Origin of the sequence: Hymenobacter tibetensis, from assembly GCF_022827545.1 — a bacterium.
In the GTDB taxonomy this organism is placed as follows: Bacteria; Bacteroidota; Bacteroidia; order Cytophagales; family Hymenobacteraceae; genus Hymenobacter; species Hymenobacter tibetensis.
On record NZ_CP094669.1, the window covers coordinates 5,468,775 to 5,584,117 of the forward strand.

A 115,343-nucleotide genomic window follows, 5' to 3' on the forward strand; every position below is an offset into this window, starting at 1 on the left:
GCAACGACCCGCCCGGCACCGAGCGTACCGCTCGTGTCTACCTGATCAGCCGGGCCATCAGCGACGAACGCACCGTGCGCGTCCACGCCCACCTCGACCAGGAAGACCACGCCTTGCTACCAGGCACCTTTGTGCGCGCCATCATTGAAACCAACCGGGCCACAGTGCCCACTGTACCCGAGAAAGCGGTGGTTCAGTTTGAGGGGCGCCACTACATATACATGGCCAACAAACAAGCCGGCCGCTACCGCATGGTGGAAGTGCAGCCCGGCGTAAGCGAAGATGGCTACACGGCTATTCAGCTCCCCGCAAACGCCATGGCAGACTCCGCACGCTTGGTACTGGAAGGAGCGTATTCTTTGCTGGCCAAAATGAAAAACAACGAGGCAGAAGAAGAATAAACAACCCAAGCGCCGAGTACTACTGCACCCCACACTGCTAGCTTTCTACACACGAAAGGCGCGCCACAGTATTGTGGCGCGCCTTTCGTGTGTAGAAAGCTAGCAGCAACGGTTGTAGAAGCGACATATAGCGCCCTAAAATCAGTTGTTGCTACTTTTTAGTTGCTTTCATTATCCAGTTGGCCACTGCGGCCACGGTTACGGTGCTGGCTGCCGCTACGGCTGCTACCACCTTGTGCCCGTCTGGTGTAGCAGGCGAATTCACTAGGTCCTGGTAGCGCTTGAGCGGGTTGGTTTCCGTGGATTCCTCGGTCGAAGAAGTTGCCGACTGCTCGGGGCTCGGGGCCTGTATGTCGGTGGTTTGCTGGGTGTTGTCGGTGGTGGAAGACTCGTTCATGGGATATGGGGAGGTTTGAGGTTGTTGGGGCGCGGCGCTTGCGTCTCTCACTAAGCGCGAAGCCAGCAGCAGCAGTCCGCCGCCTAGCATTGCCACTACTACATACTTCACGTCAGTACCAATGGTGATGTAGCAAACAAACGCGGCTACAGCATCTAGGGTTGTTGGTTATCAAGAGGATAACGGGAATTATGACGCAAGCTGAAGTGTTACCTACCTGAACCTCAAGCGTATGTTGGGCAACAAAAAACCCCGCTCCTGCTGTAGGAACGGGGTTTTTGTGGTAATGATTGGAATCGAACCAACGACACCAGCATTTTCAGTGCTGTGCTCTACCAACTGAGCTACATTACCAGCTCTTGTTGTCCCCGGAGGCGTGTTAGCCATTGGGGAGCACAAAAGTAGTAAACCAAAATCAACCCGCAACACTTATCATAAAAAAATCTTTCCCGTGGAAAAGCCGTAAATTGTTATGCATACCGAGTATATTTCCACCTGAATTCCAACTCTACTTCCCATCCCGTGCATTTTTCCATCCAAAACATTCTTTTCCTGCTAGTTGCCATAGCGGGCTTCGGCCTGTTTGCGTGGCAGGCCCGGAAGATTCGCGCCAACATCCTGGTGGGGCGCGACCGGGATATGAGCGGCAATGTAAGCGAACGGCTCAACAAGACGCTGCTGGTTGCCTTCGGTCAGTCCAAGATGTTCAAGCGCCTCACCCCGGCCTTCTTGCACCTGATTGTATACGTGGGCTTCCTGGTAATCAATGTCGAGGTGATAGAAATTATGGTGGATGGCATCTTTGGCACCCACCGTTTCCTGCAGTTCCTCGGCCCCGTGTACGACGCACTTATGGCTACCAACGAGATACTAGGAGCCTTGGTTATTGTGGCTGTCGTGGCCTTTTGGTGGCGCCGCAACCGCAAGCCGCCGGTCCGCCGCTTTCAGGGGCCCGAGCTGCGCATGTGGCCCAAGCTCGACGCCAACATCATTCTTTATGTGGAAGTGATACTGATGGCGGCGCTGTTCACCATGAACACCGCCGACTTGAAGCTGCATCAGTTGCGCGGCGCTGATATGCCGGGCACTTTCCCCATCAGCAGCCTACTCGTAGGCTTGTTTCCAACCAGCGAAACCGCCTTGCATGTACTGGAGCGCGTGGGCTGGTGGGCGCACATTGTGGGTATTCTGTGCTTCCTGAATTACTTGCCTAGCTCCAAGCACTTCCACATCATTATGGCTTTCCCGAACGTGTATTACTCGCGTTTGGTACCTCAGGGTCAGTTTTCCAACGTGGAAAGCATCACCCACGAGGTGAAGGCCATGATGGACCCGAGCTACGAAGTGCCTGCTCCCGCTACGGCCCCTGATGGGTCGGCGCTGGCGCCTACGCCCTTCGGAGCCAAGGACGTGAACGACCTGGCCTGGACCAACTTGCTGAACGCCTACTCCTGCACCGAGTGTGGCCGTTGCACTTCGGTGTGCCCCGCCAACATCACCGGCAAGCTGCTCTCCCCGCGCAAAATCATCATGGACACGCGCGACCGGATGGAGGAGAAATACAACTCGCCGCTGATTTTCAGCCCCAACCTCTACGGTCAGGAAGCCAAGCACGAGTCGCAGGAAGTGCTAGACAAAGAAAACCACACCCTGCTGCGCGGCTACGTAACGCCCGAGGAATTGTGGGCTTGCACCACCTGCAACGCCTGCGTGGAAGCCTGCCCCGTGAACATCAACCCACTGGAAAGCATCGTAGAAATGCGCCGCTTCCTGGTATTGGAAGAGTCTGCTGCTCCAAATTCGTTGAACGTGATGTTCAGCAACATCGAGAACAACGGTGCTCCGTGGGCCTTCTCCCCTTCCGACCGTTTCAACTGGGCTGATGATTTGTTCGTGGCAGACAAAGAGGCTGTAACCGCTTAGCAGCAAGTGCCACGCCCGACCTAGCAGAAGCTAGCCGTAGCGCAGCATCAGTAGTACAACGACACGCTATAACCCCACCGACTATAATGGCTGAGCTAACTGCCAAAAGACAAATAAACGTGCCCCTCATGGCCGATCTGGCCGCCCAAGGCGAAACCCCTGAAATTCTGTTTTGGGTGGGCTGCGCTGGTGCTTTCGATGACCGGTACAAGCGCGTAACCCGGGCTTTTGTGCGCATTCTAGAGCACGTAGGAGTGAAGTACGCCGTATTAGGGATGGAAGAATCGTGCACTGGCGACCCAGCCAAGCGCGCCGGCAACGAGTTTCTATTCCAGATGCAGGCCATGCAGAATATCACCACCCTCAATGGCTACGGCATCAAGAAGGTGGTAACGGCGTGCCCCCATTGCTTCAATACCATTAAAAATGAGTACCCCGCATTGGGTGGCGAGTATGAAGTAATCCACCACAGCACTTTCCTGCAGCAGCTCATCAACGATGGCCGCGTGAAGATAGAAGGAGGCGAGTCGTATAAAGGCCGCCGCATCACGTTCCACGACTCGTGCTACCTCGGCCGCTCCAACAACATCTATGAGGCCCCACGCGCTGTGCTGGAAGCCCTGGATGCCGACCTGGTGGAGATGAAGCGCAGCAAAGCCAATGGCCTATGCTGCGGTGCGGGTGGTGCCCAAATGTGGAAAGAGCCCGAGCCGGGCAAGAAAGACGTCAACATCGAGCGGACCGAGGAGGCGTTGGCTACTCTTGATGGCAATGCAGCGGCACTCGACAACCTGTACGGGGTGGAAAGTGGCAACGCAGGTGCTACTCCAGCGCCGAAGGCCAATGCCCAGAGCAGCATCATTGCTGTGGGCTGCCCCTTCTGCATGACCATGATGAGCGACGGAGTGAAAAACAAAGAGCGCGAAAACAACGTGCAGGTCTTCGACTTGGCCGAGTTGGTAGCTTCCGCCGAAGGCTTGAATGCCTAGTTCGGTTGCCCGTTATGTTGGGCTATCAGTACTCGTAGCTGGCTGCTCGTAACGCCTAATTCATATCAACCCCGCTGGAACTTACCGGCGGGGTTGTTCTTTTATATAGAAAATAAACCAGTTTGCCTTGTCGTTTAACTAGAACGGCAGCCTACCTGACTACCGACCTTCTTCGTATGTACGTTCCCTTCAACGACTTACCTGACTCAGCACGCATTTGGATCTACCAGGCTGATAGGCCCCTGACCGATACCGAGGTAGCTACGATACAGCCAGCGCTTCGTCATTTTGCCGACGAGTGGACCAGTCACGGCCGTTCTTTGCAGGCCTCAGCCGCTATTTTACACAACCAATTTCTGGTGGTCGGGCTTGATGAGGCGGTAGCAGATGCCAGCGGCTGCTCTATTGACGCTTCGGTGCGGTTTGTACGCGCTATAGAAGAAGCCCTGGACGTGTCGTTGCTGGAGAAGTCGCGGTTGGCGTTTCTGGTAGACGGGCAGGTGGAACTACTAGACCGGCGCGAACTGAAACCCGCAGTGGCGGCCGGTCGGCTGGTGTCTAGCACTCCGTATTTCGACGCAACAGTGGCTCGCAAAGATGCGTTGCAAAAGTCTTTTCCAACGGCAGCCAACCAAACGTGGCTAGCCCGGTACTTTAACTAAGCCAAGGAAAATGATGCTTTTACAATTATCCTCTTCAAACTTAGTATTATTAGGCTTGAGTAGCCTCCTGTAGCCATGGCTCGTCTTCACTCCCATCCTTCATCCCCAATGAGGAAAATTCTACTTGTTTGTGTTACAGCTGGCTCTGCTGCTTTGCTGAGTGGCTGCGCAACCACTGGCAGCATGAGCAAAGCCGACAAGCGTTTCGCCCGTGGCGAGTACGAAACTGCTATCGAGCTATACAAAGCAGACGTAACCCGCGGCAAGAACGCGGCCATGAGCAACTACCGTATTGGGGAATCTTACCGCCTCTCCAACCGAGCTGAGCAGGCAGAAAGTTACTACAAAGCTGCTATTGACGGCGGGGTAAAAGCCCCCGACGTGGTGTTCTACTACGGCCAGGCCCTGAAGGCCAACGGCAAGTTCGATGAAGCCGCGGCCCAGTTTGATTCCTACTTAGAAAAGAATGCTGGCCGAGTATTAGCGCCCCGTGCCGAAATGGAGTCGAGGAACGCCAAAATGGCCAATACCATTGTGGCCATGCGTTCCAACAACGAGGTTATGGCCCTCGACCAGGTGAATACCCCAGCGGCTGAGTTTGGCTCCACCCTCATTCCTGACACCAAAGAACTGGTTTTCGCTTCCGGCCGCGAAGGCAAAAAGTACCTCGGAAACGGTGAGAATTTCAACGACCTGTACGCTGTCAAGTTCGATGACGCCGACAAGATGACCGGCGGCACGGTGCGCAAACTAGAGCCAATTTTCAATACTGAAAACAAGCACGAAGCCAGCGCCACCTACACTCCAGACGGCAAAACAATGGTGTTTGCCCGCTCCAACGACGGCACCAAAAAAGGCCTGCTAAGCGTAGACCTCTGGATTTCGTATTACAAGAACGGCGCTTGGTCGGAGCCGGTGTTGGCCAACATCAACGACCGCACAACCGACGATTTCGCCCCGGCTTTTGCGCCCGATGGCCAAACGCTGTACTTCACTTCCAGCCGGCGCGGCGGCCTTGGTGGCAACGACCTGTACAAGGCTACGCTTGGGCCTAATGGCCGTTTCTCGCCAGCCGAAAACCTGGGCGACCAGGTGAACACGCCGGGCAACGACAACTTCCCGGCCGTGGCGCCCGACAACACGCTGTACTTCTCTTCTGACGGGCAGCCGGGCTTGGGCAAGCTCGATATTTTCATGGTCGAGAAAGGCAAAGCCGTCAACGTAGGCTCTCCCATCAATAGCGCCGGCGACGACTTCGCACCCTACTTCACCAGCAAAGATGTGGGCGTTTTCTCTTCGAACCGCGCTGGTGGCAAAGGGTCCGACGACCTGTACATGTTCCGCAAAAAGCCCATCAAGCTGGTTACATTCTTTGTTGATGGCACGCTGGTGGAGCGCAACGACCGAACCGGCGAGACCCTGCCCGTAAGTGGCGAAACGGTCACGCTGAATGGTAGGAACGGCCAGAAACTGCAGGAAGTAACTACTACCGCCAACGGCAAATTCACCATGAAGCTGGACTCCGCAGCATCCACCTACTCCTTGGTTGCCGACCGCCCAGGCTACTTCGTGGCCCGCAACTCGTTGAGCACCATCGGGCGCAGGCCCCCTCAAGATCAGCTGCCCAACGACGTGAATGAAATTGGGGTGCCGGTGACCTTGACGCTAACCAAAATCGTGAAGAACAAAGCCATTGTGGTGGACAACATCTTCTACGATTACGACAAAGCAGAAATCCGGACGGATGCCGCAGCGGAACTAGACAAGCTGGTGGAAACCCTGAACGACAACCCGAAAATCACTATCGAGCTTAGCTCGCACACCGATGCTCGTGGTAAGGATGCCTACAACCAGTCTCTGTCGCAGAAACGCGCGCAGTCAGCCGTGGATTACATAATCTCTAAGGGCATCGACAAGAGTCGCATTACGGCCAAAGGCTACGGCGAAACGCAGCCAGTAATCAAGAACGCCAAAACCGAAGACGAATTCCAGCGCAACCGTCGCACAGAGTTTAAGGTGACCAAGATTGCTGAGTAAGCACGCTTGCTATCCGACTTGCAAAGCCCCCGCACCTTCCAGGTGCGGGGGCTTTTTGTTGTTCACCTCTGCACAAGGTTTCTGCGAGTAGCGGCAACAGAAAAACTGCACCGATTTTGCAGGCGACAAGCAGCCCTGCGAACTACCGCGCAAGTAGCTAACCAGCTCATGTACAAGGCTCATGCGCTGAATTGCAATGCAGAATTCGCACGTTCCATATGCCTATTGGCAGCCTTAGAACCGTGCTTGTAAGAAGTGGCACAATGATTGAATTTGTAGGACGCAAGGAGCAGATTGGCTGCCTCCTTCCAACGTACTACTGCCATGAAAAAGGCGCTACTCTTTTGCCTTAGCCTGTTTTTGCTGGCTTCAGCGCAACTTCTGGCCGCTCCGGCCAACGTTAATTTCACCTCCGAACGCGGCGTCCCCTTCAACTTACGCTTTGATGGGCGCGCGCTGACCCGTGGCGGCGCGCGCCAAGTACACATCGACCGGATTGCGCCCGGCGTGCATTGGGCGGAATTCGCTATTCCAGTCGGCTACGGACGCTTCATCAACTACCGCACCCGCATCTTCCTCGACCCCGGCCTGGAATCCAGCTACGTGCTGCTAACCCGGCCAGGCTTTGCGCCGGAGTTGCGCAAAGTAGCCGCCGTGCCGCTCCGCGGTGGCTACGGCCCCGGCTATGGCGGTTATTCCAATGGTGTCCCCCGTGGCAGCCAGGGTGGCTACCAAAACCAAGGCAACAACGATGACTATTACGAGGAAGATGACTACGACAACCAGCCTCCTACCGGCAACAACGGGGGCTACAACAACGGTGGGCGCTATCCTAACGGCAACAACGGCAGCTACTCCAATGACAACAATGGCAGCGGATACAATGACGGGGGCAGCGTGAGCTACAACCGCACCATGACCCCCCAGGATGTGGATGGCTTGGTATCCGCCCTGCACCGGCAGTCGTTCGACAAGGATCGGTTGCCGATTGCCCGGCAGGCACTCAGCGAAACCTCCATTCAGGCACAGGACCTGACCCGGCTGATGAAAGAACTAAGCTTCGAAGACTCGAAGCTGGAATTGGCCAAGTACGGCTCGGTCCGCGTCACTGACCGCCAGAACTTGTATCGCCTCAATGAAGGCTTCACCTTTTCCTCCTCGGCAAGCAAGCTGCAAGACTACTTAGCGCAGCAGCAACCCCAGCGCTAGCCAACAGATTTCATGAAATAAAAAAGGCTTCCGTGCGAACGGAAGCCTTTTTTGTGTGTTAGGAAGCAGGTGAATCAACCACTTACCGCAGCCGGTCCATGCTGCGTACCAACTGCTCGTCGCGACGAATAAAGCGGTTGGCTAGCACGTTCAAAAGCAATGCTAGGGTAGGCAGGTAGAACCCGGCCTGGTAGGTGCCCAGCATTTTAATGTTGAGCATTTGCTCTCCCAGATTGGAAAAATAAAAACCCGCCCCGATAGTGCAGAGGATAAGCAGCAGGTTGAGCATACCGAGCTTGAGCTGCAAAAAGCGGTTGCGGAATTGAAAAATTTCAAACAGCGCCACAGCGGCTGAAGCCACTGCAAACACGGCAATAAGCCATACGTTTGCGGGTGCTGTCAAGCCTGCGCCGGGCTTGTTGTAAGCGTAGCTGGTAGCCGTAAGAACCAACTCCTGCCCAGTGTTTGGGTCGGCTTTGTGCCAAAGGGGAAGGAAAAGTACGGCAATCATGCACAGCGCCAGCAACAGCAGGAATACGCTTTGGATTCTTTGTATCATCTTTGTGTTTTGACTGTTTACGCCACCTTTGCGGGTGGAAGACCGGCAAAAGTAGCCAACAACGACTGGAATAACCGCATTCTAACTAGACAATGCCCACTGCTTATATAGTTGACGCCGTCCGTACCCCGATCGGCAAATTTGGGGGTGCGCTGAGCAGCGTCCGCCCCGATGACTTAGCCGCGCACGTTCTGCGCGAGCTACTACGCCGCAACCCTACCGTAGACAAAGCGGCCGTTGAAGACGTGATAATGGGAGCTGCCAATCAGGCCGGCGAAGACAACCGCAACGTGGCCCGCATGGCGGCCCTGCTGGCGGGCCTCCCGACTACGGTGCCCGGCGTTACGGTGAACCGCTTGTGCGCTTCCGGCTTGCAAAGCATTATGGATGCCTCCCGCGCTATTATGGCGGGCGAAGGCGACGTATATCTGGCGGGCGGAGCCGAAAGCATGACCCGTGCGCCCTTCGTCATGGCGAAGTCGGAAACGGCCTTCGGGCGTGAGCTGACCGCCCACGACACCACGCTGGGCTGGCGCTTCACGAACCCCAAACTGAGCAAGCTGCACCACCCTTACGCCATGGGCGAAACCGCCGAAAACGTGGTGCGCAAGTACGGCATCAGCCGGTTGGAGCAGGACGAGTTTGCGTTCGAGTCGCAGCGCAAGTACCACCGGGCCGCAGAAAAGGGACGTTTCCGCAAGGAGATTGTGCCCGTGTTCGTGGCCATTCCGAAAGGCGACGCCGCCTTGTTTGACACCGACGAGCCACCGCGCCTGAGCACGTTGGAGAAGCTAGGTACGCTAAAGCCAGCCTTCCAACCCGTTGATGGCACCGTGACAGCCGGCAACTCAGCCGGCATCAACGATGGCGCGGCCGCGGTCATGGTGGTGAGCGAAGAAGCGGTGAAGCGCTACAACCTGAAGCCTCTGGCCCGGGTAGTAGCCTCGGCCGTGGCGGGTGTCGACCCGGCGTACATGGGCCTCGGTCCGGTACCTGCTACCCGCAAGGTGCTGCAGCGTGCCGGCCTGACACTGAAAGACATCGGCCTGATCGAGTTGAACGAAGCCTTTGCCGCCCAGTGCATTGCCTGCATCCGCGACTTGGAGCTGAATCCTGAAATCGTGAACGTGAACGGCGGCGCTATTGCCATCGGGCATCCGCTCGGAACCAGCGGTTCGCGCCTCACGGCCACGCTTCTGCACGAAATGCAGCGCCGCCAGGATGTGCGCTACGGCCTCGTGACGATGTGCGTAGGAGTAGGGCAAGGAGCCGCTGCCATCTACGAGCGGCTCTAACTGCAGCTTGGTGTACCAATGCAGCAAGTGCCATCAAACGCTTGCTACATTGGCACACCGGACGGACTAGACTTTGCAGTACCTGCTTATGATGGACGCTCTGCTTACGCCCACTCTCGAACTGCCGCTGCAAGAGGCGCGTTTGCGGCCCTGGTGCTTTGCCGATGCGCCCGCCTTGGTGGAATACGCCAACGACCAACGAGTCGCGCAAAACCTGCGCGACTCGTTTCCGCATCCGTACACGCAGCAGGACGCCGAGTTTTACCTCTGCCTCATGGCCGATCAGCAGCGCGACTTGCACTTGGCAGTTGAGGTTAAGGGGGAGGCCGTTGGTAGTGTGGGAGTGCACTTCAAAACCGATGTGCGTCGTCACTCCGCCGAAATAGGCTATTGGCTGGGTCAAGCACATTGGGGGCGGGGGCTGGCTACGGCCGCCGTGCAAGCGGTGTCGGATTACGTGTTTGCGCATTTCGAGGTGTGCCGGCTCTATGCAGTGGTATTCGAGACCAATCGGGCTTCCGCGCGGGTGTTGGAGAAAGCCGGCTATGTGCTGGAAGCCGTCATGCGCAAGAGCGTGGTAAAGGAAGTTCGTATACTTGATTCCTTGCTGTACGCGAAAGTCAAAGAGTATTAAGCACGTATCGTAGCGGCATCATTACTGGCTCTGGCAAGGAGCTTCGTGCCTGTTCTTTCTGCCTGTTTCACGTTTGTTTATGCGCTATTTTCTTCACCTCGCCTACGACGGTACGCGCTACCACGGCTGGCAGGTGCAGCCCAACACACTTACGGTGCAGCAAGAGTTGGACCGTTGCCTTTCTCAGGTGCTGCGCCAGCCGGTGTACTCGTTAGGCAGTGGCCGCACCGATACGGGTGTACACGCCAGCCACCAAGTGGCCCACTTCGAGGCCGAATTTCCGGAAGCGCTGGACTTGGAAACAGCCCTTTACCGCTTCAACCGGGCCCTACCGCCAGACATTGCAGCCTATGCGTTGCACCCAGTACCCGAGCACGCCCACGCCCGCTTCTCGGCTGATGCGCGCACCTACGAGTACTACGTGCGCCTCGTGCCCGACCCCTTCAGCGTCGACCGGGTTCTGTACCTCGACCGCGCCCCGGATGTGGACGCCATGAATCGGGCCGCGGCTTTCTTGTTGGGTTCTCGCGACTACACGGCGTTTTCGAAAGTGAAGGGCGGCGAGAACCACTACGTGTGTGTGGTGTACGAAGCAGGCTGGCACGTGATGCCCGGCGGGCTGGTGTTCCGGATTCGGGCCAACCGGTTTGTGCGGGGCATGGTCCGGCTGGTGGTAGGTACGCTGCTCACGGTGGGCCGTGGTAAAATCACGCCAGCCCAGTTTCAGCAGATTCTGCACGCCCAAAGCCGGGTGGATGCCAGCGGCGCCGCCCCGGCGCAAGGGCTGTACCTGAGCCGGGTGGAGTACACGCCCGATGTGGTGCCACCCGAACTACTCCCCCCTGGTTTGCCGTACTTTGTAGGCCGGTAACCAGGGGCGCCTTACGAAGGTATTCCTATCAGTGGCTTCCTACCTCATAACCTTGTATCCAAGGTACCAGCAACAAAGGCTAAGCTGTGGGCTGATGCGGTAAAACGTATCCGCCACTGCAACGTCAGCTTACGGTCTGGTTCTTTCGCGTAACGTACTCTATCACACTTGCCAGACGCTCTCGTACACCTGCTGGTACATTAAGCTTGCAACTTCGTGCCCGTGGTACTGGTTACAGCTTCTCAAATCCCATCTACTTTGGACCCAACTACCACTGCTACCAAATCCGGCAACATCTTCGACTGGCAGGTGCTGCGTCGGCTTATGGTGTACGTACGGCCTTACCAACGCATCTTTTATCTGCTGGTGTTTCTGACGCTGGCGGCAGCCGTATTAGGCACCTTGCGGCCCTTTCTTATTCAGCGTATGGTTGATGTGACCATCGAGGAAAACGATTGGCTGGGGCTGAACAAGATGTTTGGCTTGCTGCTGGTGCTGCTCGTCGCGCACGCGCTGGTGAGTTACCTCCAAACCTACTTCGGCGGCTGGCTGGGTCAGTACATCGTCCGCGACATCCGGGTGGACCTGTACAAGCATATTCTGAACCTGCGCCTCAAATTTTTTGACCGGACGCCAATCGGGGTGCTTACCACCCGCAATATCTCTGATGTTGAAACCCTCTCCGATGTGTTCAGCGAAGGATTGGCCGCCATGCTCGGCGACATCCTGCAGTTGGTCTTCATCATGGCCTTCATGTTTTACATCGACTGGCGGCTTACGCTGGTGAGTTTGTCGGTGATTCCGCCGTTGCTCTTCAGCACGTATGTGTTCAAGGAGAAGGTGAAGAAGTCGTTCCAGGAAGTGCGCACGGCCGTGGCCAACCTGAATGCCTTTGTGCAGGAGCACCTGACCGGCATGAACGTGGTGCAGATTTTCAACAACGAGCAGCGCGAATACCGTAAGTTCGAGGCGCTCAACCAAGAGCACACCCGCGCCAATATCCGGTCGGTGCTGTATTATTCCATCTACTTTCCGGTAGCCGAAGTGTTGGGTGCTGTGGGCGTTGGCTTGTTGGTATGGTATGCCGCCCAAGGGCAGATTGAAGGCACTATTTCCAAAGGCGCCCTCATTGCTTTTATCATGTACAACGCCCTATTCTTTCGGCCCATCCGCCAGATAGCCGACCGGTTCAACACCCTGCAGCTTGGCCTAGTGAGCACGGAGCGTTTGTTGAAACTGCTCGACAGCCAGGAGTACATTCCTAATAACGGTACGCTGGCCCCGGCCACGCTGCGCGGAGAAGTGGAATTCGAGAAGGTATGGTTTGCATACAACGAGGAAGAATGGGTGCTGCGCGACATCAGCTTCAAAGTGGAGCCTGGCCAAACTGTGGCGTTTGTGGGCGCTACTGGTGCCGGCAAAACCAGCATCATCAATTTGCTCAGCCGGTTCTACGATATCAACAAAGGCCATATTAAAGTGGATGGGCACGACTTACAGGAGTACGATTTGAGCGCCCTTCGGCGGCGCATTGGCGTGGTGTTGCAAGACGTGTTTCTCTTTGCCGGTACCATCCGCGACAATATCACACTGGGCAGCAAGGACATCACCGACGAGCAAATTTGGGAAGCAGCCGATCTGGTGGGTGCCCGCCGCTTTATCGAACGCCTTCCCGGCTCCCTCGACTACCCCGTGATGGAGCGCGGCGCTACACTGTCGGTAGGGCAGCGGCAGCTCATCAGCTTCGTGCGGGCCATGGTGTACCAGCCCGCCGTTATCATCCTCGACGAGGCCACTTCATCAGTCGATTCCGAAACCGAGGAGTTGATTCAGGCGGCCATTGAGAAGCTTATGCAAGGCCGTACGGCGTTGGTCATTGCCCACCGCCTAAGCACCATCCAGAAAGCCGACCGGATTATCGTGATGGATCGGGGCGAAATCAAAGAATCAGGCCGCCACGACGAGTTGCTGCGCCAGAGTGGCTACTACGCCCAGCTCTACCAAATGCAGTACCGCGACGTGCTGAACGCTGACCTTAAAAACGAGAAGTAGCACACTGGCTTGCACAAGAGCGCTCAGCGTCCCACATACTTTCGGTCGCCGTTTCTCGCTAGGTTCTGCCTTCGCATTTCTATTCTTAATCTCCGTTCCGAGACTCCCTTCTCAACCTTTGTTTCATGAACCGTATTTTCCTGATTCTCTCCTTGTTTCTCATAGTTGCCGTTGGGGTTGCTTACTACTTCGTTGGCGGCTTCAAACAAGCCGAAGTGAAGCTGGAAACCACCGCCCAACCCATATTCCTAGCCGGCAGCTATTATGAGGGCGCTGGCAATAGTGAAGCCTTCGGCGACCTGACGCGGAAAGCCTACGAAATCCGTAGTTCTGGCAAGCTGCGGGGTACTTTCGGCAACATTTTCTACAACGACCCTGCTACTTCCAGTGAGGCGGCCAAAGTATTCGTTGGCCTTATCGTTGACGATACCGTGTCGCAGCAGCTCCCGGCTGGGTACCGGTATCGGGTGTTTCCGGCCGGGCAGCGGGTGCTCCATGCCCGCATTGAAGCCAGCTACTTGGTAGCGCCAGGCAAACTTTACTCGGGCGTGAAAGACCAAGCCAAACAAAACAGCCTGGCACTACAAAACCTGTACCTAGAGCGCTTCCCGAACACTGGCCCAGTAGAGGTATGGGCGGTAGTGAAGTAAATTAAAAAGTAAACGAGCCTTTCCATCTGCAGTGGAAAGGCTCGTGGCGTAAAAGGTAGTTGCTTCTTTAGTTAGTTACCCAGATAAAGAGAGGCTCCTACACTTACATATTGAATGCCGAAGTTCGCTGCAAGACTGCTACCCGTGTTTGTAGAACTTCCTTGCCCGGCAGAATCATAATGCGTTTCGCTCTTGCTTTTATTATAAGTAAAGCCGCCCATAGCGAGGTCTATACCAAACTTCTTACTTGGGAAGTACACGAAGCCTGGACTAAACGAGGCGTAGCCGCCACGCGTCTCTGTTTCATTGCTATAATCATTGCTGGGGTTTCCAACGTATTCACTTCTTTGCTTTTCCAGCCGCCGCAGGTACCCTCCCGTCAGTTGGCCATATAGCCCGGCTTTCTCTCCTAGCATCTTGTAGTAGCGTACGAAAGGGCCAAGGTTTATCTGCCTACTAGTCTGCTTGATGTTATAGGATAAGAACGTATTGTCGGTGTTGTTATATTCAGTTCGGTTGTCTTGCCGGCTGCCTGTACCGCCCCCTAAATCAAGGCCAACTGCTAAATTATCCGCCACGAACAGCCCCACTTTGGGGCTAAAATTGAAGTTGAACCCGCTGTAGTCATTATCTACATTCGTTGGATAAGCAACTGAACCCGTCGTATTAGATTCATTGTTGAAACGAGAATAATTTATAGTGCTGTTGAGCAGCACTTTACCTGACTCGGTCTGTGCCTGTGCTACCCCCATGGTTGCACCCAACAACAGGATGCTTAGCATCAATTTTCGCGTTTTCATTTACTGGAATATAAAAAGTAAAACAAGGAAGATAGCCCCTGAACGGCACCTTGCATAGGATTATTTGGCGCCAAGGAATAATTATATTTTTTAATTTATGTATAATAATAGATGAATAACTGAGTTGTAGCTGGTCGACACCTATAGTCGTTGTGCTTGCTAGACCCAGTATCTCGGAGCTACACTGCTAGTAGCTCAACCATTAGCTGAACTATTTCGCCCATCCAGAGAAAGCCCGCCTGATATAGTTTTTCAGGCGGGCTTTTGCTGTGTTTGCTACGGCATGACGTTATGCTAAACCTATCTGTTCGCGAGTGAACTTGGTTAGGTATTAATACGGATCGGCTCGAAAAGTGCTGGTGTATAAATGCGTATTTCTTCCCTAATATGCTCGTACAAAAAACCTTAAGACAGGAGCTAAGTACAGTCTAGCACCTTTCGCAAACAACTTCTCAAGGCATTGCTCACGGAGAGCTATGGGAAGCGTTTGCAACTGCTGCCACTTTACTTCCCACCTCCAAAACAAACTCCTATGTTAGCAATGGATTATAGAGGCCCGAAAAGGGTCCGTGCCACGCAGAAACCGATGCCTGAAATCAAGCATCCACAAGACGCCATTGTTCGGGTTACGCGCTCTTGCATCTGTGGCTCTGACTTGCACTTATATAATGGCAACGTACCAGACACCCGCGTAGGCATGACCTTCGGGCACGAGTTTACGGGCATCGTAGAGGAAGTTGGTCCAGATGTAACCAAAATCAAGGTTGGAGACCATGTATTGGTGCCCTTCAACGTAGCCTGCGGGGAGTGCCACTTCTGTAAGCAAGGCATGTTTGGCAACTGCCACGAGTCCAACACCCAAGCCAGCGCGGTAGGTGGCATCTTCGGCTACTCGCACACAGCTGGCGGCTACAATGGCGGCCAGGCCGAATACGCCCGCGTACCTTACGCCAACGTAGGCCCCACGGTAATTCCAGAAGGCATGGACCCCGATGATGCTGTATTGCTCACCGACGTAGTACCTACCGGCTACCAAGCCGCTGAAATGGCTGGCATCCAAACCGGCGACACCGTGGTAGTATTCGGGGCGGGCCCAGTGGGCATTATGGCGGCGCGGTGCTGCTGGCTGTTCGGTGCTGGGCGCGTTATCATTATCGACAAAGAAGACTACCGCCTGGAATTTGCCCGCAACTACGCCAACTGCGAGGCCTACAACTTCGAGAAAGATATGGACGACCCGGTGGTATTCATTAAGAAAATCACTGATTATATGGGAGCCGACTGCGTGATTGACGCCGTGGGCGCTGAGGCGGCCGGCAATGCCATGCAAACTATCACAGGCCGCAAGCTGCTGTTGCAGGCTGGCTCCGCTACGGCACTCCACTGGGCCGTTAACTCGGTGAAGAAAGGCGGCGTGGTGTCCATTGTAGGAGTGTATGGCCCAACTGATAACCTCGTGCCTATGGGCAACGTGTTGAACAAGGGCCTTACCATTAGGGGCAATCAATCTTCCGTAAAGCGCCTATTGCCGCGTCTGATCGAGCACGTGCAGAATGGGGTTATCAATCCGAAAGCATTGATTACGCACCGGATTCCGCTGGAAGAGGTTGCCGATGGCTACCGTATGTTCTCGGCCAAGCTCGACAACTGCATCAAGCCCCTGATCGTTTTCCCTTCTGCCAACATCTAACGCCGACTACCCATGGAAAATACCCTCAAAGATCCGCAGAAGCTACCCGGTTGGGGGATTGATGCGAACCCCGAAAACGACCCTACATACCCCATGCGGGAGCCTCGCTTGAACGTATCGCAGGATCCTGATAGCAAGCATCGTCCGGCCTCTTTACAGCCAGTGGATATAGAAGTACTGCAGTCCATTGAACGCCCCAATGTGTCAGCTGTTTTCGGCGAGTCGTCGCCTCCGGTTGGGCTAAGCGGCATGATCCGCCGGTTTGCCTTCAAATACAGTGAATCGCATTACGGCCACTGGCTGCCTTTGCTACTAGCCGACCGGGTGAACGTAGTGGAAGGCATTATTGAAGATATTGTTCATGGTAAAGTGCCCAATATCTTCGCCGAGAAAGGCTACGCAGTGGAGTGGAAGCATAACCGCACTGCCTTTGTTACAAAGATGGCCACCATTGCCGTTCTAACAGCCGGCACAGTGTTGCTACTAACTTCTGGCAACAAAAAATCAGGCAAGCCCAAGCGCGGCTATTACTACAAGTAGACCTAACGTAGTCCGCTTTCACAAAAGTAAAAGCCCGCTGAACATACATTCAGCGGGCTTTTACTTTTGTGAAGTAGGTATCGGGGCGGCAGGAATCAAACCTCCAGCCTCGCCGTCTCGCATTAACGAGCGTGCTACTCCCGAGAGGTTCCAGCAAATCAGCTTACAAGAGAAACCAAAGGAGTAATAACTGAAAAGAGCCTCCAGGTGGGGTACCTAGAGGCTCTTCGTACAGTAATTCTTCAGTCGGAGTGGCAGGATTCGAACCTACGACCTCCAGCACCCCATGCTGGCGCGATACCAGGCTACGCTACACCCCGAGGAATTATGAAGCAAAGGTAAGCCAGAATCTGAAAGCCGCGCAATTTCTATCCATAAAAATTCCAGCCCGCATAGGTCCCTACAGTTCCAAGATCCGCATTCACTACCACATGGAGAAAAGCTAAGCAGCGACAGGTAGCTCACTTTCTGTGGGTTGAATTAGCACGAACTGGAATGCAGTAGGGTCGAGAGTTGAAAACGAACTCCTGAATATTTGTTGAGTACAACGCTATTCTGGCGCGATTTTCGAAGTGAAGCTCAACCTCAGACTTCTAGTTTTTCTCACTGCTAATTGAGAAAAGTGGAGCCTTTAGAGCCTGTCTTGCGCATTTTTTTAGCAATTATAATGTGCGCAGGAAAATGTTGATTATTATAATATTCGGTGCAAAACCCCATTTACCCCCTCGTTTTTAATTACTTTTACAAGAAACCACAGCAGCTCACTTTAACGTTAGGTGTGCATATGAAAGCTTTATTTACCAGTATTATCTTGTTGGCGGCGTTGCTGGGTAGTACTCCTACGCAGGCACAAACCAAAGCTGTCCCAAAACCAGTTGCGAAACCTGCCGCTAAGCCTCCCGTCAAAGCCGCAGCGCCTGCTGCTAAAGTGCCTGCTTCGACCGTTGTGAAAAAGCCTGCTACTGTAGCTACTGCGGCAGTAACTAAGTCTGCTGCCGCTGCTCCGGTGGCGGCGCCAACTCCACCAGTGGCACTCGTTACCGATAAGATGGAGCCACCAGCAGCCAACACCTCCTTGTTGAAAGTGGTGGCTAGTTCCAACCCGATAACCGGGCGCCTCACGGTGCGCACCAACTCGCCTAACCCTACCCGGGTTGAGATAAATGGCCCCGATGGCCGGCCGGTCATAACCAGCGACTTGCTTAGCAGCAGCGACGTGGCGGTTCTTGATGTAAGCAACTTGCCGCCCGGGGCATACATTGTGCAGTGCACTTCCGGCGAGCGGCGCGGGATAAAACGCGTCATGGTAGGCCAATAACACTAGCGCATTTGTAATACAGAGTACAGAGCGCCCATCTGAAATGTGTCAGATGGGCGCTCTGCGTTTACCTGATGTAGGGTGAAAGCGTGGTATTGACTACCAGCTTAATGGCGCCCCATATACACAAAAGCTTGTTGAGCTGTGTAGCCAGTTGTTGGATGCGGAAGTTGTTGCTTACTGCTGTACCTTGAGCGAGATGGTTACGCCCTTATTTTCTTATTGGGAGCATCAGACTTTCCTGCGAGGCTACGATGTGGTGATTGTAGGTGCTGGCCTAGTGGGTCTTACTGCCGCGCTGCATACGCGGCGGCTCCGGCCCCGCGCACGAGTGTTGGTGCTGGAGCGAGATGCACTGCCCAATGGCGCCAGCACCAAAAACGCTGGTTTCGCGTGCTTTGGCAGTGTCTCGGAATTGCTGGAGCAGGAAGCGCGCGGCGGCACAGACGCCTTGCTGCGCGTGGTGCAAGCTCGCTGGGAAGGCCTAGCAGAGCTGCGGCATCTCGTATCCGACGAAAGCCTACACTACCAGCCAACAGGTGGCTACGAGCTATTTCGGCCTGCCGAAGCACAACTGGCCCAGACTTGCCGCGACGCCATTCCTTATTACAACGAGCTATTAGCTCCGGTCATCGGCACAAACGACATTTTCCGAGATGCAAGCAGTCAGCTTGCACGCCTGGGCTTTGTGGGGGTAGATGTGATGTTGGAAAACAAAGCAGAAGGAGCCTTGCACACCGGACGAATGATGGAAGCATTGCTACGACAAGCATGGCAGACAGGCATCATGGTGCTACATGGCTGCGCGGTGCAAGCCGTGGAGCCAGGCACTGGCTTAGTCCGTTTGCAAACAACACTGGGGGCCATTGAGGCAGAACAAGTGGTATTGGCTACTAATGCCTTCAGCCGTCAGTTCTTCCCCGACCTCGACCTACAACCCGGCCGCGGCCAGGTGCTTGTGACGGAGCCCATAGCAGGCCTGCACCTACCCGGCACGTTCCACTACGACAAGGGCTACTACTATTTCCGGCAGGTGGAAAATCGCATTTTGCTCGGGGGAGGGCGCCACCTCGATTTCGAGGCCGAAGCAACCACTGAACCGGGCTTGACTCCGTTGGTGCAGCAGCAGCTAGAGCAATTATTGCACGACGTGATTCTGCCCGGCCGCGCCCTGCGCATCGACTACCGTTGGAGCGGAGTAATGGCGTTCGGTACGGCATTGGAGCCGTTCGTTGGTTTGCTGGCGCCCGGTGTATTCGGTGCGTTGCGCTGCAACGGCATGGGTGTAGCGCTTGGGGCGGGCGTTGGAAAACGAGTGGTAGAAATAATGATGTGAGACACCCGCAAGGCCGAGCCTTTTCTCTTTCTATTGCCCGGCAAAGTGCGTTTTACCGGCACAAATGTCAGCGTACTACTTGATGGAGTGCGGAGTAAGACGTTGTATTATCTGTTTTAAAAGATATTGCGATTTCCAAAAAATGGTCTACTTTACGGCCAGAAGTACGCACTCATGGCCTTTCCTTCGTTTCAATTTTCAACTATTTCCGCTCCCACCGGCGTCTTTATGACGACCGGCACAGGCATTATTACAGGTATTACAACCCGCTAGACGGGCTGCGCTACCTCTCTTTCCTTTGATGTTTCGCAGCCCGTCGCCGGCCGCTTCCTAACCAGAAGCCAAGCCGGTCCCGACGGGCTTTTTCATGCCCACTCACCTCTTACTCTTTATGCAGGTTCTGAAATTTGGTGGTTCTTCGGTGGCTACGGCACCCAATCTCCAGCGTGTGGCGCAGCTCGTGGAAGCGGCTGCCCAACAAACGCCCACAGTGGTAGTAGTGTCGGCGCTGGGCGGCACCACCGATGCGCTGATTGAAGCCGGCCGCCTCGCCGCCGCTGGCTCCGATGAGTACCGCTCTCGGCTCACCCGCTTGGAAGAGCGCCATCTAGAAGCCGTGCGCGGCCTGCTCCCTATTCCCGACCAAAGCGCCGTGCTGAGTTTGGTGAAAACGTATTGCAACGAGCTGGACAGCTTGTGTGACGGTATATTTTCACTGGGTGAGCTCTCGAACCGAACGTTGGACCGGCTGGTCAGCTTTGGGGAGTTGCTTTCGTCGCGGCTACTGGCCGCCTGCTTGAAAGCCCACGGCGTACCCCACGTCTGGCATGACAGCCGCACGCTGATTCGCACCAACTCGCAGCACGGCTTTGCAGCCGTAGACACGGCCGTTACCAACCAGCAGATTCAGGACTTTGTGTTGGAGCATCCAAGTTCGGTGTATGTGGTGCCGGGCTTTATTGGCAGTGATGCGCAAGGCATCACCACTACCCTGGGCCGCGGCGGCTCCGACTACACGGCGGCCATCTTCGCGGGTGCCTTGACGGCCAATCAATTGGAAATCTGGACGGATGTGAGCGGTATGATGACGGCTGATCCGCGTCTCGTGACGCTGGCTCGCCCGATTCCGCGCATCTCGTATCAAGAGGCGATGGAACTGTCGCACTTTGGAGCCAAGGTATTGTATCCGCCTACTATTCAGCCAGTCATGAGCCAGGGCATTCCGCTTTGGATCAAAAACACCTTTGCGCCCGAAGACGAAGGCACGCTTGTAGAAGTAAGTCCGCCAGCCAATCGGGACGTAGTACGGGGGCTGTCCAGTATCTCGCACCTGGCCTTGCTGAACCTGGAAGGCAGCGGCATGGTGGGCATACCGGGGTTTTCGCGGCGGCTGTTCGGCGCTTTAGCGGTGTTGCGCATCAACGTTATTCTTATCACCCAAAGCTCTTCCGAGCACTCTATCTGCGTGGCTGTGCAAGCTGCCGACGCGGGCGCAGCGCAAGCCGCCGTGGATGAAGAGTTCAGCACGGAAATAGCGGCCGGTAAAGTGGCACCGCTACGCTGCGAAATGGATTTGGCCATTGTGGCCCTGGTGGGCGAACAGATGCGCAACCACCCAGGCATCAGCGGACGGATGTTTGGAGCGCTTGGCCAGAACGGTGTCAACATCCGGGCTATTGCGCAGGGCTCATCGGAGCGCAACATATCGGTGGTGATACGGGCGGCGGATGTGCGCAAAGCCATCAACGTGCTTCATGAGGAGTTTTTCGAGGAGACCACCAAGCAAGTGAACCTGTTTGTGGCCGGCGTGGGCAACGTGGGCCGGAAACTACTTGAACAAATGGCGCGGCAGCAGCAGTGGTTACGCGAGAAGCTACGTCTCAACTTGCGGGTAGTAGGGCTGGCCAACAGCCAGCGGTTTGTGCTAAGTGAAGACGGTATCGAGCTAAACGACTGGCAAATCGCCTTAGAGCAGGGGCAGCAACTGAATTTGAGTGAGTTAGTGGAGCAACTGAATGCCCGCAACCTGCGCAACACTGTGTTTGTGGACGTAACGGCCAGCGCCGACGTAGCTAAAATCTATGCGGCCCTGCTGGAAAAAAGTGTGGCGGTGGTGGCCTGCAACAAGGTAGCTTGCTCCTCAGAGTACGTAAACTACGCTCGTTTGAAGTCTTTGGCTCGAGAGTTCAACGCTGAGTTTCTGTTTGAAACCAACGTAGGCGCCGGCCTGCCCGTTATCGGCTCGCTCAACGATTTGCTGCGCAGTGGCGACCAGGTACACCGCATCGAGGCGGTGCTGTCGGGCACGCTCAACTTCGTGTTCAACCACTACGATGGCACTGTTCCTTTCGCCGATGTAGTGCGGCAGGCGCAAGCCGAAGGCTACACCGAGCCAGACCCACGCCTCGACTTGAGCGGCACCGACGTAGCCCGCAAAATCCTGATTTTGGCCCGCGAAGCCGGTCAGGAAATGGAACTGGCTGATATTCACAACGAATCTTTCCTACCGGCCTCCTGCCTGGAAGGCGATGTGGAAGCTTTCTATGAACAACTGGCGGTGCACGAAGCCCACTTCCGCAGCCTCTTTGATGCCGCGGCTGCCCAAGGCCAACGCCTGAAGTTCGTGGCGCGGTATGCTGATGGGCAAGCCAGCGTGGGGCTGCAAGGCGTGGCGCCGGGCCACGACTTTTATGTGCTGCAAGGCAAGGACAACGCGGTGCTGTTCTTCACCAACCGCTACCCCGAGCAGCCCTTGGTAGTGAAAGGAGCCGGCGCAGGGGCTGATGTTACGGCCTCCGGTGTTTTTGCCGATGTCATCCGGGCGGCACGGGCATAGCACTATGCGCTGCTGTAGTAAGCAGCCCCAAGCAAGCGAGCTATCCAAGCTGTTGGGCTCCAACTTCTTATTGAACGGTCACCTAGCCAACGCGCGGTGCTACATTCCACTTTATGTCTGATTTCCTAACGCTGTACTCCCCGGCAACGGTGGCCAATGTGGTTTGCGGGTTCGATGTGCTCGGCTTTGCCCTGGAAGCACCCTATGATACCATGCACCTCCGCTTAAGAGACGAGCCGGGCGTAAGCATCGTGCACGAAGACGACTTCAACCTGCCCACGGAGCCGAAACGCAACGTGGCGGGGGCCGCCTTGCTGGCCTTGCTACGGGCCGCCCCGGCTGGTACCGGCTTCGAGATGCGCATTCAGAAAGCTATTCTACCAGGTAGTGGCATTGGCAGCAGTGCGGCCAGTGCCGCCGGCGCCGTAGTGGGAGCCAACCAGTTGCTAGGCAACATCTTCACGAAAGAAGAGCTGGTACGCTTCGCCATGTTTGGGGAAGAAGTAGCATCGGGCGCGCAGCACGCCGACAACATTGCCCCGGCTATTTATGGTGGCGTTACGCTCATCCGCTCGGCCGAGCCGCTGGATGTCGTGCCGCTGTCGGCGCCGCCGCTACACGTAACGGTGGTACACCCGCAGATTGAGGTACGCACCGCCGATGCCCGCCAGATTCTCAAGCAGCAAGTCACGCTGAAAGCAGCCATCCGGCAGTGGGGCAATGTGGCCGGACTGGTAGCGGGCCTGTTGCAGTCAGATTACAAGCTGATTGGCCGCTCCCTAGAGGACGTTATCGTAGAGCCCGTACGCAGCATTCTGATTCCGGGGTTTGCGGCGGTGAAAGCCCGAAGCCTGGAAGCTGGCGCCTTGGGGGGAGGTATATCAGGTTCTGGCCCGTCCATTTTCATGCTCAGCGAAACCGAGGCCACGGCGCAGGCTGTAGCGGCGGCCATGCGGGAAGTGTATCAGCAGCTAGGCGTTGACTTCCACATTCACGTCAGCACCATCAACTCCACCGGCGTACGCTTTGCCTCCTAGCGCGGCAAGCTCGCCGTGCCATTCAGTAAGAACGGCCGTGACTGGCTACACAACTCAACTTCATGCGCTACTATAGTCTCAATCAGCAAGCTCCACCCGTTGACTTCCAGGCCGCTAGCATTGCGGGCCAGGCCCCAGATGGTGGCCTCTACTTTCCCGAGCAGATTCCTAAGTTTTCCAAGGAATTGCTTCACAACCTGAACACCATCCCCCGCGCCGAACTAGCTTTCGAGGTGATTCGGCCATACGTCGGCGACGCTATTCCGGACGACGTCCTGCGCGGCATCTGCGCCGAAACTGTGGCGTTCGAATTTCCGCTAGTACCCGTCACTAGTCAGATAGCCGCCTTGGAGCTGTTTCATGGGCCTACGCTGGCGTTTAAGGACGTGGGGGCGCGGTTCATGAGCCGCTGCCTTGGCTACTTCTCTCGGCAGCAAACGGCCCCCGTTACGGTGCTGGTCGCTACATCCGGTGATACCGGAGGAGCCGTAGCCGACGGATTTTTGGGCGTGGAGGGGGTTGAGGTGGTTATCCTGTATCCGTCGGGCAAGGTCAGCCCGCTGCAAGAGTTACAGCTAACTACGCTCGGTCAGAACATCACGGCACTGGAAGTGCGCGGCAACTTCGACGACTGCCAGCGGCTGGTCAAGCAGGCGTTCCTTGACCCGCGCGTGACCAGCCACCGGCAGCTCACCTCGGCCAATTCTATTAATGTGGCCCGTTGGCTGCCCCAGCAGTTCTACTATTGCTTCGCGCTGCAACAATGGGAGCAGCCGGCACCACCGGTAGTAGCGGTACCAAGCGGCAACTTCGGCAATATTTGCGCGGGGCTGATGGCCCATGCCTCAGGCCTCCCCATTGGGCATTTTGTGGCGGCTTGCAATGCTAATTCCGCTGTGGCGGACTACCTGCGGACCGGTACTTTCGAGGCGCGGCAGGCCATTGCCACCCTCTCCAATGCTATGGATGTCGGCAACCCCAGCAACTTCGGGCGCATTCTGGAGCTGTTCGGAAAGCGCCACGCAGACATCAGCCGCTTGGTGAGCGGAGCAGTGGTTTCCGACGCCGATACCACGGCAACCATCGGGCGGGTGCACCAGGAAACAGGGTACTTGCTCGATCCACACGGCGCGGTGGCCCTGTGGGCGCTAGAACAGTATCTGAGTGAGCACCCAACGGAGCACGGTATTTTCCTGGAAACAGCGCACCCAGTGAAGTTTCCGGAAGTAGTGGAACCCGTAATTGGCACCACGGTGCCGGTGCCGGTAGCTGTGCAGGGGCTCCTAAGCCGTACCAAGCAAAGCGTGCTGCTGGAACCTTCGTATGAGGCGTTGCAAGAGTTTTTGCTACGATAGTTTTTTGTCTGGCACCGAAACTTGCGGGCGGGGCAGCGGGTAGTTGGGGAAGTGCGGCCGTTGTCGTCTCTTTGTTTTGTTGATTTGCTTTTCTGTCATGCCTCACTTTCTCCGCTCACTTGCCGGACTTCTCTTGCTTTCCAGCCTGCTAGCTGCTTGTAGCTCCGACCAAATTGAGCACATCAAAGACGGCAAGAAAATCGCCATTACCCTCGACAAAATGGTGGTGAAGCGCATCCTGCCCGTGGACTTACTCCGCGCTACGCGCTGGGCCGGCGATTCACTGACGGGCCACGCTGACCAGGAGCTACGACGCGTTCTGGCCGAGAAGTTGCAAGCCGGGGGCGTAGCAGCCGCTCTCCCCTACTGCCGTCCCGAAACGTTCGCCTCCGTCGATTCAATAGAAAAAGACCTGCAAGCTGTTGCCCAACGGCGGAGTACGCGGCCCCGCAACCGTGCAAATCAAGCAAGCCTTGCTCCTCCTGACATGCAGCCTGACACCGTCCGGCGCGTGGCGCGTCTTAGCGGCGAGGTATTCACGTACCAGCGGCCTATTACCCTCAGTGATGCACTCTGCCTGCGATGCCACGGAGAAGTGGGCAAAGACATTACGGCTCCTGACTACGCACTTATTCAAAAGCAATACCCTCAAGACCAGGCCACTGGCTACCGAGTAGGTCAGCCCATGGGAGTTTGGCAAGTCACTTTACAGCGGGCCGGCATAGCTGAGTTTTACACGATGAAGACCCGGAAAATTATGAAGCCCCGCAAAAAGCTATTTTAGTTGAACCGCTATCTATCCCCCTTCTTTCCGTTGTCGATGCTATTCTCTGCGAAGCGCTCTGGGTTGTTCTGGCTATGCCTCGTATTGCTTGCCAGTAGTTCAGGTTGGGCGCAACGTCCAGCTGTGCAGAAGGCGAAGTTCGACGAGTGTTATCGGGTGGTTGGCAAAGACAGTGTGGTATTCTTCTACTCCGCCGACTATGTGCTTACTCCACTCGGTTGCGCAACCATCCGCCGGCATGCGCGGATAGATAGTGCCGGCCGCTTTTTAGGGTTTGTCCACGACTACAACTTAGCCAACAACTTGCCGCTATTGAAAGGCGCTTTTCGGGAGGGGTTGATGGAAGGGCAATTTGAAGTGTATCATACCACTGGCGAGTTGGCAGCCCGCGGCCACTACCGCCAAGGCCGCCAGGTGGGCGACTGGGGGTACTGGTACCCGTCGGGTAGGCGGCGGCAGATTCTGAGCTTCCGCAATGGCCTCGACCCACTGGTGCAGCAGTTTTGGGACGAAGCAGGCCAGCAGTTGGTTAAAGATGGCAACGGCGCTTGGTACTGCCAAGAAGACGGCCTGCAGCTCCAGGGCAACGTAGTGGGCGGTATTCCGGACGGGCGCTGGCAGCTACGCCGGATAGCCGATGAAAGCTTGGTGGCAAGGGAAACGTTTGTAAAAGGAAATTTTCGGAACGGGGTTTCCATTGACAGAATGGAATCCTACCGCGACCAGTCGCGCTTCAGCATAGGTGACTGGGAAAGCTATAGGCAAGCCGAGAAGTATGTACTAGGAACTTCTTGTCCGCCAGTAAAATAAAAGATCAAACAGGTTGTTTACCCAACCTTACAGCGAATTTTACAGTTTCGGGATACTATGAATGTTCCTGCATCCGCACAATTGCCCATCGTCGTGGTTGGCGCTGGTATGGCCGGCCTGACTTGTGCCAACTACCTCCACCGCGCTGGCTGCCCCGTAGTGGTACTGGAAGCCGCCGAGGCCGTAGGGGGCCGCGTCCGGACCGACGTTACGTCTGACGGTTTTCGCCTCGACCATGGCTTTCAAGTGCTGCTTACCAAGTACCCGGAAGTGCAGCGCATGATGGACTACGGCGCTTTGAACCTGCGGGCGTTCCGCTCCGGTGCTGTTATCCGCCTGCCCGATGGCCGCGAAACCACCTTGCGCAACCCGCTGCAGCAACCTCTGGCCGCGTTTCCAGCCCTCACGGCTCCTATTGGCACCCTAGCCGATAAGCTGCGCATTCTGAGTTTGGTGCAGCACGTGCGCAGCCACAGCGCCGAGGAGCTGCTAGCGCATCCCGCCACCGACACGCTAACCTTTCTGCGGCGCTACGGCTGGAGCGAGCAAATAATTGACAGCTTTTTCCGGCCCTTCTTCGGGGGGGTATTTCTGGACCGTAGTCTGACCACGGCCAGCAACTTCTTCGAGTTTGTATTTCAGCAGTTTGTTGAAGGGGAAGCAACAGTGCCCGCTCTAGGTATGCAGCAGATTCCGGAGCAGCTCGCCAACCGCCTACCAGCCGGCGCTGTGCGCCTCAATACCCCGGTCGAGGCGGTGGAGGGTACCACGGTGCATTTGCGCGGTGGCACCACTATAGCCGCATCTGCCGTCGTGTTGGCCACCGACGGTGATACTACCGCTCGGTTGCTGCCTCACTTACCGCAACTGCATGCTACCACGTGGCGGCGGACCACCTGCACCTATTTCTCGGCTCCAGCCTCACCCGGCCGGCAAGACAAGCTGCTCCGGCTCAACGCCGCCCACGGCCAGATGGCGCACAACGTCTGCTTTCCCTCAGATGTCTCACCCGATTACGCCCCGGCGGGCCGGACGCTGGTATCCGTGAGCACGCATGGCGAGCATCATTTGCCTGAAACCACTCTGGTGGCCATGCTGCACGCAGAATTGATGGTGTGGTTTGGCAACGAAGTAGCAGACTGGCACCATCTGCGCACTTACCATATCCCCCATGCCCTCCCAGTTTATGCCAACGGCCAGGCGCAACACCAAGATCTGAAGCTTAGCAGCACACTCTACCGTTGCGGCGACTACACCGCATATCCGTCGTTGAATGCCGCTATGGCTTCCGGCCGACAAGTGGCTGAAATGATCCTTACCTCTTAATTAAACGAGCCTGTTGGTTTTCAGCAGTGGCGCTTTCTAGGCGCTAAGCGCCACTGCTGAAAACTACCCATCAGAAAGACAGATAAGCCGGACAGTGGTCTGAGTGCACTACATCTGGCAGAAGGCCCGCTTCCTGAATACGAGGCTCTAATTCTTTGTCAACCAGCAAGTGGTCGAGGCGCCAGCCTACATTGCGCTTGCGCGAGCCAGCTCGGTAGCTCCACCAAGAGTAGTGCCCCGTAGCCTCGCCGTGGTGGTGACGGAACGAGTCGGTATAGCCGTCGGCCAGCAAATCCTTGAACCATTGCCGCTCTTCCGGAGTGTACCCAGGGCTGTTCTGGTTTGCTTTAGGGTTGTGCAGGTCGATGGGGGTCTGGCAGCAGTTGTAATCCCCTCCAATGATAAGGCGACGACCCTCGGCTCGGAGCTGGCGCACATAGTCGCGGAAGAAATGCAGCCACGCCACCTTGAACGTCTGCCGCTCCGGGCCGCTGGTACCGGAAGGCATATACACGTTTAGGATCGAGTAGTCTTCAAAGTCCAGCCGTAGCACGCGCCCTTCGGCATCGTAAAGCGCGGTTCCGCAGCCCACTTCCACGTGCAGTGGCAAGTGCTTAGTGAACGTAGCAACGCCACTGTAGCCAGGCTTCTCGGCGGGGTGCAGATACGCGTGGTACCCGAGAGCAATGAATCCCGTCACGTCTAGCTCTTCCCGTCCAGCTTTGATTTCCTGCAAGCATAATACGTCTGGCTGTGCTTCTCGCACCCAGTCTAGCAGCCCTTTGCTCAGCGCCGAGCGTAAGCCATTGACGTTGTAGCTGATAATGTTCATCTAAGTACTTGAGGATTGCTAGATGGCTGCTTGTGGGAGGTTGGTCACCACCCAACAAGCAGCCACCCAACTGTCAGTTATCTGAATCAAAATATTCCAGCATGTGCCATTTCAGCATGCGCTCTTGCTCTTTCAAACTAGCAAAGGGTACAGCCTGCACCAAGCGGTAGTGAGGCCAGCCTTCTTCGTCCACTCTTTCCAGCTCGTAGTGCCCTGACAGGCTGAAGAGCTTGCAGGTGGCAATGTGCATGAGGTCTTGCTTTTGCTCTTTGGTGAACGGACCGGCACCCTGCCCAAGTTCCTGTACGCCAATAAGCAGGAGCAACGCATTCAAATCAGGCTTTTTACCGAACCGCTCACGCATCTCGTTCATGAGCTGCCACCAACGGGCCTCAAACTCGGCTTCTGTTTCTTGCGGATCTAGGTAGCTCATGCGTCGTGGGAGTGCAGCGGGGCGGGCGTGGTAGCCTCCTCTTTCAAGATTTCCCAATACTCCACGGCGCGCCGGAAGTGCGGAATCACAATGCTGCCCCCAATCAGGTTGGCAATGGCAAACACCTCGTAGATTTCCTCGTCGGTTAGCTTCTCTTCGTAACACTTCCCGAGATGGTACTTGATGCAGTCGTCGCAGCGCAGCACCATGCTGCACGCCAAGCCAAGCATTTCCTTGGTTTTCACGTCTAGGGCGCCCGCCTGATAAGTGTTGGTATCAAGGTTGAAGAAGCGCTTAATTACTTTATTATCAGCCGCCATGATCTTCTCGTTCATGCGCTGGCGATACTCGTTGAATTCGGTTACCTGAGACATATAGAATGTGTGCTAGGAGGTTCAGAAATAAGGAAACACGAAAGTAGGCACAAATGCTCCGGCGGCTTGTATTCTCCGTTACCAGGGCCTACTTTACTTGTGCTTATCTCTATCCTTTGTCTTTTCTATCTAGTATGGGCGTTATTCGATTTTGGCGCACGGCGCTGACGCTGCTTTTAGGCATTACTTTCTTCACTTCCGGTATGGCCAAGCTCTACTACAATCACCTGTTCTGGGGATGGATTGGTCCTGTATGGTTGGCTGAGCGCTTGCAGCCTTTTCAGTTAGGTCTTTACGTAGCCTTTATTGCGGCCAGTCAGCTAGTTACAGGCTTCCTCTTGCTTACGCGTCGCTTTTGGTTGCTGGGCGCAGTGCTTCTCGTACCAATGCTAGCCAACATCCTGCTTGTGACTATCTCCTTGCAGTGGCCAGGCACCCCTTACATAGTAGCGGTATTGCTGCTAATGAATCTGGCCTTACTGTTTTCCGAGCATCAGCGGTTGCGGGTGCTATGGTCACGGGCAGCGTATGTGCCCGCATCAGCAGGACCAGCGCGTACTGTTACCGGCCATGTAGTTTGGGTGGCGGGGCTTCTTCTGAGCGTTTCAGCCGCTCCAATATCATATGTGTTGTTGCCGTTAAGCTATTGGCTGGCTATTGGTGGCGTTGTGCTAGCATGCTGCAGTTTCTTGGCTGATTCCTACTCTCCTCGCCGCCTTCGGGCCACCATGCCATGATGCCCAGCTTTCTAGCCGATTTTATTGGCTTAGTTTTCCCAAAGGTGTGTTTGGCTTGCGAGCAGGCCTTAAGCCGGGGCGAAGACCATCTATGTACCACTTGCCGGGTCCAACTGCCTTACACAGATTATCATCTGCTGGCTGCTACCGACAATCCAGTGGCTCGCCGTTTTTGGGGCCGCGTGCCGGTATGCCACGCCCTGAGCTATCTGCGGTTCTTGCGCCGTGGGCGAGTTCAACACCTGTTACACCAGCTCAAGTACAAAGGGCAGCGCGACGTCGGCTTAGTACTTGGTCGGTGGTATGGTCATGACCTAGCTCTTCACAACTTCCATTTCGACTTGATTGTACCGGTACCGCTTCACCCTAAAAAGCTTGCCAAGCGCGGATACAACCAATCCGACCCGTTTGCGGAAGGCTTAGCGGAAAGCTTGCACATTCCGTGGGACGCCAACGGGCTACGCCGGCTAGAGCACACCGACTCGCAAACGCAGAAGAACCGCGTTGAACGATGGCAGAACGTGGCCGAAGTATTTGAAGTAGCCACCCCAGCTAGCATCCAAGGCAAACACGTTCTGGTAGTTGACGATGTACTGACCACTGGAGCCACACTCGAAGCGTGTGCAGCAGCGCTGTTAGCAGCAGGTGCCACCGAAGTAAGCATAGCCACCATTGCTTGCGCAGATAGATGACTTAAACTTGACTGCGGGCATCTAGCGAGTAGTATTCCCCCCAGCACAGCCCTATACACAAAACAAGAGCGGCTTGCCAGTTGGCAAGCCGCTCTTGTTTTGTAGCCATTATCGAATTCAACGAATCCGATTACGATGCTTACTTGTTGGAACCGGCGTTGATCATGGCGCAGCGGAAACCAATGGTAGCCGTAGCAGAGTCTTCGCCCATGAAACGACGGGTACCTGGCGAGAGCCAGTAAGCTACGTCGCGCCACGAACCACCTTTGTACACACGAACGTGGTCGTCGATGAGCGACTGGTAACCTTTCTTGTCATACTTCTCAGCTGGGTCAAGGAAGCCGTTCCGACGGAAGGGGTTCAAGTCTTCCACATCTTCAAACGAGAGCGGACGATAGATGTCCTGTACCCACTCGTTCACGTTGCCAGCCATGTTGTATAGGCCGTAGTCGTTCGGGGGATAGGCGTAGATGTATTCAGTAATCATGGCGCCGTCGTTCAGCGAGCCAGCAATACCGGCATAGTCACCGCGGCCACGCTTGAAGTTAGCCAGGAACTGGCCCATCTTGCCGCCATATGGGTTCCGCACTTGGCGGCCGTCCCATGGGTAAATGCGCTTGTTTTCCTGGTTTTCGTTGCCGGTTTCCTGGGTACCAATCAGGGCTTGAGCAGCATATTCCCACTCGGCCTCCGTAGGCAGGCGGTAGTTCGGTAGGGTGTTACCGTTTTCAATGGCAATGGCCGTGCCTTCTCCGTCGGTACCTTCAGCAGCTTCGCCACCTTTGTTCTTTTTCTTGAACAGGCCACCGCCGCCACCGCCGCCGCTTGCATTAGACGCAAGGGTTTCGTTCACCTTCGACGTCCGCCACGTGCAGTAGTCGTTGGCTTGCAACCAGCTTACACCCACCACTGGGAAGTAGCGGAAGCCGGGGTAGCGCAGATAGTAGTCTACGTACGGGTCGTTGAACGACAGCTCACGAGCCCACACAGTAGTGTCAGGCAAAGCCGACTGATAGAATTCCTCTGACGAGTCTTTCCGAACAAAGTGCAAATACTCCAACCAGTGAATGTTAGCTACCTCGGCTTCGTCCATGTAGAAAGAGGCGATGGTAACGGTACGCTCCACGTTGTCGTGGGTCATCGTTACATCTTCTTCCTGGGAGCCCAGCACCGTGCGGCCACCTTCAATGAAGACCAGGCCTGGACCTTCCGGAATGCCCTGATAATCGGCAACCTTCATGCCCTCTTCGGTATTGTACTCTATGCCCGTAGTTGAGCTGTACTTACCGGGTTTGGTAGCGGTGGGCGGACCGCCCTTGCAGGAAGCCAGAGCGCAGGCTCCTAAGACCGCAAAACGCAGGTACTTGGAAAAATTCATGATTTAGTTTAAACTACCTGTAAAAAAAGACTTAGGACAAGGTAAGCTGCTGCAATAATACAAAAATTCAAAATGCCGGACAAGGTGCCACCGGGTAATTCCGGCGTTTTAATCGGCGCCATGCGGCATCAAGCGAATCAAACGCACGAAGGGCCAAAGAAATTTCGTGCGCTCCACCTAATTCAGCACTTAACGCACTCAAACCAACGTCATACGCATAGCCCAAGCGAAAACTGCCTACGCTAACGCCCGCAATGGCCGTCAGAATCTGCTGGGGATTAGGAGCACCAGGCAACGGAATGCCGCGGTATACCACCCCGAGAGTAAGGGGCGTAATAGTACCATAAAGTCCAGCTTCCACCCGCTCTGAACCACCTTGCCGCACGTAATGCATGGTAGGAGTCAGGCTCACTTCTCGCTCTTGCTGCTTCTCGCTAGTACGCAGAAAATAATGCTTGTAGCCGGTGCTCAACTCGTAGCGCAATGGCAAACTGGCTTGCGTATTGAATCCCAAGTCGGGCTGATTGAGATGCTGCCCAGCCACCGATACCCAAAACCGCTCACTGTAAAGCAATAAGCCTACCCCCACACTGGCGTAGCTGACGGGCCTGAAGTCGTTGATTTCACGCGTAGGCATGCTCGTTGAACCATCTTCTGAAAGCTGGTCGCCAAAAACCAAGTTGTCGTAGCTGACACGCTGGTTGCCGTAGCTAGCCCGCACACCCCCGCTGAATGCCAACTCTTTGGTTAGCCGGGTGTGATAGGCGTAAATACCTCCTACCTCGAAGCGGGTGTACCCAATGCCACCGGTCCGGTCGTGGTTGATCAACAAGCCAGCCGCATTGTGCTGATCCTTAAACCGGTAATCAGCAGCCAATTGACTGGTTTGGAAAGTGCCGGCTAAGGTTGGAAATTGGTTGCGGTAGCTCAACGTAACGCTGGCATCATCTAGCAGGCCAGCAAATGCTGGGTTCTGAAACAGACGATTGGCATAAGGCTGAGCGAAATACAAGTCTTGTGCAACGCCGGGCAACGACAGCGCCATAGCACCGGCTAGCAACGGCTGCCGAAGCGTACACTTCCTTGATTTCCTCCTTCCGATTGGCCCCATCATCAGCGTAATAAACGCACAACCGGCGGCGCGTAGTGCGTCGCCGGACTTGTTTGCAGAAACTAAATTGCTGAATTCCTTACGCATTAACAGAAAGTCGAGGTTCTAAATCGATGAGTGGGCTGGTTTTCTGGCCCAGCACCCCAGGCTTACAAGCCTGAGGCTGCTACTTTTGTATGGTTGCTCAGGGCTTTAGCGCGTGGTCTAAGGTAGGATGGCACCTGCTGTGTACCAAGTTTGTTCCGCAGACTGGCCGCTACCCTTGTGGGTGGGAAGCACCGCTATACTACGGGCTGGCTCTTCACTCGTTGTATGGCTTAAATCCGTTCGTGAGCTGATAGCAGTTCTCCAATGGGCTTCCACCACCTGCTTTAGCTCGGTAGCTACTTCGCTGCAAAGCTCCAATAATTAAGTACTGAAAGTATATGCGCAAATTCTGGATTGGACTGTTAGTTTTTCTGGTGGTGCTGGTGGCTGGTGTGGCCCTCACTCCCATTCTGTTCAAAGACAAAATCAAGCAGGCCCTCGATAAGCAGTTAGCTGAACGAGTGAATGCCAAGGTTCAGTACGACCCCAAGAACGTCAGTCTTAGCCTGTTCAGTAGCTTCCCCGACTTGGCTTTGGGCATTGATGAGCTGCGCGTGATTGGGCAAGACTCGTTTGCGCGCGACACACTGGCTTACCTGCCTTCCTTTCGGGTGGGCCTAGACTTGATGAGCGTGGTGCGGGGCAGTACCATCAAAATCAACAGCGTAGCCTTAGACCAGCCCGACATCAGCGTGAAAGTGCTGAAGAGCGGCCTGGCCAACTACGATATTATGGTTTCCGACTCGGCAGCAGCGGCCAAAGGCCAGGATACCAGCCAGGTGAGTTTGGCCATCAAGGGGTGGGAAGTGAAGGATGGGCACGTGCGCTACGAGGACCGGACGCTGCCCTTTAGCATGGAGCTACGGAGCCTCAACCACACAGGCTCCGGCGACTTTGCCCGCAATGTGTTCGACATGGAAAGTGCAACCCGTGCCGAGCAATTCTCCATGACGTATGCCGGCACCGAGTATGTAAGCAAAAAGAAGCTAACGGCCGACGTAACCATGGCCATGGACCTCGATAAAATGTTGTTCACCTTCAAGGACAACAAGGTGCAGCTCAATGACTTCCCTGCCTCGTTCCAAGGTTCTATCGGGCTGCCCAACGCTACCGATATCACCTATGACCTGACGTTCAAGGCTCTGGAAACCGACTTCAAGAACATTCTAAGCTTGGTTCCGGGAGTGTACACTGCGCAGTTTAAAGATGTGGAAGCAGGCGGCTTGGTAGCTTTTGATGGCTACTACAAAGGCGTGCAGAACGACGTGAAAATGCCCGGCTACGGCGTGAACCTGCAAGTGAAAAACGGCATGTTCCACTATCCGCAGCTGCCGCAGGCGGCCAAGAACATCAACGTAAATATGGTGGTGGACAACCCTTCTGGCTTCACCAACAACGTGAAGGTGAACGTAAAGCAGTTCCACCTAGACTTGGGCCCCAACCCTGTTGACGGCAACGTGGCTATTGACGGCTTGGAGCCCATGAAAGTGGATGGCCGCGTGAAAGCCAACGTAGATCTGGCCGAGATGATGAAGGTGTATCCGGTGCAAGACCTAGCCCTCCGGGGCAAGCTGTTTGTAGATGGCACGGCCAAAGGCACTTACTCCAGCACGCAGATGCCGGTGGTGCAAGCCAAAATGAACCTGACCAACGGCTACGTGAAGTCCAAGCAGTTTCCGGCTCCCATCGAGAACCTGGCTGTAACGGGCACAGTGCTCAACCCTACCGGCCAGCTCAACGACACGCGCGTAGATATTTCCAATTTCCGCATGCTGCTGGATGGTGAGCCGTTGGAGGGCCGTGTGGCTACCCAGGGCGTAGACAAGCTGCGCTTCGACGCCGATGTGAAAGGCATAGTAGACCTAACCAAGCTCACCAAAATATTCCCGCTGGAAGGCATGACCGTAACGGGCCGCCTCAACGGCAACGTGGCCGCCAGAGGCAACATGGCTGACATTGAAGCTGGCCGCTACCAAACGGTGGTGGCCTCAGGTACGGTGAATGCGCAGAACATCACCTACAAGAGCCCCGACTTGCCACAGGGTATGAAGGTAACCAAGGCCACTGCCACCTTCAACAACGACAAGATTGTGTTGGAAGACATGAATGGGTTTGTGGGCTCATCCGACATAGCGGCGGCAGGTACTATCTCTAATTATATGGGCTACCTGTTCGTGCCAGGTCAGCCATTGCGCGGCAACCTCACGGTGAATTCGCAGCGGTTCAACATGAACGAGTGGATGGTGGATGAAGTGAGTGAAAAGCCTACTCCGGGTGCTACTGCCGCCACCAAAGCTCCCGCTACTACCACCAAGGCCGACGGTGTACTGCAAATTCCGAAAGAGTTCGACCTGACCCTGAACACTAGCGTGGGCCAAGTGATTTACGACAACCTGAAGCTAGAGAACGTGAAGGGCACGGTCGGCGTGCGCAACGAAACGGCCACGTTGCAGGGGCTTACCTTCAACACGTTAGGCGGCTCGTTTGCCACCAACGGCTCGTATAGCAGCAAGGACTTGGCGCATCCAAAGTTTGATTTCGGGCTTAATATCAAGAACCTGAACTTCCAAAACGCCTTCAATGCCTTCAACTCCGTGCGCGCCATGGTGCCGCTGGCCGACAACTTGGAAGGTATTTTCTCGACCAATTTCAACGTGAGCGGCGAAATGGGACCCGATATGATGCCCAACTACAGCACCCTTACCGGCAAAGGGCTATTTGAAGTTGTACGGGCGGCAGTGAGTGGCTCGCCAGTACTCACTAAAATCAGCAGCCTCACCCAATTTCAGGAGTTGAAGAATTTCGCTGTGAACAACAAAGATGTGGCGGCGGAAATCATCAACGGCAACTTTATCGTGAAGCCGTTTGAGGTGAACGTAGGCGAAATCAAGATGACCGTGGGTGGCTCCAACAACATCAGTAGCGGCGGGCTGGAGTACGTGACGGCCCTGAACGTGCCCACGGGCAAGCTTGGTAACCAGCTCAATAGCCAACTTACGCGCCTTACCGGTGTGCAAAATCTGCAAGGCACCGAACGGGTAACCCTTGGCCTCAACATTGGGGGTACCGCCAGCAGCCCCATCGTCAAGCTGGCGTCCGGCAGCGTGAAGGCGCAGGCCAAAGACTTGGTAACCAACATTGTTCAGGCCAAAGTAGATGGCGCCAAATTGCAGTTGCAAGCTCGCGCCAAAGTGGCGCAAGACAGCCTCCAACGCGAGGTGCAGCGCAAACAGCTAGAACTACAGGCCAAGGCGCAGCAGGAAGTGGAGAAGAAAAGACTGGAACTGGAATCCAAGGCGAAGCAAGGGCTCAACAACTTACTTTTTGGCAAACCGAAAGCAAAACCGGCCCCAACTCCTGTGGAGCCAACCCCTACTCCGACGGATAGCACAAAATCCAGTCAATAGAATTTTTTCGTAATTTTGAGAGGCATATAGGCACGCTTGTTGCGTGTTGCGGAGTAGCTCGACTGCCTACCTAGGCACTCAGTTACTCCGCTTCCTTTTTCTCATTTATATTTTATGAAACCGCTTCAATTTTTACCTCTTGCCCTCCTAACTACTTTGGCTTTTGCAAGCTGCAGCAAAGATGAAGAATCTTCGAAACTGGAAGTGCGGCTTATGGATGCTCCCGGTGACTTCCAGAAAGTGGTGCTCGATGTACAACAGATTGAAGTTCATTTGAAGGAAGAAAACGATCCTGAAGGGTGGAAGCTGCTTCCTTTCAGCGCCCAGGATATCAACGTATTGGATTATGTAAACGGTCGTTCGGCGTTATTGGTGAGCACCGATTTCGAGCCTGGCGCCCTCAAGGAAATTCGCTTGAAGCTTGGCCCTAATAGCTACGTTATCGGCCGTGATGAGCAGCGCTACGAACTCAAAACACCCAGCGGACAAACCTCGGGCGTTAAGTTGAAGCTCGCTAATGTGGCAGTGCAGGAACATCAGAAATTTCAGTTGCTGCTTGATTTCGACGTGGCCAAGTCGGTGGTGGAGCGCGGCAACTGGCGCCCCAGCAACGATAAGAAAGAGCGGTACCTGCTGAAGCCCGTCATTCGGGTGGTTACCCAGGAGTTGCGGGCTGCTCTGCGGGGCTCCGTTACACCGGTAGCGGCCAAGCCACAGGTGCTGGCTATCCGTTCGTCTATCACGCCAGCCGACACCTTCAGCACAGCAGCGGATGCAACTACCGGAGCGTTCCTTTTCAGCGGCTTGCCAGCTGGTACCTATCGGGTGGAGTTTTTCCCTACTACCTCGGCCCCAACTGGCCAGGCACCTTACAAAGTGGTATCCGTGCCTAACAAGTCTGTTGTCAACGACCAGACGCTCGACCTCGGCCAGATCAAGCTCGACTAATTAGCGCACATGCAGCCAACCAAAAAGCCTCAGCTCTACTGTATAGGCTGGGGCTTTTTTATGTTTGTTAAAGCTGGTTATTGCAACCCTTGCACTAGCGCTAAAAGCTCTTGCTGAGTGGCTTGCGTTTTGTCATGGGCATACCAAGCATGAATCTTCTCAGCATATTCCTCGTGGGTAGCGCCCTTGGCCTTTAGTTCCAGCAGCAGGGTTTGTGCCTGCGTTGGGCGTGGGCCCCATTGGGCGGCCTCCGTGAACGTATCGGCATGCAACACCACTAGCTTTGGAATAGAGCGGGTACCGTTGGTGAGGTATCGGTCTATCAAGTCGAGGTTTTCGTCGCGGAGCAGGTAATGGGTTGTGAGTTTGCCGCCACTGGCTTGGGCAGCGGCTTCCAGCACTGGCACAATTTGCGCAGCGTCGCCGCACCACCCTTCGGTGATAACCAGGCCAATGTACTGCTGGCGCAAATTGGTTAGGGCCGCTTGCAGTTCGGGTAGCACGCGCACCGTTTTGTCTATGCGCTGCATGCGCTGCACGTTAAGGCGCGTGTATTCAGTTAGCTGATCGGACTGCTGTGGGCCAGTGGTTTTATTCTCTGTAAGCAGGTCGTTTATTAATTGGCGGTAGCTAGCGTACGTATAGGCCGCCTGTAGGCGCTCGGGAGTCAGGACGGGGGCAACCAAGGAATTAGGCATACGAGTGGAAGTTGTGAAAACTTGATACAGCTACAACAAACAAAATCCCTTTTCGGTGGCCATTCGAGGCAATACCGAAAAGGGATTTTCCCAAAATATTCAGAGGCCTACAAACTCGGGGCGTCGGCTAAAGCGGCCTTAGCCGACAACTCGCGGCAATACGTAATGAAATCGGTGTTGATGGGCTCTAGGCCCGCCGCTCGCAGCTCTTTGGCTACTTGGGCGCGGTGGTAGTTGGCGTGTACCGGCACGTGCGTGAAAATATCAGACACTTGGCTGGTATAGGTTTCGCCAATGGAGTTGGTGTACGAAATCAGGCGTTGTAACTCCGCTTCATCTGCGTTGATAACGTACTGATGAAACCGGTCGGAAGTCTGTTCGTGCCAGTGGTGTAGCGTGGCGAGGTCGTGCTCCTGCCATACTTTCACGGGGCTAGGCGTGGCGGTGAGGCGGCCTAACCAAATGGCTTGCGCATTCAAAACGTGGCTAAACAAACGGAGGGCACCAGTTGGCAGCGTAGCCCCACCGGCTACAAGGTGGTCGAGGTGGTCGAGCAGGGTGGCGTTGGCCCACACGTTGTAGGCCCCCAGCTTTTCATTGGTGTTGATCATGATGCTGTTATGAATGATAGTAGGTGATATGTGCCGCAGTGCGCCGCAAGATATACTCCATTAGCGTCTGCTCCCTATTGGCGGGCGTCTTGCCAGACCAACCGCTCTTCAGTACGGTGCTTAGTGAAGTACCGGCAGTTTCCGTCGCCTTTGCCCGTGATGCCGCCTTCGGGGTGGCAAATGAGTTTGCCGTTTTTGTCGTAGAGGTTGGTGTATTGGTCGCAGCAGCCCAGGGTTTCGTAGTACACCACTTGGTCTTCGAAGCGGTACCGCATAATACGAGCCGCCGGATTCTGAGGGGGCTCTGCTGAAAGCTTTTGGATGCGCTCTTCCAACCAACCAGGGCGGGAAGTGGTGTCAAACTGCACCATTGTGCCGTTGGGTACAGGGGTAGTGGTATTCTTGGCAACAGGAGTCGGGGTCGACGTAATACCTGTGTTTCCTCCGGCGGGCGTATCCGTGGGGGTGGTTAGTACCACATTTTGCTGGCAAGCCACTCCGCAGAGCAACACCACTACCGGCACCAACCGAAACAAAGAAGAGCGCATAAGGCTAAGGGAAGAAAACGCGAAAGTAAGCAGGCGCACCTAAAGCGGGAGCCCAACCGTCCGCTTACGTCAGTTGTGAGTTGCCAGTTATGAGCAGCCTGTTACCAGTTGGTGGTAAGGAGTGGCTGATAGATTGCGTCTGCTTGACTGATACCTCGCATCTAACTGCTGGCAATCGATAACCGGCTTAAAGCAGCGCCCATACGTGCGGCCCAAATATCAATAGCCCAACCACTAATGCTGCCACCGCTCCAACCAGCACCGCACCGGCGGCTACGTCTTTGGCTCGCCCGGCCAGCGGGTGGTACTCCGGCGACACCAGATTTACCACGGCTTCTACGGCCGTGTTCACCAACTCCAGGCCCCACACCAAGCCCACCGCCAAGGATACAAGCGCCCATTCCAACCAACTCAGACGGAAGTAAAAGCCAAGCCCTATCACTACCACCGTGGAAATAGCATGAAACTGCAAGTGCACTTCCGAGCGCAAGGCGGCTACCACGCCCTGAAACGCGTAGCCGAAACTGGCGGCGCGGCGCATCAGGGCCGGAAAGCGGCGGGGATGCGGGTTAGGCTGACTCACGAGTATCGAATTCGCGGAATGCTCCTTGGCGCAACACGTTCCACTCCGGCTTGATGACGCTGAAAATCACCGTGTCGCGGCGCCGGCCCCCTTGCGTGTAGCGGTGGCTGCGCAATGTACCTTCCTCGGTAGCTCCCATCCGGCGCATAGCCTCCTGCGACTTGTGGTTGTGGGCATCGGTTTCCAGTTCCACCCGCTCACAGCCCAGCACCTCAAATGCGTGGCGAAACAGCAGGTATTTCACTGCTCGGTTCAGGCCCGTCCGCTGAAACTCACTACCAATCCAGGTGTAACCAATGGACAGGCGGGCCTCATGCAGGTTGATGTTGTAGTAGCTGGTGCTGCCCGCCACCCGGTCGGTGTCTTTGTCGATGATTAGGAAAGGGTAGCGCTGGTGCTGCTCCCGGCCCTGCATGGCAGCCGCAATATAAGCGGCCAGGCTGATGCGGTCATCGGCGCGGGTTAGAGTGTACTGCCACAGTTCGGGCTCGAATGCTACGGCTTGCAGGCCTTCAAAATCCGCAGTAGCCAATGGTCGTAACAGGGCGCGGTTGCTTTCGAGAATAATGTCCTGAGAGAAATCCATGGATTGATAACTGAAGGTGAGCACCATCAAATATGCCTAAAATAGCCATTGGTAAACAACCTTCCTATGAATAACCTAGGCCTTGCAGCAGTAAGTCATACTGTGCTGGCGGCAGGTGCCCCCCGCTGGCCTGCGGGTGTCCGTGCGCGAAATTAGCGGGTGGCTCCACTCCTATGCGGGCGAAAGCTGCGCGTAGCAGGTTTGGAATGTGCAAGTCGCGGCTGGCGGCGCGGCCAGATACAGCCACCACGCCATCGGGTAGATAGCCGAGGTTGGCGCACAGCACCACTCGGTCGGGAAGGCGTTGTATCCACTGCTGTGCAATCAGCGGGTGAATCTGGCAGGGCGAGTTGATGGTAATAAGGGCAACGGGCGACGCATCGGGACCGGCTGGAGGAAACTTTGGGGGCAGCTTGCGCGCCACCGCTAGGGCGGCCGCTACTTCGGCACGGTAGCCGGCCAAGGTAGCATCTTGTGCTAGGCCGCGTGGGTTGTCGTCGTGCAAGAGGTAACGCAGGGGCAGGGCGAGGTCGAAAGAGCCGGCGCGGCGGGCCGCATTGCACATGGCCACGGCTTCTTTCAGCCATTTGGCGGTGTGTTGCTTTTTGGTTTCTGCTAGTGGCGGCCACGGGGCTTGGTCGCCAAGGTCAGAGAGAATGCCGATGGCAGCCACCCAGTGTAGGTCCGTCACCTCAGCCTCGGCAGCCAGCAACTCGTATGCTAGCCACGCCGAACAAGGTACCGGATCGAGGCCGTAGCCGGTGAGCACCGTGCCGCCCGTTGGTGGCATGCCTTCCGGAATGTGGTGGTCGACGTACAGCACCGGCACCCCAGCCGTTTCCAGTGTACCATGCGCATGCACTCCCAAATCTGTAACGATGAGCGCATCAGGTTTTCGCGCCAGCAGCATTTCCTGAACTCCAGGTGTCAAGAAGGCATTCTCTCCCTTGCCAGATGGCACCACTTCCACCTGCCATTGCGGGTTGATTCGGTTGAGGCCGCGCCCAAATAAGGCGCCAGCGGCCAGTCCGTCGGCATCAAAATGACAGTAGACCACCACGCGTCCCGTCGTCGGAATCTGGTCGAGGAAGGTCCGGAAGGGCGCCACAAAGTGGGGATAAGCAGCCATGAAAACGGGCAGCCGGCATAGTAGCCAACTGCCCGTTGTTCGTGAACTACGCTGCTAAGGTTATAGCACCGCATCTAGCACGCTAAGGAGCCTCGTTCTTAGATATCTTCACTGGCTGATTGCTCCATTGAAAATGGCTTGTCAAACTAAATAAATTCTTGAAGAGCTTTGTCCACATAGGACGCTGCTTTTCCAGCACTACCCCAATCAAAGCAGAGGTAATTAAAACCACCGCAACGCACTGCCACATTTGTGTGATATTATACTTTTGGTAGTCAGAAATATAGCGCGACAATATTAATAATGGAGTGTGTAGAATATAAATAGGGAACGTAAGATCCGCAAGCTTGCGAAACCAGCTCACCCAGCTTTTAGCAGGCACAGAATATGTGCTTAAAGGCAAAAACCAAAGTGCTATCGAAAATAAAAAACCATTAACCCAATCAGTTAAAAATTGATTTGTGAAATAAAGTGGTGGCGCTCCTATTGTGTAAGGCAGAATTGGAAAATACACCACCGAAAAGCTTGTCGCTACAATCAGTACACCTAGTATCAGCCATGACATTGAAGTGCTAATACGTAGCTTAGGCAACCTATAGGCTGCAAATCCGGCCAGCCATATGGGCATCATCAACAAAATTTTGGGGCCGGCAATTACGCAGGCTGCTATAAGAAGTGCCGTTGATTTCCAGCCTGCGCTACGAAAAAACCAGAGGCCGAAAATCATATAATACCAGAACTCATACCCTAATGACCACAACGGGGTGTTCATGGGCGGCGCAGCAGACATAAACCAGATTTCGTTCAAAAAACTGCCTGATAACAAATAACGAGGCAAGGATGCGCCTCTAGAATACATATCATGCAATTCTGGGGCAGCAGAGCTTACCACAATTTCTGCTATTCCAGTTATTATAAGAGCAGGAATGACCACAGAATATAAGCGGCTAAAGCGAGCTTGCATATACTGGTGCAGTCCTCTATTATTAACCGTAGTGGTGTACGCAATAACATAACCCGACAAAGCAAAGAAGACGACAACTGCTGCATGAGCCAAGTTATGCAGGGGCGTTGCAGCATTATCCTCGGAAGGAAACCACATGGAATGTGCATGAAAAATTGCAACAAGCAAGGCAGCACCGAGCCTTATGGCATCTAAAAACAAACTGGAGTTTGCGTTGATCAAACGGGCAGGTGTTTCAGTCATATGGTGTTAATTGTTTTGTGCCATCTTATAGGTTCCTAGAAATGGCGCACCCCTCACAATATCAGCTTGATAAAAAACAAAAACAGCTGTATTTCAAGCCGCTAAGATAAAACCTTATTACTTAGCGACTAGCAAAAAGCATAGGGAAACTTGTTATTATTCAAACATCTAGTTATCTGCAAGTAGGTCTTTAACCCCACTGGGCGCAGGTTTGGGCCTATTACCACATGCGGTTGAGAGCCACAAGAACTTGGCTACACAACTTGATGCTACAGTGCTGAACGCAAGGGAATAGCCAGCAAAAAGGAAGGCGTATGTACTATGCGGCCACTCAATGACCACCATAGTGCATACGCCTTCCTATCAACCAACATCACCTGTCAGTGCTTCCCCTTTTCAACCAGGCAGACCAGATGGCACCTAGTAGCGAAACTTAGAAGCACACAGTAGTGCCAGCTACTATTTTACTTCTTAATCTCGCCTACCATGTCCTCGGGTTTCAGCCACTCGTTGAACTGCTCCTCGGTGAGGTAGCCGAGTTGGAGCGCCGTTTCTTTCAGAGTTGAGCCGTTTTTGTGGGCGGTTTGAGCAATTTCGGCCGCTTTGTAGTACCCGATGTGTGGGTTCAGGGCCGTTACTAGCATCAGGCTGCTGTCTACGTGCTTCTTGATGTTGGCTTCAATCGGCTCGATGCCGGTGGCGCACTTGTCGTTGAAGCTCACGCATACGTCGCCGATGAGGCGGGCGGAGTGCAGAAAGTTGTAGATCATCACCGGCTTGAACACGTTCAGCTCGAAGTGGCCGTTCATGCCGCCGATGTTGATGGCTACATCGTTGCCCATTACCTGCGCAGCCACCATGGTCATGGCTTCGGCCTGGGTAGGGTTCACTTTGCCGGGCATGATGCTGGAGCCGGGCTCGTTGTCGGGGATATGCAGCTCCCCAATGCCGGCGCGCGGGCCCGAGGCCAGCAAACGGGTGTCGTTGGCAATCTTCATCAGGCTGGCAGCCACCGTTTTGAGGGCTCCGTGGGCTTCCACAATGGCATCGTGGGCAGCCAGGGCCTCGAACTTGTTTTCGGCGGTGATAAACGGCAGGCCCGTAAGGTCGGCAATGTGCTTGGCTACGTTTTCAGAATAGCCGGGAGGCGTGTTGATGCCCGTACCCACGGCGGTACCACCTAAAGCCAGCTCGGAGAGGTGCGCCAGCGTGTTCTTGATGGCGCGCAAGCCATGATCGAGCTGCGACACGTAGCCTGAAAACTCCTGCCCTACCGTGAGCGGCGTGGCATCCATGAGGTGGGTGCGGCCAATCTTCACGATGTGCATGAACTGCTCGCTCTTGGCGCGTAGTGTGTCGCGCAGCTTCTCGATACCGGGAATGGTAGTTTCCACCAGAATCTTGTAGGCTGCAATGTGCATGGCCGTTGGGAAGGTGTCGTTGCTGCTTTGGCTCTTGTTTACATCGTCGTTGGGCGCCAGCACCTTTTTCTCGTCGCTGAGCTGACCACCTTGCAGCACGTGGCCGCGGTACGCCACCACTTCGTTCACGTTCATATTCGACTGCGTGCCCGAACCCGTCTGCCACACCACCAGCGGAAACTCCTTGTCGAGCTTACCTTCCAGGATTTCGTCGCACACTCGGCCAATCAGTTCGGCTTTTTCGGCAGGCAGAATACCAGCGTCGCGGTTGGTGAGGGCCGCAGCTTTTTTCAGGTACGCGAAAGCCTGGATGATTTCCTTGGGCATCCGGTTGATGTCCTGCGCAATTTGGAAGTTGTCGATGGAGCGCTGCGTTTGGGCGCCGTAGTAGGCGTCGGCGGGCACCTGCACGGTACCCATGGTGTCTTTCTCGGTGCGAAACTGCATGAAGTGGGTAATTAGGTGAAGGGGTGAGTGAGCTGTCCGTTGCCAGCTACCGGCTACCAGTTGCGAGTTCCATGCTAGTACTAACCAGTAACCAAAGACTGGTGGTTCGCAACTGTATCGAAGGCGGGCAAAAGTACACACCACACCGGCTCCGGGCTAACTAGTTCATAATTCTGTTATCACGCCCCTCCGAGCCCCCAGATATAGTCAAGCTACCGGCGTCTTGCGTACACTCACCTAACCATCCTTACCAATCGAGCCATGAACAAGACTTTCGAATCAGAATCCGACGCCCTAGCTACCCCATCCGAGACGCCAACTACCGCTCAAGCCCCGGCCACCACTTCCGGCACCGACGACGCAGCCCGCGAAAAGCAGCCCGTACCTGCCGGCAACGGAGCCCCCGACTACAGCGACGTAGAAATTAAGACCGAATCGGATTTGCCACAGCCCGAGAAACCCGGCGGCAGCGCCACCGAACCCGAAAGCGGCGGCGGCTACAGCGGCTAGTATAGCCCTAGCACCCGAGTACAACAGAACAAGCCGTTTCGAATATGCATGCAGCACATTCGAAACGGCTTGTTCTGTTGTTACAGTACCCTACCGCTGATCCTCGAGGCGAAACGGCACGCTGATTTCCACCGTGCGAGTTGTGCGTTGGCCTTTCGCAATAGCTGGATACCACTTCGGGCCCTCCTTGAGCAGCCGGATAGCTTCGGCATCACACTCCTTTGACAGCCCGCGCAACACGGTAATATCCTGCAAGCTACCATCAGCGGCCACCACAAATTTTAGTTTGACGGTACCTTCTTTGCCGTCCTTCAACGCCTTTTCTGGGTACTCCAGCTTCTGCTTCAGGTACTCCTGAAATGCCTTGTAGCCGCCTGCGGGCAAAGCTCCAATTGATATAGGCGCGGGCGGACGCTCACGGCGCACGACCACCACTTCATTCAACGACTTGCTGTCGGGAGCCAGCGCCAGGGCCATGGCGCTATCCGAGGGGCTAATGGCTTGCTCTGAAGACACAAACCCAACCGAGTGAAAAGTCAGTGTCTTCACCGATTCTGGCACCAGCAGGGAAAAGGACCCGTCGGCAGCCGTACTGGCCCCGATGGCGGTACCCTTAGCCAACACTGTTACGCCGGGGAGGCCCGCGCCACTGCTGCGGTCCGTAACTTGGCCCCGCACTACGCGCATACCCGCCGGAGCAGGAGCCGCCGATACGATTTGCCCATGCAGGGTGTTGCGGTCTACTGGCACCGTAGCTGGCTCGGCCGCTGGAACCCGGGCCATTATGGCAGCAGAGGCGTTGGTCTTTGCTTTCCTGGCCCTACTCATCTCGACTGGTGACGCTTGCCTGCTTAAGTCAGACGAGTTGCCGTTCGAGGCTACCTGCACGGTATCGGCGGAGCGAAGGGTGCTAGCAGCTAGGTCGTTTTCGGGAGCAGCGGCTACACCCGCCACATCTACCCCCGACATACCAACGGCTTCCGGCTCTTTTCTGTCGGCGAGTATCCGTGGGCGGCTTCTAGCTTGAAGCCCTGTGCGTGGCTGGCGGTTGGCGGCTATGAGCGGTGCGCGCTCCGCCGGAACAGGCGCAGCGGCCACAGCCTCATCTGCTGATACAAACGCGTTTTGTGGGGCAGTCGGCTTCGAGGAGGAAGACGCCTCGGGTTGCGTTTTCGCTGTCACATCAGCCTTGGTTTCGCTCCGGCGCATAGCCACTTGCGATGCCGCCGCCGGACCTTCAGTAGTGCGGCGTACGCCTAGCCATACGGCCGCACTTACCAGCAGCAGCAATACGGCCGCTGCCAATTGGCGCCAGGGCCACAGCGGCACTACGGGGGCAACCTCGGGCGCTTCATTGGCTAGGCGGGCGTGCAGGCGCGCGTGCAGGTCGGTGAGGGCGCGGTCGGTGGTGGCGAGGTCGGTTTGGGAGAGGCCGTCGAGGATGTCGGCACAGCGGGTGCAGGACAGCGTATGGGCCTCCACACGGTGTTGCTCGGCCGGTGGCAGCGTACCGGCCACGTACTGCCGCAGCACTGCCATCGGCAAGTGCTGCCCCCCCGACGAACCGGGGGACAGTGGGGAAGCAGGAAACTGGTCAGCGGGCCGCATCAGAAGAAAACGAAGTGGTGGGCGGTGAAGATTCGAGGTGGCGCTTCAGGTTGCGCTTACCGTTTTGCAAATGGCTTTTTACCGTGTTCAGGTCGTATCCGGTTTCCGTGCTGATGTCGCGGTAGCATTTCTTTTCCAAGAAGAACAGTTCCAAACATCGTCGTTGACCGGCAGGTAGCGCACTCATGGCGTGTTCCAGGGCTTGCAGGCGGGCTTCGGTGAACGTCGCTTCGTCGGGGTCATCGTCTTGCAGATGCTCGGCAACCACCGATTCCATATCTGCGGGGTTCGGAAAATGCAGAACCAGGGCACCCCCTCGGTCGGGGCCGGGGCGCTGCCGAGCCCGCAGCACCATCAGGCAGTGGTTGCGGGCCGTTGCGTGCAGCCAGGCCGGAAAGTGGTCAACCTCGTGGCGCCGCAGCTTTTCCACCAGCTGCTCGAAGAGTTGCATCACGGCATCTTGGGCATCGGCCTCGCCTGGCCCCAAATACCGCCGACAGATAGCAAACACTTCCGGCATGTGCCGCTCATACAGCACCCCGAGGTCGGCTACTACGCCTTCTTGGCGGTAGCGAGCCAGCAACTCCTCGTCGGATAACTCGGTCGGCGACTTAGGACGGCGTTTGAAGAACATAGCACAAGACACTCCGGGTAGTAACGGCCTCTTGTGCGACGCGCCAGCCGCCGGCTGCCCCGCCAAGATACGGCGGTTGCAGTTGCCAGACCAGCCGGTAGCTGGCTCGGTTTCGGTGGCCGGCTACAAGGTTTGCCACCGATCCTTTTCCAGTGCATAGGCCAGCGCAGTGACGCTACTCTTGTGCTGTCTCTCAGAAAACCGGAGCGCGGCAATTGCACCCAGGTTTTATTGAATTGTGTGCTGCGGCGAATATTCGATGGACAGGGCATAAGACCCTCAAAAAGCTCGCTTTTCACCGTCCGCCGACCGTGATTCCACGTTATCTTGTTTCGCTTTTGCCTGCTACTTGCTTGCCGCAGGCTTTCTTTTTATCCTTCTCCCTGGTGCCGTGCCACAGCCTCTCGCCGATACGCTGACCCACCTTCGCGTGGGCAACCAGACTTTCCTGATCAATTTCTATCGGGATTACCGCGACGATTTTGCGCAGTGGGCGCGCCAACATCAGCAGCTTGAGCGCTCCGCCGCGCATGAGTTGTTGCGCTCCGTGCTGGTTGAGTTCTATAACCAGGTAGTTGACGGCCGCCTAACCAAGCTTCCGCCCGACCTGCGCGCTCATGTGTATGGCATGGCGGTCCAGCAACCCCAAGCTTCTGCTACTGATTCTCTGCCCCCTGCCGAAGCCAACCGCCGTCGGCAGCTGCTTGGCCTATTTGGCCAGCTCAGCCCCGACTGCCAGCAGGTACTGATGTTCTTTTACTTCCGCGGCTACAACTTCAAGAAGCTTGCCGTTAAAATGGGATTCGCCAACGCCACCGTGGGCAGAATCCAGAAATCGGGCTGCCTCCGGCGCTTGTATGAGCTGCACCTACGTGCTGTGTGAGTCAGCAGCCAACCACTCCCATTCAGCTTTCTATACTCCATTACTCCCTATACCATGGACCTGCGCCCCTACCTGGATGAGCTAGAGCGTTTTGCTGACGGGCAACTGTCGGAGGCGGAGCAGGAAGCTTTTGAGTTGCGTTTGGCGCAAGACGAGAAGCTGAACGCAGCCTATGAAGCCTACGAGCAGTTCACCGCCGACCTACGCTGGGTGGCCGGCCACGAAACCCTGCGCAATCGGCTCCGCAACCTCGACAAGCGGCTCGACCAACGCCAGGTGGCACTGGCTAGCATCCAAACTCGTTCTCGCACCAACCGCACCCGGTGGATAGTGGTGGCGGCCGTGGCGGTGCTGGTATTGGCCGCGGGGCTGTGGCTGCTGGTCCGCCCGCGCCCCCTCGACGCGGAAGAAGCCTGGGCCCGCTACTACGTACCCGACCCCGGACTGACGGAAGTGGCAGCCCAAGCCACCAACACCCCCCTTATGGTAGAAGCCATGCGCCAATACCGCGACGGTCACTATCCGGCGGCGCTGCACTCGTTGCGGCGGGTAGCAGCGGCCAACGTAGGCGACGATACACTGCTGTACTACACCGGCGTGGTGTTGCTCCGGCACAATGAGGCGGGGGCGGCACGCTCCTACCTGACCCGTGCCACGCAGCAGCCAGCTTCGGCCCTCGCGGGCAAGGCGCGCTACCACTTGGCCATGGCTCAATGGCGGACCGGCCAGGTGCCGCAAGCGCGTACCAACTTGCAAACCGTCGCCGCCGATCCACAAAATCCGTATCAATTGCACGCCCAACAAGTGCTGCGTGCTCAAGTGCTGCTTCCTCGCGACTAGATACGCGCAAGCCGCGGTGCTTCTGTGCTTGCGCAGCAGCCCAACAAGGCGGTTTTTCTAGTCCCGATTTAGTATGCCTACTGCACCTGCCCCAACAGCTTCCGTTGTTCCAGCCGCCATCAGCCTCATTATTCCCACCTATAAGGAAGAAGGGCACATAGGAGCTTTAGTGCGTTATCTGCAAAAAACTGCGGGTTCCGACGATGCCCTGGAAATTGTGGTGGTTGACGCCCACAGCCCCGACGGCACGGCCACGGAAGCCCAACAGGCAGGCGCGCACGTGGTTCACTGCCCGCACAAAGGCCGCGCTGTGCAGCTCAACTATGGCGCGCACGAGGCCACCGGCGACATCCTGTATTTTCTGCACGCCGATAGCTATCCGCCCGCCGGATTCAGCCAGGAAATTCGGGCGGCCGTGCAGCAAGGCCATGGGGCGGGCTGCTACCGCCTGGCCTTCGACCACCCTAGCTGGTTTTTGAAAATCAACGCCTGGTTCACCCGTTTTCGCTTGAAAGTGTTTCGTTTCGGCGACCAAAGCCTGTTCGTACGGCGAGACATTTTCACGGCAATTGGCGGGTACCGGGAAGACATGCTGGTGCTGGAAGATCAGGAAATAACGCGGCGACTAGGGCGAGTTGCCCGGTTCCAGATTTTGCCAGGCCCCATCGTCACGTCGGCGCGCAAGTACCGCGAGAATGGCGTGTGGCGGCTGCAAAGCATTTATTATCTGCTCACTACAATGTACCGGTTGGGCGCTTCTCAGCAGCGTATGGTGGACATGTATCGCACGATGATTCGGCAGGACAAGGTGTGAGAAATGAAACCCCGCTCAACTAGTGCGAGGTACCCACAGGTTTCCCTCCAGAGTCGAGGACATCCACTATAGCATCTCCCGGCGCAGCAAGGGTTAAATCACTTCGTTGCCAACCCACTGCTTGAAACGCACGTGGGTAGTGCGTAAGAGGCTATGGCAGCCATCAGGCGCTTCAGCGGCGGGCAATAGTGTATTGCCCGTCGATGTTGCGCTGCAAGGTCAGCTCGAATGAGTCGAGTTCGAGGGCCGCTAGGTGGGCAAGCTCGGGGTTGTGCCTGTAGACGCAACCCGTATCGAGGCTGATGGCTTGGGCTTGGGTGCGGGCTTGGCGCTGTACCTCGGCCGTGGGTGTGGGGACATGGCCGTGCAGCAGGCGCCGGTCTTGCAGGCGTGAGGCATCAAATGTGAATTGCTTGATGTTGAGCATACTATGCCAGTCGGCACGCATTCGGTCGGGGGGTAACCGGAAGTTGTAGCCCGCATGTACCAGTGAAAACCCGGGTACATCAAGCTGGTGCGGCAAAGCATCTAGCCAGCTTACATACTCTTGTGGAATATCCTTGGCGTGGGCTACCCCAAAACTTTCCAGCGTTAGTTGCCGGTCGGTGGACGAAGCCCAGGTGAGGTGTTGCAAGTCGCGGGCGGCATCCAGGAGTTCCTGGTCGTGGTTGCCGCGCAAGCAGTGCACCCGAAACCCGTGTTTTTGCAGCGCCATCAGGTAATCGAGCACGCCACGGCTATCGGGGCCCTTGTTCACATAATCGCCGAGCACGAAGAGTTCGTCTTCCGGCTTCAATTTCAGTTTCTGTTCAATCAGGAATTGGAACGTTCGTAAGCAGCCGTGCAAGTCGGTGGTAGCGTAGCGGGCCATAGGGCAGAGAAGAGCGAAGAGAGCGGACGTGAGCGGGCAATAGTGCCGGGCGCAGCAGTACGTAGTGCGTTTATATAAAGAAAAAGCACCTTTCCGGAATGGAAGGTGCTTTTTCTTTATGAGAGGTAGCCTAGCTGTAAGGCGATTTGTCAAGCTCAGGCTTGTCAAGGTTCCGGTTGGGATGACGAACACCTGCGTCATCGGCTTCTTGCTGAAGCCGCTCTTCAGTTTGCTCGTCCCGGTCGTTTACGGGCAGGTTGCCAGCGGCTTTCGGCTGCTCGCTTTGCGTCGGGCTACCGTGGTTTTCCTTGGACTGTTGGTTGGTGTTATTGCTCTTGTAAGGCATGGCGGTGGAAAGTTAGGGTGAACAATATGAGATAGCAGAAAGTACACCTGACCAGCTCGCAACCTATTGGTCGATAGCCGTATCCGTGGCGTTAGGGTCTGTGAGGTCGGCGTTGGTGCCCTGGCGGGCCAGCACGTCGTTGTTGGGTTGTGGCTGTTCCATTTGGCCCATGCCTACCCGCGAGTTAGGGTTCTCCATTTCGTCGAGGCCTGTGCGGGCATCATCGGCATCCAGCTCGTCAACTGGGCGGCGCGCCTCGATACGGTCTTCCTCGTCTAGCAGATCAGGGTTGGGCATATCCTCATTGAGTTGCCGGTCGCGGCCCTGGTCGTCGGAAAGCATATTATCGGGGGGCAGCGTGGTGGAATCAGCATTCCGGTTTTCACCAAGGGCGGTGATACCGTTGGCTGTGTCCGTCCCGTAGCCTTCCCGGCCCTCACGGTTGCCGAAGCCGCCGCGGGCATCTTCATTCTTAGGTGGATCACCGCCGGGCGTGATGTGGCCAGCGGCCAGCTCCTGCTCGGTGGTATCGTCGTTGATAACGCGGACGGGGCGGTTCTTGGGGTCGATAGCCATAGGAGTAGTGGAATCTTGATGGGGAGGTAGGAAAGTACTATGTACTGTGGTTTACGAATTTGGGTTTAGGTTTAGCTAGTGCATTTGTGCTGGCGCATGCTCGTTGGGCAGGTCTACTTTCTGCATCAAGCCGCCTCCTGCAACCACTGTCTCGGCTTTCAACACGGTTATCCGCTGCCTTTATGTCTACTGCCTTACCACTTATCCGCTCCGTTGCCTCCTTGCGTCAGCACTTGGATGCTGGCCACCCCATAAAGTACTTGTTTTTCTGGGGCCACACCGGCCAGCCGGGAGGTGCAGTCGGCAAAGAGTGCTTCAGCCAATGGTACCCAGCGGCCTTCACCGTTGATGATGCCACGTTGGCAGTTTGCCAGCGGGCCGCACGTTGCGCAGGTTTACCAAGGAACTTTAACTGCTACTAGCAGCTACTGCTTTACTGCTTATCAGAAGCCTTTTTCGTCAGCAAGAAAGGCTTCTGCGTTTTCACATGGCCGAGAACAAGCGCACGAAAGGATACTGCTGTTTGGTGCGGCGGCAATGTCTCCACCTGTTTGGAGAGAGGCGCGGGACAGCCTGCAAGGGGTGGTAGGATGCCTGTGCTACACGGTTTTGCGTACGTGGTAACTCACGCCCGTCCTCCCTGCTTCAGGCCGGATTTTCCGAGCGAGGACTGGGGCTGGCTACTTCTCAACACTCTCAGTTATGTGGATTGAACACGACAACGCCCTCACGCGCACCTTCCGCTTCCCCGACTTCAACACGGCCTTTGCCTTCATGACCGAGGTAGCCGCGGCAGCCGAGCGCCTAGACCATCATCCGTGGTGGGCCAACGAGTACAGCACCGTGGAATTTCGGCTACGCACGCACGACGCCGGCAACACCGTGACCAAGCGCGACCATCGGCTGGCAGACGCCATTGACGAAGTAGCTGTTCGGCATGGCGCAACCGTGGTTTAGATGGCTACTGATGCCGCACTTTCTAGCAAGGTGCGTACGGGTTTACGAGTTGCTATTCACTGTGTAGCGTCAGCTGATGCTGAGGCGCTACGCCCTACCTTTGCCGTATGTCGGAACCAGCAGCTACTCTTCTTTATCTAGTCCCCACCCCCATCGGCAACCTGGAGGACATCACGCTGCGGGCCATTCGGGTACTTGGCGAGGTGGATACGGTGCTAGCCGAAGACACCCGTACCAGCGGCCGCCTGCTGCAACACTTAGGGTTGAAAAAACCCATGCTCAGCTACCACCTCCACAACGAGCACCAGCAAGTGCAGCGGCTGTTGGAGAGGCTGGAGAAAGGCGAAACCATGGCGCTGGTATCAGATGCGGGCACCCCCGGAATTTCCGACCCCGGCTTTCTGTTGGTGAGAGAATGCCTGGCGCGTGGCATCAAGGTGGAATGCTTGCCGGGCGCAACGGCGTTTGTTCCCGCGTTGCTGAAGTCGGGGTTCGGCGCGGAACGGTTTTCGTTTGAGGGGTTTCTGCCGGTGAAGAAAGGCCGCCAGACCCGCTTGCGCGAACTGGCTCCGGAAACTCGCACCATGATATTTTACGAGTCGCCGCACCGCATTGTCAAGACGCTGGAACAACTGGCGGAGGTGTTGGGGCCGGATCGGCAGGCTTCCGTAAGCCGGGAGCTAACCAAGCTGTTTGAAGAAACCGTGAACGGGACGCTGCTCGAGTTGGCTGCCAACTTTGCGGCTCGTGCCAGCATCAAAGGAGAAATAGTGTTAGTGGTTCAGGGTCAAAAAGATCTTAAAGAAGAGCGTCGTGCTGACTAAACCTTCCGTGTCGGAACTATCTGTGGCGGCCCCAGCAGAGGCCGCTACCTTATCAAGCCGCCAAGTTGCGTGGCAGCCTGCCGTCTTGGCGTTGGTGGGCGCTGTCCTGCTGTGGCTAGGGTGGCCGGTGCACCCGGCTCCGTTGGCGGGGCTGGCGGCCGTGTTGCTGGTAGGCTGGGTGCCGTATCTGCGTATGGAGCAGCTACTGGTAGCACGCGGGGCCAGCGGCTGGAAAGTGTTTCGCTACACCTACCTGCTGCTGGTACTCTGGAACGCCTTTACCACGTGGTGGGTGAGTTTCAGCACCTTGGGCGGCGGTATTGCAGCCGTTGTGCTGAATGCGCTGCTGATGTGCATTCCCACCATGGCCTTCTACCACACCAAGCGCCTAGCCGGCCCGAAGCTCGGGTACCTCTCACTTCCCATCTACTGGATTGCGTTCGAGCAGCTGCATTTGCACTGGGACCTAACCTGGCCGTGGCTTACGCTCGGCAACGGGTTTGCACAGGCCAACTACTGGGTGCAGTGGTACGAGTACACCGGCTTCCTGGGTGGTTCGCTGTGGATATGGGTGGTGAATATTCTGCTGTTCCGCGCTTGGTTTGGCTTCCAATATAGTGCGGCTTCCACTGCTGACCGCCTGAATTCCGCCGTCAACCGGCCCGGCGAAAGGTCTCCTGCGCGGCCGTTGGCGGCGCGGTGGTTGGCACCCATAGTAGCGGTGCTGTTGCCTATCCTTGTCTCCTATTTCATTGGCGCCACGTATCAGGAGAAAGGCGAAACCGCCGAGGTGGTGGTGGTGCAGCCCAACGTAGACCCGTTCCTGGAGAAGTTCAGCAGTAACCCCAACTTTATTCCCTACGACGCCCAGGTGACCCGCCTGCTTACGCTCACCGAACAGCAGCTCACGCCCCAAACCAAGCTCGTACTTTGGCCCGAAACGGCACTTGAGGAAGCCTACTTCGAGCAGAACTTCGAAAGCAACCCCAAGGTGATACGCTTGCGCGGTTGGCTACGTCAGCATCCTGGCGTCGAGCTGATTACGGGTATGACCACCATCAAGATGTATGGCAGTAGCAAGGAAACCGCTACCCCCACGGCCCGCTTCCGCGACGACCTAGGCTACTACGATGTCTTCAATTCGGCGGTGCATTTTACCAATGCTACTGCTCCGGTTACCTTCTACCATAAGTCGCGCCTGGTGCCGGGCGTAGAGAAAGTGCCCGTGGCACTAACCAAGCTTATTGCCAATATTGATTTGGGCGGCACGGTAGGCTCCTATGGCAGTCAGGAACAACGGACTGTATTCAACACGGCTACCCCCGCGCTACGCCTCGCGCCCTCTATCTGCTACGAGTCGGTGTACGGTGATTTCATGGCCGAATACGTGAAGAACGGCGCCACCCTTATCGGCATCATCACCAACGACGGCTGGTGGAGCGACTCACCCGGCCACAAGCAGCACTTTCAGTACGCCACGCTCCGCGCTATTGAAACCCGCCGCGACATTGCCCGCTCCGCCAACACCGGCATTTCGGGCTTCATCAACCAGAAAGGCGAAGTGCTAGAGCGCACCGCGTGGTGGGTGCAAGCCGTCAGCCGCCACACCGTCCACCTCAACCAAGAGCTAACCTTCTACGTGAAGCACGGCGACCTGCTAGGTCCCGCCACGCAGGTGCTGGCGGTGTTGCTGTTGGTGCTGGTGCTGGTGCTGGTGCGGCGATTCAGCAAGAGCGTCGCGTAATGCTCGGCTGCTGGTAGCGGTTTGTCGGGTGGCGTATTATTTTCGGGCCGTTCTTGAAACGTCAAGTCGGGTACTCGTATACCGGTTTGTCTTACCGAACCGCGGTGGTTCACTTACAGCCTAGGCGTTGGCTTGGGCTACATTTCACTTTATGGATTACAACCAACTCAGCTTTCAGCTAGCTGCCGTTACCCGCCACGCGGGCCAATTTATTCGCCAGGAGTCCGCCACCTTCGACCGGGGCCGGGTTGAGACCAAAGGCTTGCACGACTTGGTGTCGTACGTAGACAAGGAAACCGAAAAGCTGCTCGTAGCTGGCCTGCGCGAGTTGCTGCCCGAAGCCGGCTTTATCACCGAAGAAGGCACCGAAGGCGCCGTGCAAGCCGACGAATACAACTGGATTATCGACCCGCTGGACGGCACCACCAACTTCGTGCACGGTCTGCCCTGCTACTCGGTCAGTGTGGCCCTGATGCACCACCAGGAGCTGGTAGCGGGCGTGGTGTACGAAGTGAACCGCGACGAGTGCTTCCGCGCTGCCCTCGGGTCAGGAGCCTTCTGCAATGAAATTCCGATTCAGGTCAGTAGCAGCGCTACGTTGGGCAGCTCTTTAGTAGCCACCGGGTTTCCCTACTCGAAGTTCGGCCAGCTCGAAAACTACTTGCAGATACTGGGCGCCTTCATGCAACGCTCCCACGGTGTCCGCCGCTTCGGCTCCGCGGCCGTTGACTTGGCCTACGTGGCGGCTGGCCGCTTTGAGAGCTTCTTCGAGTTCAACCTCAACTCGTATGACGTAGCCGCTGGTATCTTGCTCGTGCGCGAAGCAGGCGGCCGCGTGACCCAGTTCTTGGAAGAGGGCGACCCTATTTTTGGCCGGGAATTGGTGGCCAGCAACACCCACATCCACCAGGAAATGCAAGACACCATCCGGGAGTTCTGGCACCCAACGGCCTAGCTTTCAGGCAACATTAAAAAGCAGGCAATCTGCTTGTGCGCTAGGAAGTAAAGACCGTGCACAAGCAAACTTTTCCGGGCGCGTCGTAGTTTTGCATGCATTATGTGGATTCAGACACTCATCATTGTTCTGCTCTTTGTCGGGGCGTCCTTTTATGTAGGGCGTATTTTCTGGCGGGCGTTTTTCGATAAATCATCGGCGGGCTGCGCCAAGGGCTGTGGTGGCGCTTGTGGTACCATCGATGTAGACCGGCTGCAACGGACTATTGAGGCCGCCGCTACCCGTAGCACGAAGTAAGTGCGTATTCCGCTTTCCATATTTTTGGCAACCTGCCCCCGTACTGGCTCCGTATAGCCGGTACGGGGGTTTGTTTTAACGCCCTTTTAACCCTTCAGCTTTCCAACCGAACTCTACCATCATGCAAGACAAAGAAGAAGAACGCTCGCTCGTAAAAGTGGAAGAGACCCTCAAAAAGGGTGGGTTTACAGCTGATTTTCGCGTGTCCGAAGGCCGCCTGTTCACCATCAATACCCGCGACGAGCAAACCAAGAGCTACGCCCCCAATGAGGTGGTAATTGTGGACTTCTATCGTTTTGAAGGCGAGAGTGACCCCGATGACATGTCTATCCTGTACGCCCTGGAAACTGCCGACGGTGTGCGTGGCACCATCTCCTCGGCCTATGGCACGTACGGCGATTCTGATGCGCTCGACTTCCTCAAGCAAGTGGAAGACCTAGGCAAAAACCTAACAAAAGGCCACAAGTAAGCGCATCTTACTTCCCGACTACCTGCTCTAAAGTGCGTCCCGACCAGTTCGGGACGCACTTTGCCGTTTCTACCCCACCCAACCTCGACTATGAAAACCAACCTGCCCACCCATCCGTTGCACACCGCCTCCGACCTCGACCCGCTGATGCAAGCCGTCGGGGATGCGCGGATCGTGCTGCTTGGCGAGGCCTCTCACGGCACGGCCGAGTACTACACCTGGCGCACCACCATCTCCAAGCGGTTGATTCAAGAGAAAGGTTTTCACTTTATTGCCGTGGAAGGCGACTGGCCTGGCTGCTTTGAAGTGAATGCGGCCATCAAAAAAGACGAGGTGTTGTACGGTTCGGTGCCGCAGCTGCTACGCACGTTCAACCGCTGGCCGACTTGGATGTGGGGCAACTGGGAAATTGTGGGCTTGGTGGACTGGCTGCACGCGCACAACCGCCAACAGCCCCTGGAGCAACGGGTAGGGTTCTATGGCCTAGACGTGTACAGCCTCTGGGAATCATTGCAAGAGATACTGCAGTACGTGGAAAAGCAAGGCGACGGGGCAGTGCAGGCAGCTCAGCGCGCCTTTCAGTGCTTCGAGCCCTACGGCAACGATCCGCAGGAATACGCCCAAGCCATTGCGTATGTGTCGGAAGACTGCCAAGACGAAGTGAACGACATGCTGCGCGCGCTACGCACCCAAAGCGCCCGGCAACCTGATGGGCTGGCCGATCGGGAATCGAAATTCGCGGCCGACCAGAACGCGCTGGTTGCCGTGAATGCCGAGCGCTACTACCGGGCCATGCTACGGGGTGGCGCGGCCTCTTGGAACGTGCGCGACAACCACATGATGGAAACTCTCACGCGCCTGCTCGACCTACACGGCCCCGACAGCAAAGCCATCATCTGGGAACACAACACCCACGTGGGAGATGCGCGCTACACCGACATGCGCCGCGAAGACATGGTGAATGTGGGCCAGCTAGCACGGGAAGCCTACGGCCGCAAAAACGTGTTCATTGCCGGGTTTGGCTCCTACGAGGGCTCTGTTATTGCGGGCAACAAGTGGGGCGCTACGCCGCAAAAAATAAACGTACCCGCCGCGCCCCGCAACTCGTGGGAGCACCTGCTTCACCAGCAGCTACAGGGCGAGAATGCGCTCCTGCTTTCCCAAGAGCTGCGCGATATTCCTGAGCTGCAACAGCCTATCGGCCACCGGGCCATTGGCGTGGTGTATCGGCCCGAGTTCGAACAGTTTGGCAACTACGTCCCCTCCCTCATCCCCGACCGGTACGATGCCTTTCTGTTCATCGACCAGACCCAGGCCTTGCATCCGCTTCCCACGCCCGCCGACCAGCAAACACCCCCAGATTTATATCCCTCGGGTGAATGAGTGGCGCTACTTCTGCTGTTCGGAGCGCACAGTACTAGCCGCTACTTGCTCCAATGTGCGCGCCGAAACTTCCAGCGTACGGACGGGAAACGGAATAACGATGCCGGCTCGGTCGAAGGCGCGCTTGATACGCATGATGGCCTCGCTCTTAGCTCCCACGTAATCGACCTGCCGATGATAGGGCACCCAAAAGCGGAGCGTAAACGTGACGGCGCTTTCCTCGAAGCCAGTGAACATCACCTCCAGGGGGCGCCCACCGATGAGCTTAGGGAAGTCCTGCATGGCTTCCAGCACCACACTGCGCACCTGGTCTAGGTCGGCATCATAGCTCACGCGGCACTCCACATCCACCCGGCGCTGGGTGCTCACGGTGAAGTTGATGATGGCGTTTTCAAATACCTTTCGGTTGGGCACCCGCACTAGTTCGCCGGTCACCTGCCGCAGGTCCAGGGTGCGCAGGTTGATGCTTTCGATGGTACCGAAGTAGGTGTCGGTCTGGATAACGTCGCCGACGGTGAAGGGTCGTTGGATGGCAATGATGACGCCACTGATGAAGTTGGCGGCAATGTCTTGAAACGCGAAGCCCAGGGCCAAGCCTATTATCCCGACGCCAGCCAGCAGCGAGGTTACCGTTTTTTCCAGGCTCAGCACCTCCAACACGAAGAAGGTACCTAGCAGCAGCACCAGCACATAGGCCACCGTAGCTACCAGGTTGTTGAGGGTAACGCTGTGCGAAACGCGGGGCAGAAACCGGTTGATAAACCGACGCACTAGCCGCGCAGCCACAATAGTAACGGCAAGCACGACTAGCGCAATAAGCAGGTTGGGCAGCAGCAGCACGAACTGCTGCATCCAGCGGCTAAGCTTCTGCGACAACAGGGTGAAGGCTCGTTGAAAGTCAGTTGTTGCAAACATAAAACGCATGTGTCCCGCTCTTACTACGGATACCCAGCCCGCGTAGCCGAGTAAGGCGCCCGCTCAGGCGCGTTCGGGTGCTGGGGTGTACCGTCGCGGGGCTCCTCAGCCCCACACCTTGGTGCCTTGGGTGCAGTTACGACACATTTCTATCTGGTCGCGGCCTTTGAGCAGGGAGGCGCGGAAGCTTTGGTACTTGGGGCCGTGCCAGAGCTGGCGGAAGGATTGGGTTTGCAGGTCACCGAGGCGGTACTCGGCGTCTTTGTCGAAGCAGCAAGGCACCACGAGGCCGTCCCAGGTGATAACGCAGCTGTGCCACATTTTCCAGCAGTGGTTGAGCAGCCGGTTCTTGATTTGCCAGGTGCCGTTGCCGGTGTTCTCGTAGCGCGAGTAGTAGTCGATGGTGGGAATAAGCGGGGAGCCGTTTTGGTAGTCGTAGATCTGGGCGGTTTTAAACCACACATCGTCCACTCCCATCTCGCGGGCTAGTTGACGGGCATCTTCCATCTGGTGCTCGTTGGGCCTAACTACCAGAAACTGAAACACCACCCGGGGCGTGCTGGATTTCAACTCCTTGCGCCACCGGAGCAGGTTGCGGGTGCCTTCCAACACCTTGTCGATTTTGCCACCCACGCGGTACTGCTGGTACACCTCTTGGGTGGTACCGTCCAGCGAAATAATCAACCGGTCCAGCCCGCTTTCCACAGTGCGGCGGGCATTGGTGTCGTTGAGGTAGTGGGCGTTGGTGCTGGTAGCGGTGTAAATGCCCTTGCGGGAAGCATAGTTCACCAAATCCAGGAAGTTGGGGTGCAGATACGGCTCGCCCTGGAAATAGAAAATCAAGTACCACAGCCGCGAGGCCACCTCGTCTATTGTCTTCCGAAACAAGTCGTCGGGCAGCATGCCGGTGGGGCGCGTGAAGGAGCGCAAGCCGCTTGGGCACTCCGGGCAGCGCAGGTTGCAGCTCGTGGTGGGCTCGAACGACAGCGCCACTGGCAGCCCCCAATGCCGTGCTTTGCCGGTTAGCTTGCTCAGCGCGTAGCCGCCTACCACCTGCGTGGAATTCCACACCCGGCGTGGGGTGGCTTTCGACAAGAAATTCAACGCATCAGTGAGCAGGGAGGCCATAGCCCCGCAAAGGTAGACCGCAGAAGCTAACCTAAAGCAGTTTCGTGCTTTCCGCTCCGATGCCCGCCTGAAGCTCTAGGCCGGTAGCCGCGCTGGCTTTCAGCACGTTCTGCTTGCTTAGGCTGCCTCCTCGGCAGCAGCATCAGCGGCCAACTTATTCAGTATCTCGCTGATTTGCTGGGCGTGGCTGTACGCCATGAAGTGCCCGCCGCCCCGAATCAGGTAGTCAACGGGCGTAGGACCGGGCGGAAAAACCCGGTCGTGGGTGCCTAGGATTTGGGTGCTCCGCCCTACGTGGGTACTGTCCCAGTGCAGGAGGCGGTGAATGGCCCAACGGGTGTACACTGGTTCCATATCGCGCAGAATCTGCTTGAACAACTCGTACTCAGACCCATTGCTCACCCCGAAATACAATTGCCCGGCCCTCGGAAACAGCTTAAGCACCTGAGGCGGCACCAACCGGTACACACCCGTAGCCCGAATCAGGCGCAGCAGTGGCGGCAGGCAACTGGCATCCGGAATACTGGAAACAAGCACCGTCCGGAGCCGGGGCCGAATGCGGTTGATTTCCAGCCCCACCACGCCCCCAAACGACACGCCCACTAACAGCCCGGTTTGTTCGAGCGGAATGCTTGCGGCCATACGCGCCGCGTAGTGCGGCAACGACTCATCCGGCTCCGGCGTCAGCCAGAATAAAATCTGCGTTTCGTCGTGCAGCAGGGGCCGCAGATTCAGAAACACCCGCTCGTCGGCCCCCAAACCCGGAATGAGGTAGATCATATGGCTCAGGTGGTGAACTAGTGAAATGGTGAGATGATGCATTTGACGATGTAGCGGCGCGAATGGAGCAGTGGGGGTATGGTACCCCTGCCGTTGAACGGCCTATCTGTACGGAAGTCAGCAACAATAAGGGGAGCGTGATGCCCTCCGGGCAATTCGTGGCACCGCTTCCTTATGGTGCAAGTCGAACATCAAACTCACCATTTCACTAGTTCACCATCTCACGGCTCCACTCGCAGAAAGACGCCTTCCAGGTAGAAGATGTTGTGAGGGGCGCCGGGCGCATATTCATCTTCTTCGGCTTCTTTCTCGGCATCGAGGCCGATGTGGAAGGTTTCGCTCTCGTCTTCCTCATCGTCCAGAACATCGTCGGCGGGGTAGGTGCAGGAGAGCTTGAGCGCCACGTTGGGTAGCTGCACGGGCGGCCGCTCCTCGGTGGTGTACTCCAGCAGGCACGGCCACTCCGTGACGGTGGCCAGCGCTTCGGCCACTTCTTCCTGCAAGGCCGCTGCCCGGGTGTCGGCGAGGCGCAGCAGCAGATCTAAGCTCTGAAACTGCAGGCCCAGATGGAAAAAGTGCGGCTCCTGGTCGAAGAACGTAGTAGCCCAAATGGTCACGTCGTCGGAATTATCGAACACAATGGCCGTGAGTTGGACCTGCTCGATGAAAAAATCGGTGTCGTCGGCCAGGGCATCAATCAATCTTCTCATATCACGAGTTTCAACAGAGTAGGAGCCAACGCCGATGATTCGGCAATCAGCAAACGGCCCGCGGAACAGCAGCAAAACCGCCGCGCCCCGCAAGCCCGATAGGAAAGGAAATTTAACGGATTTAAATCAGCAGCATCTGGTTTGGAGCCCTGAAATCTGTGCTTATTCAGCTTCCTGAAACAGCTCCAACGTTATCTGATCAGCTAGCAGCTTGCCTTTATCTGTGAGAATCAGCACTTCATCGGCACTGAGCGTGGCCCAGCCGTTCTGTTCCAAATACCGCAAATACTCGGCGCGCTGACCAGGCAAATCCACCCCGAGGGCGAGGCGCAGGTGCCGTAGGTCGGTGCCACGGGCGGTACGGAGGCTGGTCATCAGGTACTCGTTGGCTCGGTCGGTGGCGGAAAGCTGCTCTACCGTGGTAGGCACCTCGTGGCGTTCAAGCACAGCCGCTACGTACTGCGGATTATTGGCCAGGGTGTGCTGCCGACTAACGCCGTTGAAAGAATGGGCGCTCGGCCCCACCCCCAGGTAGGGCACCCCGCGCCAGTACGCCGAGTTGTGGCGCGACTCGCGGCCGGGGCGGCAGAAGTTGCTGATTTCGTATTGCTCGTAGCCGTGGCGCGCCAGCTCAGTGAGCAACATCTCGAACTGCCGGGCCACAAACTCGTCGGGTGGCGGCCGGAACGCGCCTTTCTTGAGCTGCCGCCCGAACACTGTGTCCGGCTCCACGGTCAGGGCGTAACAGGAGAGGTGCGGCACTTCCAGCGTAAACACTTGCGCCAAATCCTGCGCCCAAATGCGGTGGTCGGGCGCGGGCACGCCGTAAATCAAGTCCACCGAAATATTCTCGAAGCCGGCTGCCTGTGCCAGTTGCACCGCCGCCGTTGATTCCAGGGCCGAATGCGCGCGGTTCATCAGCCGCAAGTGTGGCTCATGGAAGCTTTGCAACCCAATACTGAGCCGGTTGATGGGCGAAGCCTTTAGCTCCTGCACTTTAGCTGCCGTCAGGTCGTCGGGATTGGCTTCCAGGGTGATTTCAGCATCTGCCGCCACCCGGAAATGCCGATGAATCGCCTCGAAGATGTGGTTGAGTTCCGCGGCCGTCAGCAAGGAAGGGGTGCCCCCACCGAAGTAGATGGTTTCCAGCGTGGCCTGCGGCCCCAGGTAGTCGGCCCGCAAAGCCAGCTCTTGCACCAAAGCATCCACGAAGCGGCTTTTCAGGCCCATGGACGTGCTGAAGTGGAAGTCGCAGTAGTGGCAGGCCTGCTTGCAGAAAGGAATATGAAGGTAAAGGCCAGACAAGGAGCGAAACAAAGAATGGGTACTACAGGAAAGATAGAAGCCGGTTTGCGTAGAGTTTACCACCAGCACAAATGCCGGAAAACCAGGCGGAAGTATCTTTAGGAAATTAAATGCGCGTTTTCGCGTTTGTGTTCCCAAATGTACGCCCGCCTCGTTGTTTTGTGGTTGCTGCTCGGCCTGCTCTACGGGGGCATGAGCAGCGCACGTGCCCAGACTTCGCCGGCGCTCAACCTGAATCTGCCCCCTCGGCTAACGCCGCCGCCCGATTCCATCCGGAAGCGACTGGCACCCCTCGACTCCGGCAAAGTAGCTACGCCGGCCCCGAAGCCAAAGCCGGCCCCGGCTCCCGCGGCGCCCAGCAAGCCGCTCTCTGTCCGGCGCCCCCGAATACTGGTGCTACAAACCGAAACCGCGGACCGGCCCTTGCTGCGGCGTTACCATTTCAAAACCAGTCTCCCCGACTCGCTCGCCGTGTTGCGCGAGGTACGCGCATTGGTACTGTCCCTGCAAGGCGAATCGTATCTGACGGCCTCAGCCGACGAACTGCGCTGGCACCGCGACACCGTGCGGGTGCAGCTGTACGTGGGCGAAAAATTCCGGTGGGCCCGCCTGCGCAACGGCAACCTCGGCGACGGCCTTTTAACCCGGGCCGGCTACCGCGAAAAGCTGTACCGCAATCAGCCGTTTCAACCCCAGGAGTGGAGCCGCCTACAGGAGCGTATTCTGCGCGAAGCTGAAAACCAAGGCTACCCCTTTGCCATGGTCCGGCTGGACTCTGCGCAGCTCCGCGGGGCCGACATTGAAGGCCACGTGTTGCTGGAGCGCGGGCCGCTTATCGTATTCGACTCCTTGCAGATTGTCGGCAACTCCACCATTCGCAAACGGTTTTTAACAAAGTACTTACAACTGTATCCGGGGCAGCCATTCAGCCAGCAGCGGGTGTCAGAAGCGGCCCGGCGCTTGCGCCAGTTGCCTTATTTGCAGCTGAAGGCTGAGCCCGAAATACGCTTCGCCAGGGGCCGGGCGCGGGTGTACTTGCTCCTCGAAGACCGCACGGCCAATCAGTTCGACGCTATTGTGGGGGTGCTGCCCAACCCTACGCCCGGTATTGGGCAGAAACGAGTACAGCTCACCGGCGACGTCACGATAGCGCTGCGCAACATCAAGGGCGGCGGCAAAGGGCTCGGGCTACAGTGGCGAAAAACCGACGCCAATTCCCAACAGCTTGATGCCCAGTATGCGCACCCCACGTTCTTCGGCACGCCGCTGGAACTAGGTGGCACGTTCAACCTCTACCGCCAGTCCGACCCGGTGAATGCCTTCCAGACGCTACGGCCCCGTGTGCAGCTCACCTACCCTACGGCCCGCGCCGGGCGCATCAGCTTCTTCACGGAGTGGCGTAGCTCTCGGCTGTTGGCCGACACCAACTTCGCCAAGCTCACCGTCCTACCCGACAACATCGACACCCACTTCACGTCCTACGGCCTCGAATACACCTGGACCACCCTCGACGACCCGTACTTTCCGCGCAGCGGGGTGCTGGCCAGCGGACAGGGTTCGGTGGGCAGCAAAATCATCAGCAGAAACCCCGAACTCAACGAAACCCTGTATCAGGACTTGCCCCTCCGGACCACCCAAGTGAGTGCGGGCACCCGCCTGGAGCGTTACAGCCGCATCGGCCGAGGCGGCGTGCTGGTTACGCGGCTGCGGGGCGAAGCGCTGTTCAACCAGCGCCTGTTTCTCAACGACTTGTTTCGGGTAGGCGGCCTTTCAACGCTACGGGGATTCAACGAGCTGAATTTTTACGCCAGCCAGTACGTGGTGGGCACCGCCGAGTACCGCCAGTTCACCAGCTCCGACGCCTACCTGTTCGCCTTTATCGACCAGGGCTACTTACGGCGCGACATCCTCACCGACAACAGCACCAATTCGCCTACTGGCCTGGGAGCTGGCTTGAGCTTCCGCACTGGGGCGGGCCAGTTCCAGTTCGTGTACGCCCTGGGCCGCGACAACCAGCAGAAACTGGCGCTGAATGCCGGCAAAATTCACTTCGGCATCACCAGCCGGTTCTAGAAACTAGGCCAGATGCCCGCTCACATGCGGCAGTGCATCTGGGCGCCGCAAAAAAAATAGCCCTGATACTCAGGCTAGAAGCGCACGAATACGCCTATTTTAAGACCAAACGTGACTTTTCTCGAAAAGCCTCGTACATTTGCAGAACCAAACAGTGCGGGGTGGAGCAGTTGGTAGCTCGTTGGGCTCATAACCCAAAGGTCACTGGTTCGAGTCCAGTCCCCGCTACCTAAAAGGGCGTTTCCAATCCGGAGACGCCCTTTTTCTTTTTCTCGCAGAGTGGTTTTCGGTGGAAGTGCCATTGTGAGGTGCACGCCGCCGTTGGGTGAAGCCAAATGAATTTGCAGGCAATACGGTAGCCCAGCCTACCTCGAATCCGGCGGAGTGCTCTTCTTTGACGAGCTTGAAGAGGCTACGGACGCAGCCGCGCGAATTGACCCAGTGGGTATATGTTTTTTTGCGTCGTGGAGGTGGATGCTGACATAGGGCTGTCAGAGAAGAAGACGAACTTTAAAGAATCGAGCGGCAGACACTCTTTCTGCATCTCCCTGCTTTTCAGTTCACGTGGGCGGTACCGCCCGGCCATCCTGGCACGCTTCACTTCAAGACAAGACAGCAAATGACACCGGCAGAACAAGAGCTGGATACTTTTTGCCCAACCAGCCGCCAACACTGGCGCGAGTGGCTACAAGAGCACCACGACAAGAAGCAATCCGTTTGGTTGATCTACTACAAAAAGAAGGCAAACAAGCCGAGCCTGGTGTGGAGCGAAGCCGTGGATGAAGCGCTTTGCTTTGGCTGGATTGACAGCAAAGCAAAGCCAGTGGACGAAGAAAAATACATGCAGTTTTTCTGCCGACGCAAACCCACAAGTGCCTGGTCGAGAATCAACAAGGAAAAAGTCGAGCGGTTGGTGGAGCAGGGCTTGATGACTGCAGCAGGGTTGGCAAAGATTGAAACCGCCAAACAGAATGGTTCCTGGACGATTCTGGACGCCGTGGAAGCCCTGCTACTCCCATCGGACTTAGAACAGGAGCTGCAAAAAAGGCCAAATGCCCAAGCCTACTTTCTAGGCTTAAGCAAAACCGACAAACGAAATATGCTGCAATGGCTGGTTTCAGCCAAACGCCCGGAAACCCGACAAACCCGGCTAACTGAACTGGTAGAACTGGCGGAACAACACCTGAAACCCAAACAATTTCGGGGCTCCAAAACCACTCCTAAAGCAGAATTGCCTGCGGCTCCGTAGGACGAGGGCTTGGCTATGCATTTCGAGCGGCGTCCACTATACCCTTCCCACAAGCCCCAAAAGGACACTAGTGCCTAGTCTGTGCCAACTCACCTACGCGGTTGAGTTGCTGGTTGCGCTGCCGTTGCGAGTCTGCTGTTCGTTCTTTTGAGGAGTGGGCTATTGCGGAGCGTTAGGGCTCGGGAGGGTACTGTATGCAGCAGCCATGAAAACAAATGGCCGCGCCAAACGGATAGGGTGGTGTATGTGTTGCCCGCCATATGCTCCATGCTGGTCTTCAGAGGCCACGGTTTGGTCAACATACACTGTATAGCTCACGTTTACCGGCGTCTCGCCAGAACTGACGATTTGCCTTTCTGAGCCGCCATACTGCTCATGGATGGCTCTTAGTACCTTAGCTGCTCATGGCCTTGCCTCTCGCCGCCGATTTAATATGCCTGCCGACTCACTGCTCCCACCTACTGCCTTACCTCCTTCCTTTCTTCCTACGCTACTGGAGTTGATGCCCGATGGCGTCGTGTATTACGTGCCTATCCTAGACGCGGCCGGCACCGTCGTTGATTTCCGTTTCATCTACCTCAATCCGGCAGCTCAGCGCATCTTGGCCTTGCCCAGCTCCCCCACAACAACCTACCTGGGGCAGTGGCCCAGTGCTGCCAAAACCGGAGCCTTCGATTTTCTGCGCGACACGTTCCTGTCGGATGCCCCGGCTCACCGCGACGAATTTTACCGGGCCGATGGCTACGACCTCTTTCTGCGTGTGCAGGCTCGGCGGCTTGAAGAAGGGTTGCTACTGACGTTCACGGATGGCAATGACCAGCCGCGCACAACCGTGGAACAAGCCCTCCGTGAAAGCCAGGCCCGCGAGCAAGCCGCACGAGCCGAGGCCGAACTGCATCGGGGCGAGTTGCAGCGCGTGTTCGAGTTGGCGCCGGTAGCCATTGCTGTGTACCGCGGCCCCAGCAATCTGGTGGAGCTGGCCAATACCACCACCTATGAGATATGGGGACTGCCCTACAAGCAAGGCCTAGGGCAACCGCTGCTGGATGTGTTGCCGGAACTGGTTGGGCAGGGGTTCGATACGCTTCTAGACCAAGTACGAACCACCGAGGAGCCCTACCGTGGCTACGGTATGCCGTCGCACCTACAGCGCAACGGCCGCACCGAAACCGTCTATTGGGACTTCATCTACTTGCCCATGTACGACGCCGAGGGGAAGGCCAATGGCGTTCTGACTGTGGCCAGCGACGTAACGGCGCAGGTACTGGCTCGCCAACAGATAGAGGAAAAGGAGCGCCAAACCAACCTGCTCAACGAGGAGCTACGAGCGGCCAACGAGGAAATCCTGGCCAATAATGCCGCCATGGAGCGCGCGCAAACGGAACTCCGCCAACTAAACGAGCAATTGGAAGCCCGCGTAGCCGAGCGTACGAAGGAGCTGCACCACGCCCAAACCAGTGAGCAGCAAGCGCGGCAGCGAGCCGAGGCCCAACAGCAGGTGCTAACCAATGTATTCGAGCAAGCCCCCTTTGCGGTTATCCTGTTACGCGGGCCCGAATACGTAGTCGAACTGATAAACGAGCCCAGCGCGGTCATTCTCGGCACCATACGGGAGAAAATTCAAGGGCGGCCTATTTTTGAGGCGCTACCTACCTTGCGGGGGCAAGGGTTAGAGGACGTATACGCCCAGGTCTATCAGGGCGAGACAGTGGTGTTTGAAGAACTGCCCCTGCTCTTCGACCGCCACCATGCCTCCGACCTGCCCGACCAAGGGTATGTGCGTGCTGCCTACCTACCTTGGCGCGATGCACACGGAGAAATTATGGGGGTAATGGGCGTCGGCTACGAGGTAACCGCCCAGGTGCTGGCTCGCCAACAAGTGCAAGCCCTCAATGAGAACCTGACTGTTGCTCTCCAAGAAACCAAGTTGCAGCGCGAACAGCTGCGCGTGCTTACTGATGCCTTACCCGTACTTATTGGCTACCTGGACCGGGAGCGGCGCTACCAATTTGCCAACGAAGCCTACCGGGCGTGGTTCAACCGCGACCCTGCTGCCTTGCTTGGGCAACACGTACAAGAGGTGGTGGGGGAGGCAGCCTACGCCACTACCAGCCGCTACATGGACCGGGCCCTGGCAGGGGAGCGGCTGCATTTCGAGAGCCGCATGGTGTACCGCGAGGATTTCATTAAGTACATCCATACCGACTACATTCCGGATGAACGCGATGGCGAGGTACGGGGATTTTACACCCTGGTCACGGATATTACCGAGCAAGCCTTGGCCCGCCATCAAATGGAAAACAGCCAGTTGCAAGTACAAGCCCTGAACGAAGAACTGGCGGCCATCAACGAGGAACTTACATCCACCAACGAAGACCTGAACGAGAGCAACGCCCGCCTCACCCGCACCAACGCCGACCTAGACAACTTCATCTACACCGCCTCACACGACCTAAAAGCCCCTATTACCAACATCGAAGGGTTGCTGCGGCTGCTCGAAGACGTGTTGCCAGACACGTGGCGCACCGACCCCGTACTGGCCCCGGTACTCACCCACATGCAAGAATCGGTGGAGCGGTTCACCCGCACCATTGCTCACCTCACCGAGGTCAGCAAGCTGCAGTTGGAATTCGACCACCCGGCCACTTCCACAGCCCTCGCCCCTATCCTCCACGATGTTCGCCAGGATTTGCAGCCGCTCTTCGCCGAAACAGGTGGACAGATGACCATAGACGTATACGAGTGCCCCACGCTGGTTATGTCCGAGAAGAACTTGCGTTCGGTGCTCTATAACTTGGTAAGCAACGCCCTCAAGTACTACCGCCCCGGACATGCGCCGCAGGTGCACATCAGCTGCACCCTAGAAGACGACCGCCGCGTGTTGCGGGTGCAAGACTTTGGCTTGGGTCTGGCCAAGGCGCAGCAGGTCAAGTTATTCCAGCTATTTCAGCGCCTGCATACCCACGTGGAAGGCACGGGTGTAGGGCTGTACATGGTCAAGAAGATGGTGGAGAATGCGGGCGGCACCATTACCGTGCAAAGCCGAGAAGGCGAGGGCTCAACTTTCACGTTGTCGTTCCCAGCTTAGCAGCCCCCACGATTCTGCATAGGCGCCGGAGCTACCCGTGTAAGATAGAAGTCCAGCCAGCCCTACGAAAGCAGGCATGCTGCACTAGCCAGAAGATCAAGCGGATGTACTGCATGTACTGTAGCCGCCGTGGTGCTCTAGCGCGCGAGCAGCACCGGCAGCGGGCTAGGAAGCACTACCTGCGCTTTGACGCTGCAGCAAGCATGCTGGTACTGGTCTTACTGGCTCCCCAACAAGCTTCAAGGCCGCTATTCGGTGAACTCATCGAAAGCCTGTAGCTTCACTGGCCTTAGCGGCACCTTCCCCTCCCCCAACCCACTGCATGGTATATGGCTGATGTTACTGAGAAATCTGGGCCGCTGGCGTTGCTGGTAGGGTTGGTGCTGTTTGTGGTTTTTGAAACGGTGGCCTACTACCTGCTTGAGTGGGCTACGTCGCCGCTGGGAATGCCCGACCAGATGCAGCCCGAAAACACCATTGTTCCAAACTGGGTGAAGACCGTGGTGTTTCTGCTGCTGCATCTGGTGCTGGTGGTGGTGGCCGTGCTGACGCTCAGCAACCAACTGCCGCGCCGCTACCGAGGTCAGGTAATGGGCTGGTTTTACTTGTCGTTGCTGATGGGGTTCGTGCTTCTGATTCCGTTGTTTGGCTAGCGTGGCTTTAGGTGAGGTGTGACAGAATATGCAGCTCCCGTGGTTTTCAGTTGAGGAGACGTAAGGGCAAAAAAAAGCCACTGCACAGGGCAGTGGCTCATTGAGAAAGGTGCCGGTCGGTCCCGGCGTTATAAGCAAGCGCGTCGCGGAGCTTAGCGCTGCTTGATTTCGATTTCGCGCTGCTGGCTGCTAGGGTCCAAGTAGGGAATGCGCACTTGCAGTTCGTTGTTTTCGTGAACGGCGTCGATGCGTGTCAAGTCCAGGTTGGTGGGCAGGTCCAGGATGCGCGTGAAGAGGGGTGCACCTAGCTGGTCTTCAGGCTGGTGACGAAACTCGCCATACACCGTCATGCGGCTGTTATGGAGTACAACGTGAATATTTTCGGGGCTAACGGTTGGGGCAGCGACTCGAATAACCACGCCTTTCTTTAGCTTGTCGATCCGCATCTGAGCTTGCGCAATGCCACCACCCAACGTGTTGAGCAGATCTAATTGCGGGGCCATGTTGCGGATGAATTCTCGGCTTATCAGGTTCATGGGCTAGGTCTCCTTTTGTAGTTACGAGAGGGTTATCACAAACCATGTACCAACTTCTTTGCAGCCGACTAGAACCTATACCCCAGACATAAAGGCAGGCTAATAAGCCTAACCGGCAGGGTATTACGGCCATTGTGTCTGGCGCAGAAACCGGCTTTTCACGTGACTTTCCCCCTGCCTTACCGCTCTGCGTATAAAGGGTTTCAGCGATACATTCATTTGCTATTCCGCTTTCTATGCAGCCCCACACCTTTTCCACTACTCGTACGGCGCGCTACTACAGCCTGGGAGAGCCAGGGCCCGCTATTCAGCACATCTGGTTCTGCTTGCACGGTCATGATCAGCCCATTGCCGAGTTGGCAGCCCAACTCGCCCCCCTCGATACGCCAGAGCGCCTCCTGATTTTGCCGGAAGCCCTAGCTCGCCACAATCAGCCCGCCACCCCACCCGATACCAGCGGAATCACTGTGTCGGCTTGGTTTGCTATGGATGCGCTAGAGCCCGACCTGAACGACCTCACGCATTACCTTAACTCTCTGGCCGACCAAGTACGATCTGCCTGCCCGCCACAGACGCCCGTAACGGTGCTGGGGTACGGGCACGGGGCCGCCGCCGCCTGCCGTTGGCTGGCAACCAGCCCTATCGTGTATGAGCGGCTGGTGTTGTACGCCGCCATCTTCCCCCCCGAAATCAACCGGCGGGCCACCCTGGCGGCGCTACCCAGGCTGCCCGTAGAAGTGGTATCCACCACCGCCGATATATACACGCCCGAAGCCGCCGGCGAAGGATTGGTGCAGGATCTGCGCGACGCGGGCCTCACGGTGTACCTGCGCCATGCTGCCCCAGGCCCTATTACGCTAGCTGCCCTGGGTGCCGGCGCCGAAGCGGCCTCGTCGTCATAAGTCCTCTTGCTTACCCACCCGGATACCAGCCCCTCGACATAAGAGCCGCGCTGAAAAGCCCCAGAAAACTGAAGCCTACGCCCAGAGCAACCTACTGCTCTGGGCGTAGGCTTTATTGTGCGCGACGGATTCGCAGTTCCTTCAATCAACAGGCTGCTTATTCTTAACTGCACTATAGTACTCAGACGCCCTCCTTAAAAGTCAGCTACCAACGTTATTTATATACTGACTATAAGTACTTTATATGCAAGATAGAAGCTATTCGTAAAGTCTGATTTATGGCAAGTTTAGTTGGGTGATGCGCTGCAATCTGAACACCTTTCTTCCCTGATACGCCTGCTCTAATTGAAGGCCCCAAGGGCAAGCGAAGTAGGGCAGCAATACAAGCCGCAAAACGTCAGTAGCAACGACAGTTTGTCACTTACAAGCATATGAACCTCAACTACTTCGAGCTGATACGTACCACCCTGGCCCAGCAACCGGATCAGGTATGTATCGTGTGGCCCGCGACAGTTGGGTCTTCGGTAGCGGCTGAGTCTTACACTGCCCGCTCGATTCTGAACCGGGTAGGAGAGTACCACGAAAACCTACTCGCGCATGGGGTGCAAGCTGGCAACCCCGTGGTGCTGGCGTTGCCCGTAAGCGTGGAGTTGATTTGCGCGCTGCTAGCGGTTATGGCACTTGGCGCCACTCCCGTGCTGCCCCCAGCGGGGTCTTCGGTCGGGCAGATAGCACGGCTGGCCCGTAAGTCGGGTGCTGGGGTGGTGATGGTTGCTTCTCCCGTAGGCTTACTAGGGCGCATGGCCGCGCGCGCATTCGGTGTCCGGATATGCGTTGGCACTCCATCGGTTCGGGTAGCTGCGCCCTGGGCAACGGCTGCGGTGTCGGCGCAACAGGCTGCACTGGTGTCACATAGTTCTGGCTCTACGGGCGCGGCCAAGGCTATTCGGCGCAGCCACCAGGTGCTGCGGGCGCAGCACGAAGCCATAAAGGCGGTGTTTCCGCCTTGGCCTGGGCAGCGGGACTTTCCGCTGTTTCCGAACATCCTGCTGCACAACCTAGCGGCGGGCGTGGTAAGCGTGTTGCCGGCCGTGCCGTGGGCCGCTATGCAACACCTCGACCCGGCGCGGATTATAGCTCAACTGGTGCACGAGCGGGTCCAAACCCTAACGGGTAATGCGTTCTACTTCAGTGCGTTGCTCACGTATCTGCGGCAACACCTAGTGGCCTTACCCGAGGTGGTAGCCGTTGGCATTGGCGGCTCCCCGGTGCCCGAACCGCTAGCTCAGGAGATGCGGCAGTTCTTTCCGAATGCAACGGTTCACATTATATATGGCTCATCGGAAGCGGAACCTATTGCCGTGCGACCGGTATGCACTCCTGCCCCCAACCCACTAGCCGGCTACTGCGTGGGAACCATCCAGGCGGGGCTTGAATGGCGCATCGAGCTGCTGGGGCACTTAAACCGGGGCCACGCAGTGGGCGAGCTATGGGTGCGGGGTGCCCACGTAGCCACCGCGCCCGGCCATTGGCTTCGCACCGGCGACTATGGCTATGTGGCAGACAACCAATTATTTCTAACCGGCCGCCAAGGCAATGAACGCGTGCATGAGGGGGTACAGCACTATCAAATCGAGCAGTTGCTATACCACCTGCCCGGCGTCGAGCGAGTGGCTGCCCGCTCCGACGCGGCGGGCTTCACGGTGTTCGTGCAAGGCTCCGTGAGTTCAGAGACGGTGCAGGAAACCATGGCCAAGAACTTCCCGCCCGCGTGCTGCCTCGCCGTCCACTTGCGCTCCAGCCTACCCGTCGATGCCCGCCATCATTCCAAGATTCTCTACTCCCAGCTTCGCTAACCATTAAAGCAACAATCTTGATTTAGCAGGCTAGATACTTTATAAACAGACAATTAACCAGCCTTATTCTTGCCCTTATTACCTGGCTACTGCACCGTCCTTCCTTTCCAAGCTCCACCTTTCACAACATGAAATCCGAGTTCTACAATGTTGCCTTGGACCGCATCCGCTACTCCTTGGTGTGGGAAGACAGCCGCACCCTGTACCAGGCATTGTCGGTTCGTTCCGCCGACCACGTGCTGGTTGTGACGTCGGCGGGCTGCAATGCCCTGAACGTGCTGCTTAAAAACCCGCAGCATGTAACCGCCATCGACCTGAATCCGGTGCAGAACCAACTGCTGCACTTCAAGCTGCATCTTATCCGCCACCACAGCCAGGCGGTTCTGCGCGCGTTGCTGGGCTTGGATGGCGCAGAGGCGGTGGCGCCTGCGTGGCAGCAGGTAGCTCCTACGCTGCCCGCGGCGGAACAACCGTACTGGGCAGCTTTTTTCGAGAGCCATCCGGCGGGTATACTCACGGCCGGGCGCCTGGAAAGCTACATCACCGGGTTTTTGGCCACCCTAGACCCTAGTATTCAGCGCAACGTGCGGCGGCTCATTCAGTTCGATTCGGTGGCGGTGCAATACGCGTACTTCACGCAGGTAGTGGAAGCCACCTCGTTTCAAGAGCAATTCATTCACTATTTCGACGAAGCAAACCTGAGCAAGGGCCGCGACCCACGCCTGTTTCGCTACGCCGAAGAATCGGGAGGCGCGGCGTTCTACGCGCGGCTCCGTGATACGCTGGCAACAGAGCTGGTGCAAGACAACTTCTTTTTCCGGTTCTTCTTTTTCGGGCCAGAAAACTTGCCGGAGCAGATACTTCCTCCCTGCTACCAAGCCCGCAACTTCGAGCTGCTACGCCAGCAGATCGGCAACCTTACCATCGTAACCGGCGACGCGGTGGACTATCTGCGTAGTGGCGCAGGTCAGCGTATCACCAAAGCCAGCTTCTCGAATATTTTTGAATACATCAGCCCCGCTGAATTTCAACGCATTGTCAGCCAGCTATTTGCGGCGGGCAGCAGGCCACTGCGGGCCGTATACTGGAATCTGCTGCAAGATCAGGGCGCTAGGAACCCGGAATGCTATCCACCCTTGGCGGAGGAAGTGTCGGAAAGCCTATCCAAGCAGGAAGCGTGCTTCTACTTCCGCAATGTGCGCGTGCTGGACTCCCGCTTAGCAGCCGTACCATCAGCTCCTAAACTCCTGGCGTACTATGAATAAGCAACCCGAAACCGACCTTTTGGCCCCGGCTTTTCTGGAAGCCATGCTAGCCGCCCATGCCCCCCACCAAACCGTGCGGGTGCTGAGCGTGGTGCCCTTCCCCCTCGACAATTCAGCCAGCATTCTCGTAACGCTCACGGCCGGACAAAGCACTAAAACAATAGGGCACTTTGGCTTGACGGTGACGCTGGACGTTGACGGCGAAAGGCAGGTGCACGATATGGTGTTGAAAGTCAAGCCCAATGGCCGCGAGATTTCCGCCATGCTGGCGAGCCTGGCCGTAGCGTGCGGCGGCGAGCTGGCCGCCGTGTACCCAAGTGTAGCCACTAGAACCGGTTTTCAGCACACCCATAAGCGCGAGCTGGAAGTGTGCCAGCTCCCCGCCGCCGACCCGATAGTGCGCATCTGGGGCACCTATGCTGATGACGAAGCGGAAGTGTATTGCGTGCTCATGGAATATTTGCAGGACGTAACGCTGCTGAACTCGGTGATGGCGCCCCACGCCTGGACCGACCAGCACCTGCGCACAGCGCTGACGCAGCTGGCCACCTGGCACGCCCGCTACCTAACCACCGGAGCATCCGTTCCGAGCTGGCTCGATATACCCTCGGCGGCTTACATGCAGGAAATGAGCCCGCTCTGGGCGGCCTTGCTTACCAACGCAGCCACGCACTTCCCGGACCTCTATACCACCGAACGGACCGAGCTATTGCGCGCCGCCATCCAGCAGATACCCTCTTACTGGGCTTGGCAGGCAAACCGCCCTAAAACGTTGATTCACAACGACCTGAACCCGCGCAACACTTGCTTTAAGATGCAGCACAACGCCCTGCACCTGTGCGCCTACGACTGGGAGTTGGCAACCTACCAAGTGCCTTCTTATGACGTGGTAGAGCTCCTTTGCTTTGTACTAACCGAGGACCGCTACCACCTGCGCCACGAGTACCTGGAACACTACCGCCAAGTCTTGCACAACCTCACGGGCCATTATGCTGATGCCGCGGCCTTTCGCCGGGAGGTGGGCTACGCCGCCTTGGATTTCGGCCTGCACCGTTTGGGCCTCTACCTCATGGCGCACGCGGTGAGTCCGTACCCGTTCTTGCCGCGCGTGGTGAACAGCTACTTCGATACGCTGGCGCAGCTACTGGAGCCGAGTTGGGCGCAGCCGGTAGCGGTGGTGGAGTTTCAGTAGCCGCTTTCCCAACATATCCAGGCGAGCTACTCCGTTACAAACGCCGTTCAAACAAGGCGTAGCGGGCTACCTCGGCGGGCAAGCCATCCGTGAAGTGCAGGGAGAAGTTGTCGGAGCGCATCAAGCAGAAGATTACCTGCTCGTATAGCTCCCGGAAGCGGAGCATACCGTATGCCCCCAAATAATTCATAATCTGCTGGTTGCGAAAGTCCGGGTGCACACCTACTGTTTTGGCTAGCAGAGTTTTCTGCGGCAAGAGTGGATAGTCGCGTGCGAAAACCGGCGGCTCCGTGCCGAGGTGCAGAGGCGCGTAGTTGGGGTGGCAGAGGCTTAGCGCCACCAGGCGGTTGTGCGTTCTTTCCCGAACCAGCACCGACGTATGGGGACAGAGCTTGGCGGCATATTCCGCGTTATAGAGCTGCTGAAACTGCGCAACTGGAATAGGCTGATAGGCTGGATTGGCACTGAAAATCTGATGCACCAACTCGAACAGTTCCGGCTCGTGCTGGCACCAGGTGATAGGGTTCAGCGGAACAAAGTCGTAGGGCAAATTGCCCAAGGCCGCAAGAAAACTGGCTTTGTCTTGGTACACAACTGGCACCGTATCGGGCCGGATCAGGCGGCTCTCGAACGACAGGGTTGGGGAGAAACCCAGCCTGCTGAGCAAATCGGGATAATAGGCAGGGTTAACGGGTTCCCGGTCGAACTGAAGCCAGGACGGCACCGCCCCCAGCCGCAGGCGGTAGGCGTGGTAGGTGTTGAAGTTGAGCGGCCCTCGCAGGCTGGTATAGCCCCGCTTACGGGCGGCGGCGCCAAGTAGCGCAAACGCCTCTTGGTTGAGCGCCAACTCATTGGGGGTTTCCCAATACCCGAAGTAGGCGGTGGTACTGTTCCGCGGAAAAATACCCACCAGCCGCAGTTTCTTGTGGTCGGTGTACACCATAATTTCGCTTTGCCAGGCTTCGTGCACAAACAGCTGCTGAACCGCCGACCGGTCTTCCTGTAGCTGGAAGGGCAGCGGCGCATACAGCGGCGCCGGGATGTCGAAAAAAGCAGCGTCGAGCGAACCGGCAAAGGGAACTTCACTGATTGTTTTCATGCTTCAAGTATCTGAATTTCACCGGTTTCACCGTTCATACTGATGCGCTGGCCGGTACTCAAGCGCTTGGTGACGGCGGCCACGTTGATGATGGTCGGGATGCCCAACTCGCGTAGCAGAATAACGGAGTGCGAAAGAGATGAGCCCTTTTCGATGATAACGCCCCGGCACATCGGGAACAAAGCGGCCCAGCCGGGGTCGGTGCGCAGGGCGCACACAATCTTGCCGCTCACGTTCAGGTCGCCGCCGGGGTCGGTGATAACCAGCACTTCGCCTCGCGCTACGCCGGGGTAGCAGCCGGTGCCGCGCAAAGCGCCCGAGTCGGCTGTTGAAACCGGGGCGGCCGTGGTGGGAGGCGAGGGCACCGTGACCCGGGACGGAACATCTTCGTGGGCATACTGCTCGAACTCGTGGCGCCGTTGCTGCACCAGTGCTTGCCATTCGGCGGTGCTGGACGCTTGCAGGGCAGCTATGATTTCCGCTTCCGTGAGCCAGAAGACGTCGAGGGCAGCGGCGAGTTGGTGCTTCTGCGTTAGATGCTGGCCCATAGCCAGATACAGGGCACGGTACATACCAAACAGCCGGGTACGTTCCAGCCGCAGGGCCTCGCGGTAGCGAATGGCCAGCTGCAACTTGTCGAGGTTGCCTTGAAGCCGCCGCCTGAACCAGCGTCCGCGTGGGGCCAGCCGCGCGGCCAGTTCCTGCCGGGCCTGCTCCTGCAAATAACTGAGGGGTTCGGCGGCCGGGGTAGGAGACGTCAGCAGAAAATTGCGCAGGTACTGGTAGAAAACCGCGGGGTTCACGCGCATGGTGGTGGTTTCCAACTTCAATTCGCCCACCGTTCGGTCGCCATACTGCGCAATGAACTCCTCGACGCGCTGGTGAAAATCGGGGGCCAGTTGGGCCACTTGCGCGTGCAGGTCGGCAGGGGCAGCCAAGAGCAGCTGGCGCAACGCTGGTTGGGGCCAGGCTGCGCGGGCCAGCGCTTGCAAGTGGCGGGTGGGTTGGGTGCTGGCTACCTGCTGGTCGCCGGACAAATAGCGGCTCAGAAACTCGTCGGAGGCAGTGATGCCGATTTTCTTTAGGCCCCGGGCCACGCGGCCGTTGGTGGTCATCACGAAGAAGTCGTTGATGATGGGCGTGGTCCAGTTGTTAAGCAGGTTTTCGTCGAGAAGCTGCTGCTGCAGGAGTAGCTCCTTGACGCTGACGCCCGCTAGCGGTTGGGCGTAGAACCGTTGATACTGCGTTTGAAAGTGCGCATGAAACGCAGGCACGCGGGTTTTAAGCTGCTGGAAAGCCGCTAACAGCCGCACCAGGTTCACCACCAAGCTAGGCAGCAGTTTCAGCTTTGCCGCTACCGTTTTTTCCTGGTTGGTTACGAAGTCCACGGGCTCTTCTAGGCCCATCATGCGTTCCATATCGGCTTTGTTTTGCCGGAAAGAAGGCAGCAACTGGAGGCCGCGGTACCAGTTGTTGATGTTGTAGTAGATGCGCCCCTTCACCAAGCCCAGCAGCTGCGTCACTACCGGCTCGTGGGTGGCAATCCGGGCGGGTGGCAGGCCCAACACGCGCATGGTTTGGCGGTAGACAGTGGCGTAGGCGCGTTGGGCAAAGCTGAACGTAAGCGGCGTCGTGACGCCACAGTAGCTTTCCTGAATGTTGGAGTTGTCGTAGACCACCACTTCGGGAATGGGCTGCGAAATCGGGCGGGCCTGCACCAGCCATACCCGGTCGTCTTCTAGCACGAACTCGATGTCCTGGGGCCGTCCAAATACGCGCTCCAACGTGGTGGCGGCCTGGAACAAGGTAGCAAGCTGCTCGGACGTGAGACAAGCCGCCTGCTGCCGGTCGGGAGCTACGGCGCTTGTTTGCAGACCGTTGCCTCCGGAGGCTTGTTCCAGCATCTCTTCTTTACAAGCAATTTTGGTGCGCTGCGGAATGCCGGTTTGCTTGTCGAGGTAGAACTCATCGGGCTCCAACTGGCCGCCTACCAAGCCTTCCCCAAACCCCCAGACCCCGTGCACGGCCATTTCCTGCGGATACTCCGGAAACGTGGAAAACACCACGCCACTGGCGGCCGCCGTCACCTGCCGCTGCACAAGCACGGCGGGGCGGGCCACCAGGGTTAGCTGCTTCTGCTGGCGGTAGGCTACCGCACGCGCCGAGTAGGCGCTGGCCGCGCAGGCGCTGATGGCCGCCCACACCGCCACTTCCGTCGTCAGGTTCAGAAAGGAATCCATCAGGCCCGGAAACGAGGCGCCGACGCTGTCCTCGTCGGCTACCGACGAGCGCACAACCACCGGATGAGTGGGAAACTGCCAATTGGCTAGCACCTGCGCCATAGCCTGCCGCTCGGGGGCGGGCAGTTCAAAGCGTTCCAGTTGCTGGCGCTGGTGCGTTGCCGCGGCTTCTGGGGTAAGCTGGGGGGGCGCCTCCCGTAACACCGCGTCGAAGAGCTCGGCCGGGATAACTAGAAAATCGGGCACCAGCATTCCCGCCTCGCGCAGCCGGTAGAGCCCCTGCGCTTTGTTGCCGATGGTGTACTTGGCGCGGACAGTTGGCCGCTCAGCCCCGGTCAGAATCATAGGAGTGGGGCGCGTAATAGGGTGAACACTCGAGGGTGGTGCAGGCAAAAACTAGAGAGCAGCAAATCAATGAAAGTCTTCTCAATGCAGTATCAGACAGCTATTTCCACGATAATAGCCACGTAGCTGGTCAGCATAAACAACGACACCAGCAGCTCGGCCGTGCGCAGCAGCTTTTCCTGGGGCGCCGCCGCGGCCCACAGGTACACGAACAGGGTAAGCACGAACAGCCCGGCCAGCAACCCGAACGGCCACACCCCCGCTTGGAGCTGCACCAACAGAGTGCTTTGCACGGCTATGCCGCCCGCCAGCACCAGCAGTACCGCCCCAATAGCGCCCCGGTAGCCCATAGCCCGCGAATACGAATCGACGCCGGCGCGCTCTGCTTCCGGCGCCCGAATCTTGCGGGCAATTTCAAACGCAAACCCACCGAGCAAGCTTAGCGCGGCCAGCATGAAAAAGCGCGCGGGCAGCACCAGTTCCGGCCGGTAAGCCACCCACAGCCACGTGATTAGCAGGGGCATAATCAGCATGTGAGTGAGGGCGTAGAGCACGAGGCGCTTCTTCAGGTACTCGCTCACCCAAAACTCATAGCGCATCAGCAGGCTGTAGCCCAAAGCCAGCAGCCACCCGGCCACCGCCACTGGCCCCATGTACCAGCTCCACGCTAGCTCGCCCCCGGCCCCCAGCCAAGCCAGAACTTGCAATTGCTTTAGGGTCACGCGGCCCGACTGCAGCACGCGGTGCGGATGATTGATAGCGTCGGCGGCGTAGTCCTTGATTTCGTCGAACACCCGCAGGCGGAAGAAAAACGAGATGGTAGCGAGGATACCGCCAGCTTCGCGCCAGCTGAAACCGACCTTGGCTCCGGCAGTGCCCGCCACCGACCACACCGTGAGAAACAGGATGGCAAACAAGCCCATGTTGACGGGCGGAAAGCGCTGACCTAGGTAAGCGGCGAAGTGGCGTAGATTCATGCTGGGGATAATATAGCTACTTTGGAATAATAGTTTACTCTACCGCCCGATGCTCTACCTCTACCGGCTTCGCTACCTGCTCTTGTTGTTGATTATGACGGTTTGCGCGGCGCTGTGGCCCGGCGTGCAAGCCGCTCTGGTTGTGGACAATAACCTCTCGGCTTGGTTTCTCGACGATGACCCAGCCTTAGAAGCGTACCGCACGTTTCAGCAACGCTTCGGCAACGATGAAGTGATTATTCTGGCGGTCCACGACGAACAATCGGTGCTGACTCCTGGCTACCTGACGGCTTTTGTGGCGTTGACCCGGGAACTGGAGGCGTTGCCGGCGGTGGCTGGTGTCACGGGTCCGGGCAATGCGGCGCTGCCTATGCGCAGCCTGGTGGGGGGCACCCGGCCGCTGCTGGAACCCGGCACCACGGCCACGCAGGTTCGGCAGGCGTTGCAGCCGCTACCCACGTTGCGCCAGAGTCTGTTCACCGACAACTACCAGACCACCCGCTTCTTGATTCAGCTGCGCCAGCTCCCTGACTTCGACAACCGGCGCGCCGAGATTCTGACGCAGGTGCAGCAACTCGTGTACCGGCACTTTTCACCTAAGCAGGCGCACTTTGGAGGCGTCGGCATTATCTACGCGGGCCTCAACGCTCTGTCTCAGCACGACTTCGGGCTGTTTTTGGGACTGGGCTACCTGTTGATGTTCAGTGTGTTGCTGTTGATTTACCGCAACCTCCTGTTGTTGGTGTACACGCTGGGGGTGGTGGGGCTAGCCACCTACGTGACGTTTGGCGTGTATGGGGCGCTGGGCCACCGCGTAAACCTGATGACGGTGCTGCTGCCCATCATCCTAATTCTGCTAGGCATCATGGACGCCATGCACGTCATCAACGAGCGGAACCGGCTGCGCACCGACACTAGCACGGCTTACGCCGATGCCTTACAGGCGTTGCAGAACGTGTTGGCGCCCTGCCTGTTCACTATGCTGACCACCGTGGCCGGGTTTCTGGCGCTGCTTTCCTGCCCCATGGCTATTCTGCAAGACTTTGGCGTATTCGCTGCCCTGGGTATTGCACTATGCTTGTTTTTCACCTTCGTGTTGGGCGTGTTGCTGCTGCCGCTGGCCAAAGCCCCGGCCCGCACTGCCCAAGCCACCGAAACAACTGCGCGCAAGCTGGTGGCGTTCTATACATACCTGCTGGCGCGGCCCCGGTTTTTCGGCGGCCTCTCGGTGCTCTTAGCGCTGGCGTTGGCTGCGGGGCTGCCCCAACTCCACTCGGATACGTACACGCTAGGCTACCTGCCCGTCAGCAACATCGTGGTGCAAGACCACCGCGCCATCGAAGCTACGTGGGGGCCCTATATGCCGCTGGAACTGCTCGTGGAGCCCAAAGCCGGCTACACCCTTTCCGATACGGCAGTGGTACAAGCCACCTTCGCCTTCGCCGACTCGGTGCGCCGGGTGGCGGGCGTCGGCCAGGTAGTGGGGTTTTATTCTCTGTACCAGGCGGGACTAGAGGCGCAGTACGGCGCCAAGGCTAGCCGATTGCGCGGCAGCCAGGGCGCTTTGCGCCAGGTGCAGCAGCGCCTCACCACCGAGTACCCCACCCTGACCGCGCAGTTCGTAGATGCCCGCACGGCCACCGGGCGCGTCACCGTTTCGGGGGCCATGCTGTCGGCGCGGCAGCTCACGGCCAAAATGGATACGCTGCTGGACATTGCGGGCGCCACGCTGGGCCCGGTGGCTACGGTGCGGCCGGCGGGGTATCAGCCCATGTACGCGGGCATTGTCGCCTACGTCACCAGTTCTCAGACCAACAGCCTGCTGCTGTCTTTTGTGCTGGTCTTCGCCCTGACCTGGGTGTTTATCCGGAACTTCCGACTGGCGTTGCTCACCGTTATTCCCAACCTGTTTCCGGTGCTGGTCTTGCTCGGAACGATGGGTTGGCTGGGCATCACCCTGGATACGGCCACGGCAAGTATTGGCGCTATCGTGCTGAGCTTCTGCGTCGATGACACTATTCATTTCGTGTACAGCTACCGGCAGCAGCGCCGCCAAGGCGCAACGCCCACCCAAGCGCGCCTGACCACTATTGCCCACGTCGGCCCCACTATCGTCCTGACCAGCGTGGTGCTATTTCTGGGCTACACCGTTATGGCCTTAGGCTCGTTGAAAACGGTGCAGCTGTTTGGCTTGCTCACCGCCATTTCGGTGGCGGGCGCTTTCTATGGCGAGCTGGTTATTTTCCCGTTGGCCCTAAAAAAATACGACCCGGAGTAAGCTCGCTCTAGCCAAGTGGCGTACTAGGGCTACCCGCTGGGGTTTCCCTAATCGTTCCACGTAGTTGTTTTCGCTATGAAAAGTCCCGACGCCTTCAACCTTGCCAAACTGCCGAGCCGTGCGCCCGCTGAGTTTCACAAAACGGCCACGTTGCGGCAAATGAAAAGTGTGAAGCAAGAGCTGATTGCGCTCCAAGACCGCCTGTACGCCGAAAACAAGCGGAGCATTCTGGTGGTGTTGCAGGGCATGGACGCCAGCGGCAAAGATGGCCTGATTCGGCGGGTGTTCAGCGGCCTCAATCCGCAGGGCGTGCGGGTGCACTCGTTCAAGGAACCCACGGAGCTGGAGCTGGCCCACGATTTTCTGTGGCGCGTGCATCAGCAGACCCCGCCCAAGGGCATGATTCACGTTTTCAACCGCTCCCACTACGAAGACGTGCTGGTTACCCGGGTGCAGGGCCTGATAACGCCCGAGGAAGCCCGGCGCCGGTTTGTAGCCATCAACAACTTCGAGAAGTTGCTCCAGCAAGCCGGCACCACGGTGCTCAAGTTCTACCTGCACGTATCCGAGAAAGAGCAGCGGGAACGACTGGAGGAACGCGTAACGGACCCCGAAAAGCGCTGGAAGTACGAAGCCGGCGACGAAGACAAAGCCAAGCAGTGGCCGGCATATCGGGCAGTATATGAAGACGTGTTCGAGCACTGTAACCCCGCCACCTGCCCCTGGCAGCTAGTACCCGCCGACCAAAACTGGTACAAAGCCTTTGCCGTCGCCAAAACCCTGCACGACACGCTAGTAGAGCTAGACCCGCAGTATCCTTCCTCGAAAGATGAGCGCCCGAAAGCCGAGGCTACCCGGTAAAGCCAGGTTACGTAAGCGCGTCCTCGCAGCGGGGCGGATGCCACCGGCATCTGCCTGCTAGTGGGCTACTCTACATACATGCCTGTTTCAACAGGCCTTGTCATTCCGACGCAGGAGGAATCTGATTGGCATCATTGAACGGTTTACTCAGATTCCTCCTATGTCGGAATGACACGCATTACTGCTTATTCCGCTAGGCTCTATTAAATACCCTTCAACGCCACCTTCTTTCCTGTTAGCCCCGGTGACTGGCACGAGACGTTGATGGGGCCGGCGCCGGTGGCTTGCACGTACACGAGCAGCCGGCCGTGGAGTGCTTTGCGCTTGCTGCCCTTGTAGTCTTCGTGGCTGGCTAGGTCGCCGCTTTCCAGGCCGAGCAGTTTAGCGGGTCCTTCCACGGTTACTTGCACTTCGTTGGTGGCGGTATTGACGGGGTTGCCCTTGCTGTCAACCAGGGTTACTTCAATCTGGGCTAGGCCGCGGGTTTTGCCGGCCAGCGAGGTACGGTCGGGGCGGGCTTGCAGGGCGGCGGGGGCGCCCACGGTTTTCAGGGTGGTGCGGCTTACTTGCTGCTCGTTGCGGTAGCTTTTGGCCAACAGCTCGCCAGGCTGAAAGGGCACGTCCCAGGTGATTTCACGGCCCTGTTTTTTACCCAATGACTGACCGTTCAGGAACAGCTCCACGGCATCGGCATTGCTAAAACTTACCACCCGGACGGTTTCACCGGCTTCCCAGTTCCAGGTGGAGTTGAGTTGGCGGTGGCCGCGGCCCTGCCGGTCTTCCGGCTTGGGCATCGTCATGGCTCCTAGGTACAACATCGGTTTGTCGGACCACAGGCTTTGGCGGAAGTAGTACTCCGGCTTCGGGAAGCCCGCGAGGTCGAGCAGGCCGGCGCCGTTGCTGCGCTGGGGCCACTTGCCGGCTTCGCCCATGTAGTCGATGCCCGTCCAGAGGTACTGAGCGGAGATATACGCCAAGGAATCGACGGGTCGCCAGGCCGGGAGTCCCATGCCGTTTTCGCTGCCGTAGATGATGCGGTTGGGGTACTTCTGGTGGTCTTCGGGGTAGCGGAACTCCTGGTAGTTGTAGCCCACCAGGTCCAGCGCAGCGGGGTAGTCGGTGAAGTTGGACATCACCACCCCGGCCAACGCCGCCGTGATGGGCCGGGAGGTATCGTACTTTTTGGCTACGGCTACCAGCTGCTTGGCCAATTCGCCCAGACGGCTAGCTGGTGGGTGGTCGGGCAGGTAGCCTTTGCCGTAGATCTGGGGGTTGCGGCCGGTGTTCAGCACTTCGTGCGAGTACGGGTCGTTCGGGTAGTCGATTTCGTTGCCGATGCTCCACATGATGATGGACGGGCGGTTGCGGTTGCGCAGAATCATGTCGCGCAAATCTCGGTCGGCCCACTCCTTGAAGAACTCGTGGGTACCATATTTGGCGGGCGTGCCTACGTTCCAGCCTTCCACCCACTTGTTTTTGCCTTCCTCCCACTCGTCGAAGGCTTCATCCATCACCAGAAATCCGAGCCGGTCGCAGAGGGCGTAGAAGTAGTCGGCGTGTGGGTTGTGGCTCATGCGGATGGAGTTGCAGCCCACTTCTTTCAGCGCTTTCAGGCGCCGCTCCCACACTTCTTCCGGCACGGCTACGCCCAGGGCGCCCGCGTCGTCATGCAAACACAAACCTTTGAGCTTCAAGCTCTTGTCGTTCAGGAAGAAGCCCTGGTTGGCATCAAACCGAACGGTCCGCACCCCCACTTCTTCCACCACTTCATCCGTGAGCTTACCTTGTACTGACAGCGCCACCCGCAACTTGTACAAGCTGGGTTTCTCCACCGACCATAGGCTGGGCTTGCTGATGTTGAGCGTGAGAGCGGCCGGCGTATCGGTGCTGGGCTTGGCTTGCACTTGCTGCTGCGCGGTGGCTACTACGTTGCCTTGCGAATCGAGCAACGTGCTTTTTACTAGCACGTTGGCCGTGGCAGCCGTTCTGTTCGTCACGGCTACCGTCACCTTGCCCGTAGCGGCGCTGGCCGATACCTCGGGGGTGGTGAAGCCTACGCCCCACAACGCCACGTGCACGGGTTCGGTAGCCACCAAGTATACGTTGCGGTAGATGCCCGACCCGGTGTACCAGCGCGAATCGGCTACCTGGCTGTGGTCGGCTTTCACGGCTAGCACGTTGGGGCCGTTGGCGTTGAGGTGTGGCGTCAGTTCGTATTGAAACGAGGCAAAACCACTGGGGCGCTTGCCCAGAAAGTGCCCATTCAGCCAGACCTCGCTGTTCTTGTACACCCCATCGAAGTACACAAACACCTTCTTGGTACGGAAGGCGGCGGGCACCTCAAACGTTTTGCGGTACCAGCCAATGCCACCCGGCAAGAAGCCGGTAGCACTGGCCCACTCCTGGCTGAATGGCCCTTCAATGCTCCAGTCGTGGGGCAGCTCAAGCCGGCGCCAGTCGGTGTCGTTGAAGTCGGGTTTTTCGCCGGCCGTTACGTCGCCTTTGTGAAACTTCCAGTTGGTGTTGAACAGTACTTGCTGCCGGGGTGCCTGCGCCTGAGCGGTGCCCAGGACCAGCGCCCAAGCCAGGATAAATACTAGCGAAAAAGTGGTTTTCATAGAAGCGGGTGGTTGGAAGGGAAAGGTCAGGCAAACGCTAGCGGTAGTCGCTGACCAACGTGGTGATGGAGCGCGGAGCCAGATGCAGGGGCTGGCCGGCTTTCACCATCGGGCCGGGCTTCAGGTCGGTGGTGGCGGACGTAACGTAGGTGCGCCCGGCGCCCAGCTTCTTCTGCTGGAGCTGAAGCCGCACCTCCTGCGGGGCGGCCGCCGAGTTGACAAGCACCGTAACTAGCTGCTTACCAGCGGCATTCTTGTAAGTGGAAACCAACAACTGGTTGTTTGAGCCGGGGTCTTGAGCGAGGCGGGCATCTATCCGCACCGCGCCAGGCCGGATGTAGCGGCTGTAGTTGCCCAGCGCCCACAGCATCTTGCTGGGTTGGTAGTTGCCATCGGCTTTGGTTTTGTCGACGTAAATCAGGCCGTCTTTGTAATCGTAGGGCGAAACGGCCAACCACCATTGCCAAGCGGCGGCGTTGGCTACGGCCAAGTCGGCGTGGATGGTGCGGGCTAGGTACAAGGCGGGGTCCATGCCCAAGTCGCGCTTGTTGCCGTTGATTTCGCCATCGTTGTCGCCCAGAATACAGTATTCAGATTGCCAGTAGTTTAGCTTATCAACAGCCGCTACGTTGGCAGCCAGTTGTTGGCGCATGGCCACGGCTGCCGGGTAGGGCGAGGACGTGAAGTAGCTGTGGCCGGCTACGGTGCGGGCCATGCGCGGCAGGTCACCCACGTAGGTGGCCGTTGCACTCGGATTGAAGAAGGCCTTGATTTGCTCGCCTCGGTCGGGCTTGTCGTCGGGGCCGAACAGATAGGTGATTTTGCCTGACTCAGGTATCAGAATCTTGGTGGGCAGTTGCTGGGCTACCAACGCGGCGTTCAGAGCTTTAGCAATGCCGCTGATTTCGTTGTTGCGAAACGGGCTGCCCTCCTGCTTGGGGTCGCTCCAGTCCCACTGCGGCTCGTTCACCGGGCTGACGTAGTCGAAGAGGATGCCGGTGGTCTTCTGCACGCCTTGCACCACGTTGGCTATGAACGTGGCTAAGGCATTGTAATTGGCTGGTGCCATGTTGGTTTTGCCATCGGCCGCAAAGGCCCGGCCTGTAACGGTGTACTGCACTGGTGGGCTGTTCAAGAAGCCCAGAAACTGCGGCACACCCCGTTGCTTGGCCGCCTGCAAAAACCAGACTTGCCCAGCCTGCCGGGTCCAGTCGTAGCGGCCGTCGGGGGTCAGGAACGATTCGGCTCGGTGCCACTCGTCTTTGATGCCGCTGGCCTCACCCTGCTGGGCGCTGCCCGCCCCAATGTTGAAGCGCCACATCGACAACCCGATACCTTTAGGCTGCCCACCGGCCTGGTCTTTGGTGCTGAACAGCAGATCAGCAATGGCTTCCTTTTTAGCGGCTGGCCACAAGCCCACAAACTGGCACGCCCACGCATCGGAGGCGCTGAAGTTGTCGATGGTCTGGTAGGTTTTTGTGTCGTCCAGCAGCACCGTTACCACCGGAGTAGTTTCAGCAGGTTTGCTCGTTTGCCCTTGCCCGGTACTGACCGCCGCCAGCAGGACGAGCGCGCTTATCCCCAAGCGGTTACCCAGTGAAGCCCGCGAATACGAAAACCAAGCACTGCATTCTGTTACTATTCTCATTGAAAGCAAGTTAAACAAAGCCATATGGTACGCTATGCGCGCCACTCAAAACCCCAGAACCAGCTAATCCGGCCGGCCAACCTAAGTCAACCAGCCGGATTATCCCATCCTCAAAAGAATGTCTTGTTCTTGGTGACCCGTGCCACCAAGTGAAGGCTCCTAGGCCTTAGTACCCGGGGTTCTGTTCCACATTGCCACCGGAGAGCTGAATCTGCGGCGTAGGAATCGGGAACAGGTTGTTTTTCTCGGATATCTGGTCTTTCAACTTGCCCTTGTCATAAGGGTCGGTGTTGGTGAGCTGCGAGGCATTGAAGGCCGTCATAACGGCTACTAGGCGCTTCTGACGCACCAGGTCGTAGTAGCGGTGGCCTTCCATGGCTAGCTCCAAGCGGCGCTCCAGCCAGATGTGGTCGAGCAGCGCCGAGCCGGTAGACGTGCGGGGCAGCACAGTACCAGGCTTGAGGCGGTTGGCCCGCGCCCGCACTAGGTTCAACGACTGCCGGGCTTTCACTTCCTGTCCCAAGCGGTACGAGGCTTCGGCGTGCATAAGCAGCAGGTCGGCGTAGCGCAGTTCGATGCGGTTGAGAGGGCCGCGGTTGCCTTCGTTGGCCGGCCGGTCTTTCAGCAGCAAAAACATCTTGCGGCTGATGCGACCCGACTCGTTTTCCGAAAGCTTGGTGTCATACTTGGTGTAGTCGAAGCCGGGCGTTTTCACGTCCACACTGTCGCCCTGCTTGATGATGGTCCACTTGAGGCGGGGGTCGTTTTCTCGCACGAAGGCCTGCTCCAGATTGCTGCTGGGCGTGTTGAAGCCCCAGCCGCCATCGGCCCGGCTGCGCATCACCGACGTGAGGTAGGTACCAAGCGGGAACGTCTGGTTGGCGTTGTAGTTCAGCTCGAAGATGGATTCGTTGCCGTTCGGGTTATCTACGCTCCAGACCCGGCTGAACTCGTCGTTCAGGTTGTACTGGTTGGAATTGATTACGATTTCAGCGTACTGCTGGGCTTCGGCCCACTTCTCGGTGTAGAGGTACGCTTTGGCTAGGTAGGCGTTGGCGGCGCCTTTGGTGGCGCGGCCTCGGTCGCCGGCAGGTTGGGCTCTTTTCTCGGGCAGGGCCGCGGCAGCATCTTTCAAGTCCGCAATGATTTGCGCGTAACACTCTTCTGTGGTGTTCCGGCGCAGCGTCAATGACTCGCTCGGCGACACCGGCGCGAGCACCAGCGGTACGCCCCCGTAGCCCTTCACTAGCTCGAAGTAGTTGTAAGCACGGATGAACTTCACTTCCGCCAGCAATTGCTTTTGCAACTCGGCATCAATAGGCGCTTTGGCAATACCTACCAGGGCGGCGTTGCAGTTGCCAATGGCCTGGAAGATATGGGTATAGCGGTTGTCGAACCACTCGTTGTTGGGCAGCCAGAAGAAGCGGGCAAAGTCGCCGAACTCACGCTGGTCGCCAGCAATAGAGTTGCCTTTCCAGGCATCGTCGGAGCCGGCATCGCCGAACATGCGGGTGCGGTCAATCTTCCACCAGTCGTCTTGGTCGGTGGTAGAGTAGCAGCCCATAACGGCGGCCTTGCACTCAGCGGCGGTGTTGAAGTAGTTGTCAACGGTTTGCTGACCCCGGGGTGGCTCTTCCAAAAAGTCTTGGCAAGCTTGCAAACCAAGGCCGAGCGCCAGCACAAACAGGAGGCTATATTTTTTCATGATTTCGATGGCTGGAAGGAATTAGAAAGCAATGTTGGCGCCCACCAGATAGGTGCGGGAAGTGGGGTAGTTGCCAATATCGACGCCCCGGTTCAGGGCCGACGGCGCATCGGTGTAAGAGCGGCCGTAGCCGATTTCGGGGTCCAGGCCGCTGTAGTTGGTGATGGTGAACAGATTCTGGGCACTCACATACACGCGCAAGCTGCTCATGCGCAACACCTTGGACGCTTCCTGCGGCAGCGTATAGCCGAGCTGTAGGTTGCGCATGCGGGCGTAGGAGCCGTCTTCCACGTAGAAATCCGAGAAGCGCGTCAGGTTCTGGTTGTTGTCGTTGGCTACAATGCGCGGCACCGTGTTCGAGGTGCCTTCGCCGTGCCAGGCTTTGTCTTCCAGGCCCGAGATTTTGTTGTAGTTGTAGCTACCCGAATAGGTCCAGCCTTTGGTTACGTTCACCACGTCGTTGCCGAGGCTACCGGCCAGCGAAATTTGCAGGTCGAAGTTCTTGTAACCAGCTGTCAGGTTCACCCCGAAGGTCAAGTCTGGCGTGGGGTTGCCGATATACTTCTGGTCTTTGGCGTCAATCGTGCCGTCGTTGTTGAGGTCGGCGTAGCGGAAGTCGCCGGGCTGGGCACCGCTCTGAATCAGGCGGCCATCAGGGCCGGTGTGGGCGTTGATTTCCTCCTGGTTCTGGAAGATACCTTGGGTCTGGTAGCCGTAGAAAGCGCCCACGTAGCCACCTTCTTCGGTTTTGGAAGGCCGCCCGAAAATGGGCGTGTTGCCGGAGTACAGCGCTTGGCCGTTGGCGAGCTTCTTGATTTTGCTCACGGCCCGGGTGGCGTTGATATTGGCGCCGTAGGTGAAGTCGCCGGTTGATTTGGCATAGCCCACCGAGAAGTCGAGGCCGTTGGTTTTCATGCTGCCGATGTTGGTTACCGGGCTGTTGTAGCCGTAGCCGGCGTGCCCCGGAATCGACTGGCTCATCAGCATGTCTATGGTGTTGCGGCGGAACACGTCGGCCGTCACAGTCAGCTTGTTATCTAGGAAAGCCAGGTCGGCGCCGAGGTCGTAGTCTTCCACCGTTTCCCATTTCACGTTGGGGTTGGGTACGTTGCTTTGCACCACGCCCAGTTGCTCGGTGCGGCCGTCGCCGGTTACGTAGAACACGCGGCCCAGCGTGCCGGTGTAGGCACTGTTGGTGATGCTGCGAATATTCTGGTTGCCTACCCGGCCCCAGCTGGCCCGCAGCTTGAAGAAGTTAACCGGACTCAGGCCCTTCATGAACTCCTCGTCGGAGAGCAGCCAGCCCGCCGACACCGAGGGGAACACGCCCCAGCGGTTGCCCGACGGAAACACCGAGGCCCCGTCGCGCCGGATGCTGGCGCCCAGCAAGTAGCGGCCCTTGAAGTCGTAGTTCACCCGGCCAATCAAGGAGGCAATGGTGTTGACGAAAGTGTTGCCCGCCACGCTGAAGTTGGCCGTGGCAGCATCAGGGTAGCGCAGGTCCGGCTCGTTGCTAGGAATGGCCTGCCCATCGGCCCGCTCAGTACGGAGCGAGAAGCGCTCCAGCGTCACGCCGGCCAGGGCAGTCAGGTTGTGCTCACCCAACGACTTGGTGAAGTTCAGGGTGTTGGTGTTGTTCCAGTTGATTTCGATGTTGTGCTCCCGCGTCACCGAGTTCACCTGGTTGCGCTCGTTGGCGTCGATGGTGAAGAAGGGCGTGAAGGCGTTGCGCTCGTACACGTTGTTGTTGGACCCAAACCGCGTCTCGAAAATTAGGCCCGGCACGAACTCGTAGTTGGCGTACACGGTGCCCACCAGGAAGTATTGGTTGCGCTTGTCGTCGTTGCGCTCTATCACCGCCAGCGGGTTGCCGATATCAGTTGGCGAGGCGCCGTAGTAGTCGTAGGGGTTGCCGGACGTGCCCGCTACCCGCGCCGGCGTAATGGGGTCGTTGTTGAAAGCATCCCGGAACAAGGCATTGTTGTTCAAGAACTTCTGGTTGGTCACCGAGATGTTGAAGTCCTCGCCTACCTTCAGCCGCTTGGCCGCCTGGTACTCGGTTTTCAGCCGCAACGACAACCGGTCGAAGTCGGAATTGCGAATCAACCCCTGCTCCTTGAAGTAGCTAATACCCGTCGAGTACGTCACCCGGTCGCTGCCGCCCGACAAGCCCACCGAGTAGTTCTGGGTGCTGCCCCGGCGCGAAATTTCTTTCCACCAGTCGGTGCTTTCCGTGAGGGCGCTAGGGTCGGGGTACACCACGGGCCGGTTGGAGTTGGTGGCCGCCAGGTTCATGATGCTGGCGTACTCACTCGAGGTAGCCATGTCCGGAATGTTGGTAGGGTTCGACACGCCATAGGTCACGTCGAGCGTAATCTGAGGCTCGCCTTTGGTGCCCGCTTTAGTGGTAATCAGGATAACGCCATTGGCCGCCCGCGACCCGTAAATGGCCGCGGAAGCCGCGTCCTTCAACACGCTTAGGCTGGCAATGTCTTTGGGGTTCAGGTAGTTGATGTTGGCCACTGGCAAGCCATCCACCACGTAGAGCGGGCTGTTGCCGTTGATGGTAGACAAACCCCGAATCAGAATTTGCGGGGTGCCGCCCGGCTCCGAACCGGCGCCCACCACCGATACGCCAGCGGCTTTGCCTTGCAGGGCGCTGCCTACATCGGCCACGGTGAGCTTGGCAATGTCTTCGCCCTGCACGGTGGTTACGGCATTGGTTAGGCTGCGCTTGTCCTGCGTGCCGTAGCCTACCACTACCACTTCATCCAAGGCTTTAGTATCGGCGGCCAGCCGCACATCCAGGCTGGTGCGGTTGGAAAGCGGAAGCTCCTGTTGCTTATAGCCCACAAACGAAATTTGCAGCACGCCCGTCGCTACGTCCGGCACACTCAAGGAGTAGTTGCCTTGGTTGTCGGTGGCGGTGCCCGTGGAGGTGCCCTTGAGCAGCACGGTTACGCCCGGCAGGCCAGCGCCGGTTTCATCGGTTATCCTCCCCTTAACGGTGCTCGTTTGGGCAAAGGCCCCCGTCACCGATAGAAAGGCTAGAGGCAAGCACAGCGCAAACCCCTTCTGAAAAGTAAGATTCTTCATAAGCTGAGTGTGGGAATTAGGTGAAACCAAAGGGGAAAAGGGAGGCATCCGGAGCCTGTTTGCACAAGCTCTTAAGCTGCGTTTGTTCTGATGTTACCTGGTGGGCTAGGCTACTAGTGCACCTTGCCCGTAGCCGGAGAGGGCAGCCGGCTCAGGATAGGCTTGGGCGAGCTGGTGAGGGTTTTGACTTCGGGTTTAAGCAGTTCCAGCACCACCACTTCGTTCTCGCCCTTCTTCAGCCACTCCACCGGCACGTACACCGTTTGCTGCGGCCCGATTTCCCAGTAGCGCCCGAGCGAATGGCCGTTGATCCAGACGCAGCCTTTGCCGTAGGCTTGCATGTCGAGGTAGGTGTCGCCGGTTTGGGTGAGGGCGAAGGTGCCACGCTTGAGCACTGGGCCGCCGGGGGTGGCTGGCGTGGCTTTGCCTTTGAATAGGGCGGCGTTTACTTGCTCGAAGGGAAGCTTGAACATCTGCCAGTTCTTCACCTCCTTGCCGCCCAGCACCACCTGCTCGGTGATACCCTTGCGGTTCTGGAGCAGGTACTTGCCGAAGTTGATGCGCCCCAGGTTTTCCACTAGAATTTCCAGCTTCACCTGACCTTTGGGCAGCGTAAGCAGCAGGCTGTCTTGCTTGAGGCGGCGGTCCAGGATACCCACCCGCTTGCCATTCACGAACACCAACCCATAGTCGCGCAAGTCTTTGATCTTGAGCATGCTGGTACTGCCTCCTGGTACGGTGGCACGGTAGAGCACGTAGCCGTAGGCCTGGTTGAGGTCTTCGAACGTGAGCGGAGTGGCGTTTGCTTTAGGGGCGGGCAGCACGTCAAACAGGCTTACTGCTTGCGTGAGCTGCACTGCGGGCAGCGTGATGGTGGGCTTGGCTGCTGGCACGGCAGGTAGCTTCACGCCTGCCGGCAAGTGCTTCTGAATCACCTGCCTAAAAGCCATGAACTTGGGGGTAGCGTTGCCAGCCTCGTCGAGCGGGGCATCGTAGTCGTAGCTGCTGATCTGGGGCTCGTAGGCGACGGTGTCGCTGAAGTTGGCGCCGTTCATGAAGCCGCGTGTGGTGCCGCCATGAAACATATACATGTTGATGGAGAGGCCCGCGGCCAGCACCGTATCCAGGCGGCCCGTGTACTGGGCGGCGGGCACGGTATGGTGCGGGGCGCCCCACCAGTCAAACCAAGCCGGATACCACTCGGCAATGAAATAGGGCCCCTTGCCGCCGTGGTTGGTGCGCACAATTTTCTTCACCTCCTCGGGTTTGTCGAGGCCATTGACGGCGGGCAACAGACCGGGCAGGTGTCCCTGGGCCACCTTGGCAGCCGGGTCGCAGGTGTAAAGCAGCCCATCGAAACCGGCTTCCAGGAACAGCTTGCGGTTAAGCTCCAAGTACTCTTTGTCGCTGGCGTAGAAGCCGTACTCGTTTTCCACTTGCACCATGAGCACGGGCCCGCCGTGGTTGACTTGCAACGGCGCCAGCTGCTTGCCTACGGCCTGGATATACGCCCGGTACTCGGCCAGAAACGCCGGCGACTTGCTGCGCACCACCAAGCCTTTTTCGTTTTGCAGCCAGTACGGGTAGCCGCCAAATTCCCACTCGGCGCACACGTAGGGGCTGGGCCGCAACACCACCCACAGTCCTTCTTCCTGGGCCATTCGCACGAAGGCAGCAATATCATTATTGCCGCTGAAATCGAACTTACCTTTCTCGGGTTCGTGCAGGTTCCAGAACACGTAGGTACCAATCGTGTTCAGGCCCATGGCCCGGGCCATCTTCATGCGGGCCCGCCAGGCTTCGCGCGGCACCCGGGGGTAGTGCAGCTCGCCCGATATCATCTGGAACGGCTTGCCATCGAGCAGGAAGTTTTCGTCGCCGAGGGCGAAGGTGTGCGTTGCAACTTGCGCAGTTGCTGGTGCGGGTTGTAGCACCAAGCTCAAAAAGACGAATACGAGCAGACCAAGATGTCGCATGATGAAGAAGAAAGGATCAGGTAGTTAAAAGGGGATAGAAATTCGCAATCGTTTGCGCAGGCTAGGCACGGGAATGCCCCTATGCGTAGTAGTGGAGGTACTCTTGAAAAAGCGAGTGGGCAATACAGCGAGCGGCGCCTGGTACTAGGCAGGCTAATAGCGCTGGTTGCGGGGGCCGATAAGATGACTGCTGGCGAGCAGTGCGAGCCCCTTGTTTGGTGGACCCTAAAGTACCGGACTCCATCGGGCTACAGCAGGGGGATTTCCACAAAAAAGCAGGGGCAAATTGGTCTGTTCCGCCCTCAAAACAGGATTCTTCCGGCTGATAGTTGAATAAACTAGGGGTTTTTAGTCGAAAAAAGGGGTAAATTGGTCTGCGCTTGAAAAGTATGCTTGTCTGTAAGCTGCGTTTTCTCGGCCAACCGTCTTGTCTGATAGCTCAACTGTTATGGCTATAATAGATGAGCCCGTTAGGCCGAAAAAGGCGCACATTTTCCTTTGCTTTTACACCCCGCATGGGGTTGAATACCTAGTTCTATGAAATGGTCGATTGCCTCGGTCTGCTGTCTGTTTCTCTTGGCGTTGACGGGCCAGGTCGGCTGGGCGCAGAGCACGCCCGGGGAATTTCGGTTCGAGCATCTCACCGTCAACAATGGCCTCTCGCACAGCGACGCCATGGCCGTTGTGCAGGACAGTGCCGGCTTCCTCTGGATTGGTACCAACCGGGGTATCAACCGCTACGACGGCTACGACCTCAAGCAGTATTCTTTGCCCGTAAACTCCTCGAACGGCTTGTCTGGCAACCGGGTCCGGGCGTTCCACGTCGGGCGGAACGGGCGCTTGTGGGCGGGCGCGGAAAGCAGCGGCCTTAGCTTCTACGACGCCGACCACGACCGTTTTCAGCACCTGCGCGAGCAGGACGTACCCCTTCTGTACCGGCCGCTGGCCCGCCAGCTTGCCCAAGCCGACGTGGTAGTCATTGCCTCCGACCCGTACGGGCGCCTGTGGGTGGGCACCCAGCACCGCGGCATTTTCGTGCTGGGGTTTGATGCCCAAGGCAAGCTGACGCACCTGCGCCAAGTGCCACTCGCAGAAGACAACTACACCAACTACCAGGTGATGAGCTTGGTGGTAGCGCCGGAAAACCAGGTGTGGGTGGGCACCCTCGGGGCGGGCCTCCGCCTCGTTGAAGCGGGTGCCACGCTACCCGCTACGCTAGCGGCTCGCCGGGCACCGCTGGGCTTCGCCACCGTGCGGGCCGTACACCTAGACAGCCGGGGCGACCTATGGATTGGCACCAACCACCAAGTGCTTTGGGTGGCCCGCACGGACCGCCTGCGGGCGCGCAACCTCGCTGCCCATCCCCTACCCCAAGCCTGCCGCGACATTCATGCCCTGCGCCTCGACTCATTTGGGCGGCTGTGGGTGGGCACCGACTACGGTTTGTATGTGTGGCAGGCCGGGGCCGTAACGGGCAGTACGCCTCCCGTGCAGCCCACCAAGCCCACCCTGTTTTTGCCGGTGGGCGGCGACCCATTCAGCCTCCAATCCGAGCGGGTGCATCAGCTGTTCGAAGACCGCAACCAGGTGATGTGGCTGGCCGCTTCCGCCGGGGGCCTCAACAAAGTGGATTTGCGCCAAAAGCCGTTCGGGCAGTTGCAACGCCAGCTTACCGGCCAGTCTTCGCTGCCCAACAACTACGTCAACGCCATCTATAAAGACGAAGCCAACAACCAGCTCTGGATAGGTACCCGCAACGGCTTCTCGTGCTATGACTTAGCCCGCAAAACGTACCGCAACTACCTGAGCTGGCAGCAGTCCGGTGACGTGACCGGCGTGGATGTGTCGGCGGTTACGCAAGCCTCCGACGGCACGCTGTGGCTGGGGTCGCGCACCCACGGGCTGTACACGTTGAGGCGGTCGGCCGGAGCAGAAAAGCTTGAAAACCTCAAGGCCCTGTCCAAGCAGCCCGACAAGGCGGCGACGAGCATTGAAAGCGTGGTAGAAGACCAGTACCGCACCATGTGGGTGGCCACCTTCAATGCCGGCTTGGCGCGCTTCAACCAGGCCGGCGAGCTATTGCAAACCTACCGCGTAGCCACGGGCCTACCCACCGAACATTTCACGTACCTGCTCTACGACCAAAAGAAAGACGTGCTCTGGGCTAGCACCCGCGACGCAGGCTTGCTTAAGCTGCGCGTAACGGCCGACTCCTTGGTGCTGCTCAAGCACTTCCAGTACAACAAGCACGACGTCAACAGCCTGAGCATCAACTACACGTGGCCACTGCTGCAAGACCGCCAGGGCACTCTTTGGATTGGAACTATCGGCGGCGGGCTGCACCAGTTGGTCACCGACCAGCAAGGCCGGGAAACCATTCGGCGCTGCAGCCAATGGATGCCGGAAACCGACGTGGAAAGTATTCTGGCCGATGAAGACGGCCACCTCTGGATTGGCGGCACCGGCCTCTACCGCGTTACGCCCGCCACCCGCCACTACCTGCGCTACGACGTGGCCGACGGTCTGCAAAGCAACGCTTTCAAAATCGGGGCCGCCTGCCGGGCCCAGGACAGTACCTTATATTTTGGGGGCATCAACGGCATCAGCTATTTCAAGCCGCGTGCTATCCAAACCAACCCGTTTCCGCCAGTGGTGCGCATCACGGGCTTGCGCATTGCCAACAAGTCGGTGGCCGTGGGCGAAACCATCAATGGGCGCGTCTTGCTAACTAAAGACTTTGCGCGGCCCCAAACCGTAGCTATCCGCGACGACGAAAACGATTTCACAGTGGAGTTTGTGGGTCTTAATTATGCTACGCCCAACAAGCATCACTATGCCTATCAGCTGGTTGGCTATAACAAGGGCTGGGTGGAAGCCGCGCCCCGGCAACGGGCCGCCACCTTCGCCAACTTGCAGCCCGGCCACTACACGTTCTTGGTGAAAGCCAGCAACGGCGACGGTCTGTGGTCCAAGCAGCCGGCTCGGTTGCAGTTCACGGTACTGCCACCCTGGTGGAAGTCGTGGTGGGCTTATATGCTATACGGCCTCGCACTGGTTGGGGCACTGTGGGTGTACCGCCAAGTTACGCTGGCCCAGCAGCAGTTGAAGAGCAAGCTGGCCCTCGAGAAGTTCCGGGTGGAAAAGGAAAAAGAGCTTACAGACTTGAAGCTCAGCTTCTTCACCAACGTGTCGCACGAGCTGCGCACGCCGCTCACCCTTATTCTGGGGCCAATGGAGGAACTGCTAACGGCGGCCCATCGGTTTACGGGCCTCAAAGACAGCATCGTGCTCATGCACAAGCAAACGCGCAAGCTGCTGGACTTAGTGAACCAACTCCTGGACTTCCGCAAGGTGGAAGCCGGTCAGGTACCGCTGCGCGCCGCCCGCGCCGATATTGTGGGCTTTCTGACGGAAATCTTCTTGATTTTCAAGCTCAAAGCCGAAGAGCGCCAGCTGACCTACACGCTGCTGGCCCCCTCCGAACCCGTGGAGCTGTACTTCGACCAAGGCAAGCTGGAAATCGTGCTGACCAACCTGTTGTCTAACGCGTTCAAGTACACCCGGGAGCAAGGCAGCATCACGGTTACGGCCACGGTAGTCGGCGACCCGGCCAGCCCGGCCGTTTTCGGCGCCACCGGCCTCGACAACAACTACCTGGAGATAAAAGTAATCGACCAGGGCATCGGGATGGAAGCTTCGGAGCTAGCCAACATTTTCGATGCCTACTACCAAGCCTCCCAGACCGAAACCCTGCGCATGATGGGCACCGGCATTGGGTTGTCGTTGGTCAAGCAATTTGTGGAGCGCCACCTAGGCGAAATCACCGTGGAAAGCGAAGTGGAACAAGGCGCGACGTTTACGGTGCGCCTGCCGTTCGGCCATCAGCACCTGGCCCTCACTGATTTGGAACCGGCTGCTTCCCACGCGGAACCTACTTTCCACACGCCCGCCTCCCAGTTGGCTACTCCTGCTGCCGAGCACTTGCCGGAACCCTTGGAAGAACCCCGCACGAGCACCCGCCGCCTGCTTATTGTGGAAGACAACAGCGACGTGCGCCACTACTTGGAGCTGTTATTCAATTCCGAATACGATGTAAGTGTGGCCGCCGATGGCGTGGAGGGCTGGGAGTTGGCGCAAGTCCTGCTGCCAGATTTGGTTATCAGTGACATCATGATGCCCGGCAGCACCGGGTTGGAACTGTGCCAGAAAATCAAGCAGCACCCCCAAACGCTGCACATTCCGGTGGTGCTGCTCACGGCCCGAACGGCGGCCGTGCACGAGTTGGAAGGCATGGAAATGGGAGCCGACGACTATGTAAGCAAACCCTTCAACCCGAAAATTCTGCACGCAAAGGTTTCCGCCATCCTGCGTAACCGCTGCAAGCTGCGCGAATTTTACGAGCGGCAGATTTTGCTGGAACCCACGGAAATCACCATCCCGGAGGTGGACCAGCAGTTTTTGGAGAAGGCCATGCACGTAGTGGAGCACAATCTCGCCGACTGCGACTTCAACGTGCAGGTGCTGATTCGGGAAATGGGCATGAGCCAGTCGTTCTTCTACCGCCGCATCAAGAGCCTCACGGGCCGTTCGGTGGTGGAGTTTATTCGGGATGTGCGCATGAAACGGGCAGCCCAATTGCTGGCTAGCACCCCGCTTCGGGTGTCGGACGTAGCGTACCAGGTGGGGGTGCAGGATTTAAAGCACTTCCGCACCGTGTTCCACAAACTCTACGGCATGACGCCCTCCGAATACGCCAAGCAGCACCGCGGCAGCGAGCACATAGACCAGCTAAGCTACTAGCTATACCCTGTTGATTTACAGCTCATAGACTCAAGCACAGCCACTGCTCGCCGCATCAGCTTAGCCCGAGGGTCGGCGTAGTGACTATGCCACTTCCGGCTCCACTTCCCGCTCGAAACGCAGGCGGCCGTCAATGTGAGTGCCAGCGGCTTGGAAGCCGTTGGCGAGCAGCACGTGCTGAGAAGCCGGATTGTCGGGGTGCGTGTAGGCCAGCAGATGGCGGACCATACCCGTGCGGGCAGCTTGTTCAATCAGGCCGCTCACCATTTCGGTGGCAAGGCCCTGCCGGCGCCAATCCGCTGATACAGAGTACCCGATTTCGGTGGTGCCAGTAGCATCGGGCGGGCCCATGAAGCCACCAGCACCGATGAGGGTGGCGGGCATAGTGGCCGTGGCCTTGAGAATAGCATACCAGCCGTACCACCCCGCCGCCGTGCGCCCGCCGGCCGTGAGCTGTTCGAGGAAGTAGTGCATGGCCTCTTGGTCGTATTCGCCGGGGGGCCAGTCGGTGGGCATGGCGGCACCGAGCAGCACCGGGAAGTAGCGGGGTTTGTGGAGTTCGGCCGTGAGTAGGGCGCGGCTGGCGGCCAACAGCGTGAGACGTGGTGTTTGGTGGATAAGCGGAATCATGGGGAAATATACGCGGCCCAGCCGGGTAGGTACTAGTTGAAGCCCACGAATACGCACTTGGGCTAGCTTTTAGCGAGCACCTCTTTGAAGGGCCAATCCAGCAGAATAGCTTCAATACCAAGGACTCCCGCGCTGGCAATCCGATAAAATCCGCCGTGAAATGCGCCGTAGAGTGCTCCATCCTGGTCCATGAGCAAGCATAGCGGATCGGTATACGCTAAGCCCACCACCGACAAAACGCCGTGCGGTACTCGCACGCTGTACTCTTGCAGCAGATAAGCTAAGTCGGGAAACGCCGCACCTTTTTCCACGTCGAAAAATACCCGGCTGGTGCTGTGGTCGTGGCGGGTGAAGTAGCAAGAGAGGCCCCCAAATTCGCGAAGAAACGCTTCGGCGGCGGGCAGCCACGGCAACCCCAACCGGCTGGCTTGCTGCCGGTACAGCTTCGTGTCAACGGTGCGACCCGGAAACCAACCGGCTTCCGTTAAGAGATGGTGCACTTCGCTGAAAAAAGCAAACATGAGTAGCAAGGTTGGGCCGTAAGCAGAAGGTAAGATAAAGAAGGCAGCGGAAGGTAGCTGGAAATACTGCTGGCCTCACTGCTAGTTCTGGCTTTCTGTGCCCAGTGCCGCTCCACTGGGAGCAGCCGGCAGCAGCAGGCTGCCTATTAACTTCCCGGCTCCCTCCTATTCTTTGCCTAATTAGACGATAAAAAACTGGTAATCAAGCACGAGCGTACAATAAAGACGGCAGCGCATGCAACGCAACAGCTACGCATAGAGTCTTTCCTATACTTGCGGCTACGGAGGCGTACCGCCATACAAGAGCCTCTAGTATTCATTTGTAAAACACACGGGTATGAAAAAGCTGCTGTTTTCGTTGCTAATAAGCTGGTGGGCTGGTGGCTCGCCTGCCCTGCTAGCTCAGGGTATGCCGGTTGTGTCGCCTCCTGGTGCGGTTCCCCAGCGCCCTGCCCAGCCGCCGCGCCCTGTTACGCTGGATGTTGAGGCTTCTTCTCGCAAACCAAGCAAGCTGAAGCCCACCCTAAAGCCCGACAAGCAGAAGCCCGAAAAGAAAACGTCGAAACCCAAAGCAGGCGCGCAAACGGGGCTGCTACCAGCGAATAGTCGGCACACGCGCGGCGGCGATGCAAAGGGTGCAGCTGCGTAAAGCATAAGTTAAGTGAAACCCTGAGCGCCAGGAACAGTTAATGCAGACCATTCCTTCTGCACTTTTTAGTTTGCTTATATGGCTGTTTCCGCTCTTTTCACGCCTTTCACGTTGCGCGGTATTACGTTGCGCAACCGCATTACCGTGTCGCCGATGTGCGAATACAGTAGCCAGGATGGCTTTGCGAATGATTGGCACCTCGTACACCTTGGCAGCCGCGCCGTGGGAGGCGCCGGCCTGATTCTGACCGAAGCGGCCGCCGTATCGCCGGAAGGCCGCATCACACCCGACGACCTTGGCATCTGGAAAGATGAGCACATCGCGGGCTTGCGCCGCATCAACGAGTTCCTTGTCAGCCAGGGCAGTGTACCCGGCATTCAGCTGGCCCATGCCGGCCGCAAAGCTAGCCACGAGAGTCCCTGGAAAGGCGGCACCGTGGTGCCCGAATCAGCGGGCGGCTGGCAGACGGTTGCGCCAAGTGCCGAGGCATTTACCAACAGTGAACCCGCTCCCCTAGCCCTCGACAAAGCCGGCATCGAGAAGGTACGGGCCGATTTCAAGGAGGCTACGCGCCGGTCTTTGGAAGCTGGCTTTCAAGTAATTGAGATACACGCAGCCCACGGGTATCTGTTTCACGAGTTTCTGTCGCCGCTCAGCAACCACCGCACCGATGAGTACGGCGGCTCGTTCGAGAACCGCTGCCGCCTGCTGCTGCAAGTAACCGAAGACACCCGCGCCGCGCTGCCCGATAACCTCCCGCTGGTAGTGCGCATTTCGGCCACCGACTGGACCGAAGGCGGCTGGACCATCGACGATTCGGTGGCTCTTTGCCACCTACTGAAAGAGCGAGGCGTGGACCTAATCGACTGCTCTACCGGTGGCAACGTACCGAAGGCTGATATTCCGGTTGGCCCAGGCTACCAAGTGCCGTTCGCAACCCGCGTCCGGGAAGAAACCGGTCTACCAACCGGCGCCGTGGGCATGATTACCACCGCCGCGCAGGCCGAAGAAATTATCACTAAAGGCCAGGCTGATTTAGTGCTGCTTGCCCGTGAGCTACTCCGTGACCCGTACTTCCCGTTGCACGCTGCCCACGAGTTGGGCGCTGAGGTGAAGTGGCCCGTTCAATATGAGCGCGCGCAGCCTAGGCAGGAGAAACGCTAGCCAAGCAAGTCATGGGCAACAGCTTATCTAGTTGCTAGTTGACTTGAATATCAATTTATACAACAAGCCCTTGCTACCAGTGGTAGCAAGGGCTTGTTGTTGTCTGCGAGGCGTACGGTTGCTCTACCACGCGGTACGGCAACCTATTCTTTATGCCCAGCGGCCGAATTTGCCGGCTTGGTAATCCTGGTAGGCTTGGCGGATTTCGTTTTCGCTGTTCATCACGAAAGGGCCAGCCGCCACAATGGGCTCTTGAAACGGCAGTGCGTGGCCGAGCAGCAACACCGCGTCGGATAGGGCTTCGATGTGTAGTTCGTCGCCGTCGTAGTTGAACTCGGTGAGGCGCAGGGCTTCGGTTTCCTGTCCGTTTACGCGCAGCTTACCCCGGATGGTGTAGAAGAAGATGGTGCGTTCGGCGGGAATAGGTAGCTGCCATTTACCGCCCGCCTGAAAGTTGATGGTGGCCAACTGCATGTCGGTGAGCGGCTGCACAGCACCTGCAGTGCCAGCCCACTCTCCTGATACGGCGTGAATAGCTACGCGGCCTTCGTCTAGCGTAACGGTCGGAATTTCAGGCTCCTGCAACCCAGTATACGCTGGGGCCGTCATCTTGTCTTTGGCGGGCAGGTTCACCCAGAGCTGCAAAATTTCCAACGGTCCGCCGGTGCGCTTAAACTCCGGCGACGATACCTCCGCGTGAATCAGGCCGCTGCCCGCCGTCATCCATTGAATGCCGCCCGCCCCGATAATGCTCTGGTGCCCGCCGGTATCTTGGTGCATGATGTCGCCGGCCAGAATGAAAGTCACCGTCTCGAAGCCGCGGTGCGGATGCGGACCAAAAGGCAGGCCCTGGTTGTTGGGGCGATACACCTGCGGGCCGTGGTGATTCAAAAACAAGAACGGGTCGAGGTGCTCCACCGACTGGGTGGGCAAGGCCCGGTACGTAATCAAGTCGGCTATGGGAGAACTGACGGCACGGTGCTGCTGCTTGATGGTGCGCATGAACGGAGGGTATAGTAGAGGTGGCTGATAAACTCTGGAACGCGGTGCGGGGTTTCAGTTTCCCAAGCGGTGTAACGTAGTAGCTCCCCAAAACAGTCATGCCCAGCAACGCCGGAACACACCCATCTTGGGGAGCTACCAATGTGCAGTGGCTACCTAGGTCCTTCGCATAGAACTAGTTGCTGGTCCAGACCGTGACGCCGGGGCACGGCAGCACTTTCTCGCCCAGCACGATTTTGCTGCCCGCCGGCAGGGGCAGCGTGTACGGCTTCGAGGAGTAGTTGACGGCCACCCAAAACCCGTCGCGGTACTCCACGTTCACGCCCGCCGGATAGTCGGCGGTTTTGATGCCAGCTTGCTGGTACACGGACCGCATGATGTTCTTCTCCAACTCGCCGCCGTCGGTATCAACGCCTACATAAGTGACGGTGCCTTTGCCTTGCTTGACCTGCGTAACGGCTGCTTGGCCGACGTAGTACTGGTTGGTATAAGTACCCAAGGTTTGGGTGCCCGCCGAGGGCTTAAGCACGTCGCCCCAGTTGTTCCAGCGGTAGTTCTTGCCCGCAAAGCTCACTTGCCCGTCGGTGTCGGGCATCATCATATCAAAGAACTGCACCTGGGCCCCAATCAGCTTGTAGATAGGGGCCGCCCAGGTGGCCTGCCACAGGTGGCTGTCCCGGTCTTTCTGGCCGGTGCGGCAGGTTATGACTAGCTGGCCGCCGTTGTTGGCGTAGGCTTGTAGCTTGGCAATCAGGGCGGCATCAACCAGCTGATAGGCAGGCACTACCAGCATCTTGTAGGCGCTCCAATCCATCTGCTCGGACACGAAATCGACGGGGGCACCGAGGGCTTTAGCGGCCAGGAAGTACTTCATCTGGTGCCCGAACGGGTCCCACTGCGTGGTTTGCTTCTGGATGTCTTGGTCCCAGAGGTTGTCCATGCTGGTTAGGATGGCCGTGCGCCGGGTGGTGACTTCGGTGGGTGGGGTGACAGCGGGCTTGTATTGCTTGCGGAGTTCCTTCACTTCCGTGATGTACTTGGCAAACTCCAGGCCGCCGGGCGTAGTCGTCACGCCGTCGGAACCTACGATGCCGTAGTGATACATCTCGGAGCCGTAGAGCGGCTGGCGAAAACGGTACGTGCAGTTAAGGGCCGTGCCGCCGGCAAAGGTGTGCCATAGCCACATGCGCACCGAGCCGGGCTCGGGCTGCGGGTTGATGGCGCCCCAGTTCACTTGGCCCGGCTGCAATTCCATCACCCCAAACACCCCTTTGTTGAGGGCGTGGTGGTAGTCGTTGAGAAAAGCCAAGCCCGACATCGAGCCCACCCGGAATCCTTTGTCGCCGAGCATCTCGTCGGCGCCGTGCACGGGGTACTTGGTGTAGCAAGTGAAGTCCAGGTTCTTGGTGCGGGTGGGGTCGAAGCCGGGCGCGTTTTCCATCACCATGTAGTTGGTCATAATCCACTGGTCTGGCGACAGATGCTTGCGCAGCGTAGCGGCTTGGAAGTCCAGGAACCCCGCCATCTGGTCGGCCACAAAGCGCTTGGAATCTAGCACCGCGTGGGGACTCGGACCATAGAGCAGGCGCTGGTTCGGAATGTTGATTTGGTCGAAGTCGTTGTATAGTACGCTCCAAAAGGCCGCACCCCAGGCTTTGTTCAGCGCCTCAATGGTGCCGTACTTCTGCTTGAGCCACGTCCGAAATTTCTGTTGAGCGGCCGGACTGAAATCCACGCCGCGGGCGGGTTCGTTGTCGAGTTGCCAGCCCATGATGCGCTTGTCTTTGCCGTAGCGCTTGCCCAACTCGGTCACGATTTGCTCGGTGTACTTGCGGTACACGTCGCTGGAGGTGGAGTAGTTGTTGCGCGAGCCGTGCTCGGCGGCCTGGCCTTCGCTGTTGCGCTGGAATATCTCGGGGTGCTTCTGCGTGAGCCACACCGGGGGCGTGGGCGTGGGGGTGCACATAATCACCCGCATCTTGTTCTTGTCGGCCAGGTCCACCACTTTGTCCAGCCACTTGAAGTCGTATTTGCCTTCCTTGGGCTCCATGAACGCCCAGGCAAACTCGCCCACGTGGATGTACTCGAACCCTAGGTCGGCTATCTTCTTGATGTCCCGGTCCCACTGGCTTTCATCCCAGTGCTCGGGGTAGTAGTACACGCCAATCTGGGTGAGCTTTTCCTTGGGGAAGAAGCGTTGCGGCGACTGCGCTGATTGGGCGAAGCCACTCGCGGCAATGCACCAGAGCAGCAGCAAAAGAAAAGCTTTTTTCATAGGTATAGAAAGGAAGTTGATGGCAAAGAAAGCGGGAATGTTTGGTCGATAGAAAGACGGTTATCTGTTTCCGATAAAGAATTGTACGGTACCCCACCCCCGGCTCCTCCCCTTCGAGAGAGGGGTGTCAGACGAAAAGCTACAAACACCACTAGAACACACCCCTCTCCCGGACGAGAGGGGCCGGGGGTGGGGTCCACCGTTGCACCTTCACCCGAAAGATTAGCACTTGAAATAGTGTTTGTGCCGCAACGCCAAGCGTTGCGCGGTGTCCTTGTCGTTAAGACAAGATGAAGCGTAGGTTTCCTGAACGCTTTATCTTGCCGCCTGCTCTGCCCCTTCCACCGACGTATTACTCATGCAGAAAAACTACTACTCGCTTGGCTTAAAGACCGTTATGGTTTTGTCCTTAGCTGGGTGCACCACCAGTAAACCAACCACTTCCACGGGCACCACCACTCCGGCTGACGCTGCCAACGCCACGGCGGCTGCGGCGGCCCCATCTAGCAAAGGAGTGGGCATTAATCCAGCTGATATCAACCCGTCGGTGTCCCCTTGCGACGACTTTTTTCAGTTCTCGGGTGGCAACTGGCTGAAGAGCAACCCCATTCCGGCGTACGCTTCCAGCTGGGGGCCGCGCAACCTGCTCGGCGACCGGACGCAAGCCATGCTCCGCCAGATTCTGGAAGAAGCTGCGGCCAATACTTCGGCTACCAAGGGCTCTAACCTCCAGAAGGTAGGCGACTTCTACGCGTCGGGCATGGATTCGGCGGCACTAGACAAGGCGGGCCTAACGTACTTGCAGCCAGAGCTAAAGCGCATTGCGGCCATCAAGGACTTGAAAAGCCTGCACGCCAGCCTGGCCCGCCAGATGGCGCTTAGCACGGGCGCTTTTTTCCGGGCCGGCGTTGGCCCCGACCGCAAGAACAGCACGGTGTACGCCGTCAACCTCTACCAAGGGGGCCTCGGTATGCCCAACCGCGACTACTACCTCAAGGACGATGTCCGCTCCACGGCCATCCGCACGGCCTACACCACCTACATGACCAACACCTTCCGGCTCATGGGCGACTCGGAAGCGGCGGCCAAGCAGAAGGCCGAAGCGGTATTGGCGTTAGAGAAAAAGTTGGCCCAAGCCAGCAGAACGCCTGTGGAGCTGCGCGACCCCCAAGCCAACTACAACAAAATGACCGTGGCCGACTTTCAGCGCCAGTACCCCCACGTGGGGCTACCGGTGTTGCTGGCGGCTCACGGGTTGGGCGCGGCCAAAGAAGTAATTGTGGGCCAACCAACTTTCTTCCAAGAGCTTAGTGCTGTGATGAATGCCACGCCGCTCGCCGACAGCAAAGCCTACTTAACCTGGCAGTTGGTTAGCTCGGTGCCCTCGGCGCTGCCCAAGGCGTACAGCGACGAAGCATTCCGGTTTCAGCAGGTACAGAGCGGCACCAAGCAGCAACCCGTCCGCTGGAAACGCATGCTGGCTGCCACGGATGCTACGCTCGGCGAGGCGTTCGGGCAACTCTACGTAGACAAGGCATTTCCGCCAGCAGCCAAGCAGAAAGCCCTGGAAATGGTAGCCAACATCCGGGCGTCCATGGCCGAGCACATCCAAACCAACACCTGGATGAGCGACGCCACCAAAGCCGAAGCCTTAAAAAAGCTAAACGCCCTGCGCGTGAAAATCGGCTACCCCGACGTGTGGAAAGACTACTCGGCCCTGACTGTTTCGCGAGAGTCGTACCTGCAAAACGTGCTGGCAGCCCGGCAGTGGAACTACGCTCAAAACGTGAAGAAATACGGCGGGCCCATTGACCGCAACGAGTGGGGCATGACGCCGCCCACCATCAACGCCTACTACAGCCCGCCGATGAACGAAATCGTGTTTCCGGCCGGCTACCTGCAACCACCTTTCTTTGACCCCAACGCCGACGACGCCGTCAACTACGGCGCCATCGGTGGCGTGATGGGCCACGAAATGACCCACGGCTTCGACGACCAAGGCCGCCAATACGACTCGCAAGGCAACCTCCGCGACTGGTGGACACCCGCCGACGCCGCGGAATTCACGAAGCGCGCCGCCGTGGTTGGCCGCCAGTATGATGCCTTCTCGCCCCTCGACTCAGTGCACGTGAACGGCAAGCTGACCATGGGCGAAAACCTGGCCGACTTCGCGGGCCTCACCATCGTGTACGGCGCGCTTGAAAAGCAGCTCCAGAAGCAGTACGGCGACAAGCCCCGCCCCGTCATTGATGGGTTCACGCCCGAGCAGCGCTTCTTCCTGAGCTGGGCTCAGCTGCGTCGCCAGAACATTCGGCCCGAGGCCCTGCGTCAGCAAATCCTCACTGACCCGCACTCGCCGGGCCAGTACCGCACCATCGGGCCGCTCATGAACATGCCGCAGTTCTACGAAGCCTTCGGCTGCAAAGACGGCCAGAAGATGGTCCGCACGGAAAGCGACCGGGCCAAGATTTGGTAGGCGCTATCGTTCGTAACCACTAGCTTAACAAGCATTTGCGTAGGCCACCTGCTGCCCAGGCAAGGAACCTAACTCAAGTTTATTTTGATGTAGTGAAACCTTGTACCGGCTAACGCTACCGCAAGACACACGGCCTCATAGTATCAATACCAATTTCCCACAACCCTTTTTCCACTGTATGATTTCGAACAGAAACTTACTCCTTACGCTCGGCACGGCCGCTGGCTTTGCCCTAGCTGGCTGCGCCTCGTCTACCCCCACCACTGCGCCAGACCGTGCCGACGCTACGCCAGCCTCTACTACCGCTAGCACTACCACTGAAACCGCGGCAGCAGCTTCCGTGCCGGGCGTTGGCCTAGACCTGGCCGGACGGGACCTGTCGGTTTCACCCTGCGACGACTTTTTCCACTATGCGGGCGGTACGTGGCTGAAAAACACCCCCATTCCCGGCGCTCAAACCTCGTGGGGCTCATTCAACATCCTCCGCGACCAGAACAATGCCGCGTTGCGTAGCATTCTGCAGGAAGCCGCCGCCAACACGTCGGCGGCCAAAGGCACCAACGCCCAGAAAGTTGGCGACTTCTATGCTTCCGCCATGGACTCGATGGCCATTGAAAAGGCTGGCTTGAAGTACTTGCAGCCCGAGCTAGCCCGCATTCAGGCCGTGAAGGATTTGAAAAGCTTGCAGAACGCCTTGGTTCGTCAGCAAAAGCTGCAAACCCGCTCGGTGTTTGGCTTGGGCGTCAACCAAGACCGTAAGAAGAGCACCGAGTATGCGCTCTACATCTCGCAAGGCGGCATCAGCATGCCCGATCGGGACTACTACCTCAAGGATGATACCCGCTCGAAAACCGTTCGCACAGCCTACATCACGTACCTAACCAACCTCTTTAAGCTGCTCGGCGACAACGAGGCCACGGCCAAGAAAGGCGCCGAAACGGTAGTACGCCTGGAAACCCGATTGGCCAAGGCCAGCAAAGAGCGGGTAGCGCTGCGCGACCCGTACGCCAACTACAACAAAATGACCGTGGCGGAAGCCAATGCGCAATTTCCTAACCTCGGCCTTACCGCTATGCTGCCGCAGTTGGGCTTGTCGTCGGCTAAGGAAGTGATTGTAGGTCAGCCTGATTTCTTCAAGGAAGTTAACGTCGCGCTCAAGCAAGAGCCCATTGCTGACTGGAAAACCTACCTGCGTGCCCACCTAGTTGGGTCGATGGCGTCGGCGCTGCCCAAGGCGTATGTCGACGAGGAATTCCGCTTCACACAGGTGCTGAGCGGCGCCAAGCAGCAGCAGCCCCGTTGGAAGCGCATGAACCTGGCTACGGATGCGGCGTTGGGCGAAGCGTTCGGCCAGCTGTACGTGGAAAAAGCCTTCACCCCCGAAACCAAGGCGAAAGCCCAGGAGATGGTGGCCAACATCAAGGAAGCCATGGGCGAGCATATCCAGCAGCTTTCTTGGATGAGCGAGGTAACCAAGAAGGAAGCCCTCAAAAAGCTGAATTCATTTAGCGTCAAAATCGGCTACCCCGACAAGTGGAAAGACTATTCGGCGCTGAATATCACGCGCGAGTCGTACTTGAAAAACGTAATTGCCGCCCGCGAATGGGAGTCCAACGACCGGATCAGCCGCTATGGCAAGCCCATCGACCGGTCGGTGTGGGGCATGACGCCGCCCACGGTGAATGCCTACTACAACTCTTCGCTCAATGAAATCGTGTTCCCGGCGGGCATCATGCAGCCCCCGTTCTTCGACCCCAAGGCCGACGACGCGGTGAACTATGGTGGTATTGGTGCCGTTATCGGCCACGAAATCACCCACGGCTTCGACGACCAAGGCCGGCAGTCGGACGCCGAGGGTAACCTGCGCGACTGGTGGACCAAAGAAGATGCGGCAGAATTCACGAAGCGCGCCGACATGGTGGGCAAGCAATATTCAGCCTTCCAGCCCCTGGATTCGGTGTTCGTGAACGGCAAGCTGACCATGGGCGAAAACCTAGCCGACTTCGGTGGTTTGGCCCTCGCTTACTCGGCCTTGCAAAAGCAGCTAGCCAAGCAGTACGGCAACGGCCCACGCCCCAACTACGACGGCCTTAAGCCCGAGCAGCGCTTCTTCCTGGGTTGGGCTCAAGTGTGGCGCACCAACGCCCGCCCCGAGGCCCTGCGTCAGCAAGTGCTAACCGACCCGCACTCACCCTCGCAGTTCCGCACCAACGGCCCGCTCATGAACATGCCCGAGTTCTACGAAGCCTTCGGCTGCAAGGAAGACGCTAAAATGGTGCGCGCTAAAAACGAGCGTGCGAATATTTGGTAGAAGCTAATACTAGTTCCCCTCCTCAACTGAAGAGGGGAACTAGTTTACTTGCTTGCAAAAAGGCGACTTGCTCCGTGCAAGTCGCCTTTTATTTTAAAGCAGCTGGTATGCATGACTTCTACTCCACAGCCTCTAGCAATTCCACGCACTGGCGGGCAATTTCCAGTTCCTCATTCGTGGGCACTATCAGCACCTTTACCGGGCTATCGGCTTGGCTGATTTCCCGGATACCTTTGGTGCGTTGGGCGTTCTTTTCCTCGTCGAGCTGCACGCCTAGGTAGTCCATGTTCTGGCAGACTAGCTTACGCACCAGCGCGTCGTTTTCGCCGACCCCGGCCGTAAAGATGATGGCATCGAGGCCGTTGAGGGTGGCGGCGTAGGCCCCGATGTATTTCTTGATGCGGTACGCGTAGAGGTCGTAGGCAAGTTTAGCGTTGGCGTCGCCGGCTTCAATGGCAGCGGTGATGTCGCGCATGTCGCTGAGGCCGGCAAGGGCCAGCATGCCGCTTTGCTTGTTGAGTAGGGCACTCACTTGCTCAGGCGTGTAGCTTAGCTGGCTGATGAGGTGGAACACCACCGAGGGGTCAATGTCGCCGGAGCGGGTGCCCATCACTAAGCCTGCCAACGGCCCAAATCCCATGCTCGTATCCAGTGACTGGCCACCGCGCACGGCCGTGACGCTACAGCCGTTGCCGAGGTGCACACTCACCAGCCGGGCTGCGGGGTTGTGGAGGTACTGGGCTGCCTGCTCGGTTACGTACTTGTGGCTAGTGCCATGAAACCCGTACACCCGAATGCCTTGCTCGGCATACAGCTCCGTTGGAATGGCGTAGCGGTAAGCCTGCTCGGGCATGGTCTGGTGAAACGCCGTGTCGAACACCGCCACTTGTTTGGCTTGGGGAAACGTCTTCTCGGCCACTTCAATGCCCCGGCAGTTGGCCGGGTTGTGCAGCGGCGCCAACGGAAACAGCTGGCGAATAGCTTCTTTCACGGCCGGAATAATCTGTACTGTAGCCGCAAATTCCTCGCCGCCGTGCACCACCCGGTGCCCCACCGCTTCCACTTCGCCGGGGTCCTGAATGACGCCGAGCTGTGGGTCGGCTAGCAGCCGCGCCACTTCGCGCAGTCCCGCTTCGTGGTCGGGTAGTTCCACGCTCAGCACAGTAGTCGTTTCCTGCTCTCCCGTCATCAGCTTGTGCGTTACGACGGCGTTGTCGAGCCCAATTCGCTCTACTAGGCCACTGCAAGCCGGAGCTTCTGAGGGCCACCGAAAGAACTGGTACTTGATGGAGCTGCTACCGGAATTAAGAACGAGTAGGTTCATGTGAGGTTGGGTTATGCACGTGGGCAACACTGCAAATAGGCCAGGTAGCTACACGACACGCGCCGACGCACATTGCATCGGGCTGCGGAACCTGGTTTATTTGCCGTACAGCTCCTACTTGGTTGGTAGCCAGAGTGTCGCAGGCTAGAAAGGTGAAAGACAACAGTTGACTTTGTAGATAAATAACAGGTATTTGGAAGCCCCGTGAAGAGTAGGTCCGGCTGCTTTTCCGGGTAGTGGTAGCTGAGTGTCTAATTACAGAAACCAATAAAGTCATGAAACAGAGAATACTATTTGTGGTGTGCCTGCTATTTGGGCTGATGTTTATTAATGCAGGGCTCAACAAGTTTCTCAATTATATGCCCATGCCCGCAGATTTGCCCGAGAAGATGGTGAAAGCCACAGCTGCTTTCACAGAAATCGGGTGGATAATGCCGCTGGTAGGAGCTGCTGAGGTGATAGGAGGCGTGCTCTTTATAATTCCGAAATTCAGAGCCTTAGGAGCCATCATCGTTTTCCCTATTGTAATAGGCATCCTGCTGACCAACATCGTGGCGGCGCCCTCGGGCCTGCCCATTGCGCTGGTGCTCTTGGCCATCAACCTGTGGGTGCTTTTCGAAAACCGCGAGAAATACCTAACCATGATAGCCTAGGCAGCAGACAACCGCTCTTGCCTGCTACTACCTTACCCCTGCGCCTGAATAGCCGTGATAATCACCGTGTTGTACACGTCCTCCACGGTGCAGCCGCGGCTCAGGTCGTTGACGGGCTTGTTGAGGCCCTGTAGCACCGGCCCAATGGCCAGGGCCCCAGTTTCGCGCTGCACGGCTTTGTAGGTGTTGTTGCCGGTGTTCAGGTCGGGGAAGATGAGCACGCTGGCTTGGCCGGCCACTTCCGAACCCGGCAGCTTCTGCCGACCCACCATGGGGTCCACGGCGGCATCGTATTGAATAGGCCCTTCCACTTTCAGCTCGGGATGACGTTGCTTCACAAGCTGCGTGGCCTGCCGAACCTTCTCTACATCTGCCCCCTCGCCCGAGGTGCCCGACGAATACGAGAGCATAGCCACCCGCGGTTCGATACCAAACCGCCGGCTACTCTCCGCCGACGACACCGCAATTTCAGCTAGCTGCTCGGCCGTTGGGTTGGGGTTCACGGCACAGTCGCCGAACACCGCCACCCGGTCGGGCAAGCACATAAAGAACACCGACGACACCACCGACACGCCCGGCTTGGTTTTGATGAACTGCAAGGCCGGCCGGATGGTGTGCTGCGTGGTATGCACCGCTCCTGATACCATACCATCGGCGTGGCCCTTGTACACCATCATACTCCCGAAATACGACACGTCGCGCATCATGTCGCGGGCCATATCATAGTTCACGTTCTTGGTTTTGCGCAGCTCGTAGAGCGTCTCCACGTAGTTGTTGTAGTTCTCGGCGTGGGCTGGGTCGATGAGCTGTACACGGCTTAAGTCCAGGTTCAGGCCGAGGCGCTTTACGGAGGCCGCAATAGCAGCAGGGTCGCCTAAGATGGTTAGGTCCACTACATCTTCGCTGAGCAGGCGGGCCGCAGCTCGCAGAATTCGGTCGTCGTCGCCTTCGGGCAGCACGATATGCTTGCGCTGGCTTTTGGCCCATTGCAGCAAACGGTACTGAAACATGTGGGGCGTAATACCCTCCGGCTCAAAAGTTACTATGCGCTCTTGCAGAGCCGTTACGTCAATGTACCGATTGAACGTGTCGATGGCCAGCCGAATCTTCTTGGGGTTGTCGGCTGTGATGCGCGACTGAATAGCCCCGATAGTGGTGGTGGTGAGGAAAGTACCGGTTTGCACCGCCAGGACAGGCACCACCGTTTGCAAGCCCTCGATGAGCCGCAAAATAGGTGCATCGGGTTCCAAGCCACCCGTGAGCACCAGCCCAGCCACTCGCGGGTAGTTGGCCGAGGCGTTAGCTTGCAGCGCAATGAGCAGAATATCGGCTCGGTCGCCGGGCGTTACGATCAGTACGTTCTCGGCAATACGGGTCAGGAAGTTGGGCACTTGCATAGCACCCGTAATAAAGTGGTCGACTTGATTGGTGAGGTGCTGCTCCCCGAACAGCAGCTTGCCCCCAAGCTGCTCTTTGATTTCCTTCATCGAAGGGTTTTGCAGGTCTTTATCGGCCGGCACCACCGCCAAAATAATTTCTTCTGGCAGCTGGGCCCGTAGCAAGCTGCGGACGTCGTCCACCTGGTCGGGGCTGATTTTGTTGGCTACCAACGCCAGCATTTGCACTTCCCGGGCTTCCACGTTGCGCCACACCGTCAGGGCCGTGTTCACCAGTTGGGCAGTGGTTTTGCTGCCCCCCGATATCACCATGATAACCGGTGCACCCAAGTTCTTGGCAATCGACATGTTGGCATCGAACTCGAACGCCGTGCCTTCGCCTACAAAGTCGCTGCCCTCTACTACCGTGAAGTCGTAGCGGTCTTCCTGGGTTTTAAACTTGTGGATAACGTTGTCGATAATATCGCCTTGCCGGTCGGCTTCCATCAGGCGCATGGCTTGGGGGCGCGTGTAGGCGTAGGTTTCGTCGTAGGCAATGGGCAGGTTGAAATAGCTCAACACCGTTTCGATGTGCACATCCTTCTTCTCGGAAGCTGGCGCATTGATGATGGGCTTGAAGTAACCGATTTTCTGCGCCTTGCCTAGCAACATATCCACTAAGCCTAACGCAATCAACGACTTGCCGCTGTGTGGTTCAGCTGATGCAATAAAGACGGTCTTGGTCATAAGGAAGTAGGTATAGGCTTTCCTACGGATAACAACCCGAACAGGCTGCCTGCCACCGGATTCGCACCTCGTTTTGGGAAACGCAGCACCTCGCTGTAGCAGGCTTGGGTTGGCTTGCGGCCACTATGGCAACTGCCCTGAAATTGTACGTGAAATAAATAAGGAGCTGCATATCCCTTTCTACGAAATATTCGTAGTATTACGAAAACATCGTAGATCTATATGGAACGACTGACCCAGCCCGAAGAAGAAGCCATGCAAGTACTATGGCAACTTAATGGGGGCTTTATCAAGGCTGTGCTGGAGCGATTGTCCGAACCCAAGCCTCCTTACACCACTCTGGCTTCTACCATCCGCAACCTAGAGCGCAAAAGCTACCTCCGCAGCGAGAAGTTCGGCAACACTTACCGCTTCACGCCCGCCATTGCCGCCGAAGAGTACCGCAAGCAGTCTATGCACTCTTTCGTGG

Annotated in this window: 94 protein-coding genes and 3 tRNA genes (2 of these 97 cut by a window edge); 54 read left to right on the plus strand and 43 right to left on the minus strand. The window is 57.5% G+C overall.

Annotated features, from left to right (window positions below):
• A protein-coding gene (locus tag MTX78_RS22075) for an efflux RND transporter periplasmic adaptor subunit (RefSeq protein WP_243798398.1) crosses the window boundary here: on the plus strand, positions 1-401 show its 3' end. Its footprint begins 778 nt before the window's first position; 401 of the gene's 1,179 nt are visible here — the last part of the coding sequence; its start codon lies off the left edge, out of view; the stop codon is at positions 399-401.
• A 151-nt stretch (positions 402-552) separates the two neighbouring features.
• Here MTX78_RS22075 and MTX78_RS22080 read toward each other — a convergent pair whose 3' ends face one another.
• Complete coding sequence (locus tag MTX78_RS22080; protein WP_243798399.1) at positions 553-798, minus strand: hypothetical protein; 246 nt, start codon at positions 796-798, stop codon at positions 553-555.
• A 281-nt stretch (positions 799-1,079) separates the two neighbouring features.
• Positions 1,080-1,152: transfer RNA gene (locus tag MTX78_RS22085), tRNA-Phe, on the minus strand.
• Positions 1,153-1,320: 168 nt separating this feature from the next.
• On the opposite strand from MTX78_RS22085, the gene MTX78_RS22090 reads away from it, so the two are divergent.
• The 5 genes from MTX78_RS22090 to MTX78_RS22110 all read left to right on the plus strand — a co-directional run bounded on the left by MTX78_RS22090 (position 1,321) and on the right by MTX78_RS22110 (position 7,618).
• Positions 1,321-2,721, plus strand: coding sequence for a (Fe-S)-binding protein (locus MTX78_RS22090; RefSeq protein ID WP_243798401.1), 1,401 nt, complete (start codon positions 1,321-1,323; stop codon positions 2,719-2,721).
• Between the two features lie 128 nt (positions 2,722-2,849).
• Positions 2,850-3,710, plus strand: coding sequence for a (Fe-S)-binding protein (locus MTX78_RS22095; protein ID WP_243802939.1), 861 nt, complete (start codon positions 2,850-2,852; stop codon positions 3,708-3,710).
• Between the two features lie 176 nt (positions 3,711-3,886).
• Positions 3,887-4,372, plus strand: a complete 486-nt coding sequence (locus MTX78_RS22100; RefSeq protein WP_243798403.1) for a hypothetical protein — start codon at positions 3,887-3,889, stop codon at positions 4,370-4,372.
• 183 nt (positions 4,373-4,555) lie between these two features.
• Positions 4,556-6,409 carry an OmpA family protein gene (locus tag MTX78_RS22105; RefSeq protein ID WP_243798405.1) on the plus strand — a complete coding sequence of 618 codons (1,854 nt, stop codon included), beginning with the start codon at positions 4,556-4,558 and terminating at the stop codon, positions 6,407-6,409.
• A gap of 324 nt (positions 6,410-6,733) precedes the next feature.
• Positions 6,734-7,618, plus strand: a complete 885-nt coding sequence (locus MTX78_RS22110) for a DUF4476 domain-containing protein (RefSeq protein ID WP_243798406.1) — start codon at positions 6,734-6,736, stop codon at positions 7,616-7,618.
• 82 nt (positions 7,619-7,700) lie between these two features.
• On the opposite strand, the gene MTX78_RS22115 is transcribed toward MTX78_RS22110, so the two are convergent.
• Positions 7,701-8,177, minus strand: coding sequence for a DUF4293 domain-containing protein (locus MTX78_RS22115; protein WP_243798408.1), 477 nt, complete (start codon positions 8,175-8,177; stop codon positions 7,701-7,703).
• A 92-nt stretch (positions 8,178-8,269) separates the two neighbouring features.
• On the opposite strand from MTX78_RS22115, the gene MTX78_RS22120 reads away from it, so the two are divergent.
• From MTX78_RS22120 to MTX78_RS22140, 5 genes are all read left to right on the plus strand, one after another.
• On the plus strand, positions 8,270-9,472 hold the full coding sequence (locus tag MTX78_RS22120; RefSeq protein ID WP_243798409.1) for a thiolase family protein: 1,203 nt from the start codon (positions 8,270-8,272) through the stop codon (positions 9,470-9,472).
• 88 nt (positions 9,473-9,560) lie between these two features.
• Positions 9,561-10,106, plus strand: a complete 546-nt coding sequence (locus MTX78_RS22125; RefSeq protein ID WP_243798411.1) for a GNAT family N-acetyltransferase — start codon at positions 9,561-9,563, stop codon at positions 10,104-10,106.
• Between the two features lie 79 nt (positions 10,107-10,185).
• On the plus strand, positions 10,186-10,977 hold the full coding sequence (gene truA / locus MTX78_RS22130) for a tRNA pseudouridine(38-40) synthase TruA (protein WP_243798412.1): 792 nt from the start codon (positions 10,186-10,188) through the stop codon (positions 10,975-10,977).
• A 324-nt stretch (positions 10,978-11,301) separates the two neighbouring features.
• The gene (locus MTX78_RS22135) at positions 11,302-13,029 is read left to right on the plus strand and encodes an ABC transporter ATP-binding protein (protein WP_243802941.1); all 1,728 of its coding nucleotides are present in this window, start codon (positions 11,302-11,304) and stop codon (positions 13,027-13,029) included.
• A gap of 125 nt (positions 13,030-13,154) precedes the next feature.
• Positions 13,155-13,679, plus strand: coding sequence for a hypothetical protein (locus MTX78_RS22140; RefSeq protein ID WP_243798414.1), 525 nt, complete (start codon positions 13,155-13,157; stop codon positions 13,677-13,679).
• A 71-nt stretch (positions 13,680-13,750) separates the two neighbouring features.
• Here the strand turns inward: MTX78_RS22140 and MTX78_RS22145 are convergent, their stop codons facing one another.
• On the minus strand, positions 13,751-14,479 hold the full coding sequence (locus MTX78_RS22145; protein ID WP_243798416.1) for a hypothetical protein: 729 nt from the start codon (positions 14,477-14,479) through the stop codon (positions 13,751-13,753).
• Positions 14,480-15,011: 532 nt separating this feature from the next.
• Between MTX78_RS22145 and MTX78_RS22150 the strand changes: the two genes are divergently transcribed.
• Together MTX78_RS22150 and MTX78_RS22155 are read left to right on the plus strand one after the other, a co-directional pair.
• Positions 15,012-16,169 carry a zinc-dependent alcohol dehydrogenase gene (locus tag MTX78_RS22150; RefSeq protein ID WP_243798417.1) on the plus strand — a complete coding sequence of 386 codons (1,158 nt, stop codon included), beginning with the start codon at positions 15,012-15,014 and terminating at the stop codon, positions 16,167-16,169.
• 12 nt (positions 16,170-16,181) lie between these two features.
• Positions 16,182-16,709 (plus strand): hypothetical protein, encoded by a 528-nt coding sequence (locus tag MTX78_RS22155; protein ID WP_243798419.1) that lies wholly within the window; start codon positions 16,182-16,184, stop codon positions 16,707-16,709.
• A 246-nt stretch (positions 16,710-16,955) separates the two neighbouring features.
• On the opposite strand, the gene MTX78_RS22160 is transcribed toward MTX78_RS22155, so the two are convergent.
• Positions 16,956-17,029, minus strand: a tRNA-Pro gene (locus tag MTX78_RS22160).
• 464 nt (positions 17,030-17,493) lie between these two features.
• On the opposite strand from MTX78_RS22160, the gene MTX78_RS22165 reads away from it, so the two are divergent.
• The 8 genes from MTX78_RS22165 to MTX78_RS22200 all read left to right on the plus strand — a co-directional run bounded on the left by MTX78_RS22165 (position 17,494) and on the right by MTX78_RS22200 (position 27,511).
• Entirely contained in the window at positions 17,494-18,027 is a 534-nt protein-coding gene (locus tag MTX78_RS22165; protein WP_243798421.1) for a T9SS type A sorting domain-containing protein, read from the plus strand.
• 199 nt (positions 18,028-18,226) lie between these two features.
• The gene (locus MTX78_RS22170; protein ID WP_243798422.1) at positions 18,227-19,363 is read left to right on the plus strand and encodes an NAD(P)/FAD-dependent oxidoreductase; all 1,137 of its coding nucleotides are present in this window, start codon (positions 18,227-18,229) and stop codon (positions 19,361-19,363) included.
• Positions 19,364-19,754: 391 nt separating this feature from the next.
• On the plus strand, positions 19,755-22,199 hold the full coding sequence (gene thrA / locus MTX78_RS22175; RefSeq protein WP_243798424.1) for a bifunctional aspartate kinase/homoserine dehydrogenase I: 2,445 nt from the start codon (positions 19,755-19,757) through the stop codon (positions 22,197-22,199).
• A gap of 113 nt (positions 22,200-22,312) precedes the next feature.
• On the plus strand, positions 22,313-23,236 hold the full coding sequence (locus MTX78_RS22180; protein WP_243798426.1) for a homoserine kinase: 924 nt from the start codon (positions 22,313-22,315) through the stop codon (positions 23,234-23,236).
• 62 nt (positions 23,237-23,298) lie between these two features.
• Positions 23,299-24,591, plus strand: a complete 1,293-nt coding sequence (gene thrC / locus MTX78_RS22185; RefSeq protein WP_243798428.1) for a threonine synthase — start codon at positions 23,299-23,301, stop codon at positions 24,589-24,591.
• 97 nt (positions 24,592-24,688) lie between these two features.
• Positions 24,689-25,375, plus strand: coding sequence for a c-type heme family protein (locus MTX78_RS22190; RefSeq protein ID WP_243798429.1), 687 nt, complete (start codon positions 24,689-24,691; stop codon positions 25,373-25,375).
• A gap of 123 nt (positions 25,376-25,498) precedes the next feature.
• Positions 25,499-26,185, plus strand: a complete 687-nt coding sequence (locus tag MTX78_RS22195) for a toxin-antitoxin system YwqK family antitoxin (RefSeq protein WP_243798431.1) — start codon at positions 25,499-25,501, stop codon at positions 26,183-26,185.
• Between the two features lie 57 nt (positions 26,186-26,242).
• Positions 26,243-27,511 carry a protoporphyrinogen/coproporphyrinogen oxidase gene (locus tag MTX78_RS22200; RefSeq protein WP_243798433.1) on the plus strand — a complete coding sequence of 423 codons (1,269 nt, stop codon included), beginning with the start codon at positions 26,243-26,245 and terminating at the stop codon, positions 27,509-27,511.
• A gap of 70 nt (positions 27,512-27,581) precedes the next feature.
• On the opposite strand, the gene MTX78_RS22205 is transcribed toward MTX78_RS22200, so the two are convergent.
• The 3 genes from MTX78_RS22205 to MTX78_RS22215 form a co-directional block, all read right to left on the minus strand.
• Positions 27,582-28,343, minus strand: a complete 762-nt coding sequence (locus MTX78_RS22205; RefSeq protein WP_243798435.1) for an exodeoxyribonuclease III — start codon at positions 28,341-28,343, stop codon at positions 27,582-27,584.
• Positions 28,344-28,416: 73 nt separating this feature from the next.
• Positions 28,417-28,776 carry a hypothetical protein gene (locus MTX78_RS22210; RefSeq protein WP_243798437.1) on the minus strand — a complete coding sequence of 120 codons (360 nt, stop codon included), beginning with the start codon at positions 28,774-28,776 and terminating at the stop codon, positions 28,417-28,419.
• Positions 28,773-29,150 carry a carboxymuconolactone decarboxylase family protein gene (locus tag MTX78_RS22215; protein ID WP_243798438.1) on the minus strand — a complete coding sequence of 126 codons (378 nt, stop codon included), beginning with the start codon at positions 29,148-29,150 and terminating at the stop codon, positions 28,773-28,775. The genes MTX78_RS22210 and MTX78_RS22215 overlap by 4 nt, the downstream gene beginning before the upstream one ends.
• 116 nt (positions 29,151-29,266) lie before the next feature.
• On the opposite strand from MTX78_RS22215, the gene MTX78_RS22220 reads away from it, so the two are divergent.
• Complete coding sequence (locus MTX78_RS22220; RefSeq protein WP_243798440.1) at positions 29,267-29,887, plus strand: hypothetical protein; 621 nt, start codon at positions 29,267-29,269, stop codon at positions 29,885-29,887.
• Positions 29,884-30,579 carry a ComF family protein gene (locus MTX78_RS22225; RefSeq protein ID WP_243798442.1) on the plus strand — a complete coding sequence of 232 codons (696 nt, stop codon included), beginning with the start codon at positions 29,884-29,886 and terminating at the stop codon, positions 30,577-30,579. The genes MTX78_RS22220 and MTX78_RS22225 overlap by 4 nt, the downstream gene beginning before the upstream one ends.
• 139 nt (positions 30,580-30,718) lie before the next feature.
• Here MTX78_RS22225 and gldJ read toward each other — a convergent pair whose 3' ends face one another.
• The gene (gene gldJ / locus MTX78_RS22230; protein WP_243798444.1) at positions 30,719-31,957 is read right to left on the minus strand and encodes a gliding motility lipoprotein GldJ; all 1,239 of its coding nucleotides are present in this window, start codon (positions 31,955-31,957) and stop codon (positions 30,719-30,721) included.
• A 67-nt stretch (positions 31,958-32,024) separates the two neighbouring features.
• The gene (locus MTX78_RS22235) at positions 32,025-33,002 is read right to left on the minus strand and encodes a PorP/SprF family type IX secretion system membrane protein (protein WP_243798446.1); all 978 of its coding nucleotides are present in this window, start codon (positions 33,000-33,002) and stop codon (positions 32,025-32,027) included.
• 491 nt (positions 33,003-33,493) lie between these two features.
• Here MTX78_RS22235 and MTX78_RS22240 point away from each other — a divergent pair, with 491 nt between their 5' ends.
• Entirely contained in the window at positions 33,494-36,562 is a 3,069-nt protein-coding gene (locus MTX78_RS22240; protein ID WP_243798448.1) for an AsmA-like C-terminal region-containing protein, read from the plus strand.
• Between the two features lie 213 nt (positions 36,563-36,775).
• A complete protein-coding gene (locus MTX78_RS22245; protein ID WP_243798450.1) occupies positions 36,776-37,510 on the plus strand; it encodes a DUF4382 domain-containing protein in 735 nt (244 codons plus the stop codon).
• A gap of 77 nt (positions 37,511-37,587) precedes the next feature.
• On the opposite strand, the gene MTX78_RS22250 is transcribed toward MTX78_RS22245, so the two are convergent.
• From MTX78_RS22250 to fumC, 8 genes are all read right to left on the minus strand, one after another.
• The gene (locus tag MTX78_RS22250) at positions 37,588-38,208 is read right to left on the minus strand and encodes a thioredoxin family protein (protein ID WP_243798451.1); all 621 of its coding nucleotides are present in this window, start codon (positions 38,206-38,208) and stop codon (positions 37,588-37,590) included.
• 107 nt (positions 38,209-38,315) lie between these two features.
• Positions 38,316-38,819 carry a DinB family protein gene (locus MTX78_RS22255; RefSeq protein ID WP_243798453.1) on the minus strand — a complete coding sequence of 168 codons (504 nt, stop codon included), beginning with the start codon at positions 38,817-38,819 and terminating at the stop codon, positions 38,316-38,318.
• A gap of 74 nt (positions 38,820-38,893) precedes the next feature.
• A complete protein-coding gene (locus MTX78_RS22260; RefSeq protein ID WP_243798454.1) occupies positions 38,894-39,367 on the minus strand; it encodes a DUF6970 domain-containing protein in 474 nt (157 codons plus the stop codon).
• 187 nt (positions 39,368-39,554) lie between these two features.
• Positions 39,555-39,950, minus strand: coding sequence for a diacylglycerol kinase family protein (locus MTX78_RS22265; protein WP_243798456.1), 396 nt, complete (start codon positions 39,948-39,950; stop codon positions 39,555-39,557).
• Positions 39,937-40,536: a GNAT family N-acetyltransferase gene (locus MTX78_RS22270; RefSeq protein ID WP_243798457.1), complete on the minus strand. Its 600-nt coding sequence runs from the start codon at positions 40,534-40,536 to the stop codon at positions 39,937-39,939. The genes MTX78_RS22265 and MTX78_RS22270 overlap by 14 nt, the downstream gene beginning before the upstream one ends.
• Before the next feature lie 64 nt (positions 40,537-40,600).
• The gene (locus MTX78_RS22275) at positions 40,601-41,665 is read right to left on the minus strand and encodes a DHH family phosphoesterase (RefSeq protein WP_243798459.1); all 1,065 of its coding nucleotides are present in this window, start codon (positions 41,663-41,665) and stop codon (positions 40,601-40,603) included.
• An 82-nt stretch (positions 41,666-41,747) separates the two neighbouring features.
• Complete coding sequence (locus MTX78_RS22280) at positions 41,748-42,872, minus strand: acyltransferase family protein (protein ID WP_243798461.1); 1,125 nt, start codon at positions 42,870-42,872, stop codon at positions 41,748-41,750.
• 464 nt (positions 42,873-43,336) lie between these two features.
• Positions 43,337-44,740 (minus strand): class II fumarate hydratase, encoded by a 1,404-nt coding sequence (fumC, locus tag MTX78_RS22285; RefSeq protein WP_243798462.1) that lies wholly within the window; start codon positions 44,738-44,740, stop codon positions 43,337-43,339.
• A 261-nt stretch (positions 44,741-45,001) separates the two neighbouring features.
• On the opposite strand from fumC, the gene MTX78_RS22290 reads away from it, so the two are divergent.
• Positions 45,002-45,250 (plus strand): hypothetical protein, encoded by a 249-nt coding sequence (locus MTX78_RS22290; protein ID WP_243798464.1) that lies wholly within the window; start codon positions 45,002-45,004, stop codon positions 45,248-45,250.
• A 90-nt stretch (positions 45,251-45,340) separates the two neighbouring features.
• Here the strand turns inward: MTX78_RS22290 and MTX78_RS22295 are convergent, their stop codons facing one another.
• Entirely contained in the window at positions 45,341-46,858 is a 1,518-nt protein-coding gene (locus MTX78_RS22295) for a TonB family protein (RefSeq protein WP_243798465.1), read from the minus strand.
• Positions 46,845-47,492, minus strand: a complete 648-nt coding sequence (locus tag MTX78_RS22300) for an RNA polymerase sigma factor (protein WP_243798467.1) — start codon at positions 47,490-47,492, stop codon at positions 46,845-46,847. Before MTX78_RS22300 ends, MTX78_RS22295 begins: the two co-directional genes overlap by 14 nt.
• A gap of 391 nt (positions 47,493-47,883) precedes the next feature.
• Between MTX78_RS22300 and MTX78_RS22305 the strand changes: the two genes are divergently transcribed.
• From MTX78_RS22305 to MTX78_RS22315, 3 genes are all read left to right on the plus strand, one after another.
• The gene (locus MTX78_RS22305; RefSeq protein ID WP_243798469.1) at positions 47,884-48,375 is read left to right on the plus strand and encodes a hypothetical protein; all 492 of its coding nucleotides are present in this window, start codon (positions 47,884-47,886) and stop codon (positions 48,373-48,375) included.
• Between the two features lie 54 nt (positions 48,376-48,429).
• The gene (locus tag MTX78_RS22310; protein WP_243798470.1) at positions 48,430-49,215 is read left to right on the plus strand and encodes a tetratricopeptide repeat protein; all 786 of its coding nucleotides are present in this window, start codon (positions 48,430-48,432) and stop codon (positions 49,213-49,215) included.
• A gap of 73 nt (positions 49,216-49,288) precedes the next feature.
• Positions 49,289-50,029 (plus strand): TIGR04283 family arsenosugar biosynthesis glycosyltransferase, encoded by a 741-nt coding sequence (locus MTX78_RS22315; RefSeq protein WP_243798472.1) that lies wholly within the window; start codon positions 49,289-49,291, stop codon positions 50,027-50,029.
• Between the two features lie 172 nt (positions 50,030-50,201).
• Here the strand turns inward: MTX78_RS22315 and MTX78_RS22320 are convergent, their stop codons facing one another.
• The 3 genes from MTX78_RS22320 to MTX78_RS22330 form a co-directional block, all read right to left on the minus strand.
• Positions 50,202-50,900 (minus strand): metallophosphoesterase family protein, encoded by a 699-nt coding sequence (locus MTX78_RS22320; RefSeq protein ID WP_243798473.1) that lies wholly within the window; start codon positions 50,898-50,900, stop codon positions 50,202-50,204.
• Between the two features lie 130 nt (positions 50,901-51,030).
• The gene (locus MTX78_RS22325) at positions 51,031-51,246 is read right to left on the minus strand and encodes a hypothetical protein (RefSeq protein ID WP_243798475.1); all 216 of its coding nucleotides are present in this window, start codon (positions 51,244-51,246) and stop codon (positions 51,031-51,033) included.
• Between the two features lie 63 nt (positions 51,247-51,309).
• The gene (locus tag MTX78_RS22330) at positions 51,310-51,822 is read right to left on the minus strand and encodes a hypothetical protein (RefSeq protein WP_243798476.1); all 513 of its coding nucleotides are present in this window, start codon (positions 51,820-51,822) and stop codon (positions 51,310-51,312) included.
• 702 nt (positions 51,823-52,524) lie between these two features.
• Between MTX78_RS22330 and MTX78_RS22335 the strand changes: the two genes are divergently transcribed.
• From MTX78_RS22335 to MTX78_RS22365, 7 genes are all read left to right on the plus strand, one after another.
• The gene (locus tag MTX78_RS22335) at positions 52,525-52,779 is read left to right on the plus strand and encodes a 4a-hydroxytetrahydrobiopterin dehydratase (RefSeq protein WP_243798477.1); all 255 of its coding nucleotides are present in this window, start codon (positions 52,525-52,527) and stop codon (positions 52,777-52,779) included.
• Between the two features lie 107 nt (positions 52,780-52,886).
• Positions 52,887-53,603: a 16S rRNA (cytidine(1402)-2'-O)-methyltransferase gene (gene rsmI, locus MTX78_RS22340; protein WP_243798479.1), complete on the plus strand. Its 717-nt coding sequence runs from the start codon at positions 52,887-52,889 to the stop codon at positions 53,601-53,603.
• A 7-nt stretch (positions 53,604-53,610) separates the two neighbouring features.
• Positions 53,611-55,347 carry an apolipoprotein N-acyltransferase gene (gene lnt / locus MTX78_RS22345; protein ID WP_243798480.1) on the plus strand — a complete coding sequence of 579 codons (1,737 nt, stop codon included), beginning with the start codon at positions 53,611-53,613 and terminating at the stop codon, positions 55,345-55,347.
• A gap of 151 nt (positions 55,348-55,498) precedes the next feature.
• Positions 55,499-56,302, plus strand: a complete 804-nt coding sequence (locus MTX78_RS22350) for an inositol monophosphatase family protein (RefSeq protein ID WP_243798481.1) — start codon at positions 55,499-55,501, stop codon at positions 56,300-56,302.
• A gap of 102 nt (positions 56,303-56,404) precedes the next feature.
• Positions 56,405-56,599 (plus strand): FeoB-associated Cys-rich membrane protein, encoded by a 195-nt coding sequence (locus MTX78_RS22355; protein WP_243798482.1) that lies wholly within the window; start codon positions 56,405-56,407, stop codon positions 56,597-56,599.
• Positions 56,600-56,720: 121 nt separating this feature from the next.
• Complete coding sequence (locus MTX78_RS22360) at positions 56,721-57,068, plus strand: hypothetical protein (RefSeq protein WP_243798483.1); 348 nt, start codon at positions 56,721-56,723, stop codon at positions 57,066-57,068.
• Between the two features lie 90 nt (positions 57,069-57,158).
• Complete coding sequence (locus MTX78_RS22365; protein WP_243798485.1) at positions 57,159-58,451, plus strand: erythromycin esterase family protein; 1,293 nt, start codon at positions 57,159-57,161, stop codon at positions 58,449-58,451.
• Positions 58,452-58,457: 6 nt separating this feature from the next.
• On the opposite strand, the gene MTX78_RS22370 is transcribed toward MTX78_RS22365, so the two are convergent.
• From MTX78_RS22370 to hemW, 5 genes are all read right to left on the minus strand, one after another.
• Positions 58,458-59,366, minus strand: a complete 909-nt coding sequence (locus tag MTX78_RS22370; protein WP_243798486.1) for a mechanosensitive ion channel family protein — start codon at positions 59,364-59,366, stop codon at positions 58,458-58,460.
• 105 nt (positions 59,367-59,471) lie between these two features.
• Complete coding sequence (locus MTX78_RS22375) at positions 59,472-60,494, minus strand: SPASM domain-containing protein (RefSeq protein WP_243798488.1); 1,023 nt, start codon at positions 60,492-60,494, stop codon at positions 59,472-59,474.
• Positions 60,495-60,611: 117 nt separating this feature from the next.
• Positions 60,612-61,274, minus strand: coding sequence for an alpha/beta fold hydrolase (locus MTX78_RS22380; RefSeq protein WP_243798490.1), 663 nt, complete (start codon positions 61,272-61,274; stop codon positions 60,612-60,614).
• A gap of 221 nt (positions 61,275-61,495) precedes the next feature.
• Entirely contained in the window at positions 61,496-61,984 is a 489-nt protein-coding gene (locus tag MTX78_RS22385; RefSeq protein ID WP_243798492.1) for a hypothetical protein, read from the minus strand.
• A 162-nt stretch (positions 61,985-62,146) separates the two neighbouring features.
• On the minus strand, positions 62,147-63,289 hold the full coding sequence (gene hemW / locus MTX78_RS22390; protein ID WP_243798494.1) for a radical SAM family heme chaperone HemW: 1,143 nt from the start codon (positions 63,287-63,289) through the stop codon (positions 62,147-62,149).
• A 138-nt stretch (positions 63,290-63,427) separates the two neighbouring features.
• Here hemW and MTX78_RS22395 point away from each other — a divergent pair, with 138 nt between their 5' ends.
• The 5 genes from MTX78_RS22395 (at position 63,428) to MTX78_RS22415 (ending at position 70,352) form a co-directional block, all read left to right on the plus strand.
• Entirely contained in the window at positions 63,428-65,362 is a 1,935-nt protein-coding gene (locus tag MTX78_RS22395; protein WP_243798495.1) for a BamA/TamA family outer membrane protein, read from the plus strand.
• A 155-nt stretch (positions 65,363-65,517) separates the two neighbouring features.
• Positions 65,518-65,590, plus strand: a tRNA-Met gene (locus MTX78_RS22400).
• A 391-nt stretch (positions 65,591-65,981) separates the two neighbouring features.
• The gene (locus MTX78_RS22405; protein WP_243798496.1) at positions 65,982-66,611 is read left to right on the plus strand and encodes a YdeI/OmpD-associated family protein; all 630 of its coding nucleotides are present in this window, start codon (positions 65,982-65,984) and stop codon (positions 66,609-66,611) included.
• A gap of 433 nt (positions 66,612-67,044) precedes the next feature.
• Positions 67,045-69,699, plus strand: coding sequence for a PAS domain-containing sensor histidine kinase (locus MTX78_RS22410; RefSeq protein WP_243798498.1), 2,655 nt, complete (start codon positions 67,045-67,047; stop codon positions 69,697-69,699).
• A gap of 329 nt (positions 69,700-70,028) precedes the next feature.
• Positions 70,029-70,352: a hypothetical protein gene (locus MTX78_RS22415; RefSeq protein WP_243798500.1), complete on the plus strand. Its 324-nt coding sequence runs from the start codon at positions 70,029-70,031 to the stop codon at positions 70,350-70,352.
• 152 nt (positions 70,353-70,504) lie between these two features.
• On the opposite strand, the gene MTX78_RS22420 is transcribed toward MTX78_RS22415, so the two are convergent.
• A complete protein-coding gene (locus tag MTX78_RS22420) occupies positions 70,505-70,888 on the minus strand; it encodes an Hsp20/alpha crystallin family protein (protein ID WP_243798502.1) in 384 nt (127 codons plus the stop codon).
• Between the two features lie 236 nt (positions 70,889-71,124).
• Here MTX78_RS22420 and MTX78_RS22425 point away from each other — a divergent pair, with 236 nt between their 5' ends.
• The 4 genes from MTX78_RS22425 (at position 71,125) to MTX78_RS22440 (ending at position 76,103) form a co-directional block, all read left to right on the plus strand.
• Positions 71,125-71,790 carry an alpha/beta hydrolase gene (locus MTX78_RS22425; protein WP_243798504.1) on the plus strand — a complete coding sequence of 222 codons (666 nt, stop codon included), beginning with the start codon at positions 71,125-71,127 and terminating at the stop codon, positions 71,788-71,790.
• 431 nt (positions 71,791-72,221) lie between these two features.
• Entirely contained in the window at positions 72,222-73,646 is a 1,425-nt protein-coding gene (locus MTX78_RS22430; RefSeq protein WP_243798506.1) for an AMP-binding protein, read from the plus strand.
• A gap of 128 nt (positions 73,647-73,774) precedes the next feature.
• Positions 73,775-74,911 (plus strand): DUF3419 family protein, encoded by a 1,137-nt coding sequence (locus MTX78_RS22435; RefSeq protein ID WP_243798508.1) that lies wholly within the window; start codon positions 73,775-73,777, stop codon positions 74,909-74,911.
• The gene (locus tag MTX78_RS22440; protein WP_243798510.1) at positions 74,904-76,103 is read left to right on the plus strand and encodes a phosphotransferase; all 1,200 of its coding nucleotides are present in this window, start codon (positions 74,904-74,906) and stop codon (positions 76,101-76,103) included. Before MTX78_RS22435 ends, MTX78_RS22440 begins: the two co-directional genes overlap by 8 nt.
• A gap of 34 nt (positions 76,104-76,137) precedes the next feature.
• Here MTX78_RS22440 and MTX78_RS22445 read toward each other — a convergent pair whose 3' ends face one another.
• The 3 genes from MTX78_RS22445 to MTX78_RS22455 all read right to left on the minus strand — a co-directional run bounded on the left by MTX78_RS22445 (position 76,138) and on the right by MTX78_RS22455 (position 80,764).
• The gene (locus tag MTX78_RS22445; protein WP_243798511.1) at positions 76,138-77,202 is read right to left on the minus strand and encodes a hypothetical protein; all 1,065 of its coding nucleotides are present in this window, start codon (positions 77,200-77,202) and stop codon (positions 76,138-76,140) included.
• Positions 77,199-79,787 carry a PEP/pyruvate-binding domain-containing protein gene (locus MTX78_RS22450; RefSeq protein WP_243798513.1) on the minus strand — a complete coding sequence of 863 codons (2,589 nt, stop codon included), beginning with the start codon at positions 79,785-79,787 and terminating at the stop codon, positions 77,199-77,201. The genes MTX78_RS22445 and MTX78_RS22450 overlap by 4 nt, the downstream gene beginning before the upstream one ends.
• Before the next feature lie 92 nt (positions 79,788-79,879).
• Positions 79,880-80,764, minus strand: coding sequence for a UbiA family prenyltransferase (locus tag MTX78_RS22455; protein ID WP_243798514.1), 885 nt, complete (start codon positions 80,762-80,764; stop codon positions 79,880-79,882).
• A gap of 49 nt (positions 80,765-80,813) precedes the next feature.
• Between MTX78_RS22455 and MTX78_RS22460 the strand changes: the two genes are divergently transcribed.
• Together MTX78_RS22460 and MTX78_RS22465 are read left to right on the plus strand one after the other, a co-directional pair.
• The gene (locus tag MTX78_RS22460; protein ID WP_243798516.1) at positions 80,814-83,042 is read left to right on the plus strand and encodes an efflux RND transporter permease subunit; all 2,229 of its coding nucleotides are present in this window, start codon (positions 80,814-80,816) and stop codon (positions 83,040-83,042) included.
• Between the two features lie 75 nt (positions 83,043-83,117).
• The gene (locus MTX78_RS22465) at positions 83,118-83,903 is read left to right on the plus strand and encodes a PPK2 family polyphosphate kinase (protein WP_243798518.1); all 786 of its coding nucleotides are present in this window, start codon (positions 83,118-83,120) and stop codon (positions 83,901-83,903) included.
• 203 nt (positions 83,904-84,106) lie between these two features.
• Here the strand turns inward: MTX78_RS22465 and MTX78_RS22470 are convergent, their stop codons facing one another.
• The 5 genes from MTX78_RS22470 to MTX78_RS22490 form a co-directional block, all read right to left on the minus strand.
• Complete coding sequence (locus tag MTX78_RS22470; protein ID WP_243798520.1) at positions 84,107-86,521, minus strand: sugar-binding domain-containing protein; 2,415 nt, start codon at positions 86,519-86,521, stop codon at positions 84,107-84,109.
• Between the two features lie 37 nt (positions 86,522-86,558).
• Positions 86,559-88,169: a glycoside hydrolase gene (locus tag MTX78_RS22475; protein ID WP_243798522.1), complete on the minus strand. Its 1,611-nt coding sequence runs from the start codon at positions 88,167-88,169 to the stop codon at positions 86,559-86,561.
• A gap of 166 nt (positions 88,170-88,335) precedes the next feature.
• Positions 88,336-89,874, minus strand: a complete 1,539-nt coding sequence (locus MTX78_RS22480) for a RagB/SusD family nutrient uptake outer membrane protein (RefSeq protein WP_243798524.1) — start codon at positions 89,872-89,874, stop codon at positions 88,336-88,338.
• A 21-nt stretch (positions 89,875-89,895) separates the two neighbouring features.
• Positions 89,896-92,970, minus strand: coding sequence for a SusC/RagA family TonB-linked outer membrane protein (locus MTX78_RS22485; RefSeq protein WP_243798525.1), 3,075 nt, complete (start codon positions 92,968-92,970; stop codon positions 89,896-89,898).
• A gap of 113 nt (positions 92,971-93,083) precedes the next feature.
• Positions 93,084-94,946 carry a glycoside hydrolase family 35 protein gene (locus tag MTX78_RS22490; RefSeq protein ID WP_243798527.1) on the minus strand — a complete coding sequence of 621 codons (1,863 nt, stop codon included), beginning with the start codon at positions 94,944-94,946 and terminating at the stop codon, positions 93,084-93,086.
• 537 nt (positions 94,947-95,483) lie between these two features.
• Between MTX78_RS22490 and MTX78_RS22495 the strand changes: the two genes are divergently transcribed.
• Positions 95,484-99,746: a two-component regulator propeller domain-containing protein gene (locus MTX78_RS22495; RefSeq protein WP_243798529.1), complete on the plus strand. Its 4,263-nt coding sequence runs from the start codon at positions 95,484-95,486 to the stop codon at positions 99,744-99,746.
• Between the two features lie 84 nt (positions 99,747-99,830).
• Here MTX78_RS22495 and MTX78_RS22500 read toward each other — a convergent pair whose 3' ends face one another.
• Positions 99,831-100,376: a GNAT family N-acetyltransferase gene (locus MTX78_RS22500; protein WP_243798530.1), complete on the minus strand. Its 546-nt coding sequence runs from the start codon at positions 100,374-100,376 to the stop codon at positions 99,831-99,833.
• Positions 100,377-100,438: 62 nt separating this feature from the next.
• Positions 100,439-100,897: an SUKH-3 domain-containing protein gene (locus MTX78_RS22505; protein ID WP_243798532.1), complete on the minus strand. Its 459-nt coding sequence runs from the start codon at positions 100,895-100,897 to the stop codon at positions 100,439-100,441.
• A gap of 337 nt (positions 100,898-101,234) precedes the next feature.
• Between MTX78_RS22505 and MTX78_RS22510 the strand changes: the two genes are divergently transcribed.
• Positions 101,235-101,546, plus strand: a complete 312-nt coding sequence (locus MTX78_RS22510; protein ID WP_243798534.1) for a hypothetical protein — start codon at positions 101,235-101,237, stop codon at positions 101,544-101,546.
• 78 nt (positions 101,547-101,624) lie between these two features.
• Complete coding sequence (locus tag MTX78_RS22515; protein WP_243798536.1) at positions 101,625-102,710, plus strand: NADH:flavin oxidoreductase/NADH oxidase; 1,086 nt, start codon at positions 101,625-101,627, stop codon at positions 102,708-102,710.
• 150 nt (positions 102,711-102,860) lie between these two features.
• Here MTX78_RS22515 and MTX78_RS22520 read toward each other — a convergent pair whose 3' ends face one another.
• Positions 102,861-103,712, minus strand: coding sequence for a pirin family protein (locus tag MTX78_RS22520; RefSeq protein WP_243798538.1), 852 nt, complete (start codon positions 103,710-103,712; stop codon positions 102,861-102,863).
• Positions 103,713-103,887: 175 nt separating this feature from the next.
• Positions 103,888-105,987 (minus strand): beta-galactosidase, encoded by a 2,100-nt coding sequence (locus tag MTX78_RS22525; protein ID WP_243798539.1) that lies wholly within the window; start codon positions 105,985-105,987, stop codon positions 103,888-103,890.
• A gap of 397 nt (positions 105,988-106,384) precedes the next feature.
• Here MTX78_RS22525 and MTX78_RS22530 point away from each other — a divergent pair, with 397 nt between their 5' ends.
• Entirely contained in the window at positions 106,385-108,463 is a 2,079-nt protein-coding gene (locus MTX78_RS22530) for a M13 family metallopeptidase (protein WP_243798541.1), read from the plus strand.
• 178 nt (positions 108,464-108,641) lie between these two features.
• On the plus strand, positions 108,642-110,774 hold the full coding sequence (locus MTX78_RS22535) for a M13 family metallopeptidase (protein WP_243798543.1): 2,133 nt from the start codon (positions 108,642-108,644) through the stop codon (positions 110,772-110,774).
• Between the two features lie 118 nt (positions 110,775-110,892).
• Here MTX78_RS22535 and MTX78_RS22540 read toward each other — a convergent pair whose 3' ends face one another.
• Complete coding sequence (locus MTX78_RS22540; protein ID WP_243798545.1) at positions 110,893-112,098, minus strand: acetate/propionate family kinase; 1,206 nt, start codon at positions 112,096-112,098, stop codon at positions 110,893-110,895.
• A 275-nt stretch (positions 112,099-112,373) separates the two neighbouring features.
• On the opposite strand from MTX78_RS22540, the gene MTX78_RS22545 reads away from it, so the two are divergent.
• Positions 112,374-112,751: a DoxX family membrane protein gene (locus MTX78_RS22545; protein WP_243798546.1), complete on the plus strand. Its 378-nt coding sequence runs from the start codon at positions 112,374-112,376 to the stop codon at positions 112,749-112,751.
• Positions 112,752-112,783: 32 nt separating this feature from the next.
• Here the strand turns inward: MTX78_RS22545 and pta are convergent, their stop codons facing one another.
• Positions 112,784-114,874 (minus strand): phosphate acetyltransferase, encoded by a 2,091-nt coding sequence (gene pta, locus MTX78_RS22550; protein WP_243798548.1) that lies wholly within the window; start codon positions 114,872-114,874, stop codon positions 112,784-112,786.
• Positions 114,875-115,096: 222 nt separating this feature from the next.
• Between pta and MTX78_RS22555 the strand changes: the two genes are divergently transcribed.
• Positions 115,097-115,343 carry the 5' portion of a BlaI/MecI/CopY family transcriptional regulator gene (locus MTX78_RS22555; RefSeq protein WP_243798550.1) on the plus strand. The gene runs 122 nt beyond the window's last position, so 247 of the gene's 369 nt are visible here — the first part of the coding sequence; the start codon lies at positions 115,097-115,099; its stop codon lies off the right edge, out of view.

What these genes read in the sequence shown, in the direction of transcription:
- MTX78_RS22260 (WP_243798454.1), bottom strand. Translation starts at nt 39,367, where the DNA reads ATGCGCTCTTCTTTGTTTCGGTTGGTGCCGGTAGTGGTGTTGCTCTGC.
- MTX78_RS22080 (WP_243798399.1), bottom strand. Translation starts at nt 798, where the DNA reads ATGAACGAGTCTTCCACCACCGACAACACCCAGCAAACCACCGACATA.
- MTX78_RS22405 (WP_243798496.1), top strand. Translation starts at nt 65,982, where the DNA reads ATGACACCGGCAGAACAAGAGCTGGATACTTTTTGCCCAACCAGCCGC.
- MTX78_RS22515 (WP_243798536.1), top strand. Translation starts at nt 101,625, where the DNA reads ATGGCTGTTTCCGCTCTTTTCACGCCTTTCACGTTGCGCGGTATTACG.
- MTX78_RS22270 (WP_243798457.1), bottom strand. Translation starts at nt 40,536, where the DNA reads ATGGATTTCTCTCAGGACATTATTCTCGAAAGCAACCGCGCCCTGTTA.
- MTX78_RS22115 (WP_243798408.1), bottom strand. Translation starts at nt 8,177, where the DNA reads ATGATACAAAGAATCCAAAGCGTATTCCTGCTGTTGCTGGCGCTGTGC.
- MTX78_RS22440 (WP_243798510.1), top strand. Translation starts at nt 74,904, where the DNA reads ATGAATAAGCAACCCGAAACCGACCTTTTGGCCCCGGCTTTTCTGGAA.
- MTX78_RS22445 (WP_243798511.1), bottom strand. Translation starts at nt 77,202, where the DNA reads ATGAAAACAATCAGTGAAGTTCCCTTTGCCGGTTCGCTCGACGCTGCT.
- MTX78_RS22325 (WP_243798475.1), bottom strand. Translation starts at nt 51,246, where the DNA reads ATGCCTTACAAGAGCAATAACACCAACCAACAGTCCAAGGAAAACCAC.
- thrC (WP_243798428.1), top strand. Translation starts at nt 23,299, where the DNA reads ATGCGCTACTATAGTCTCAATCAGCAAGCTCCACCCGTTGACTTCCAG.
- MTX78_RS22520 (WP_243798538.1), bottom strand. Translation starts at nt 103,712, where the DNA reads ATGCGCACCATCAAGCAGCAGCACCGTGCCGTCAGTTCTCCCATAGCC.
- MTX78_RS22155 (WP_243798419.1), top strand. Translation starts at nt 16,182, where the DNA reads ATGGAAAATACCCTCAAAGATCCGCAGAAGCTACCCGGTTGGGGGATT.
- MTX78_RS22110 (WP_243798406.1), top strand. Translation starts at nt 6,734, where the DNA reads ATGAAAAAGGCGCTACTCTTTTGCCTTAGCCTGTTTTTGCTGGCTTCA.
- MTX78_RS22505 (WP_243798532.1), bottom strand. Translation starts at nt 100,897, where the DNA reads ATGTTTGCTTTTTTCAGCGAAGTGCACCATCTCTTAACGGAAGCCGGT.
- MTX78_RS22430 (WP_243798506.1), top strand. Translation starts at nt 72,222, where the DNA reads ATGAACCTCAACTACTTCGAGCTGATACGTACCACCCTGGCCCAGCAA.
- MTX78_RS22530 (WP_243798541.1), top strand. Translation starts at nt 106,385, where the DNA reads ATGGTTTTGTCCTTAGCTGGGTGCACCACCAGTAAACCAACCACTTCC.
- MTX78_RS22415 (WP_243798500.1), top strand. Translation starts at nt 70,029, where the DNA reads ATGGCTGATGTTACTGAGAAATCTGGGCCGCTGGCGTTGCTGGTAGGG.
- MTX78_RS22460 (WP_243798516.1), top strand. Translation starts at nt 80,814, where the DNA reads ATGCTCTACCTCTACCGGCTTCGCTACCTGCTCTTGTTGTTGATTATG.
- MTX78_RS22500 (WP_243798530.1), bottom strand. Translation starts at nt 100,376, where the DNA reads ATGATTCCGCTTATCCACCAAACACCACGTCTCACGCTGTTGGCCGCC.
- MTX78_RS22385 (WP_243798492.1), bottom strand. Translation starts at nt 61,984, where the DNA reads ATGAGAAGATTGATTGATGCCCTGGCCGACGACACCGATTTTTTCATC.
- MTX78_RS22360 (WP_243798483.1), top strand. Translation starts at nt 56,721, where the DNA reads ATGCAAGACAAAGAAGAAGAACGCTCGCTCGTAAAAGTGGAAGAGACC.
- MTX78_RS22290 (WP_243798464.1), top strand. Translation starts at nt 45,002, where the DNA reads ATGAACAAGACTTTCGAATCAGAATCCGACGCCCTAGCTACCCCATCC.
- MTX78_RS22495 (WP_243798529.1), top strand. Translation starts at nt 95,484, where the DNA reads ATGAAATGGTCGATTGCCTCGGTCTGCTGTCTGTTTCTCTTGGCGTTG.
- MTX78_RS22545 (WP_243798546.1), top strand. Translation starts at nt 112,374, where the DNA reads ATGAAACAGAGAATACTATTTGTGGTGTGCCTGCTATTTGGGCTGATG.
- MTX78_RS22125 (WP_243798411.1), top strand. Translation starts at nt 9,561, where the DNA reads ATGATGGACGCTCTGCTTACGCCCACTCTCGAACTGCCGCTGCAAGAG.
- MTX78_RS22105 (WP_243798405.1), top strand. Translation starts at nt 4,556, where the DNA reads ATGAGCAAAGCCGACAAGCGTTTCGCCCGTGGCGAGTACGAAACTGCT.
- MTX78_RS22280 (WP_243798461.1), bottom strand. Translation starts at nt 42,872, where the DNA reads ATGACTGAAACACCTGCCCGTTTGATCAACGCAAACTCCAGTTTGTTT.
- MTX78_RS22470 (WP_243798520.1), bottom strand. Translation starts at nt 86,521, where the DNA reads ATGAAAACCACTTTTTCGCTAGTATTTATCCTGGCTTGGGCGCTGGTC.
- MTX78_RS22395 (WP_243798495.1), top strand. Translation starts at nt 63,428, where the DNA reads ATGTACGCCCGCCTCGTTGTTTTGTGGTTGCTGCTCGGCCTGCTCTAC.
- MTX78_RS22210 (WP_243798437.1), bottom strand. Translation starts at nt 28,776, where the DNA reads ATGAGCTACCTAGATCCGCAAGAAACAGAAGCCGAGTTTGAGGCCCGT.
- pta (WP_243798548.1), bottom strand. Translation starts at nt 114,874, where the DNA reads ATGACCAAGACCGTCTTTATTGCATCAGCTGAACCACACAGCGGCAAG.
- MTX78_RS22335 (WP_243798477.1), top strand. Translation starts at nt 52,525, where the DNA reads ATGTGGATTGAACACGACAACGCCCTCACGCGCACCTTCCGCTTCCCC.
- MTX78_RS22525 (WP_243798539.1), bottom strand. Translation starts at nt 105,987, where the DNA reads ATGAAAAAAGCTTTTCTTTTGCTGCTGCTCTGGTGCATTGCCGCGAGT.
- MTX78_RS22380 (WP_243798490.1), bottom strand. Translation starts at nt 61,274, where the DNA reads ATGATCTACCTCATTCCGGGTTTGGGGGCCGACGAGCGGGTGTTTCTG.
- MTX78_RS22120 (WP_243798409.1), top strand. Translation starts at nt 8,270, where the DNA reads ATGCCCACTGCTTATATAGTTGACGCCGTCCGTACCCCGATCGGCAAA.
- MTX78_RS22375 (WP_243798488.1), bottom strand. Translation starts at nt 60,494, where the DNA reads ATGGCCTCCCTGCTCACTGATGCGTTGAATTTCTTGTCGAAAGCCACC.
- thrA (WP_243798424.1), top strand. Translation starts at nt 19,755, where the DNA reads ATGCAGGTTCTGAAATTTGGTGGTTCTTCGGTGGCTACGGCACCCAAT.
- MTX78_RS22480 (WP_243798524.1), bottom strand. Translation starts at nt 89,874, where the DNA reads ATGAAAAAATATAGCCTCCTGTTTGTGCTGGCGCTCGGCCTTGGTTTG.
- MTX78_RS22490 (WP_243798527.1), bottom strand. Translation starts at nt 94,946, where the DNA reads ATGCGACATCTTGGTCTGCTCGTATTCGTCTTTTTGAGCTTGGTGCTA.
- MTX78_RS22465 (WP_243798518.1), top strand. Translation starts at nt 83,118, where the DNA reads ATGAAAAGTCCCGACGCCTTCAACCTTGCCAAACTGCCGAGCCGTGCG.
- MTX78_RS22370 (WP_243798486.1), bottom strand. Translation starts at nt 59,366, where the DNA reads ATGTTTGCAACAACTGACTTTCAACGAGCCTTCACCCTGTTGTCGCAG.
- MTX78_RS22450 (WP_243798513.1), bottom strand. Translation starts at nt 79,787, where the DNA reads ATGATTCTGACCGGGGCTGAGCGGCCAACTGTCCGCGCCAAGTACACC.
- MTX78_RS22205 (WP_243798435.1), bottom strand. Translation starts at nt 28,343, where the DNA reads ATGAACATTATCAGCTACAACGTCAATGGCTTACGCTCGGCGCTGAGC.
- MTX78_RS22485 (WP_243798525.1), bottom strand. Translation starts at nt 92,970, where the DNA reads ATGAAGAATCTTACTTTTCAGAAGGGGTTTGCGCTGTGCTTGCCTCTA.
- MTX78_RS22215 (WP_243798438.1), bottom strand. Translation starts at nt 29,150, where the DNA reads ATGTCTCAGGTAACCGAATTCAACGAGTATCGCCAGCGCATGAACGAG.
- MTX78_RS22100 (WP_243798403.1), top strand. Translation starts at nt 3,887, where the DNA reads ATGTACGTTCCCTTCAACGACTTACCTGACTCAGCACGCATTTGGATC.
- MTX78_RS22350 (WP_243798481.1), top strand. Translation starts at nt 55,499, where the DNA reads ATGGATTACAACCAACTCAGCTTTCAGCTAGCTGCCGTTACCCGCCAC.
- MTX78_RS22245 (WP_243798450.1), top strand. Translation starts at nt 36,776, where the DNA reads ATGGATGCTCCCGGTGACTTCCAGAAAGTGGTGCTCGATGTACAACAG.
- MTX78_RS22330 (WP_243798476.1), bottom strand. Translation starts at nt 51,822, where the DNA reads ATGGCTATCGACCCCAAGAACCGCCCCGTCCGCGTTATCAACGACGAT.
- rsmI (WP_243798479.1), top strand. Translation starts at nt 52,887, where the DNA reads ATGTCGGAACCAGCAGCTACTCTTCTTTATCTAGTCCCCACCCCCATC.
- MTX78_RS22455 (WP_243798514.1), bottom strand. Translation starts at nt 80,764, where the DNA reads ATGAATCTACGCCACTTCGCCGCTTACCTAGGTCAGCGCTTTCCGCCC.
- MTX78_RS22300 (WP_243798467.1), bottom strand. Translation starts at nt 47,492, where the DNA reads ATGTTCTTCAAACGCCGTCCTAAGTCGCCGACCGAGTTATCCGACGAG.
- MTX78_RS22410 (WP_243798498.1), top strand. Translation starts at nt 67,045, where the DNA reads ATGCCTGCCGACTCACTGCTCCCACCTACTGCCTTACCTCCTTCCTTT.
- MTX78_RS22135 (WP_243802941.1), top strand. Translation starts at nt 11,302, where the DNA reads ATGGTGTACGTACGGCCTTACCAACGCATCTTTTATCTGCTGGTGTTT.
- MTX78_RS22310 (WP_243798470.1), top strand. Translation starts at nt 48,430, where the DNA reads ATGGACCTGCGCCCCTACCTGGATGAGCTAGAGCGTTTTGCTGACGGG.
- MTX78_RS22365 (WP_243798485.1), top strand. Translation starts at nt 57,159, where the DNA reads ATGAAAACCAACCTGCCCACCCATCCGTTGCACACCGCCTCCGACCTC.
- MTX78_RS22540 (WP_243798545.1), bottom strand. Translation starts at nt 112,098, where the DNA reads ATGAACCTACTCGTTCTTAATTCCGGTAGCAGCTCCATCAAGTACCAG.
- MTX78_RS22145 (WP_243798416.1), bottom strand. Translation starts at nt 14,479, where the DNA reads ATGAAAACGCGAAAATTGATGCTAAGCATCCTGTTGTTGGGTGCAACC.
- MTX78_RS22355 (WP_243798482.1), top strand. Translation starts at nt 56,405, where the DNA reads ATGTGGATTCAGACACTCATCATTGTTCTGCTCTTTGTCGGGGCGTCC.
- MTX78_RS22150 (WP_243798417.1), top strand. Translation starts at nt 15,012, where the DNA reads ATGTTAGCAATGGATTATAGAGGCCCGAAAAGGGTCCGTGCCACGCAG.
- gldJ (WP_243798444.1), bottom strand. Translation starts at nt 31,957, where the DNA reads ATGAATTTTTCCAAGTACCTGCGTTTTGCGGTCTTAGGAGCCTGCGCT.
- MTX78_RS22475 (WP_243798522.1), bottom strand. Translation starts at nt 88,169, where the DNA reads ATGAGAATAGTAACAGAATGCAGTGCTTGGTTTTCGTATTCGCGGGCT.
- MTX78_RS22315 (WP_243798472.1), top strand. Translation starts at nt 49,289, where the DNA reads ATGCCTACTGCACCTGCCCCAACAGCTTCCGTTGTTCCAGCCGCCATC.
- MTX78_RS22295 (WP_243798465.1), bottom strand. Translation starts at nt 46,858, where the DNA reads ATGCGGCCCGCTGACCAGTTTCCTGCTTCCCCACTGTCCCCCGGTTCG.
- MTX78_RS22225 (WP_243798442.1), top strand. Translation starts at nt 29,884, where the DNA reads ATGATGCCCAGCTTTCTAGCCGATTTTATTGGCTTAGTTTTCCCAAAG.
- MTX78_RS22535 (WP_243798543.1), top strand. Translation starts at nt 108,642, where the DNA reads ATGATTTCGAACAGAAACTTACTCCTTACGCTCGGCACGGCCGCTGGC.
- MTX78_RS22510 (WP_243798534.1), top strand. Translation starts at nt 101,235, where the DNA reads ATGAAAAAGCTGCTGTTTTCGTTGCTAATAAGCTGGTGGGCTGGTGGC.
- MTX78_RS22190 (WP_243798429.1), top strand. Translation starts at nt 24,689, where the DNA reads ATGCCTCACTTTCTCCGCTCACTTGCCGGACTTCTCTTGCTTTCCAGC.
- MTX78_RS22140 (WP_243798414.1), top strand. Translation starts at nt 13,155, where the DNA reads ATGAACCGTATTTTCCTGATTCTCTCCTTGTTTCTCATAGTTGCCGTT.
- MTX78_RS22420 (WP_243798502.1), bottom strand. Translation starts at nt 70,888, where the DNA reads ATGAACCTGATAAGCCGAGAATTCATCCGCAACATGGCCCCGCAATTA.
- MTX78_RS22250 (WP_243798451.1), bottom strand. Translation starts at nt 38,208, where the DNA reads ATGCCTAATTCCTTGGTTGCCCCCGTCCTGACTCCCGAGCGCCTACAG.
- MTX78_RS22425 (WP_243798504.1), top strand. Translation starts at nt 71,125, where the DNA reads ATGCAGCCCCACACCTTTTCCACTACTCGTACGGCGCGCTACTACAGC.
- MTX78_RS22320 (WP_243798473.1), bottom strand. Translation starts at nt 50,900, where the DNA reads ATGGCCCGCTACGCTACCACCGACTTGCACGGCTGCTTACGAACGTTC.
- fumC (WP_243798462.1), bottom strand. Translation starts at nt 44,740, where the DNA reads ATGCAGTTTCGCACCGAGAAAGACACCATGGGTACCGTGCAGGTGCCC.
- MTX78_RS22275 (WP_243798459.1), bottom strand. Translation starts at nt 41,665, where the DNA reads ATGGCTGCTTATCCCCACTTTGTGGCGCCCTTCCGGACCTTCCTCGAC.
- MTX78_RS22235 (WP_243798446.1), bottom strand. Translation starts at nt 33,002, where the DNA reads ATGGCGCTGTCGTTGCCCGGCGTTGCACAAGACTTGTATTTCGCTCAG.
- MTX78_RS22200 (WP_243798433.1), top strand. Translation starts at nt 26,243, where the DNA reads ATGAATGTTCCTGCATCCGCACAATTGCCCATCGTCGTGGTTGGCGCT.
- MTX78_RS22095 (WP_243802939.1), top strand. Translation starts at nt 2,850, where the DNA reads ATGGCCGATCTGGCCGCCCAAGGCGAAACCCCTGAAATTCTGTTTTGG.
- MTX78_RS22170 (WP_243798422.1), top strand. Translation starts at nt 18,227, where the DNA reads ATGGTTACGCCCTTATTTTCTTATTGGGAGCATCAGACTTTCCTGCGA.
- MTX78_RS22165 (WP_243798421.1), top strand. Translation starts at nt 17,494, where the DNA reads ATGAAAGCTTTATTTACCAGTATTATCTTGTTGGCGGCGTTGCTGGGT.
- truA (WP_243798412.1), top strand. Translation starts at nt 10,186, where the DNA reads ATGCGCTATTTTCTTCACCTCGCCTACGACGGTACGCGCTACCACGGC.
- MTX78_RS22255 (WP_243798453.1), bottom strand. Translation starts at nt 38,819, where the DNA reads ATGATCAACACCAATGAAAAGCTGGGGGCCTACAACGTGTGGGCCAAC.
- MTX78_RS22435 (WP_243798508.1), top strand. Translation starts at nt 73,775, where the DNA reads ATGAAATCCGAGTTCTACAATGTTGCCTTGGACCGCATCCGCTACTCC.
- MTX78_RS22180 (WP_243798426.1), top strand. Translation starts at nt 22,313, where the DNA reads ATGTCTGATTTCCTAACGCTGTACTCCCCGGCAACGGTGGCCAATGTG.
- MTX78_RS22240 (WP_243798448.1), top strand. Translation starts at nt 33,494, where the DNA reads ATGCGCAAATTCTGGATTGGACTGTTAGTTTTTCTGGTGGTGCTGGTG.